A 115,343-nucleotide genomic window follows, 5' to 3' on the forward strand; every position below is an offset into this window, starting at 1 on the left:
CAGATGAAAGCGATGCTAAGGCTTATATTAGCCGTCTGAATGCCACTGAAACGTTGTTAGCTCAGCTAGAAGCTGCATTAGAACTGCGTGCAGAAAAACAAATTATTGCGCCTAAGTTTGTGTTTGCTTATGTGATGGCTGACAGTGAGAATATTATTTCAGGCGTGCCGTTTACCGACACTGGCAAAGATAATGCACTTTGGGCTGATGCCAACCGTAAAATTGCTAAGCTCGATATCAGTGACGATAAAAAACAAGCCCTATTAGCAGAAGTGAAACACGCTTTACTCACCAAAGTTAAGCCCGCATATGAACATTTAATCCGTTACACCAAAACCCTAGAAGCGCGCGCGGATGATCGTGATGGTGCCTGGAAGTTACCAAACGGTGAAGCATTTTTTAATAATGCGCTTGCCCGCACTACCACCACTAATATGACAGCCAATGAGATCCACGACCTTGGATTGTCTGAAGTGAAGCGTATTCATAATGAAATGCGTATCATCATGAAAAAAGTCAATTTCTCTGGCACTTTGTCTGAGTTTTTCACTTTTATGCGTGATGACAAACAGTTTTATTACCCAGATACCAAAGCAGGCCAACAAGCCTATTTAACAGAAGCAAAAGCGTTAATCGATAATATGGAATCTCGTTTAGACGAGGTCTTTAAAGTTAAACCCAAAGCAGCTTTATTGGTTAAACAAGTTGAATCATTTCGTGAAAAGTCTGCCGGCAAAGCGTTCTATGACCAACCTGCACCAGACGGTTCACGCCCGGGCACTTACTACGCCAACTTATATAAAATGGATGCCATGCCTAAATACCAAATGGAAGCATTGGCTTACCATGAAGGTATTCCTGGCCATCACATGCAAATAGCCAAAGCACAAGAGCTGCAAGGCATCCCTCAGTTTCGTAAATTTAACGGCTACACAGCCTATGTTGAAGGTTGGGGATTATATTCTGAGTATTTCCCTAAAGAAATGGGCTTATATGCTGATCCATATTCAGACTTCGGCCGATTATCAATGGAGTTATGGCGCGCCTGTCGCCTAGTGGTTGATACAGGTATCCACACTAAAAAATGGACCCGCGAACAAGCGATTGCTTACTACGTTGAAAACACGCCAAATGCTGAGTCTGATGCGATAAAAATGGTAGAGCGTCATATTGTTATGCCATCTCAAGCGACCGCTTATAAAGTGGGTATGCTGAAAATTTTGTCCTTACGCGAACAGGCGAAAAAACAGCTTGGGGATAAATTTGATATCCGCGAGTTTCATAATGTAGTGTTACGAAATGGTCCACTACCGCTCGATGTACTCGAAGAACAAGTCAACAAATGGATTAAGCACATAAAAGCGGCATAAAAATTATGCCAGTAAAACAAGCTTCCATATCTTGATTTACGATAGCAAAAATTGATTTACGATAACAAAAATGCAGCAACCTAAGGTTGCTGCATTTTTTATTGAACTGAATTGAACTGAATTGAATTAAACGGAGAAAAAACACAAAAAAATAACCCCAGATCAATGCCTGGGGTAACCAAAAAACTAGGATGATGGTTTCAAAGCTGACATGGTTTTAGTTTGGAACAAACAATTGTCAGCACTGATTCAAAACTCGCTTGGTTGCCGATTTGAGCCTCAACTGAAAAGGGGTCATTTCTCAGAAAACGCATATTCAAATCATTTTGAATCAACTACCTCCCATTGTATTTAAATAAGAACAGAGTGCAATAACAAACATGCCGATGTTCAGTAAGTCATTGATTAGTTATTCGCTAAACAACTAAACAACGAAAAACTTAAGCATATGATAAATATAAGATAAAAATAAAGCCGCAAGGTAATATGCGGCTTTGTTTTATTTAGTGAACAATGTTTCCACTTTTACTTACGAAGTTTGTATAAATGTTCGAATTTAGCATCCCAATATGGTGGGCTACTGATGTGCGTTTTAATGAAATCGATAAATGAACTGACTTTAGGTGCCAAATGCTTACGACGTGGATAAACCGCCTGCAAGGGTAAATTATGCGTTAATTGCCAATCTGGTAATAACGGCACTAAAGTACCTTGAGCAATTTCATCTTCCATTAAGTAACTGGCAAGATACACAATCCCTAAACCACTTACTGCTGCCGATTTAAGTGCAGGAGCGTTATCAACACGGAAGTTACCCGAAACACCGATTTCGCAGTAATCTTCACCCTTTTTAAATTGCCACATGCTGTGCTCGTGCCACTCACCTTGATACACCAAGCAATTGTGTTCAACCAACTGTTCAGGGCGGCTAATATTTCCATGTTGAGCAATATAACCTGGTGATGCAACAAGCAAAAACTGACATTTCATTAGCGGTCTAGCAACCATACCTAAAGGTAGTTGCTCAGACATTGTTAACAATAAATCTAACCCTTCACTGACAACATCCACTTTATGGTCAAGCAGACTGACTTGCAATTCAAGCTCTGGGTGACGAGCCATAAATTCTGGCAATGCTGGAATAATATGCATGGTACCAAATGATTGTGAAATACCTACTTTCAACACGCCACGAGTGGCATCATTTAAGTTATGCACACTTGAAACAGCTTGTTCAGCATCGCGAAGTAATTCTTCACCTTGAAGGTACAGTAAATTACCGGCTTCGGTCAGGCTTAAGCTACGTGTAGTACGTTGAATAAGTTGTACACCAAGTTTGTGTTCAAGATCTGCGACTTGAGTACTGACTTTAGATTTAGAAATGCCAAGACGTCTGGCTGCAGCACTAAAACTTCCTGCTCGTGCAACGTGAGTAAAAATTGCGATAGGTTCTAACAGTTCTAACATGGAAGTCGCCTTAAACTGGTTACGACATTAATAAAATTCAGGTGCTTGTTGAATCCCAAATATAAGCAAGTCAACTGCCACATTTGAGTTAAACATTCACATCAACTCAGTCATATTTATCGAATTAGATTGAAAAAAATGGCAGAACACGCAAAAGCTGTTATCCGACACTCATTTTTGTCATCGTTAAACATAACCGCATCTAAAGTAGAGTATATTTTTTCTTATAATTTGGGTGAGTATAACAAAAAAACACTATATGGCTCTATATTTATAATTGACAATTTTTTTATCAGAACAAAGAAATTAAGCTACGACAGGCAGATGAGGGCTTTAGGCACATAAAAAAAGCCCCTGTGTCTTGAAAAAGAGCACAGGGGAAGTCAGGTGTCATATCAGGGAGACGGGTTGACTAAATAAAACAACTTACTTGGTGGTTTCACCGAGTTTAGCTAACGTGTATGGCGCAAGTTCAGGAATGGCTTCTCGCGCTTGGCTTTCAAGCACTAATAACGCTGCAAAGTTGTCGCATACGGTTGTCGCTCGCGCTTCAAGCCCTTGAGACTGTGACTCAAGTTGCTTCTCAATATCGGTGCCTACATTGTCCATTTTTTGCGAAAATGCATTCATTTTCTCTTCAAACGTACCACCTTCTGATGACATAATTTGACTGCCCAGGGTCATCATTAGCGATCCCATTGAACTCGTTACCATTTGTTCAATTTCTTGCTCAAACTCTTTATTGAAGGTTTTCTCTATTGAGGCTTCTGTTGAGCCAAGGTAAAACTTATCACCTTGCTGATAGGCCATGGTATCGACTCGCTTTTGAATACCGACCATGAGTTTGTCTATTTGCATACCCGCGGCGTCGCCAAAAACAGGCGTCAGCGCCATATTAACGGCCTGAGTAGCGATAGAAACCACGTCACCGACTAAATCGATAACATCAGGCACTTGGCGCGATAACTCTTCTGAGTATTGGGTTAACAGTTTTTGCTGCTTATCATCTAAGGTCACTTTTTTGCCATCAACATACAGTTGGCCTAATTCAACACGGTATTTTTCATTGCCATTATCACTGACCTGTAAAGTTGTCGGTTCCACGGTGACATCGTAGTTTAACGTGACATTACACTTTTCATCATTTAGTGACATTTTAGCCATAGCGGGTGTCCATGCTCCTGCTGTAAACAGCAAACTACTTACTGCTAAACTACAAATTAACTTTTGTTTGGTCATGATAAAAACCCTTTTAGTATAAGAATATGAGTAATTGGTCTGGATATAGTGATTACTAAGCACAAGTTGTGCCAATTCCGTAACTCACTAATTTATAGAAGATAAAACGATTTAGATGTATTCAGGTAGGCAAGTAAACATTCAATGACGGCAGTGTATTCGCAAAATAAACCAAAAAATAGTCTATTTTGCGAATCTCAATAATAATTAATTTAACGGTGGGCTATTAAAAAATAGAACGGCCTAGTTGTTGACTGATGTGCTCGAGCATTGCCGTGCCGGCAAGCGAGTTGCCATTCATATCAAGCTCGGGAGACCAAACGCAGATAGACATATCACCCGGTATTACCGCAATGATGCCGCCACCCACACCACTTTTACCTGGCATACCTACACGATAAGCAAACTCCCCGGCACCATCATATAAGCCCGATGTAGCCAGTAATGCATTAAGCTGCCGAGTTTGCACTGGTGACACTAAATTATCACCGTTTAAGGTTTTGCCTCGATTAGCTAAATAAAACATCGCCCGAGATAAATCTGCGCAGTTCATTTTTAACGAACAATAATGAAAATAGCTTTTGAGGACAGTATCAACATCACCGTCAAAATTACCAAATGATTTCATCAAATACGCAATAGAGGCATTACGGGCACTGAACTGATATTCAGAATCTGCAACCACTTTATCGTAGCTCACAATCGGGTTTTGGCTTAATTGTCTGACCACTTCTAACATACGATGCTTTGGTGCACCTAAACGCGCTTGCAGTAAGTCGGCGATGATCAAAGCACCCGCATTAATAAATGGATTACGCGGTTTACCTCGCTCTAACTCCACCTGTACTAAAGAGTTAAATGAATGCCCTGACGGCTCTTTACCGACACGGTTCCAGATTTCATCTTCTGTGTATAAATTTAACGCGAGCGTGAGGCTAAAGACTTTGGAAATACTTTGAATAGAAAATGGTTCGAGGTAATCACCGGCCCCAATGGTAGTACCATCGATAGTCGTAATGGCAATACCTATTTTATTGGGGTCTACATTGGCAAGGGCAGGAATATACCCTGCCACTTTACCTTTACCCAATAACGGCCTGACTTTGTCTACCGCTTCTTGAAGTAATAATTGCTCAAGCAATTTGGTTTATCCCCACCAAATATCGTATAAGTCACTGACTTCGATACCTGACACTGGTTTGCTTTGCCAAAATGCTTTCGCGGCAGCAACGTCTTCATCAGTACATTTACCAATAGCTTGAGTAGCAATAATGCCTTCCCACTCTTTATGCCCACCACCGTGGAAACCTAATTGACGAGGTTCGATAACTTCATTGATGAATTGATCGACTAATGCATCAATGTCGGCTTCTGATACTGACTCATCAAATATCCAATTAATGTCAAACCCGAACTCTTGAAATTCATCGACTCGTAATTTTTTACGTAAACGTCGGCTACGATTTTGCGCCATGATGTACTCTCCTGTTGCTAGAATTAAGCGGTACGCTCAAACATGATATCCCAAACGCCATGACCTAAACGGTGACCGCGCGCTTCAAACTTGGTTAACGGACGATGATCAGGACGCTCAACCACTGTACCAGTAGTCGATTGGTTTTTATAACCTTCAGCGGCATTCATTACTTCTAACATATGCTCGCTGTAGTTTTCCCAGTCAGTTGCCATATGAAATACGCCACCGACTTTAAGCTTACGACGCACTAACTGAACAAATTCAGATTGCACTATACGGCGCTTATGATGACGTTTTTTGTGCCAAGGATCTGGAAAGAATAGCTGTAAACGCGCTAATGAACCATCAGCAATACTGTGCTCTAACACTTCCATCGCATCATGATGATACACGCGAAGGTTAGTCACTTTGGCGTCACCGGCATCACCTAAACAAGCGCCAATACCAGGCTTGTGCACTTCAATACCAATAAAATTTTGCTCAGGAGCAGCGCTAGCCATTTGCACTAATGACGCACCCATACCAAAACCAATTTCAAGAACGGTATCTGCTTCACGGCCAAACACTTGCGTTAAATCCAGTGGTTGTGGCGTGTAATCTAAACCCATTGTAGGCCAATGTGCCTCAATAGCTTGAGATTGCCCTTTGGTTAAACGGCCTTCGCGTAAAACAAAACTTCTGATTTTACGAATGTACTTACCGTCTTCGTTAAACTCAGCTGTGGTAACGTCGCTCATTATTGCCTCATTGCTTACAGACTTAATATTAATGTGTAGTAAGCAGACTTTATCCACTGCTATTACATCAACATTACGTCATTGCTATCGATATTTGATCAATTTAAAAATTCAGTGGCGCATTATACCTAAAGTCGCCGCACATGTTTACGCTAAATTATCATCGAGATTTTCATCATGCTATAAACACGAAAATTCAACCGCCTCTTGTGTAATAAAATCGCTATGGATACACTGCGACCATGAAAAAAGTGACCCCATTTGCTGAGCGTATAATCGCTTGGTACGACCTTCATGGTCGTAAAACATTGCCGTGGCAAATTAACAAAACACCCTACCGAGTTTGGGTGTCTGAAATTATGCTGCAACAAACCCAAGTTGCTACCGTTATCCCCTACTATGAAAAGTTTATGGCAAGGTTCCCAACGGTTGTCGACCTTGCAAATGCTCATCAAGATGAAGTACTGCACCTATGGACTGGTTTAGGCTATTACGCCCGAGCCCGTAACTTACATAAAGCAGCTCAACATATTCGAGACGCTTTTGATGGTGTGTTTCCAACTCACTTCGATGATGTGGTGGCATTATCTGGCATAGGTAAATCAACTGCTGGCGCAGTGCTTTCGTTATCGTTAGGGCAACATCATCCTATTTTAGACGGTAATGTAAAACGCGTATTAGCAAGACACGGTGCTATTGAAGGTTGGCCTGGGGTCAAAACGGTTGAGCATAAATTATGGCAATTAACTGAAACGCTTACGCCAAAAGCTGGCGTGGAGAAGTTTAATCAGGCGATGATGGATATTGGCTCTAGCGTATGTACTCGCAGTAAACCATTATGTGCTCAATGCCCCGTTGCCATAGATTGCACTGCACAATTACAAGGCAATCAAAACTTATATCCAGGTAAAAAGCCTAAAAAAGTGACCCCAGAAAAATCGGCGTTTATGTTGGTGATGGTAGATAACAGCAACGATACGACCAAGGTGCAATTAATCCAACGCCCACCTGCGGGTATTTGGGGTGGCTTGTGGTGTTTTCCGCAATTTGATACTCAAGATGAATTAACAGATTACTTAACCATGCATAAGTTAGAGGTATCAATACAAGGGCTTGCTGGATTTAGGCACACTTTTAGTCACTTTCATTTAGATATACACCCTGTTTTAGTCGAATTAACCTCTCAGTCGGCCACCAGCATCATGGAACAAAACAGCGCGCTCTGGTATAACATAGAACAACCTGCGAAAGTCGGGTTAGCGGCAGCCACAGAACGTATTTTGTCTAATTTAGCCGTACTTTTCGCGACACATTAGTTTTAATCGTAAATAAGTTAGTAAGGAATCATCATGGCTCGCACAGTTCAGTGTTTACACCTTAACAAATCTGCCGACGGCTTAGATTTTCAGCTTTACCCGGGCGAATTGGGTAAGCGCATTTATGACAATATCAGTAAAGAAGCGTGGGGCTTGTGGCAAAAAAAGCAAACAATGCTCATTAATGAAAAGAAACTTAACATGATGAATGTCGATGACCGCAAATTTTTAGAAGCGCAAATGCTGAGCTTTTTATTTGAAGGTAAAGACGTTGAAATCGAAGGTTACGTTCCTCCTGCTGAAGACGAATAACAAATCGATATAAAAGAAGCCGCTGATACAGCGGCTTTTTTGTGTGTATAAAACGATTATTGCTTAACAACCAATGTCAGTTCAACATTGTATACCCAAACAACCTGAAGATGCTCGATTTCAGCAAGAATTTACACGCGTTTAGACAAGGCATTGATTGCGGGTAATGGTTATTCCCTTTCCTAAATCAATAACGCAGCATAAACGCGTGTAAAACTTGCCCTTTGGGAGTTTCACCGTGCTTCCACTACGTTGTTACGTTAATTTATAAGGTACCTACATTACCGCATTAACGCGCCTAGTATTGAAAACACGGTGAAGCTCTGAAACACGTATCTTCAAGTTGATTGGGTATATAAGCCGCATCTAATACCATTCCACATTAATAAGTGACCACTCAGAATGCAGCCAGCGGTTTTTGATTAAGGCGTCGCTATGTAGTAATGGGTGTTCCCTTTCAAATAGCGAGAACGCAGAGCAAAAAGCGGCTGGGGCATTCCTTTCAGGCGAGTTTTAAAAGAGCTTACTGCGTTGCATGACTTCGAAAGAGAACCTATTCATTCAGTCATACGCCTTGTTTAAGCCCTTTTAAATTCTCGCTGAGAGAGCATTTACTCACGCGCAATGGTATAAATCCATTTTTACACCATAATTTTTTATTGCAAACGTGGTCACGCCGGTAAATCTGTACGATAGCCAATCCAAGAATCCTTACCCTCTCCAATGGCTTTGACATTATTGCTCAATGGATTGGTTACACCGTTAAAGGTGAAATCGCTCGTTAATTCATAAATTGCTTTTTAATGACGCAATAGGCGGAATTAGTTGCTATCGGTAACAGTAAAGATGAACATTCAGTGTTTTGAGCATCATTGATGGGCTAATCTGCTTATATTTAATATTAATGGAGCTGTTATGAATATTTATAAATACCGTATTTGCTCAGGTTTACTTTGGTTTTGCATAACCCAATGAGTCTTTTTATGCTAAAAAACCACAAAAGCAGATAAAATAGCATCAGTTTGCACATTAACTAGCCGAACAAACAAAAAGATTTAAAAAGCACTTGCACGATAAAAACCATCGCTATATTATGTGCGCACTCCAAACGACACAGGCACTGATTACCAAGTCAGAACCTAGTTTGAAGTAGCAAACTAACGCTTAGTTTAGTTGCCCGAATAGCTCAGTCGGTAGAGCAGAGGATTGAAAATCCTCGTGTCCCTGGTTCGATTCCGGGTTCGGGCACCATAATTAGCCGGCATAGCTCAGTTGGTAGAGCAACTGACTTGTAATCAGTAGGTCCCGAGTTCGACTCTTGGTGCCGGCACCATAAAAACAAAAAAGCCACTCAATGAGTGGCTTTTTTGCATCTAACGATTATAGATTAGTGATTGTCACAAACGTCATGCTTAGCACTACTCACCATTTCACTTAATCACTTAAACATCTTAAGTTTCTTAAAAGCTAGCCATAAAAAAGACACTCAATAGAGTGCCTTAGTTATAACGGTATCAATAAGCTACCAGATTATTTACCTTGCATTTCAACTCTTGCAAGACGATTAACTTGATTTAACGAACCTAAATGGCCAAAGATTGGACCTAATAAGCCACGTTTTTTCAAGTCTAAAAATTCTTCGTCAGTTAATGCGTTAAGTTTTACTTCATCGATAACATACAAACCATTGATATTGCGCTTTTCGCCAGCCACATCTACAGTAAGTGTTTGATTAATCAATAAGCCCTTTTCATTTAAAAAGCCTAAAATGCCGCGAGTGGTTTGGTCTTGCTCATAGTGACTAATCAATGCTTTCTTACGCGCCTCTAAAAACGGTGTTTCTTTGCCATCTTCAAACAATGCTTCGCCATCAGTTTTGCTGACTTCTTTTGCTTCTTCACGGATCCCTATCCACACTTTGTCTTTCACATCAGGATTAAGCACTAATCCAAGTGGGTAATCGCGCACTACTGCAGGAATATATAGACCTTGCCACTTGCCATCTTTGACACTTAAGTTTTGCCCAGGCTTTAAACCTAACATCGCAACTGATTGAAATTCATTAGTATCGCTATTTTTAACAAATACGATTGGGTATTCCGTAGCCGCGCGACTGATTTCATGAAGTGTTACTGGCACAATATGTTGCTCAGACACATGTGAGAAGTCACTTGGGATCAGCTTTAAATCACCATGTTTTGTTTGTTCTAATAGCGTAATTTGGTTTTGCATCTTGGCTCCCTGAGGCACTGATTATCTTCTTTGACGAACGTATAGCGTAATTGCGATACAAGAGTTAACAACTCGTTAATAACTGAAACTACCAAGATCAATCTTAAATTCAAGTACATTTAGATTAAATTGCGCTTATCATCATCAAAAGCTGCTTTATTGTGCAATTAAAAGGGCTTTAGCAGTCATAAAACCCTTAAGCTGGTTAAACGGGCATTAATGTAATTTAAGTTTAGGACGCTGCCAACGTAGTAATTTTTGTGCAATACGATATACAGAAGCAGAAAACCAACCATATAAGCTGGCTAAATGGCGTTGATATAACGAGATATACATTAAGCGCGCTACGTGACCTTCTACGAAAAAATCACCAGAGCGTAAACTCCCCATCAAATTACCGACCGCTGAAAAACGGCTTAATGAAACCAATGAACCATAATCTTTATATTCAAATGGCTTTTCTGGCTGCAATTTCATTTTTAAGCACAAATTAGCATATAGGCGGTCTGCCATTTGCGCTGCAGCTTGGGCACGAGGTGGAACCGGTTTACCTGATGGTAATATCAATTGCGCGCAATCGCCTAACGCATAGATATCGTTGACCCCTTTTACTCGCATGCAGTCATCAACATCTAATTGATTACGCGGCGTCACTGGGAGTTGAGTAAAGTTCTCGAATACTTTTGGCCCTTTAACGCCAGCAGCCCATACTTTAATATTGGCTTTAATGACATCACCCGTTGCGGTCACAAAGCCTTCTTTAGTGACTTCTTTGACTTGCACGCCAAGATGGAGTTTGACACCGAGCTTTGATAATACCGTTTGTGCTCTTGCGCTCACTTGCTCTGGCAATTGTGGCAATATTTTATTCGATGCTTCAATCAGGTTAATGTCTAGATGATCTTTCGAGATGTTTTGATAGCCGTATTCTTTTACTGACTCAATAACATGGTGAAGCTCTGCCGATAGCTCAACCCCAGTCGCTCCCGCGCCAACAATACCAATCCCCAACTGATCTTGGGTTTCATTAAGTTGAAGCAAGGCATCCATCAATTTGTGGTGAAATAAATTAGCGCTATCGAGGCTGTCTAAGAAAATACAATGTTTCTCAGCGCCAGGCGTATTAAAACTATTAGACACGCCTCCTAAGGCTAACACCAATGTGTCGTACTCAATTTGGCGAGCGGCAATGATCTGTTCACCATCATCGTTATAGACTGGGGCGAGTTGAATTGTTTTGGTTTGCGGGTCACATTGTTCAATGGCTCCGCGAATATAGCGATAACCATTTTTAAGTCCATGATCGCGATATTGTAATCCTTCGATGGATTGGTCTATCACCCCTACGGCAACTTCATGTAATTTAGGTTTCCAAATGTGCACGGTGTTTTTATCAATCAAACTGATATCGATCAAAGAATTGTTACCGAACTTACGCCCTAATTTTGAAGCCAATGCTAACCCTGCTGCTCCACCGCCTACAATAACAATTCTTTGCTGCATAAATGACCTCTAAACACCTTTATTTTAACAATGTGACTCAAGATAAACGAACATAAAAAAAGGCCCCTGTGGGCCTTATACTGCTTCTTCGTTTTCTTCACCGGTACGAATACGGATAACTCGCTCTACATCGGTAACAAAAATCTTACCATCACCAATTTTGCCTGTTCTGGCAGTATCAACGATGACATCGATGGCACGCTCTAGCAGCTCATCTTGAATCACTAGTTCAATTTTAACTTTAGGCAAAAAATCAACCATATATTCTGCGCCACGATATAGCTCAGTGTGGCCTTTTTGACGACCAAAACCTTTTACTTCTGACACTGTCATACCCGTAATGCCAATCTCAGCGAGTGACTCACGCACATCATCCAATTTAAATGGTTTAATAATGGCTTCGACTTTTTTCATTACATACTCCTGTCATCGGCTAAATTGTTGGTTAAACATATGTCGTCGTTGACGTTTATTGCAACCAAACTGCTTGCAAATATCTTACTTGAATCTGCAGCTAATTGTCGCTGCTATTTTACGTATTTAGAAAAAGATATTTCACAGCAAAAACGCTGTTCATTTTCTATACTAATTGACCCCGTAGCAGGATGCTGCAACTAGATTAAGGATGAACTGTTATGCCTTACATTCAATCAAACAATGGCTTTGGCCTTATTGAGCTCATCGTCACTACATTAATTGTCATGCTAATGTCGCTCATCGCCATTCCGTCTTTTACCGCGATGAACGAGCAAGTGAGAGCACAGAGCAGTATCAAAGTGATACAACAATCTATGCAGTTTGCTAGAAATATGGCCATTAGTTATGGCAGAAAAGTCACAGTTTGTAATCTTAAAGCTAATAAATGTACGCGACAATGGCATAAAGGCTACACAATCTTTCTAGATGGATTAACACTAAATGAACTATCATCGTCAGACAAAATATTGCTTGAAGTTCCGGCATTTAATGTCAACGATATTGTTTACTACAATAGAAGATATGTTAGGTTTCAAGCTGATGGTCTGGCATCAGGTACAAATGGTACTTTTAGGTATTGCCCTCGTGTGATCGATAGCCCTTATTCTGAGGCGATAATCATCAATCAATCTGGAAGAGTACGCTTTTCAAGGAAAAAAGTGATTTGTAAATAGTTTACATGCTGGATTCGATAAAAATAAAATCACAATAAGTCAGGCTAAATTTACTAACTCAAAGTGCGATTAGGCTTTTTACCAATGACATTATCGCATTATACAAAATAATAGAGTGTTATTTTCTAAATTACGTGAGTAAAAACCATAGACCATATCTATTTTCTCCCCAATGATCCAAAATAAGAACAAGAGCTCGAATAAGGATTGGTAATGAAAAATATAAATGGTTTTACGCTAGTTGAACTGATGGTTACTGTTGCAGTTGCGGCTATCTTGCTCGCTGTAGCGGTACCCTCGTTAAATTCAGTCTATGAGATGTCACGAAGCTCTACTGCCATTAGTAATATACAAAGTGCTGTTGTATTTGCAAGAAGTCAAGCCATTAGTTATGGTAGGAAGGTTTCAATTTGCTCTGGTAGCGATTCAGGTTGCACTGGTAGTTGGATTGATGGGTATGTTGTTGTTATTGAAGATAATGGTGATGTCCTGAAAAAGGTACAAAATCTTAATTCAAAAGACTTTATTAAAGCTTCATCCTCGACTATTACTTTTAACATCGATGGGATGTTGACAACCAATAATGTAATTAGTATTCACTACTGTCCATCTAAGAAAAATAGTGAATACTCTAAAGGTATAACAGTTAGTCCATCAGGCAAAATTTCATTAATTACAACAAGTGTAAACTGTAATTAGAGACTTCAGCTTATTAGTTTGACCAGCATTCGCTTGGGGCTTTTTCACCATCAGAAGTAATTGTCATTGAAGAGCATTCTGAATCTCTTGCCTTCTGAATGTCATTGGCTTTAGCCTCGATAGTGTATCGGTTGGTATTGGCAGTAGTAGCATCTATTTTGTAGTATCCATTTTCAACAACAAAATAACCATCACCATCAACAGAAAGTCCGAGCCTTTTCATATTTTTAGTGAACGTTTTATGATCTAGATAATACTGCTCTTGCCTATTTGCCACATTCATCAACCCAGCTAAAGCATCACCTCTCGCTCCCTTCGCAACAAACTTAGTGTATGAAGGGTATGCTATTGAAGCTAAAATACCAACGATGACAACGGTGATCATTACTTCTATTAAGGTAAAACCAGAGTGTGCTTTAGCAATTGATATCTTCATGTTTAATTCTCTTTAGTATGATAGTAGATCTGATTTACACCCAATCCACCACCAACACATTTATTATCGCCATCAGCGCAACCATCATCGCCCATTAGATCATTTTTTATCATTTCATTTGCTGCATCACCAATCCCAATTAAGTACATATAACTAATATCATCACCATTTTTAGGGATTACTAATGTAGGAGTATCGGGCACTTGTTCACTCATTTTAAAGTAGTCTTGTGAATAACTATAAATTTTTCCGCCTTTGTGGAGATCTCGGCCACGTAAACGTCCTTCTCCGGGGATTAAACATGCATTATCAGTCGCACCGGTTTGAGGAACGTAGGAAGTGAAAAATACTTTACCTTCTACTATTGTTGCTGCTGACAAAGATTTTTCACCGGCATCAGCAAAGCTATAATACCAACCTCTTTTTTGTCCAAAGGTAATTAAAGCCTCATCCGCTGTCGGAGACTCAGTAGTTACATCATATAAATCGGATATTGTTAATGCTGCAGGAGAACTATTCCCAGCTGCTGAACTATAAGACTTCGAGACAATATTTCGATCTTGGAATACGAAAAACTTATCATTTCGTGTTTTGTTTAAAGGGTTTGCCCTGTGCCCACTGCCAATTACCACTGCATCATAGGGGATACTTTGATATTGTTTTGATGTTACGCTTTTCCCATCAATATCTGTGTATGTGTGCTCCGACACATTACTAAAAGCTGTTTGGGCAATTACTGGCTCAGAATAAAAACGAATATCTGTTGAAGTATCATTACCACCCATATTCGCAAATTTAAAAGCACTCCATGGATTTTTAGAATCTGTCGATAATCCGGGTAAATCTATACGCCACACATTAGCACCTGTATCTGCAGCATAAATTCGGTCAGTAAGTTGATCATTATTACTATCCAATACAGCAACTTTACTCGGAATGCTATCGATAATTCCAGGCATAGTTGTATCGACTCCTGAACCGCCAAAGCTATGTACTTTAATGCCTGTTGCGGCGTCCAAGATATAAATACCAGCACCTTTAGTGTCGTTAGTGCCGACACTGGCACCATCTTTTGTACTTGGATTATATCCAGCACCCACCACTAAAACAGGTTTTGCATTGCCTTTAGAGTCTTTCCACCCTGATATTTTAGTCACTACAGGCTCAGACCAAGACTGCCCTAATAATGAATAATCACTGTTATTCTTAATCCACAGTAACGTTGGAGCATCTTTATTTGTTACGTCTAAGGCATAATATGAACTGCCTCCTCTTCGCATTCCCATAAATACCCAAGCTTTATTGATTTTACCATCTGCATCATATTCAAAATACGGAACTGCAGAGCCATCCATACCATATACAGAATGAACACCTGTTTTAGGGTTATCTCTTAAGCTTTTAATATTAGGTAATAATTCATGGGGAATAAAAGCCCATGATTCAGATACAGTACTGACACTCTGACCATTAACCTCTGACTCCGTATCTTTAAACATATGAACAAAACCATGGTTGGTTCCCATGATAATTCTTATATCAGGTGATGCGGTTGTGCCATAATTTATGACCAGAGGTCTTGAATGAAGCGGGTCACCTAATATATCTTGTCTAAGATATGGAGCTGTTTGTAAATTATATTTCTCATTATCGACATTTTGGCCTTTAGCCCAATTTAAAGTACTTTCAATATTATTTTGATCAACATTTAAAAATGTTGCTAGTTCTGCATCATTTAAATTACCGTTTATTCTTGCATTATTTTTTGTTAAGGCAACTAGTGAACCCGAGCTACCTGTATTGGTAAGTACATTTCTATTCGCTAGACCCGCTGAATTCCTGTAGTTGTCTCGTAATGCCGCGACTACACCACCATCATTAACATCATAGCCTTGATAATCTGCATCAGCACAACTTGCATCGCTAACCCATAATGAACATGCATCTTCAGCAATCCGGCCATCACTAGAAAAAGCCTTGTTATTATTTTTATCTAAAATATCACCCGTTGAATTTACTTTAAACTTTTTAAGATTACCGGTCCACCTAGGGCCTTCACCTGGTAAAAACATTGCAAAATACGCCGAATTTCCAGTTTGTGTTTTATCAAGAACAACTGATGGTGAAGAAAAACTAGAGCTGTCAAGGCTAATAGCTTCAATTGCATCTATTAATGAAGCTTGAAGTTCTGATGTATCAGTAGCGTAGTATGCAACTCCATTTCCCAGAGCAGCAGTTGAATTCAACAATTTCGTTGCATTATTGACTCCTTCACTAAATCCAATTGTATAGGTTTTAACTGTTTGTACACCAGGAGCATATGGATTAACGTCATTATTGGCTAACCAATTCGCTACTGAAGGTAATAAACTATAATGTTTATCATAATTGTAAGCATCTACGTATATAGAATTGGGGGTGTCTTTATCTGTTGTGTTAGAAGGCAAGCCTAACAAATTTTTTATATTTCCATTTTCATTAGTATCATACTGTGGGGCACCATCTGTAATTAAAATAATAGATGCATTAGAGCCACATTCTTTACCGATGAATGGGCTTTTATAGGTTCCAGAAGGTGACTCTGCGCTAGTGTCATAACTAGGATTATCTGTAGAACCACTGGTTTTGTGTCCATTGACCACACTTTTTGCATGTAAATAGCGAGCAGCTTCATATAACGTTTCACACAACGGTGTAGAGTTACTCTGAATTGAAATAGTATTATTTACCGTAGTCAGTAAACTATTTTTATTAGTTATATTTCCTGTTTTAATATTCGAAATAACACGACCACCATGCCGGTCATAACCGTTTGAATTTTTATTAAAAATCATCAACCCTAAATCGACACCCGGAGTATTAACGATAACCTCACTTAAAACTCGCTTAGCAACTGCCATGCGCGTTGTCCAAGCATTATTAGGTTTATTATGATACCAATTGACATATCTTTCAGTAAATAAAGTTATCGGTTTCCCCAATCCGAAATCAGTTAACCTTGCATTAGCTAACGCATTGGAATCATTACTATAGGCACTACTTAACCCGTCTACAGGATAACCATTACTCTTACCACTAGCATTTTTATTGTCTGCAACCGCAATATCTTCATAACAATCAATAGAAGATATAATATTATCATTAGTAAGAGGGAGCTCAGCCCATTTTTCATCTTGGTATTGTCTAAAATAACCAGTATAAATGCCAAAAGACTTAATAATGTTTAATGATGAATTGCAGTTATTTTTATCATATGTAAAATAACTTTGACTTCCAATCAAAGGAACTTCATCAACACTCGTCGAATAATATATTTTAGTCGTACTTGTCGGAGTTGCCGAAGTTAGAAATGGTGGGGCAAGCATTTCACCACCATTTTTATCCATACTACCTGATGTGTCTAAAATAATAAGAATCTGTGGATTATCATCACTACGCACAGATGATTCTAAAACGTATAATTCGGTATCATCAGCAAAGGCGATAGCTGCAAAGCCGGTAATAAAAAATAGTAATGTGAAGCCTGAATATTTATAAAACATTTTAATTCTCCTTGAGCACTTCTTGCTCAACACCCATTGTCACAGAAAGTTCTCCGTAACCACCTCGTCCGTAATTAACTGAACTAGATACTTCGATTCTTCGACAGTCAATTAAATTTGCAGCATTAGCCTTCTCAGTTCTTTGGCAACTCACATTAATACCAGGGTTATCTATAGGCATTAGCAATATATTTTGACTACCATTTAATTCAGTTACCGTTCGCTTAGGAATTACAGTCGTACTAAACTGGTATGCTACATTTTTAGAAATCACAGTATTCAATCCCCCGAGCGCTAGGGATGTCGCAGCTAACCTGTCACTTCCGGCACCTGACATTCTTAATGACTGCGTCGAATTGACAGCCAATGCAACACCAATGATAGTCATTAATACTAATACGATTAATGAAAAAAATAGCACTACACCCTGCTGTTTTTTATGAGTTTTGATCATTGTTATACCTAAATACATTCATAATTTAATTCCTAATCAGTACCGGGTTTTCTAATACTACGGTTGTAGACATAACCTTGCGTCTGTAATGTTTATAATCTGCATCACTAACTTTATTTGGATTTACAGAGCCTGAAACTTTTTTATCACCCAAGCTATAAGTCACATCATTTTCGTAGCTTCTATCAATGTTAACAGCCCTGACAAGGACATAAATTTTAACAGCAACGAGACGCTGAAAACCTTGGTTATCCCACATGAAGTTTGTAACATCTTTAGCCGGTAAAAAAGCATCTGGCGTTGAATCACCATCATTATCAAAACCGTATGTAAAATGAATGTTCTGTATCCCTTCAACAAGTTGTTCTTCATTTTTCATCCCACCGGATAAATTCAGGCTGCGACGCTTAAGCACTGGAATACCTGATTCAGTTTCAATATAGTAAATTCTATGTTGATACTTCCACATTCGACTGTTTAATTTTACGGGTGGAGTATCATCACCATCAAAGAACTCAATTTCATTTGCCGTAACAGATGCGTAAAATGCGTTGCTATCAAGGTCGGCTGCAGGGACCGATGGGCCGATTAATCTTTTAATTTGAATAACATCAGTACTTTTATCTGGTGTTAACGCGGAATTGCAATTTATACGTAATGTCGAGGTATATTCAAATCCCCATAATCGTCTAAAGTGTGCAGGGGCTAGTTGAGGGAAAGTGGCATTATTTGCCCCCTCTCCAACACAATCAGAAGTTAAAGCAGTTGTAGAATTCACTGTATTAACATTCAGTATAAGTTCAGTACCTGTAATATCGGCAAAAAAACCAAGCTGACTGATGTCTCTTTCTATTAACGTTAAAGCTATTCGACCATTTTCTTGTAGCTGGTTAAATTGACTTGTTGTTGTCACATTACTTGATGACATGCTAAATAGCGTAAAAAGGCCGGCAGTTAAAAACAAGCTAATTAGCATTGCTATCATTAACTCAACTAAGGACATGCCTTTGTTTTTTATGGATAACTTGTTCATCATCAGTCTCATCAATAAATCGCCGTTTTAACTTCGTAAATTCTTCTTTTTGCACCGGATGAATCACATAATTTTACTAAATCTGAATAATTCTCATTAGAAGCATTGAAATTTCTAACAGTTTGCCAAGTGATTACGACTGTAACGTCATTTGAATTGACAAAAATACAGGCTTCGGGTGAAGGTAATCCACCCACACTCCCTTCCTCACTACTAACCTCTAAATCTCCAACAAACAAACTTTGCCATTCATACAGGTCCCAAGCGAGTAATTCAGATGTTGAACACAAATTTGCATTTGAGCATTCTTTAGGCCTTGTTGATGAAGGGCTAGTATATTTAGTACCAGCTGAGGAACCGTAATTAGATAGCTCGCTCACATTTAAGCGCATGCGATTGATAATATCATTAGCGTAATATGATGCTTGAGTTTGCTGAAAAGATTCGAAACTGCCCTGCTTAGACACAATATGCAGATTAAAAATGCCAATAAGGCCTATCACTAGAATAACCAGTGACACCATTACTTCTATTAAGGAAAATCCATTCCTTTTAAATGACATCAGCGCCAAACCTCCATGAAAAGGCAATCAAAATATTGGTTTGCCTTAAACCTAATCTACTGACAATTGCATTAACCAATTTGTAATAATAACTGAGTTAAATGTAATCAGTAAGTAGCATTGATATATATTTACATTGATTTAAAAAGTTAACATCTAATCAGTATTATACTCGGTTTACCGCGCAAGTACAAAAAACCCGCAACCTAAATTAAGTTGCGGGTAAGTACATCTAGATTATTGAATTTATTATCGTAATTCAGCAGGGACAGCAAAGACGGTGTCTTCTTTTCGACCTTCAACTTCGGTAATAACACTCGGTGCTAATGTAGCGATTGCGTTAACGACCTGTTGTACCAAAACTTCTGGTGCTGAAGCGCCTGCGGTAACAGCTACTTTTTTTACACCATCAAACCACACTGGCTCAACATCAGCAGCGGTGTCGACTAAATAAGACTGGGTGCCGGTTTTTTCAGCAAGTTCACGTAAACGATTTGAGTTAGAGCTGTTTTTTGACCCGACAACAATAAGCAAATCGACTTCAGCAGACATGCTACGTACTGCATCTTGTCTATTTTGAGTGGCGTAGCAAATATCATCTTTACGCGGACCTTCAATAGAAGGGAAGCGTTGCTGTAGAGCAGCGATGATATCTAATGTGTCGTCCACTGAAAGCGTCGTTTGGGTGACAAAACATAAGTTATCAGGGTTATTGACTTGAAGATTATTCACATCTTCTGGTGACTCAATCAGATAAACACCGCCATTGGGATTATCATACTGCCCCATGGTGCCTTCAACTTCTGGATGACCTTCGTGACCAATCAAAATGCACTCAATACCTTTACGGCTTGCACGTGTCACTTGTAGATGCACTTTAGTCACCAGCGGACAAGTCGCATCAAAGACTTTTAGTCCACGCGTTTTGGCTTCTTTTCTTACTGCTTGTGATACACCATGGGCGCTAAAAATAACGATGCTATTATCTGGCACTTGATGGAGCTCATCAATAAAAAGCGCACCACGTTGCTTTAGATTGTCGACCACATAACGATTATGTACCACTTCATGACGCACATAGATAGGCGGTTCAAACAGCTCTAAAGCACGCTCTACAATACTGATAGCGCGATCAACCCCAGCACAAAACCCACGAGGATTTGCGAGTAAAATGCTGAGTTCTGGCGATGTTGGATCAACTTTCAACATGTTATACCTTTATTCCGTAATAACACTGACCACTTCAAGCTCAAATGTAATGGTGTGCCCTGCTAGCGGATGATTTAAATCAACGGTAATCGAGTCACCGGCAGTGTCACGGACAATACCAGGGATTTCACTGCCACCCGGGCCGGCAAAACTGACAATGACGCCCGCTTCAAGCTTCATGTCTGCAGGGAAACGACTGCGATCCATATAATGAATTGCATCAGGGTTTGACTCACCAAACGCATCTTGTGGTGCGAGCGTAAATTGATGCTTATCACCCGCTTTTAAACCTTTAAGCTGAGCTTCAAATGCAGGGCTTAAACTGTTGTCGCCTATATTTAAACGAGCAGGCTTTCCCGATGCTTTGGTGCTATCAGCGGTAGAGCCATCTTCTAAGACTATGTTCATATGACACAGTAACGCTTGGTCATCTTGTTTAGTTAAATCAGTCACGACTAGATTGCTCCTCTGATGTTTTATTATCAGGCTTAAACGATTCCCAAATAATCAATATCGCGCCAACAAATATGCCAGCATCTGCGATATTAAAGGCTGGGTAATGGCTGGTATTCAAATAAAAATCGATAAAATCCACAACAAAACCGTGCATTAAGCGATCAACTAAGTTGCCTAAAGCACCACCAATTACTAAGGTGAACGCTAAATTACTGCGCCACATGGTGTGTGACTGTTTACGCAGCCAAATAGTCAACAAAGTACTAAAACCAACAGCTATAACGGCAAAAAACCAACGCTGCCAACCACCTGCATCATCGAGAAAACTAAATGCTGCTCCGTAATTTCTTACGTAGGTAAAGTTAAAAAACGGCAGTAGCTTTACCGAGTCATACAGTTCGAAATTAGCGATGACCCATTGTTTAGATAGCTGATCGGCTAAAAACACCAATGCAGCTACCCAATACCAACGCAAGCCACTGTCTTTCCAAGTTAATGGCACAGAACTCATTATTGTTATTCCTTTAAGCGAATTCGCGCTGTTCGCCTTCACCTTCAATATTGGTCACACAGCGTTGACACAATGTTGGGTGAGTTTCAATGGTGCCAACCTCTTCACGATAGTGCCAGCAACGCTCACACTTCTCGGCGCTACTTTTGGCAACGACCAATTTAAGCGAACTTAATTCAGTTTCGATGGCATCGCTACCGGCTTGCGACATATCCGCAACAGCGGCTTTAGAGGTAATAAGAATAAAGCGTAATTCATCACCCACTTTAGCTAACTCAGCGGCTAAATCAGCATCGGCGAACAATGTCACTTCAGCTTCTAATGAACCACCAATACGCTTATCACGACGAGCTTGTTCAAGTACTTTGTTAACTTCATTACGGACAGTTAATAGTTTATCCCAATAATCATCGCTTAAATCTGTATCAAGCGTGACCGCTTCTAAGCCTTGGTACCATTCTTGGGTAAACACATACTTTTCACGTTTACCTGGCAATAATTGCCACACTTCATCAGCGGTAAAGCTTAAAATTGGTGTCATCCAACGCACCATTGCCTCAGCAATATGGTAAAGCGCAGATTGACAACTACGACGAGCATGTCCTTCTTGCTTAGCGGTGTACTGGCGATCTTTAATAATATCAAGATAGAAACTGCCTAACTCAACTGAACAGAACTGCATCAGTTTTTGAGTCACTTGGTGGAAGTTGTATTGATCATACGCTTCAATGATTTCTTGTTGTAATGCAGCAGCACGACGAACAACCCAACGATCTAACGCGACCATATCTTCTGATGCAATCATGTCAGTTTCAGGGTTGAAGCCACTTAAGTTAGCTAACAAGAAACGCGCAGTATTACGAATACGGCGATATGCATCTGCACTACGGTTTAAAATCTCGTCAGATACGGTCATTTCACCGCTGTAATCTGTCGCAGCAACCCACAGGCGTAGAATATCAGCACCAAGCTTATTGATTACTTGTAATGGCGCAATCACGTTACCAACAGATTTTGACATTTTGCGGCCTTTACCATCAACGGTAAAACCATGCGTCAATACTTGCTTATAAGGTGCTTTACCATTCATCGCGGTAGAAATCATCAATGATGACATAAACCAACCACGATGCTGATCGCTTCCTTCTAGGTACAAATCAATGTCATGTCCATGAAACTCAGGACGGGCTGCAACCACTGATGAAAATGATGAACCTGAGTCATACCATACGTCTAAGGTATCGGTCACTTTACGGTACTGGTCCGCTTCATCACCTAACAATTCACTTTCGTCTAAATCCCACCAGGCTTGAATGCCTTGTTGTTCAATACGATTTGCGACGCGTTCCATTAATGAAACACTGTCTGGATGCAATTCATCCGTTTCACGGTGAACAAATAACGTAATAGGGACGCCCCAAGTACGTTGACGAGAAATACACCAGTCAGGACGGTTTTCAACCATTTTTTCGATGCGGCTTTGACCCCAGTCAGGGATCCATTTTGTTTGCTCGATTTCTTTTAGTGCTTGAGAACGCAGACCGTGATTGTCCATAGAGATAAACCACTGTGGCGTAGCACGGAAAATAATTGGCGTTTTGTGGCGCCAGCAATGCGGATAGCTATGACGATAAGCAACATGCAGTAATAATGCGCCTTTTTCTTCAAGTAATTCCACTACGCTCGCATTGGCTTTAAATACATGCTGACCAGCAAAAAACTCGGTGTCTGGCTTGTAAACACCATTGTCACCAACTGGGTTTGCGACTTCTAAGCCGTATTTCTGGCCAACAACAAAGTCGTCTTGACCATGACCAGGTGCTGTATGAACAATACCGGTACCAGCGTCTGTAGTCACATGATCGCCAAGAATAGCTGGCACATCAAACGCATAGAATGGGTGATTGAAACGCATCAGTTCCAGCTCAGCGCCTTTAACTTCACCTAAAATAGTATGTGATTCTGCACTATAACGCTCTAAGCAAGACTCAACTAAAACTTGGGCCAAAATAAGCGTGGTAGCTTTACCCTCTTTCACAAATTCAACCAAGCTGTAATCTAACTCAGGGCTAAGTGATAGCGCGCGGTTAGCAGGTATAGTCCATGGCGTTGTGGTCCAAATAGCCATTGCAACCGGTTTAGTGTAATTTTCAACACCAAACTTAGCCGCTACGGCTGCAGCATCGACGGCAAAAAAAGCAACATCGATGGCTGGAGAAGTTTTGTCTTCGTATTCAACTTCTGCTTCTGCAAGCGCTGAACCACAGTCGGTACACCAATGCACAGGTTTAACACCCTTATGCAAATGACCACTTTCAATCACTTTTGCTAACGAGCGAACAATATTGGCTTCAGTTGAAAAATCCATAGTTAAATATGGGTTTTGCCAGTCGCCTAGTACGCCTAAACGAATAAAGTCGTCACGCTGACCTTCAACTTGAGTGGCGGCATATTTACGGCATTCTTCACGAAATTCTGCTGCAGAAATTTTAACCCCTGGCTTACCGACTTTTTGCTCTACTTTCAGTTCAATCGGTAAACCGTGACAATCCCAACCAGGAATATAAGGTGCGTCAAAACCTGACATGGTTTTAGACTTAATAATTATGTCTTTAAGAATTTTATTTACAGAGTGACCAATATGAATGCTGCCATTAGCGTATGGAGGGCCGTCATGCAAAATGAAAGGTTTACGACCAGTACGGCTATCGCGGATCTGTTGATACAGCCCGTCTTCCGTCCAACGATTTAACATTTCTGGCTCGCGATTTGCCAAATTACCGCGCATCGGAAACTCAGTTTCCGGCAAATTCAAAGTAAATTTATAGTCGCTCATTGATCCCATACCGTTATTAAAGCTGATTAGTTTCAGCTAGCATCGTTGCTAAACAAAGCGCGAGCTTCGTTCGCATCATTTAAAATTTGTTTTTTTAGCGCATCCAATGATTCAAAAGGTTGTTCATCACGGATTTTTGCTACTAATTCTACTTCCACTCGTTTGCCGTATAAGTCACCGGAAAAATCAAACAAATGGACTTCTAATCTACAGGTTTGCCCATTCACTGTCGGTCTAAAACCCACATTGGCAACGCCTTCATATACATCACTGCCATCCCAATATAAACGCACAGCAAACACGCCGCGCACCGGAACCACATTTCTCTTTAACGCAATATTTGCCGTAGGGAACCCAATCGTGCGGCCCAATTTTTGCCCATGAGCAACACGGCCACTTAATATGAATGGATGCCCTAATAAGCGTCTTGCTTGCTCTAAATGCCCAAGTGCAAGGTGCTCTCGAACGGCAGTAGAACTCACCCTTAGCGATCCCACCATAAAACTTTGAGTACTAACAACGGTAAAACCAAACTTTTTACCCGCCTCAACCAGCATGTTAAAATTGCCAGCCCGGCCTCGGCCAAAACAAAAGTCATCACCGACAACCAGGTACTTAACACCCAGTTTTTTAACCAGTAAGTCTTCAATAAAGGCTTCTGCTGGTTGATTGGCAAACGCGGCAGTAAAATTTATACACAACAACTGATCAACTTTGAGCTCGTCAAGTAACCTAATTTTATCGCGTAAAAGACTTAAACGAGCCGGAGCATCTGCACCACGAAAACGTTCTTGAGGCTGAGGCTCAAAAGTCATTAACGTAGCAGGCAGTTGAAAATGACGCGCTTTATTAACTAAATTGCTTATCACCTGCGCATGGCCACGATGGACACCGTCAAAATTCCCAATGGTTAAAACGCAACCATGATGAGAAGGTAAAATATTGTGTATACCGCGGATTAATTCCATTGCACTCAATAACTGCCAATTGTAAATCGGCAGATTATATACCCAAACCAATGTTAGATGCGAGTTTACAGCTCAGTTTATTAACGCCATTTTGGCGCATCTACCATTGTTTGAATGTTAATTTACGTCACTGAGTGAGTGTCGCTATTTATGCACTGCGTTTAATTTTCCAAGGACGAACGCCAAGCATCAATAAACTCAACAAGTAAACGAGTGCGCCGCCTACAATAAGTTCAATTAACATCATCATACGTTCAAACGTCTGCCACTCAAGCCATTCACTGACTTGCGGCATAAAATAAAGGATGGCCGCTGTCATAAATGCTGTTGAAATAATGACTTTACCGGTAAAAAATAAAGTTTGGCGAGTCATTTTATATACCCCAGCACGGTGTAAGCCGCGATAGAGTAACCCAGCATTTAATAATGCAGACATTGATGTCGCAATGGCTAAGCCAACATAACCAAATGGAATGGCAAAAATGAGGTTAAACACCATATTACTTACCATGGCAATGATGCCGTATTTAACGGGTGTTTTGGTGTCTTGGCGTGAGTAATAACCTGGCGCTAACACCTTAATCATCATAAAGCTAAGCAAGCCACAGCCATAAGCCACTAAACTGTATGACGCCATTTCAACATCATTAATCGTAAATGCGCCGCGCATAAACAGCACCATCAACATGGGTTTGGCTAAAATAATTAACCCCAACATCGCCGGTGCGCCTAACAGCATGATGGCTTTAACGCCCCAATCCATTGTTTGATTAAAACCGCTACCCTCTGCATTCACATGCTTTTGTGATAACGCTGGCAGAATGACGGTCGCAATGGCAATACCAAATAGCCCCAACGGAAACTCTAGTAATCGGTCTGCGTAATACAACCAACTAATTGAACCTGTCATTAAAAAACTGGCGATAAAGGTATCAAACAATAAATTAATTTGCGAAACCGACACGCCAAACAGCGCGGGGATCATTAGCGTTCTGATTTTTACTACACCAGGATGGTGCCAACCCCAAGAAGGTTTAACTAACGCTTTCTCTCTGATCAAGAAAGGAATTTGGAACAAAAACTGTATCAAGCCACCCGCAAATACGCCCCACGCTAAACCTATTTCTGGGTTTTCAAGCGTATGTGCATACCACATCGCAACAGCAATAATCGCGACATTTAAGAACACGGGAGTAAATGCCGACACCGCAAACCGGCCTCGAGTATTTAATATGGAACCGGCCAAAGCAGTAAAGGTAATAAACCAAAGATAAGGAAAGGTAATTTTTAGCATTAATGATGCTAACTCGAACTTTTCCGCATTAGGGCCGTCATTTAACCAGTCTAAAAACCAGCCGCCACCAAACAACGCCGCCAAGACAGGTGAACAAATAACACCAAACAAAGTCACAATGGTAACCAACACACCTAAGGTACCCGCGACCTTACCGATCAACTCGCGTGTGTCTTCTGGTGTCATTTTTTCTTGATATTCGGTTAACACAGGCACAAAAGCTTGAGCAAAAGCACCTTCGGCAAATAAGCGCCTTAAAAAATTAGGGATTTTATTGGCAAAGAAAAATACATCAGCACTGCTACCTGCACCCATTAAATTAGCAATCACCACGTCGCGAACTAAACCTAATACTCGCGAAATCAGTGTCATAACACTCACAATCAGACCTGATTTAAATAATTTTTTGCTCAAACAGCCCCCAGACTTACGGTCACTTCTAACAAAATTGATGGGATTTATATAAATATTCGATTCTAGCTCTGTCACACAGGCACAAGAGCTGGTAGAATTGCGCCACATATTACACGAGTTGGGTTGAAGATAGGCATGCTAGGTTGGATTAATTTATCTTTATGATAAATATTCAATTGTAGTCGTTGACAAGACGACGAAAAACAGGCATATTCCTCGGCCTTTAAAAGTATCAAATCCAGTTTTTAGGAGTTGCACCTTGGCTAATAGCAAGTCTGCAAAGAAGCGCGCGCTTCAGTCTGAAAAGCGTCGCCAGCATAACGCTAGTCGTCGCTCTATGTTACGTACATACGTTAAAAAAGTCATCGCTGCTATCAAAAGTGGTGACCATAAAGCGGCTACAGAAGCATTCGCTACTGCACAACCAATTGTTGACCGTATGGCGACTAAAGGCCTTATTCACAAGAATAAAGCTGCTCGTCAAAAGGCACGCTTAAACGCAAGAATCAAAGCACTAGTTGCTTAACTCTTACGATTTAAGATTTTAAAAAACCGGCTTAGGCCGGTTTTTTTATATCTTAAATTCCCCATCTAAAATATGTAACCGCAATTTACGCATTACGAACCTTCCCTTTTACAATTAGCTACAACCAGCCAGTTTCATCCTTGCGTTATTCAATGATGTATACGTTGATTGAACGAATAGAAATTATCAATGTTGTTGATTTGAGTGACAGAATGAAGTCAATACTGAGTTAGCGTCTTGGTTGATACTGATATAAGCACCGTTCACTGACGTTTTGAGTGGATAGCGTACACATAGATATGATTAAAGGACGGGTAAAAATTGATAGGATCTTGCTCACGCATAAACGCGAAACGTCTTAATGAGTAATTCATTAAGACGTTCGTGAGATGATATTAATGGCAATACATATTATTTAGCACTTGGATCAGCTCTTTTACCTCATCACTCTTTAATGAATAAAAAACGGTCTGTGCTTCTTTCCTAGTACACACTAAATTATCTTTTCGAAGCCATGCTAAATGTTGAGATAAGGCCGACTGGCTCAATCCCAATTTTTTGTTCATTTCTCCGACACACATTTCACCCTCATTAAGAAGGTGGCACAAAATAAACAATCTACGTTCATTTGCTAATGCTTTTAGCAACACTACTGCATGATCTGCTTGATGCTGCATTTTTTCTATATTCATCACGAGTATGTTCTCCTAAATCTAACCCCGCACTAATATAGCGTTCCCTTACAAATAGAGTCGGGACATAAAGCACACTTTTTGGTAGATTGTTGTAAAAAGTGAGACTTAGCTAAAATAATCAAAGGAAACTCATGAAACACTTTCAAACGGCAAGCCTCGTCGGCGCCATTTTTGTCGCATTGGTTGGCTGTCAAACCATTTCGCCAGTTAGAACCACAACACCAACATTGGTGATTAATAACTCCGATGATGCTCAAATTAGCCAACAATTAGCTAAGCAGGCGTTATCGTCACGTTTAAGCTACGACATTGTTGAATCGCTTACCGTAGAAGTTGGACCTCGATTAGCTGGAACCGATAAAGATATCGTCGCTGTCGATTGGGCCATGGAAAAGCTTTGGCTAATGGGGTTCGATAAAGTTTATAAAGAGTCGGTACAAGTGCCTGCTTGGTCACGCGGCTCAGCCCATGCCAGTATCGTGTCACCTTATGAACAACCGTTAGTGGTTACGGCGCTTGGCGGCAGTGTCGCTACGCCAGTTAATGGTATTCAAGCCTCTATCGTGCGTTTTGAAAGCCTAGAAGAACTGCAAAATGCCTCTCCAGGTCGTATAGAAGGCAAAATAGTATTTATCGATCATAAAACTGAACGTCATATTTCAGGTAAAGGTTACGGCGAAAGTGTTGGCGGACGTTCACGTGGTGCGGTGGCGGCGGCTGAAAAAGGCGCAGTGGCCATTGTGATCCGCTCGATTGGTACTGATCATGACAGAATGGCTCACACAGGCATGATGCGTTATGAAGAAGGGATCCCAAAAATTCCTGCTGCGGCCATGTCTAATCCTGATGCAAATTTAATTAATGCCATGCTAAAGCGCGATCCTAATATCGTGTTGTCATTAAATATGACTTCTGAAAACCAAGGCATAGCGACATCTTATAACGTGATTGCCGAAGTAACCGGTAGCACTAAACCTGATGAAATCGTGCTAATTGGTGCACATTTAGATTCATGGGATGAAGGCACGGGCGCAATTGATGATGGTGCTGGTGTCGCCATTGTCACCACGGCGGCTAAACTGATTTTAGACTTACCACAAAAACCGGCCCGCACAATTAGAGTGGTGTTATTTGCCGCCGAAGAAGTTGGTATTGTGGGTGCTAAAGCGTATGCAGAACAACATGCTGATGAGTTAGATAAACACTATATAGCAGCTGAGTCTGACTTTGGCGCAGGTCCTGTGTATAAAATCGATTTTAACGTTAATCCAGATACCTTTGAGCAAGTGAAACAAGAGCACTCGGCGATGACGTTATTTGGCGTGCAATTAGGTAATAATGAAGCATCCGGTGGGCCTGATGTGTCCATTATGCCAGCACTCGGTGTACCTGTTGCATCACTCAATCAAGATGGTACCGACTATTTTGATTATCATCACACGCCGAATGATACTCTGGATAAAATTGATCCTAAAAAGCTCGCGCAAAGTGCAGCGGCATATGCTCAGTTTGCTTATATGATGGCACAGTCAGAAATTGACTTAAGACCAATTAAGCAAAAAGAAACTCAGCATTAATACCAATTCCACTAATTATCTGGTCATTCAGCGGGAGTTCTGTGTCTTCTAGGCAAGTAATAGGATTGAAGGCATAGTTGCTCTACGTCAAAATGCTATTAAGCAGCATAGAAGGCACAGAAACCCGCCTTGCAGGAGACACTCAGACCGTCCATTTCTTTGTTGCATTGTCTTAGAAGGGAATAACCATTATTTCAACAATGCGCCTCAAACTGAACAGTCTGAGTGACTCTGATTGGTCACATAATTAATGGAAATGGTATAAGCACATAATGAGTTAACGACATCAATGAAAAAGCCCTTAGTTAACGTTTAACTAAGGGCTTTTTGTTGTCTATTTGCACTGAATGAACATAGATTACAAGGTAGAAAGCTCAGCTTATTTTTGTTCATCGCGTAAAAACACGGGCTCTGTCGGAGTGGATAGCGCTTTGTTGTAGTAGTACCCTTCAAGATCAAACTGAGTTAACTGCTCAATGCTTTTAGGTTGCTTATCTACGATATAGCGGGCCATCAAGCCACGGGCTTTTTTGGCATAAAAACTGATCACTTTAAATTGGCCATTTTTACAATCTTTAAATACAGGTGTAATTAGCTGCCCAGCGAGTTGTTTAACCTTAATAGATTTAAAATACTCATTCGATGCTAAGTTAACAATAATATCGTCACCCTGCTCTTTTAATGCTTTATTAACTTCTTCAGTAATGGTTTCGCCCCAAAAATTATAAAGATTATTGCCTTGAGGGTTTGCCAACTTGGTGCCCATTTCTAGGCGATACGGTTGAATTAAATCCAGAGGTTTAAGCAAACCGTACAAACCAGACAAAATTCGCAAATGTTTTTGGCTCGCATGAATTTGTGGATCAGATAAATGGTCAGCATCAAATCCGGTGTAAACATCCCCTCTGAAAGCAAAAATAGCCTGCTTGGCATTTTTTAACGTAAAGGGAGGCTGCCAGTCGGCAAAGCGTGCGGCGTTTAATCCGGCAATGTTGTCGCTCACTTTCATTAAGCTGGCAATGTCCATTGGCGTTAACTCTCGACACACGTCGATCAATTCTTGACTTTGCTTCAACAAAGTCGCTTGAGTAAACGTATTGGTGATGGGAGGATTGTCGAAATCCAATGTTTTAGCAGGTGAGATTAAAACCAGCATAAGTGTACTCCAAATAAAATCATGGCTTTATGATACTGAACTGACATAAAAAAACCATGCCGAAGTAGCATGGTTTTTTCGATTACCTTAATAGGTAAATATTATTTTTTAACCGCGTCAGCAGAACTCGGCCAAATTTTTTCTTCTAACTGATCGGCTAATTCAGGGAATTTACTGGTGTCAAACTTAGGGTCAATGCCTGCATCGATTTGCTCACGATAATCATTAATCACTCTTACCGCTAAACCAGATAACAAAACTAATGCCACTAAGTTAACAATCGCCATCAAACCCATTGAGACATCCGCTAAATCCCAGACTAAGCTAATTTTTGCCATAGAACCGAACATCACCATGGCCAAAACCACTAAACGGAACGCAGGTAAGGCTTTTTTGCTGTTACCAGACAAAAACATTACGTTAGTTTCAGCGTATGAGTAATTAGCAATAATCGATGTGAAACAAAACAACAAAATAGCAAAAGCAATAAATGCCCCACCCCAATCGCCAACATGGCTTGTTAATGCACTAATGGTTTTTGCGATACCGTCAGAACCTGCGGCGGAATCACCAGAAAGTAAAATAATTGCCGCGGTAGCGGTACAAATCACGATAGTGTCTACAAACACCCCCATCATTTGCACAAAACCTTGTGACGCTGGGTGATTAGGATTTGGTGAAGCACTTGCTGCAACGTTTGCCGCACTGCCCATGCCCGCCTCATTTGAGAACAGGCCTCGTGCAATACCGGCTTGCATTGCTTGAGCAACACTATAGGCAATACCACCAGCAGCGGCTTCTTGCCAACCAAATGCACTGTTTATCACGAGCATAAATACATCTGGCAGTTTTTCAATATTCATCGCAACGACGACGAAAGCGATAGCAATATATGCAATTGCCATCACGGGTACGATTAACTCAGAGGCTTTAGCGACTTTCTTTAACCCACCAACAATCACAAATGCACTGCATATCACAATGCCGATACCAACATAGATGGGTTCGAACCCAAATACTTGAGTCATCGCACCGGTAATGGTATTGGCTTGTACGGCATTAAACACTAAACCAAAGGCTAAGATTAAGAAGAACGAGAACAACACACCCATCCAACGTTGACCTAAGCCTTTTTCCATATAATAAGCTGGACCGCCACGATATTGTCCGTCGCCATCTTTAACTTTATAAACCTGTGCCAGTGTTGACTCAATCATAGCCGTAGCCATACCCAAGACGGCAATAGCCCACATCCAAAATACTGCGCCAGGACCTGCGGTGCCAATGGCAACCGCAACACCGGCCATATTACCGGCACCGACACGTGCAGCCATGCTGGTACAGAAAACCTGAAATGATGACAGCCCGTGCTTACCTGGGCGACGGCTTATGGCCAACACTTTGATACCATGAACAAAATGGGTTATCTGTATAAAGCCCAGGCGAATAGTAAAAAACAGACCTGCACCCACCAGCCCATAAACTAACAATTTGCCCCAAAGCAAACTGTTCATGAAATTAACAATCGTTTCTAACATTGCCATATTGTTTTATCTTCCCCGTTATAAGGTTATTTTTTATTTCAGGTTTAGACCCGAATATTAATCTCGTCATAAACAGACTGGGCACGTCATTGTGCAAACTGTTTTGCGTTAAACGTTTTACCGTTTAAAAATATCAACATTAATTAGTCATTATAAAAGCTAAAGGATGCATATTCATAGGGATTGTTTTGTGAGGATCTTGAATGCTAAAAGCATGTTACCTACCAAATATTTTATTTAAGTAAATGATACGTTCAGATAACACAAATAAAACAAAAGACCGCAAGTGACCCCAGTCACACTTTAACATTTCTGTTATTAATGCTCTATTCATAAAGCGTCGATAAATCGTTACTAAATTTCAAGCAGTTAGCCCGGTAATGGTTAAAAGTGCGATCTAACATCAAATTCATTACTCAAAAGTTAGATAAAGGCCACATTATTGTAACTAAATTACGAATAAAGTGTTCTCCAAGAAAGTTAATTAAATATTTTCACTTTTAATCGAGGTCACTATGACTAACTCAAATGAGATCACAGCGCTAAAAAAATATGTAAGAGCAACTAACTTCCTTGCTACTTCACAAATTTATCTAAAGCAAAACGTACTTTACAAACGTTCTTTACAGCATACAGACATTAAACCTCGCCTTCTTGGGCACTGGGGAACATGTCCTGGTATCAACTTTGTCTACGCTAACGTTAACCGCCTTATTGTTAAACATAATCGTGAATTCATTTACCTTGTTGGTCCTGGTCACGGCTTCCCTGCTGTTCAAGCAAACTTATTTATGGAAGGCTCTTTAAGCCATTTTTATCCAGATACGATCCCGTTTACAGAAACAGGCATCGAAGATATCTGTAAAAAATTCTCCGCGGCATATGGTTACCCATCACACGCTAACCCAGAAGCCCCTGGACAAATCCTTGAAGGTGGAGAACTAGGTTATTCATTGTCTGTCGCTTGGGGTTCTGTACTCGATAACCCTAACCTTATCGCAGCCTGTTTAATTGGTGATGGCGAAGCAGAAACTGGCCCACTCGCGGCATCTTGGTATGCAAACCGTTTAGTCTCTCCTGAGCATAACGGCGCAGTTCTACCTATCGTTCATATCAACGGTTACAAAATTTCAGGTCCTACTCGTATGGGTCGTATGAGCCATGAAGAACTTGATTTAGAATTCCGTGGTCTTGGTTACCACCCAATCATTGTTGACGATGAACTAGAAGCCGACATCTATGAACAGATGATCGCTGCGATGGATTTATCTTATGACATGATTACCGATATTCAACGTCGTGCTCGTTCTGGCGAAGATGTTGTTAAGCCACGCTGGCCAGTTATCTTAATGAGAACTGCGAAAGGTTGGACCGGTACTTCTGAATATGCAGGTAAAAAGCTTGAAGGTAACTGCGAATCTCACCAAGTTATCGTCAATAACTGTGCAACCGACAAAGGTCATTTAGATGCACTTGATCAATGGTTAGCAAGCTATAAGTTTGATGAACTAGTGCAAACTACCGCTGATGGCGAATTAGTATTTGATAAAGACATTTTATCATTAGTACCGCCAAAAGACTTATGCTGTGGCCGTCAACGTCTAAGCTACGGTGGTGAAGTAGTGCGTGCACTCGCTAACCCTGATTTAACTAAATTAGGTTATGGTGCAGAAACCCCTCGTGGTCAACGTGGTTTCTCAATGTTAAAAATGGGTCAATGGATGCGTGATGCATTCAAACTAAACCGCGATCAACGCAACTTGCGTATCTTCAGCCCTGACGAAACTTACTCAAACCAGTTACAAGCTGTATTTGAAGAAACAGACCGCGCTTGGCAGTGGCCAATTGAGAGCTGGGATGAAGATATGTCTCGCGACGGTCGTGTCATTGAGTTGCTATCTGAAAACTTACTTTTTGGTATGCTACACGGATACACAGTAACAGGCCGTCACGGTATGTTCCCAACTTATGAGGCGTTCTCTCAAGTTGTATCTTCAATGGCTGACCAATACTGTAAGTATGTGCATGCTAGCCAAGACATCCATTTCCGTAAGCCAATTCCAGCCTGTAACGTGGTACTGTCTTCGTTACTAGAACGTCAAGATCACAACGGTTATTCTCACCAAAATCCGTCTTTCCTAGGCGCTATGCTTGAGAAGCACCCAAACATTATCTCTGCTTATTTACCAGCAGATGCTAACAGCACCTTAGTTTATACCGAAAAAGCGTATGCCGATCGTGATAAATTGAACATCATTGTTGCGGGTAAAAAGTCACTACCACAATGGTTGTCACTTGATGAAGCCCGTAAGCAAGCGAAAGACGGCATGATGGTGTGGGATTTTGCATCTGATAATAATCCTGATGTTGTTTTAGCAGGCTGCGGTGATTACGCGACTCAAGAATGTATGGCTTCACTGGTACTCATTCGTGAAATATTACCACGTGTACGTATCCGTTTCGTCAGTGTATCAGAGCTACACAGCAGTGGCTTAGGCAGCCTTGAGTTCCAAAGCAAACCTTGGATGATGGATGAAGTATTCACTGAAGATAAAGGCGTTGTCTTTAACTACCATGGATATCCAAATACCATCAAAAAGTTAGTATTTGACTATAAAGGTAACCGTCGTTTCCGCATTAAAGGTTATGAAGAAGAAGGTTCAACAACAACACCATTTGATATGGGTGTACGTAACGGAACATCTCGCTACCACTTAGTTATCGATATGGCGTACAAATTGTTCCAGCAAGGCGTAATTGATGAATCACAACATGTGACCATCACTACCGACATGTTGCAACGTCTGGTTGACCATAAGAACTACATTAAAGCTAACGGTGTAGATCCTGAAGAAATTGAAAACTGGGTTTGGACGCGTTAATTTGAGTCTTTATTACTAATAAAAATACGCCTTAATGGCGTATTTTTTTTTACAAATACCAAAGATATCGATAAATTAAGGTGTCTTTGAGTAACTTATTAAAAATAAAGACGATATTTACAATTATTTTTCAATCACCCGAGATTCTAAACAATCATCGTTACCAATTGTTTTTATTTGGTTTTTCGTTTCAACATCATCATTTCAACTGTGGTTTTTAATTCACCATTACAAAATATTAATCCTTTTTACTATGGAAAAACATCTAATTACAGCCCATAATTGCGCCGCTGACTATATTACAAAGAATCACCACGCTAAGTGTCAGTAATGCATGACCATAACAACTCCGTTACATGCATGTATGGTGGAGTAAAATAACAATGGACTAAAAAATATGATGAAGAACACATTAAAAGTAGTATTACTCACCTCTATGTTACCTTTCGCAGCTTCTGCAGCTGAAGGCCTAACGCCTTGGTATGTTGGTGGTGGTTTAGGTATTAACGATTATCAACAAAATTGCGACAACGCACTAACATGTGGTGACGATGACCCATATGCTTGGGATGTGTTTGGTGGTTACTTATTTAATGAATATATCGGCATTGAATTAGGTTACCGTGATTTAGGTAACGCTGATTGGACTGGTAATGATAACCGCAAATATGATGTTGGCGCTTCAGGTGTTAGCGTTGGTATCGTAGGTTTTCATCCTATAGCTGACAAATGGAGCCTTTCATCAGAAGTAGGTACCTACAGCTATATCCTAGAAAACGACCAGAAATTTAACGGCGTGAATTTAAGCGACTCAGGAATTGCTTTATTCCTTGGCGCTGGTGTTGGTTATAACTTTACTGACAATCTTAAGCTTCAAGCAAAATACCGTCGTTATGAAAACATGGACGCTAAGGTATTAAACAATTTACAAATGGACAGTAACTACTGGGGATTAGCATTAAGCTATCGCTTCGGTACTGCTGCTGCCGCTCCTGTTGCCGCGGCTCCTGTTGTAGCTGCTGTTGTTGCCGCTCCTGGTGATGCTGACAAAGACGGTGTAACAAACAACATCGACAAGTGTCCAGACACACCAATGACTCATAAAGTTGATGCTACTGGTTGTACTGTTTACGAAAACGTTACTACTAAGTATGACTTAGGTGGCATTTTATTTGCTAATGATTCAGCTGAAATCCGTGCCGGTTCATTTGCTGATTTAGAAAAACTAGCAGACCACTTAACTAAATACCCACAGCACACTGTATCTATCGAAGGCCACGCGTCTAACGTAGGTAAAGCTGCTTACAACATGAAGCTTTCAGAGCGTCGTGCAGTAGCCGTTGCAAACTCATTAAATACTAAGTACGGTATCAACAGTACTCGTATCAGCTCTATGGGTTATGGCGTAACTAAACCAGTTATGCAAGGTAGCTCAGCTGAAGCTAACCGTGTAAACCGTCGCATCGAAGCGATTGTTACTGGTACTGAAAAACGTCCAGTAATGCGTTAATAGTTACAATATTACGCTACACTTTAAAGGTCGCTGCTTGCAGCGGCTTTTTTATTTTCAGAACAACCTAAATTTCGTAAAACAGTGATATCCACTGACGTTGCAGTGATTGAGTTGCAAGCCCCTTTCTATTTGGTTAACCAATTCTGTCTATTTAGCAACAATATCAGCCGTAATCGAGCGAAAAACAGGGGTTATTTCGTAATTTTTTTACAAATTAAGTTGGAATAATCCTTAAAATCGCTTCTAATAAAGATATAGTTCTATATTAATTGCTTACCGAGAGGAAATTTTCATGGCTAACACACTCGCGCAACTCAAATCATTCACTACCATCGTTGCTGATACCGGCGACATAGAAGCAATAAAGCGTTATCAGCCTGAAGATGCGACCACCAACCCATCATTAATCTTAAAAGCATCTCAAATCCCGGAATATGCACCGCTTATTGATGATGCCATTGCATGGTCTAAAACACAGAGCAGCAATATCGATCAACAAATTGAAGATGCCGGTGATAAGCTCGCGGTAAATATCGGTGTTGAAATTTTAAAAATAGTACCAGGCCGTATTTCTACAGAAGTTGATGCTCGTCTGTCTTTTGATAAACAACGTTCAATTGATAAAGCGCATAAGCTAATCAAGCTATACAAAGAAGCGGGTATCGACAAATCTCGCATTTTAATTAAATTGGCTTCAACTTGGGAAGGCATTTGCGCAGCAAAAGAGCTAGAACAAGAAGGTATTAACTGTAACTTAACTTTACTATTTAGCTTTGCCCAAGCAAGAGCCTGTGCTGAAGCCGGTGTTTATCTTATTTCTCCTTTTGTTGGTCGTATTTTAGATTGGTATAAGAAAGACACTGGTCAAGATTACACCGCTCAAACCGACCCTGGTGTTGTTTCTGTGACAGAAATCTATGACTACTACAAGCAACACGGTTACAACACAGTTGTGATGGGTGCAAGCTTTAGAAACATCGGTGAAATTATTGAGCTGGCTGGTTGTGATCGCTTAACCATTGGCCCTGCACTTTTAGAAGAATTGGCAAATAGTGATGTAACGATTAGCCGTAAGCTTGTTGCTACAACATCAACCGTTGCAGCACCAACAGCATTAACTGAAGAACAGTTCCGCTGGGCATTTAACGAAGATCCAATGGCCGTAGACAAATTGGCCGAAGGTATTCGTAACTTTGCTATTGACCAAGGCAAACTAGAAGTGATGTTAAAAACCAAATTAAGCTAGTTGGAGATTTTACTCGTGACTAAACTCACTCAAAGTACGACGTGGAAAGCATTACAGGCTCATACAAGCCAGTTGCCCCATATGCGTGAACTCTTTGCTCAAAACCCACAACGTTTCGAGCAAATGAGTGTTAAAGCATGTGGACTATTTTTAGATTATTCTAAAAACCGTATCAACGATGACACACTTGAGCTACTTTTTTCACTGGCGAATGAAGCAAACTTAAGCGAAAAAATTACCGCGATGTTTAAAGGCGACGTGATTAACAATACTGAGCAGCGCTCAGTATTGCACACCGCGCTTAGAAGCAAAGCTGATCAAAAAATCATAGCTGAAGGCGCGGATATCGTACCCGAAGTGCAGCAAACCTTGAGTAAGATGGCTGGATTTGTTGAATCAGTGCAATCGGGTCAATGGAAAGGCTATACCGGCAAATCAATTACTGACATTGTGAGTATTGGCATTGGCGGATCATTTCTTGGGCCGAAGATAGTCTCTCAAGCACTAAGACCATATTGGCTAGCGGGGCTTAATTGCCACTTTGTTGCCAACGTTGATGCATCATCCATTTGTGAGAAGCTTAAAGGCTTAAATGCCGAAACCACGTTATTTGTTATGTCATCTAAGTCATTTGGCACTCAAGAGACGCTAACAAATACATTAAGCGCAAAAGAGTGGTTTTTAGCACAAGGTGCAACGCAGCAAGACATTGCTCAACACTTTGTCGCGGTAACATCTAACGTAGCTAAAGCGACTGATTTCGGTATGGATGCAAACAACATTTTCCCAATGTGGGATTGGGTTGGTGGCCGTTACTCATTATGGTCTGCAATTGGTTTGCCTATTGCGTTACTTGTCGGCATGGATAACTTCAAAGCCTTGCTCGATGGTGCTCATCAAATGGATGAACACTTTGCATCGGCTCCGTTAGCACAAAATATGCCTGTCATCATGGCGATGTTATCTGTGTTATATGGTAATTTCCATGGTGCTCAATCACATGTAATTTTAACCTATGACCATTATTTACGTGGTTTACCCGCCTACTTCCAACAGCTAGATATGGAAAGTAACGGTAAGTCTGTCACTCTTGATGGTAGCGATGTAGATTACAGTACTGGCCCTGTTATTTGGGGCGGCGAAGGGACCAATGGTCAACACGCCTATCACCAGTTGCTACACCAAGGTACGGCATTAATTCCTGCTGACTTTATTATGCCACTGCAAAGCCATAATCCTTTGGGCGAGCATCATGATCAACTTGCATCAAACTGCTTTGGTCAAACCCAAGCATTAATGCAAGGGCGTACTTATGATGAAGCATTATCTGAGCTAGGTAGCAGTAAGCTTGATGATCAAGAAAAAGCGCTTATCGCCAAACATAAAGTCATGTCAGGCAATAAGCCAAGCAATACCTTATTGATGGACAAGCTAACCCCTACAACGTTAGGTGCGTTAATTGCGCTATACGAACACCGTACATTCGTACAAGGTGCAATATGGCAAATAAACTCATTTGATCAATGGGGTGTTGAGCTCGGTAAACAGCTAGGCAATGATGTACTCGAGCGAATTGGTGCTAAGCAAGATGCAACAGAGTTAGACGCATCAAGTAATGCATTAGTGAATATTTATCGTCAAGGTAAACTTTAACTCGCAGGTTTGCTCCTATTTGTGCCGAGAATGAATAATGCCGCTCACTTAACCTGAGCGGCATTTTTATTAGCTTGCACGAACTCCCCTCCTTAACTTCAACTGCAAAAAATCTCTAAAATCAGCCAACCTCATGACATCCAATAAACTGTAAGCAAGGCATAAGCAAAAAACAAACCGAATAAGGTGTTGTTTAAATCTCAATGTTATAACTGTTCAGATAACGTAATTCAGCGCATCGAAATAACGACAAAAACTCATCTTCAAGTGATTATTTTAATTAACGAAAATCGAATATAACTAGGTAAAACCTGTATTTTATTGTTGTATATAGTCGATATTCACTAAAACGTGATGTTTTGGTAACGTAAATGCAACACAAGTGTTGCACCCTATAGTTGAAATATGATACTTATTTGTGCAGAGACATCATAATAACAAGGGAGGTTACCATGGATCGATTAGACTATGGTGGTGCGCTAGACGAAGTTGTTGAAAGACCAAGCCGCTCAAAAAGCTCGTCCAAGAAACGTAAATGGCGTGAAATTGAAGCCATTAAAGACAAACAACGTTTACTCAAGGAATTGCAAGATATCGATGATTCATTCGATTTCGATGTTAGTACATTAGTTCTCTAATGATCCAAATGCACAATCTTTGATTGTCGCTAACATCACATAAAAAGAGCGCATATTGCGCTCTTTTTGTTATTCTGACACCCGTCGCTTAGGGTTAAAAGGGCTTATCAACCCTGTCGATGTGAGCTCGCAGGTCCTCAAACATGGATTTATCATTATCATTAAAAAGCGGATCATCAACTAAACGCTGCTGACATAAGATTGCAACCCTGTCCCAATCGTTATCGTCTAACGTACTGACAAAAAGCGGAAAAACCTCCCGTTCCTCATATTCCATATGCAATTGCTGCAATTGGATATAATCCTTTAAGTCTTTTATCAGTTTTTCACGAGAAATAACCACATCAGACAAAATCATATTTAAACTGTAGATAAGCGATCCAGATGCTTCAGCCAATCGATGATGCTCGTTATATAATTGACCACAATTCGCTAAGCCAGCTTTATTGCTGTAATAATCAAAAATAATATCCTCTAGGGGATGGTGACTGTGTTCTGCATAACCTTGCATGTACTCAACAATATCCCTGACAAGATTGAAATTAACCCCATTCCCATCGGCTAATCGAGTCAATTTATCTGAAAGGATATTCAACAAAATGGCAATGTGTTTATGATCGCGCATTAGACGTTGCAACATAACCTTCTCCAGTCATTTCGGTAATCAATACTCATGTATAAATAATAGCCAACATTCTCGTTTTTTCTAATCTACACTAGGATCTACAAAATGAGGTATGACCAAGATCATACTATTGGAATATAAAAAAACACCTAACACCAGTCATCCGAGTATTAAGTGTTTTATCATATTAGCATTGAGAAGATCTTGAGCGTATTTCACTCCAAATAGTATTGCTGGATTACGCTAGCACCTTAAACATATGTGCTTTAAGCACATCAAAATCCGCGGCAAACTCAGCTGATAAAATAGGCTTGTGTGCAACTGCTGCTAACTCTGGTGGTAAAGGTAAATTAATAGATAACTGTTTATCTACGACATCTTTAAACTTAGCAGGATGAGCTGTACCAAGAAATATTCCGCTTTCGTTACCTGTTAAGCCCAAAGTTAATGCATGTGCTGCAATCGCCGCATGAGGCTCAGAAAGATACCCCGCTTGATACAGTTGAGCTAACGCGGCCGCGGTATCTGTTTCAGATAATGCAATGCCCGTCACTAACGATAGCGGCCAACCCATTTGTTCACATATGGCTTCAACACGTGGCCAATTGCTTGGTTCAGATACATCCATCGCATTTGACATGGTTGCTACCGTTTTATGTGGCTGCCATGCTCCCTCTTGCAAATAACGAGGCACCGTATCATTACTATTGGTGGCAGCAATAAAACGTTTGATTGGCAATCCCATGGCTTTAGCAAACAAACCCGCCGTTAAATTACCAAAATTACCGCTGGGTACGGACAAAACAATCTCATCATTACCAGCTTTTTTGGCTTGTGCCACGGCTTCAAAGTAATAACAAATCTGGGCTAATAAACGGCTAATATTAATAGAGTTAGCCGAGTTTAATGCTAATCCGTCACGTACATCACTGTCGTCAAATGCTTGTTTTACTAGATGCTGACAGGCATCAAAGTCTGATGTCACCGCCACGGTGTGAATATTCTTACCTAGAGTGGTAAACATTTTTTCTTGGAGTTCACTGATTTTACCTTTTGGGTAAAGCACCATCACATTGACGTTATCTAAACCATAAAATGCGTCAGCAACTGCAGCCCCAGTGTCACCCGAAGTCGCAGTGAGAATGGTTAGCTTTTTATTACCAGCAAGTAAATTGACACACTGAGCCATAAATCGAGCGCCAAAATCTTTAAATGCTAATGTTGGGCCGTGAAATAATTCTAAACAAGCACGCTTCTCGTCAACGTTGGTAAGCGGCACATCAAAAGTAAACGCATTATCAACAAGTTTATCAACGCTATCCTGACCTAATTCATCGGCCAACCAAGCACCCAATACTTTTTTGCTTCTTGCTGCAAAAGGCAATGCCAATAAGGCATCCATATCGGCTAAAACAGGGATCGATTTTGGAAAAAACAACCCTCTGTCTTTGCCTAATCCCAGTTGTACTGCTTCACTGAAATTTACTACCTGTGATGGGTGTTTTAAATTATATAATTCCATTACGACTGCCTTTTTCAATTTCAAATAAATAATATCTAGTTGCGGTTACACGCAGCGGGTACCTAATTGATCTAATTTACACACATGGGCAAAACCGCCAGCCTGTGAAATATAGTGTTGCATCAACCAGTCTTTGGCTTTTTCAGCCGTGGCTAAATCGTCTGTAACGCTAAACAACGTTGGGCCGCTTCCCGAAATACCGGTCGTTAACATACCTAAGTCAGCCAATGCCGCTCGAGCATCGGTATAACCTGGTATTGCCGCTGCACGATAAGGTTCTGCCAATACATCTTTAAGCATTTCAATTGCCAATGGTGCATCTTGCTGGTAACTCGCGTGTACAAAAGCACTTAAGTAGCGTCCAAAATCGATAGCGACCGATTTATCATATTTTGCAGGTAATAACTCACGCATTTTAGCGGTAGATAAAGAAATACCAGGATAAGCCACCACCCAATACCAATTGTCAAAGCTAGGAATAGTCGCGCAGGCTTTATTGCTTGAATTGAGCATTAATTGCATGCCCCCCAAATAACAGGGGGCAACGTTATCGTAATGAACACTGCCGGAAATTTTACCTTCAAATTCACCCATTAATCCCAGTAAAGCTTGCTCACCAAATGGGTTGCCAAAATGTTCATTTAACGCATAAAGAGCCGCCACAACAGAGCTTGCACTAGAACCTAAACCACTGCCTACTGGGAGGTTTTTTTCTAAACAAATCGCCACACCATCTTTACGTTGCAGTTTATTCAAAAAGAACTCAGCACACTGATACACAATGTTATCTTTACCTTCGGGTGGTAATTTATGAGCCCATTCACCTGTTTGACTAAAGTGTACACCCGTGTCTGCAACACTGATCATCACTCTATCACCTAGGAGTGAACCATCAATTGGGGCTAATGCCGCGCCTAATAAATCAAATCCAACGCCTACATTTCCCATTGACGCTGGAGCATATACGGTAAGCATTTCTTGACTGACCTTTACCGCTTGATTCATAGCCCAACCTCACGAGTCCAATTTAAGGTTCTGAGTACATCAGCAAATGCACCTGCGGCAGTTACCGCTGTACCAGCACCATAACCTCTTAGAACAAACGGAATTGGCTGATAATAGCGACTATAAAATGCCAGTGCATTTTCGCCGCCTTTAACACTGTATAAAGGATCGGTTGCATCAACCTCAACAATTCTTACATAACATTGGCCTTCATCAATTTGGCCAACATAACGCAATACTTTACCTTGGGCTTTAGCTGCATTGACGCGTGCTGATATTTCAGCATCTAATGAAGGTAATTTAGCCATAAATTGGTTTACATCACCTGAGTCGTCAAATGTGGCAGGTAAAACAGATTCGATATTAATATCACTTAACTCAAGTGGTAAGCCGACCTCACGAGCAAGGATCAACACTTTACGAGCGACATCCATACCACTTAAATCATCACGAGGGTCGGGCTCAGTAAAGCACTTCTCACGCGCAATTGTTGTTGCTTCAGATAAACTCATACCCTCATCGAGCATACCGAATATATACGATAACGATCCCGAAAGAATGCCGTTAAATTTATGCAACTTATCACCGGCATAAAGCAATTTTTTCAAATTATCGATAACTGGTAAACCTGCACCTACAGTCGTTTCATATAAAAATTGACGACGTTGGGTTAACGCAGTTTGGCGCAGAGCCTGATAATAAGCATAGTCGCGAGTGTTAGATTTCTTATTAGGCGTTACCACATGAAAGCCGGCATTCATCACTTCAATATAGCGGTCTGACACCAATTCACTTGACGTGCAATCAACCAATACTGGGTTCAATAGTTGCTGTTCTTGACCCCACTCAAGTAATTTGGCTAAGTCATAATCTTGGCCTTTTTCTACCAGTAATGTCTGCCAATCGTTGAGTTCTATACCTTCACTATTGAGTAGCATTTGGCTCGAATTGGCGATGCCACAGACTCGAATACTGATATGCTGTTCTTTCAACATGGCCGCTTGTTGCTTTATTTGGTCTAATAATCCAGCCCCAACATTGCCACTTCCCACTAAAAACACATCTACATATTGTTGAACATCAAAAAAGGCTTGATGACACGCACCAATGGCATGTTTGGTCTTTTTTTGCTGAATAACCGTTGAGATAGAGCGCTCAGATGAGCCTTGGGCAATAGCCACAATATTCACGCTGGCTTTAGCTAAGGCACTGAAAAACTTAGCCGCTACGCCTTTATGCGTTTTCATACCATCACCGATAAGTGACACTATCGACAAGTCTTGGCGCTGCTCGATGGGTTCGAGTAATTCATTTTTTATTTCAAGCTCAAACTCTTGCTCTAAAGCCCATTTCGCTTTGTTTGCATCATGAGTCGCCACACAAAAACTAATACTGTATTCCGACGAACTTTGAGTAATCAATGACACAGAGATACCACTACGAGAGATAGCGGCTAACGTACGGCTCGCCATTCCCACCATGCCTTTCATGCCTGGGCCTGATACGTTAAACATGGTTTGATTGTCTAGATTTGAAATGGCTTTAACTTGTAACCCTGTTTGGTCAGCCTCATTTGACACTAACGTGCCTGGAGCTGATGGATTGAAGCTATTTTTGATGTAACAAGGAATATGATACTGCGCAATGGGTGCGATTGTTTTTGGGTGCAATACTTTAGCGCCAAAATAAGACAGCTCCATCGCCTCTTGATAACTTAATTGCGATAACAGTTTTGCATCAGCGACGACACGAGGGTCGGTGTTATACACCCCATCAACGTCAGTCCAAATCTCACAACTTGACGCATCTAAACAAGCGGCGAGTACTGCGGCAGAATAGTCTGAACCGTTACGCCCTAACGTCACCACATTGCCGTGTGCATCTGCTGCAGTAAAGCCAGGCATCACCCATACACGATATTGATCTAACGGCAGAGCAGCAAAACGCGGCTTACTCACGCTAATATCAACAACCGACTCTAAAGGCTGACCATGCCCCAAAAACAGTGCAACAGGATCTAATTGCGCCGAAGTAAGCCCCTTAGCTAACATGACTTGTTCCATTAGCGCTGCAGACAAACGTTCACCCGTTACAACAATTTGAGCTCGAACACTGTCAGGGCATTCAGCCAATAACTTAACCCCATGCAGCTTGTCTTGCCAAACGAGCATTTGCGCCGCTAACTTAGCGACTAACATCTCGTACTGCGGTTTATTCAGTAACGACACTGACGCTTCGCTAAATAAACTGTTAAAAACCTGATTGATATGCTCTAACACAGGTTGGTAATCTTGTTGGCTAACCGCGAGATCAACCATTTCGAGTAACGCATTTGTCACAGTTGCAGGAGCTGAAAGTACCGTAGCGACAGGCTCAGCAGATGAAGAATCTGCAATAATATCTGCTGCCATTGAAAAACGAGACCAATTCGCCAGCGACGTTCCGCCAAATTTCATTACCTTCATCTACTTCTCCCTGTCACCAAACAATGACGACATTAATTTAATATACTTGAATTAAAAACAAAAAAGCCCGCTTCTGTTGTGGGAAGCGGGCTTGTTGTACAAATCTTTTAGGGTGTAATCAGCCCGCCCCCACTATGGTAATAGTGGTGGTTGTAATGGTAGTAATTACAACGAGCATAAGGGTATACATCTGATAATCTCTTGTTTTCATTTAGCAACACACAATAGTAAGCTGCCGAATTAGCTGATATACATTGGGTAACAGAATTGCTTTTTTTGCCCACAGTTGTCAACCCCTGCTTACAGTTTATTTTCAAGTTATTTTAACAAACGAGTTGATTTATATTATTTTTGAATTTCATAATTTAAAAATAGCGACATTGGAATAGCTAACCACTCATTGACACCCTGTTCACGTCAACGTAAATCGATGCGTAGAAAAGGATAATCTATTATTTTTCAGTAGTATATGCTGACACCTTAAAAATGTAATTATGTAGAAAAAACCTTACCTAACGAATATAAGCATAATGGACCTAAGCATCAGTTCTTAGATTGATTAAGCTGATTTATTTTCATCATTAACGTAAACATTTTAACAAGTCGCTTACAAAATTAAAAAAGCTGTGATTGGATAAGCAAAAACTGATGTTTGTCATCGCAGGCTGCTAATAAAGTACGGTATGATGCGCACATCACGAATTGGAGGCGATATGAAAATTTCAAAACATGCAGCGGTCACTATTCATTACCGTTTATCTGATGAGCAAGGCGAGTTAATTGAAAGTTCTTTTGATGGTGAACCAATGGTTTACTTGCAAGGTACAGACAACTTAATCCCAGGACTCGAATCAGTATTAGAAGGCAAAGAAGCCGGCGAAAAAATTGAAGCTGATATTCCTGCGGCTCAAGGTTACGGCGAATATCACCCAGGCCTAAAACAAGAAGTTCCAATTAGCGCATTTGGTGACGTTGAAGACATTATTCCAGGCATGCGCTTTATTGCAGAAACAGAGCTCGGACAACGTCCTGTGCAAGTGACTGAAGTGAAAGATGATGTGATTGTTGTAGATGGAAACCATCCACTTGCAGGTCAAGCATTACACTTTAGTGTAGAAGTGATTGCAGTACGTGAAGCAACGGCAGAAGAACTCGCTCACGGGCACGTTCATGCTGAAGGCGGCTGTGGTAGTCACGGACATGATCACGACCATGAACACGGCTCTTGTGGTTCTGAGAAACCGGGTTGTGATGGTAATGGCGGCTGCGGCTGTCACTAATAATGCTGAGATAAATCCTCTCTGCGTCATTAGAAAGTTTGAAAAAACATCAAGGCATTGTCTAAGTTCTAGGCAGTGCCTTTTTTTATACGTTATAATTAACACGTAAATAACATGAGCTAGGGATGCTAGGAATAATAAACTCATTTCAAACAATCCTTTGCTCAGCTAACAGCGTTAAACCGACTTACGATAGGCTAGCTATTGCAGCCGCAATTAACCTTATTAGCATAACCAATGACAAGCTTAAAAGTGAGATGGATTAACGTGCTGATTTTTTAATAGCATAAGTGCATCCTTATATCCTGAGTCAAGGTTAAGTAACCACAATTAGTCAGACTTATCGCCACTACTGTAAAGGACAACAAGGTAGTGAAGATCCTCACTAATTGTCTATCCATATAAGAATTAATACATAGCGACGGAGTGCTTATGTTAATCAAACCCGTATACGAATTACTACCTTACAGCTATATGATCGTTGGCACGGTAAGCCTATTTTTACTTGAGCCAAGCTACGCTTTAGTCGCTTCCATAGTGGTCTACTTATACGGTGCCCACGTTTATAACTTACGTTCAAAAAATCGTCGCACAGATCCCAAGCGAAAGCGTAAACCAGGGGCAGTTCCTGAAACCTTGTATGGTCTGATGCCTTTTATTTATGTTTTTTCAGCGCTCAGTCTTTACCGTTTCTATCCAAGAGATTCAAGCACATTATTTGCATTGTGCTTAGTCACCTACGGCGTTTATTTAATGATGAGACGTTCAAGCTACCGACACCATAAGTACCCTAAAAGCATCCGCCAGTAAGTGCTTAACACACTAAAGAGCCAATCTCTTAATCCAGAATTAACTTTCTGACTTTGGCTCGCTGGCTTGGCGACATATTCTTTAAATAATTTGAGCAACGTGTAATGGTGGCAATACTCACTTGATTTTCAGCGGCAATCTGTCGTTGGCTCATTTCTCCGGCAAGTAACGTTTGGAACACCTGTAAACGGCCAGACACAGCGCTTCTCTCCTCTTCTGTTAGCAATAATTGAAACAACACTGATAGATCTTCATCATTTGTATGAGTTAATATTTTATCTACAACTAAATTCCAGTTGGCACGCATAATTTTTATTCTCTTTGTAGTAATGCCGAAACAGTACAAGTGTATCAATTAACTTGAGTACTTTGCAAAATACAGTCTTGATTACCTTTGATAAAACAAATCGCATTTTTGCAATAAAATTGTGTAGAATAAAACTGTGACTGATTACACGTTTACTCTCATAATGATATGTGTAACAGGCTTAACTAAGTGCTATGGAACCCGTGCTATTACTAGAAAGAAGAGAAGGATCATGATGAAAAAGACATTACTTGCTATTGCAGCGACAGCAATATTAATCCCTGCCGCATTTGCCCACAACTTTGAAGAACCTGCTGACGCGATTGAATATCGTCAATCTGCATTTGGTTTGATTGCATATAATTTTGGTGACATGGGTGCAATGTTAAAAGGTAAAAAGCCGTTTGATGCGACAGTGTTCAGCAGCCGTGCAGACAATGTTGCAGCGCTATCTAAACTGCCTCACGAAGGTTTTATCGCTGGTTCTGATAAAGGCGACACCGAAGCACTTGCTAAAATTTGGCAGGACAAAGCAGATTTCGACAGCAAAATGACCGAATTTCAAGATAACGCTGCGGCATTATCTGTTGCAGCTAAATCTGCTGACCAAAACCTCATTAAACAAGCTTTTGCTAACACTGGTAAAAGCTGTAAAGGTTGTCATGACGTATACAAAAAAGATTAAGACTGTCTTTATCACAATCTAAATCGAGTTAGACGTTTGAAAGCCCATAAATTATGGGCTTTTTTGCATGTGTTTTTCGCTCATGATGATGTACATAAAACAAGGGTAGACTTATCTACAGGTTGTCAGACTTACTTTATTAGAATAACATTTTCGCTCGCTTTCACTGTTCACAACCAGCAACACTCTCTTTATTTATAAAAAACTCACCACGGGCTCCAGCAATAGCCACCAAATAAAACCAAAAATGACAGCAATAATAACCAAAGCCAACCAAGGTGAGCGTAGATTGGGCTTTGCGGTATGCTCCCCAACTTGCTTATAACCGCTGAACATCGCTTTTAGAATATTATCGCCTTTAACCACATGTATTATTACAGCCAAAATATGAATCGCTGCCAACGCCAAAATAATATTAAAATTTGTTTTATGTAACCAGGTTAACCAAGAGGCGGTATCTGACGACACAAGGTGTATCAGCGGGCCCTCAGTAAAAATATCATCTGTCGCAAATAACCCTGTGGTCAATTGCAATGCTAATAACCCTAGCAATGCAAATACCATGTACCCTCCTAGAGGATTATGGCCAATGGATGAGGGTTTCGGTTGACTGGTCGCATACTGAATAACTTTTTTAGGTGAGACAAAAAAGTGACTGAATTTTGCCGTATCGCTGCCGACAAATCCCCACACCAATCTAAACGCAATGAGTGTCATTAATACATAAGCCAGCACTTGGTGCCACTGCATCTCCCCAATATCAGCAGTCCACCATAATCCACCCAATAGCGCCACCATAACCCAGTGGAATAAACGAGTAGGAAAATCCCATACCTTAATTTTACGTTGTTCTATACTCATTAATAATCACTCTTAACATGCTGCTTATTGCTCGATTATAAGCGAATAAAAAATGATTTAAATCATTTAGGTAAAGGTATTGCGGCTAAATAGGGAGTTATTGGTAAACAAAAGAGAATTCTTGGTAAACAAATAGAGAAAGTACAGCTAAAGCGAAAATACTGAAAACATGTTGCCCTGAAGAGGTTTTTTTAGATTTTTATTGGTAAAAAAGGTAATTGAGGAACTGCTTATCCATTCAAATATGGGCCTATCGTCGACGTAATACAAGTACATTTTAACGATAAATTATCAAAAATGTCTAAGGGGTCAAATATGCTGCACTCGACACTAACAGCCTGCAAAAATGTGATTTAGATCACAACTTTTATGGCTAACCTTGGTAATCTGAACTTAAGCAAACAACAAGAAGGTTCTAAATATGCTGAAAATCACTAGCAAACAACTTGAAGTCACTGCCCTCATCCGCGAACGTATTGAAGGAAGATTAGAAAAACTATCTCGACACGATATACAGTTAATTAATCCGCACGTTATTATCACACAAGAAAAGCAATTGTTTAAAATTGAGGCTTCGGTTGGATTACCTAGTGGAGATTTATTTGCCCAGGCGAAAAGTGAAAACCTATACGCAGCGATTACTGCAATGGGACAAAAGCTGGAAAAACAGCTAAACCGCCTGACTCACAAACCCCAGGCTCAACGCCACGTATCATTACCCAATGACACAGAAAGCGAATTTGAGTATGTCTATAAGGAGGAAAACGCAGCTTGATGTTAATTATCTTTTACCAGCGCACCTTCGGGTGCGCTTTCTTTTGCCTATAATGACATCTTGTTGAGTAGAATTACATTGACAGGTTAACGCAGTGGCTTTAGTTTTACCCTATGAACACAAAAATATTTCGTTTTTTTATTTTCTTTTTTATTCAGCCCACCCTCGGAGGCGGATTTTCTGTGTAAAAACGAAAATGAAAATTCTAAAGCCTCCCACTGGGAGGCTTTTTTGTCTTATGTATACTGCTGTATTATTTGATACGCCAGTAAATCGCGTTACATTGAGGTCAATATGCAAAAACCACCAGAGTTAAGTCAAACTCGTGAGCAAATAACTGCGTTAGATAAATCACTGCTAACACTGTTATCTAAACGTCGTCAATTGAGCTTAAATGTCGCGCGCAGTAAAGAAATCGATGCCAGACCAATACGTGATACTCAACGGGAAAAAGAGTTACTAGAACGCTTAGTACGGCAAGGGCGTGATCAAGGGCTCGATGCACATTTTGTCATATCGCTTTACCAAAGCATCATTGAAGATTCGGTGCTCTTTCAACAAACCTACTTGCACGGCCGAGCAAATCCTGACACTCAAAAACAGCAATATACTGTGGCTTACTTAGGCGCCAGAGGTTCATATTCATATTTAGCGGCTACACGCTATTGTTCACGTCGTCAGGTTGAAATGATTGATTTTGGCTGTCAAAGTTTTGATGACATAGTAAATGCTGTTGAGTCAGGACATGCCGATTATGGTTTTTTGCCGATAGAAAACACCTCATCAGGCTCAATCAACGAAGTGTATGATGTTTTGCAACATACAACCTTATCCATTGTCGGTGAAACGACAATAGAAGTTGGCCATTGCTTACTGACAAAACCAGATTGTAAGCTCGCTGATATCAAAACGATTTATGCCCACCCACAGCCGATAAGTCAATGTAGCCGTTATTTAAGCCAGTACCCGCACATTAAACTCGAATATTGTTCGAGCAGTGCTGAGGCAATGACAAAAGTCATTGAGGCCGGCAATAACTCAGTCGCCGCGATTGGCAGTGCTGAAGGCGGTGCATTGTATCAATTGGTGGCACTTGAAAACGGTTTAGCTAACCAAAAAATAAATCAGAGTCGTTTTATTGTTGTCGCCAGAAAGGCCTCTGCAGTGCCATCGCAATTACCAGCCAAAACAACATTGATTATGGCAACAGGGCAAAAGCCCGGCGCTCTGGTTGAAGCACTATTAGTATTAAAAGCCCATAATCTCAACATGAGTAAGCTTGAGTCTCGCCCTATTCCTGGTACACCATGGGAAGAAATGTTCTATTTAGACATAGATGGCAACTTAGCCACAACGAAAGTACAACAAGCGATTAAAGAGCTAGAGCGGTTAACACGCTTTATCAAAGTGTTAGGTTGTTATCCATGCGAAACTGTTAAGCCCACGCAACTATCACAAGCTCAGCTGCTAATAGAACCCGACAGCTCTAAGCAGGAACCGGTTAAAGTGCAACTGAGTAGCCAAGCTAAACATTCTCGCGCTTATAAGGCACAGGATACCCAGCTTGTTTGTCAGCATATGCAGTTAGGTGCAGGTCAATTCAGCGCACTACAACAGATTAATTTGCCAATAGACAACACCGTACTAGCAACGCAAGCTAAGCTAATTAAAGAAGCGGGGTTTCAAGCAATACTGCTTAACGATTTAAAAAATCAAATGAGTGAACAGCAGCTCAAGCAACATGCCCTTGTGATTGAACAAGCAGGGCTACTGTGCATAATGCAAATTGATCAAGAGCAAGAGTTCACCTTGGCAAGTCAATTAGCCGATATGATCATTCTGGCCGGTAAACAAATGTACAACCCAGACATGTTAGCGTTAATTGGATCCGTTAATTTACCGGTCATATTAGAACGTAACACAATGGCAAGCATTGACGATTGGTTGCAAGCCGCTGATACGGTGCTCAGCCATGGCAATCAACAACTTGGATTATGTGAATCAGGAGTGAGAAGTTTTACTCACCCAGAGCAGCTCAGCCTCGATTTAGCTGGCGTGGTGGAAGTTAAATCGCGTAGCCACTTACCTGTGATAGTTAATACCAGCTTCTGCGTCAATCCAGCATTATTAAGCACTCATGCTAACGCAGTAAAACAGCTTAAGGCTGATGCTATCGTATTACTGCAACAAGATGATGTTTCTCAGGCAGACATTATTCATGGTTTGTATCAGGCCTAAAATGTGTTTAAAGCCCATAAAAAATGCCGAGATAATTCTCGGCTTTTTTATTCCAACGTTATCTAGGCTTTAACAATAAATCACACTGCTAGCCCATCATTTAGGCTTATCCAGCCTTTGAAAATACGGTAACTAAACCAACTGACACCGACAAGATACATTGGCAAACTTAACCATAATGGGCTAATCCAGTAACCCGCGATAAAAAATGGGCATAAACCGATAATACTCATGCGTTGCCAGCGTAAATGGCTACCAAGCACAGAGTCAGGATTAACATTTTTTTGAATCAAGTTAAGCCATAAGCTGAGTAACACAGGAACAAAAAATAGTGGAAAAGCACTCATTAAGCCGTAAAGAAAATGCCCAAGGGAATTATCTTCAACCTGTTGTACAGGTAGCATATGCGATGGTGTCATCGACATGGGTTTCCTCCGAAGGCAAGTTTTTTAGATGTTAGCTAACGATGAATAAACCCCAAAATCGGTTCATCTCGTTAGCTAAACATAAGCCTTGTGTTACTGTTTGGCAATAATTTGATCGATTAAAAATGATTAACCTGTCTTCATATCATTGACTGATTGTAACATTGCACGGCTTTCATGTTGGAACTGAGGCGCAAAATCACCAAACCATTTTGCGACACGTTGAAATTGTGTAACAAACTCTTGGCGATTACCTGATTTAAGCATGGCAAGCGCATCACGATAATTATCTAAATAATCACTAATCGCATGTTGGCTGCCTTGTTGGGCAAAAATTATATCGGCATAAAGTTCAGGATCTTGAGCAAACAATCTGCCGACCATAGCTAACTCTAATCGATAAATAGGCGAGCTAAACTGTAATAGATTATCGATATCGGCTTCTTCTTTACACAGATTTAAACCGTAAACAAAAGTCGAAAAGTGACGCATTGCCTGAACAAGTTGCATCGCATTATCATGACGTTCAGCTTCAGCTTCAACAATTCGTGCGCCCCAAATCTCAATTTGTTGCAATAACCATTGGTAAGCCTCCGGTTGACGACCATGACAGACCACCACGACTTGTTTAGCTAAGCTACCTACATCTGGACCAAACATAGGATGTAAACCGACTACAGGGCCTTTATGGGCGGCTAGCATCGCTGCTAGCGGCTTTTCTTTAATAGAGGTTAAGTCTGCTAAAATACAATTTGATGGTAATTGGGTTAATTTCTCGCGGATAACTTCACAGGTAACATTAATCGGCACGGTGACAATCACTAAGCCTGCCCCGTCAAAAATAGCATTAGCATCTTGCCAGTCATTCTTATCAATGCTTTTTACTTTGTAACCAGACAGCGTCAGCATTTGGGTAAACAACTGGCCTAACTTACCTTGGCCGCCAACCACGACTACATGCCCTAAATCTTGCTTAACTTGTTTAAAGCCAACATCTTTTTCATTCAAGTAAGACTCACGCATTAATCGGCGCAAGATATCTTCGATAAGTTGTGGCGACACATTCATGTTTTGTGCTTCTGCACGACGTTTCGCCAGCATTGATGCTTCGCGCTGAGGCGCATAAATTGGCACGCCAGCAGAATGCTTTACCGCACCAACTTGAGCAACTAAATCAAGACGTTTACGCAGTAAGTGCAACAGTTGCTGATCGACACCATCAATAAGGTCGCGTAAATTCTCAAGATCAGCCGTCGTCTTTTCGTTCATATTATTATCCATTAACCGTTGGCAACCTGTAGCATATCGAATCGAGTCGGTAACACTGCAGACAACTGGTTAGCGCCTTGTCTTAAAATGGTTTCAGTGGTTTCCCAATCAATGCATGCATCAGTAACAGAAACACCGTATTTTAGCTCTGCTAATGGCTTATCTGAACTCTGATTTCCTTCATTGAGGTTACTTTCAAGCATAACACCGATAATCGATTTATTACCTGCCTCAATCTGGTTAAATACGTCTTCACAAACGTTTTTCTGACGCAAATGATCTTTTGAAGAGTTTCCATGACTACAATCAACGACCAAACGAGCACTGAGTTTTGCTTTGTGAATTTGCGCTTCGCTTTGTGCAACACTCGCCGCATCATAGTTGGGTGTTGCACCCCCACGTAAAATAATATGTCCATCTGGATTACCAGCCGTTTGTAGTAATGCCACTTGGCCTTCTTGGTTAATACCCATAAAGCGATGGCTGCTTGCTGCAGACTTGAGTGCATTAATGGCCACCTCGAGTTTCCCGTCGGTGCCATTTTTAAAGCCCACTGGCATCGAAAGGCCTGATGCCATTTCGCGGTGAGTTTGAGATTCTGTGGTTCTTGCGCCAATGGCAGACCAGGTCACGAGCTCAGATAAATACTGCGGGCTAATGGGATCTAATGCCTCTGTTGCGATGGGAAGCTCAAGCTCTGCAAGCCAAATCATTAACTCACGTGCCATTCTTAAGCCTTTTTCAACATCAAATGACTCATCCATATCAGGATCATTAATTAATCCTTTCCACCCCACGGTAGTACGCGGCTTTTCAAAATAGACACGCATTAAGATATAAAATTCACCGCTTAACTCATCATGGAGTTTTTTCAGCTTTAATGCGTATTCTTTGGCGGCATCGATATCATGAATAGAGCAAGGACCGGTCACAACGAGCACACGGTTGTCGCGTTTATGCACGATATCAGCGACTTGTTTACGTGCATTAAGAATATATTGATAAGCATGAGTAGAGAGTGGCAGTTCTTTTTTTAACTCTGCTGGAGTGACTAAAACTTGCTCTGAACTGATGTGCACATTGTTAATCGTATCTTGCTGCATACTAATACTCTCTTTTGACGACAGACCAAAGGTCACTAATAGATTTATGTTTAGGTATTGCACAGTGACATTGTATTTTTGTACCGCTACACCATTACAACGTTAAAGCAACTATGCCTGTGCAAAGCTCCTAGAGCAAGGCTTATTTACACAAAGGAGTAAAAACGACTTCGTGAAGATGTGATGTATAAAAACAGCCATGAATTTTGTGCTTTCGCGGAGAGCTTTCTACCCGCTGTTATCATTTAATTAATTGTTATCACTTTCTTAGCTATTCTTACTTTATTAATTGTTATGATTTTTTAAAAGCCCCACAAACAAAAACCCGCCTTTCGGCGGGTTGTTGTGCGAACACTGCATCTTTATTTTTAATCGGTAACTATTACTTAGTTGCCAATTTTTCACGGATACGTGCAGATTTACCTGAACGCTCACGTAAATAGTACAGCTTAGCACGACGTACACGGCCGCGACGCTTAACTTCGATGCTAGCAATTAATGGGCTATGCGTCTGGAAAGCACGCTCAACACCTTCACCATTAGAGATTTTACGTACTGTGAATGCAGAGTGCAGACCACGGTTACGCTTTGCGATAACGATACCTTCAAAAGCCTGAAGACGCTCTTTATCACCTTCTTTAACACGTACTTGAACCACTACTGTATCACCAGCACCGAAATCAGGTACGTCTGTTTTCATTTGCTCATCGTTGAGCATTTTAATGATGTTGTTCATAACTACTCCATTCTAGAATTAACTGAGCATTGACTATGCGGACTTGTCCGTTTCATTCACGAACTGCGCTAATAAAGTCGTTTGTTCGTCAGTCAGAGCTAGATTTTCAAATAATTCTGGTCGTCTCAAAAAAGTTCTTCCGATACTTTGTTGCAAACGCCAGAGTCTAATTTTTTCGTGGTCACCGCTTAACAGCACTGCCGGTACATCCATGCCATCCAATTGTTCAGGGCGTGTATAATGAGGACAATCCAGTAAACCTTCAGAGAAAGAATCTTGCTCTGCTGATGCTTGCTTGCCTAATACACCAGGTACTAAACGAGCCACTGAATCGATTAACGTCATTGCCGGCAATTCTCCGCCCGAAAGCACATAATCACCGATAGACCACTCTTCATCCACTTCCGTTTGAATAATGCGTTCATCAACACCTTCGTATCGACCACACACTAAAATCAATCGGTCTGATTTAGCCAACTCAGTCACGCCTTGCTGATCCAGCTTACGTCCCTGAGGTGACAAATAAATCACTTTTGCCCCATCACCTGCAGCAGCTTTTGCTGCATGGATAGCATCGCGTAAAGGTTGCACCATCATCAACATTCCTGGGCCACCACCGTAAGGGCGGTCATCCACAGTACTGTGTCTATCATGGGTGAAATCACGAGGATTCCACGTTTGCACCTCTAGCAGGCCGCTTTTGACGGCTCGACCCGTAACACCAAAGTCTGTAACGGCACGAAACATCTCTGGAAACAGGGTGATTACCCCTAACCACATATGTTGTACCTCGACTTAGAAGTCAGGATCCCAGTCCACTAAAATCTGTTTCTCTTGCAAATTCACCTGTTTGATGAATTGCTCGGGGACAAAGGGGACCATACGTTCCACTTTGCCGAAGGCATCTTTAGCGTTAGCTTTAATCAGAAGTACGTCGTTTGATCCTGTTTCCACGATCTGGTCGACAATACCCATGTTATAGCCGTTTATATTGGTCACTTCACAGCCGATAAGATCTCGGTGATAAAATTCATCATCAGCGAGGTCTTTCATTTGTTCTGGCAAAATCGCAATTTCACAATTTGTGAGCATTTGCGCATGCTCTCGAGAGTTAACACCTTCAAGTTCAGCAACCAGTGCCTTACCTTGAAAACGCCACTGCGCGACCTTAACTTCACGCCAAACACCTTGTTCTTTAATCAACCAAGGCGAATAATCAAAAATACCTTCAACAGAATCGGCATAGGAAGTGATTTTAAGCCAACCTTTAATACCATGACTGGATCCTAATTTACCCAGTACGATTGGCTGTTGGTTATCGCTCATCTATCTATACCTTTTTAATACGCAATTAAGCAGCAGCTTTACGTGCGTCTTTGATCAGTTTTGCAACACGCTCAGATGTTGCAGCGCCAGTAGCAACCCAGTGCTCAACACGATCAAGATCTAAACGTAAAGTTTCTTCTTGGCCACGAGCCAATGGATTGAAAAAACCTACACGTTCGATGAAACGACCGTCACGAGCATTGCGGCTATCAGCAACAACGATATTGTAAAATGGACGCTTTTTTGCGCCGCCACGAGCTAAACGAATGGTAACCATGCGTTTTATTCCTCTAATGATTTGCTAGAAGCAAAAATAAAAACTGGAACTCCGTGTTCGCGAAGAGTCCCAGAAAGAAAGCCGGAAGATTTTACCTGACTTTTGAACTATTGCAACCAAATCTGATGATTTTTAAATCACCGATTTAGCGACCTTAATTGTAAAGACATAACCTAACCAACTGATGTATGTATTAATTAACTGCATTTATGTATAAAAGATGGCTCAATTAACGTCCTGGAAATTTCATCCCAGGAGGTAACATTCCGCTCATTCCGCGCATCATCTTCTTCATGCCACCCTTTGCAGACATCTTTTTCATCATTTTCTGCATTTGGGTAAACTGTTTTAATAAACGGTTAACGTCTTGAATTTGAGTGCCAGAACCTAATGCGATTCGGCGTTTACGAGACCCTTTGATTAAGTCTGGGTTTTTACGCTCTTTGGCTGTCATCGAGTTGATGATGGCTTCCATTTGACCGGTCATTTTGCCGTCTTGGACTTGAGCTAAAGCCTCTGGTGGTAATTGACCTACACCAGGTAACTTTTCAAGCATGTTCATCATGCCGCCCATGTTTTTCATTTGCTGTAATTGCTCACGAAAATCTTCTAGGTCAAAGCTGCCACCCGATTTTACTTTTGAAGCAAGTTTCATTGCTTTGTCTTTATCGACACCGCGTTCAACTTCTTCAATCAGTGACAACACATCACCCATACCTAAAATGCGTGACGCAATACGGTCTGGATGGAACGGTTCTAACGCATCAGTTTTTTCACCGACACCTAAAAATTTAATTGGTTTACCGGTAATGTTACGGATAGATAACGCCGCACCACCACGCGCATCGCCGTCTACCTTAGTTAAAATAACACCGGTTAGCGGTAATGCTTCATTAAATGCTTTAGCGGTATTGGCCGCATCTTGCCCGGTCATTGCGTCGACCACGAACAAGGTTTCTACCGGTTTAACCGTAGCATGGAGTTGTTTGATTTCATCCATCATGGCTTCATCGACGTGTAGGCGACCTGCCGTATCGACAATCACCACATCAATAAATTTAAGCTTGGCGTAGCTAATTGCCGCTTTAGCAATATCTACTGGCTTTTGACTAACATCTGATGGAAAAAATTCAACGTCAACTTCTAATGCTAACGTTTCTAACTGTTTAATTGCCGCTGGACGGTATACGTCAGCACTGACCACTAACACAGATTTTTTGTGACGCGTACGTAGGAACTTACCTAGCTTAGCGACAGAGGTGGTTTTACCCGCACCTTGTAAACCAGCCATCATAATAACGGCTGGCGGTATCGCCGCTAAATCTAACGCTTCGTTAGACTCACCCATGGCTTTTTCAAGCTCACTTTGGACGATTTTAATAAAAGCTTGCCCAGGGCTTAAGCTTTTTGATACTTCTTGACCTACAGCGCGTTCTTTTACGCTGTTAACGAATTCTCTAACAACAGGTAAAGCGACATCTGCTTCAAGCAGCGCCATACGCACTTCACGCAAGGTTTCTTTAATGTTGTCTTCTGTTAAGCGACCACGGCCACTAATGTTTTTTAGTGTGCGTGACAGTCTGTCGGATAAATTTTCAAACATTGGCCAGCTCTTTTCAGCATATCGATAATTGTGGCTATTATACCCAAGCCACTCTAAATTACGATACTTGCGGCGATCAGTTATCGTGATTAGGTAAATTATTTGCAGCTAAGGGTAAGATACTGTTAAATTTTGAGCCTCAGGTCACTGCCATATTAGGGGGTGATCATGTTAATCTAAGACAAATAATGAGATTGCGGTGCGTCGGCAATATTTTTATCGCGCTTACCGCTTTTTCAGCGACGCTTTCATTACTTTGACAGGTTGATTTCAAATGGTTATTTTTTCAGCTGGCGCCATGCTGTTTTATTGCATTGCTTTAGTGTTAGTCACCAGCAGACTATTTCATGCACAAGGCCCTAACCGCAGAGCGGTAATGATAGCGTCTAGTATTGCAGTGGTGTTGCATGGCTTTGCGTTATCAAATGCCATATTTACAGTTGATGGCCAAAATTTTAGCCTAACCAATGTGATTTCATTGGTGAATTGGATTATCGCTTTCACCTTTACTATCACTATGCCGCGTTTAAAAGTGATTATTGTTGTCCCTGTGGTCTATGCCTGCTCAGTGTTGTCTGTGGCATTGTTATGGTTACTGCCACCACAATATATGACCCACTTCGAGCTTCATCCTGAAATTTTAGCTCATGTTGTGCTCTCTTTAATGGCTTACAGCGCCCTGATGATAGCCGCGTTATATGCTATTCAATTGTCATTTATCCAAAATAAGCTTAAAAAGAAACAAATGATGATGAGCCCAGCAATGCCGCCATTAATGACGGTTGAGAGGCAGCTTTATCATTTAATTATTATCGGATTTGTGTTGTTAAGTTTGTCTTTGGTGACTGGATTTGTATATTTAGATGACATGTTTGTAGATGGTAAAGGCCATAAAGCCATACTATCAATGATAGCGTGGGTAGTTTATGCCATTATGTTGTGGCAACAATATACCGTAGGCTGTAGAATTCGTACCGCTGTTATCTATAGTTTATCTGGCGCAGGTTTACTGTCGTTGGCCTATTTTGGTGCAAGAATTGTTAAAGAACTGATATTAAGTTAGCTTTGTAACTTAACAGCCAGATAACAAGCTGTTTATCATTGATTCATCAAATAAGATAACTTGACACAAACAGTCATTAATAAATAATGACTGTTCAAATTTTATGTATTGGTGATATTTACCAACTTTAATGTATTAATGGGGCCCCTTTTTGGACGCTATATCTACCAGCGCACTTTTTATTTTTCTTGCAGTTTTAATTATCATTTCTGCTTATTTCTCTGGTTCAGAAACTGCAATGATGACCTTAAACCGTTATCGATTGAGGCATCTTGCTGGCAGTGGTCATCGCGGAGCACAGCGCGCTTTAAAGCTGCTTGATCGTCCTGATCGGCTCATCGGTCTAATCCTCATCGGTAATAACCTGGTAAACATTCTAGCTTCTGCCATAGCAACTATTATTGGTATGCGTTTATTTGGCGATATGGGCGTGGCGATTGCAACCGGTGTATTAACTATTGTTGTGTTAGTTTTTGCTGAAGTAACCCCTAAGACATTTGCGGCGTTGCACCCTGAGCGAATAGCATTTCCCTCGAGTGTGATATTAGGCTGGCTTTTAGTATTGCTATCACCTTTTGTTAAAGCAATTAACTTAATCACTTCAGGTTTTTTACGCCTAATGGGTATTAAAACTGTTAAAACAAGTGACGCATTAAGCCAAGAAGAGTTACGTACGGTTGTACACGAAGCTGGCGCACTCATTCCACAGCGTCACCAAGAAATGTTGTTATCTATTCTTGATTTAGAGAAAGTCACTGTTGAAGACATTATGATTTCGCGTTCTGACATTTACGCGATTAACGTTAATGATGACTTTAAGTTGATCAATAAAATGGTGATTCAAAGTCCTCATACGCGTGTGTTGGTTTACCGTGACAACATTGATGATGCCGTAGGCTTTATTCACTTACGCGATGCGTTACGCTTACAATCTAAAGAACAATTCAGTAAGTCCTCTTTGCTTCGCGCAGTAAAAGAGTTGTACTTTATACCAGAAGGCACGCCGCTGAACGTACAGCTGACAAACTTCCAACAAAACAAAGAACGCATTGGTTTGGTCGTTGATGAATATGGCGACATTCAAGGTTTAGTGACTCTGGAAGATATTCTAGAAGAAATTGTTGGTGACTTTACAACGTCAATGGTTACCACGCCAAGTGAAGACATTAACATCCAACAAGATGGCAGTTTCTTAATTGACGCAACGATAAACATTCGTGACCTCAATAAAGAAATGAAATGGAATTTTCCTATCGATGGCCCTAAAACCCTTAACGGTCTTATCATCGAGTTTCTCGAAGACATTCCTGCTGCCAATACCAGCTTGCGTATTGCAGGTTACCATTTAGAAGTGATTGAAGTGGCTGATAACATGATTAAAGCAGTAAGAGTGTTACCTAGTCATTTAGACATTAAAGCTGCTGAGAATGATGATGAATAACCTCAGCAACATTGGTTAACAAGCAACAAAAAAGGCGCATTGAGCGCCTTTTTTGTGTCTTAATGAAGCCGTTTTTATTCGATATTAGCCATGTAATTTCGCTTCTAAAGCGCGGCGTTTATCTCGGGCAAGTGGTTTAATTTTTGCTGCGAGGTCTTTTTCCCAACCGAACATAAAATAGAGTTCTGCCATCAAGAAAAATGGACCTATTAACAGTTGATTTAAATCATCCATAAAAGCAGGTTTGGCTTTTTCATATTTATGACCAACAAATTGAATGACCCAACCTAACGCAAAAACACTTAAGGCAATCAACATAGGGTGTTCAGTATGAACCACCATTTCAGTGGTATAAAGTACCGGTATAATAAACAACACTAACCCTAGGGCTAAGCGCACATGTAGCATCATGTAGTAAGCTAATACTACCAATGTTAATACCATAGCTACACTCACTTGATAGTCCTGCCATGCTAACCGCAGTGTACCGAACATCAAAAATGCCGACCAAATAATCATTGGAACACCGACAAAATGAGTGCGTATATTTTTAGGGTTTAAATGAACGCTTTTATAAGTTGATAATTGTTCTACTGCCGATTTCATCTCGAGTCTCATGTTATTAGTTGTTGTTATCTTGTTAATTTAACCTAGTTTACTTAGTTTTAAAAGGTACAAAAAAAGGCGCCTATGCGCCTTTATATGGAAAAGTAATGGTAAATTAACGCTCTAATACTACAGTGGCTACCGCATAATGTTGTTCATCAGCAATACTGATAAACCCTCTACTGCCACCAAGTTGTGTTAAACGAGCAAGTGCACCGTCAGTAAACCGGATCATCGGAGCACCATTGGCATCATTGTCGATGTGGATATGCTGAAACGAAACCCCTCGACCAATACCTGTGCCTAACGCTTTAGCGGCGGCTTCTTTAGCAGCAAAGCGCTTTGCTAAAAAACGCTCTGCTTGCTTAGACTGCATGTATATTGCGAGCTCAGGCTCTGTGAGTACACGTTTAGCCAATCTGTCACCTAGGCGTTCACGCTGCTCATGTATACGGGCTATCTCAACAATATCGGTACCAATACCCACAATTGCCATTATTCGCCTCTACGACCTTCCAGCATCAATTTTTTCATATCACGCACAGCCGTTTCTAAACCATCAATTGCAGCTCGAGCCACTACCGCATGACCAATATTTAATTCATACAATTCAGGAATAGCCGCTATCGCTTTAACATTATGATAATGCAAGCCATGCCCTGCATTCACTACTAAGCCTTTACTGTGAGCATAGCTTGCCATTTCGGTAATGCGTGCGAGTTCTTGAGCTTGTTCTGCATCGGTTTGTGCATCAGCATAACAACCTGTATGGATTTCTATGTAAGGTGCGCCCACAGCAACGGCAGCGTCAATTTGGGTTTTATCTGCGTCAATAAAAAGCGAAACTTTAATGCCTTGTTCAGCTAAACGGGTCACAGCTGAGGTGATTTTGTCTAACTGCCCTGCTACGTCCAAACCGCCTTCAGTCGTTAACTCTTCACGTTTTTCGGGGACTAAACACGCGTATGCAGGCTTTATATCACACGCGATAGCAATCATTTCTTCAGTAACAGCAAACTCAAAGTTCATGCGTGTTTTAAGGGTTTTTGCTAATAAGTAAACATCGCGGTCTTGAATGTGACGGCGGTCTTCGCGTAAGTGAATCGTAATACCATCAGCACCTGCATGTTCAGCGACAGCGGCTGCATGAACTGGGTCGGGATAATTAGTGCCACGAGCTTGACGTAAAGTGGCGATATGATCGATGTTAATGCCTAATAAAATTCCGCTCACACCGAGCTCCTTAATATTAATAAACGAAGAATTGGACTTACCGTGATCTTGTACGAACTAAATTGTACTTGGTTCACGTCATAATAAGAAAAGCTTTATTGTGCATTTTTGGTAAATAATTGCCGGCTTAATAAGGGCTTGTTTCCCAACAAAGGCGTCAACAAATAACGCATTAAGCCCTTTGCTTGATTAAGATGATCTGTTTGTAAGTCGTGCGATGCCAATGCTAACAACATTGCGCCTGATAAACAGCCTTTACCGTGCGTGAAACTCGACTCTTTGGTTTGCACCACGGGTAAGAAACCACTTTGCGCAACAAACCTATAGCTGCATTGCGCCTCTAGCTCATGGCCTTGAGAGTCGTAATTCAATGAGGGGAAAGCACCTAGCTCAAGTAATAATGCCATTTCAAAATAACGTAAATGGCTGGAGCAAAAACCTTTAGCAAGTGACATTAACGCACGATGATACGCTAAAAAAAGCCCTTCAGCCTGATGCTCTACTGATAATAATCGTACCAATAATTCATTAAGATAAAAGCCGGAATATAAACTATCACCGGTTAATGGCATCGCTGGGGCAGCAGACTCTATTTGGGTAATGTTTTTTAAGCCGAGGTTTTTGGCTTCAGATTGAGCACTAAATTGAATAATCAGCGGTTGAAATGGTTGTAAAATACTTTTAATTGACCGTTTGCCTGAACCCATTCGGGTAATGGCATCGACTCGCCCCACGCCTTCTATCAATAAATTGACAATCACACTCGACTCGCGAAAGGGTCGATGATGTAACACATAGCCACGTTTCATAGTGGCCATGCCTACAAAATAACGAATATAAGGAACGTTGGCGACTTAGTCATCGCCATAACCTAAACTTCTTAAAGCTCGTTCGTCATCAGCCCAACCTGATTTCACTTTCACCCAGACTTCAAGAAACACTTTATTGTCGAATAACGTTTCCATATCAAGGCGTGATTGAGTGGCAATGGTACGAATTCGCTCACCTTTATTGCCTATGACCATGCGTTTTTGGCCTTCTCGCTCAACTAAAATCAGTGCGTTAATTTGATAGACACCGTTGTCCATCATTTTAAATTGCTCGATTTCAACTGTGGCATCATAAGGCAGTTCATCGCCTAAAAAGCGCATAAGCTTTTCACGAACAATTTCAGAGGCCATAAAACGTTGCGAACGATCAGTAACGTAGTCTTCTGGGAAGTAAAACGGCGCTTCAGGTAACGACTCACGAGCCATCTCTAAAATGCGTTGCACGTTAGTGCCTTTACTGGCTGAAATTGGCAAAATCTCATCAAAATCAAACTTCTGAGCAAGCTCAGTTAGATAAGGAAATAGCTTTTCCTTATCTTTAATATTATCGACTTTATTAATCGCTAAAATGATTTTTCGGTCATCGTTACGATGCTTGAGCTTTTGTAATACCATTTCATCGTCTGCGGTCCAGGTCATGCCGTCGACCACAAAGATTACCATTGCAACATCAGCCAATGAACTGGCTGCTGCACGGTTCATTAAACGGTTAATGGCGCGTTTTTCTTCAATGTGTAAACCTGGGGTATCAATAAACACGATTTGGCCAGGGCCATCAGTATGAATACCCATAATACGATGACGAGTCGTTTGCGGTTTTTTAGAAGTAATACTGACTTTTTGGCCAAGCAACTTGTTTAAAAGTGTCGATTTGCCTACGTTAGGACGACCGACAATAGCCACCATGCCACAATATGTCACATCAAATTTTGCGGCGGCGGTTGGGGCTGCTTGGTTCATCCTTGCCAGCAGTTCATCTAAGCTAGGTTCTTGATTAGCACCTGCTGGCAAGTCTGTTTTTTTTGTCATTTATTCAGTAACTCCAATACCTGAGCAGCGGCTAGCTGTTCAGCTTTTCTTCTAGAACTTGCCACACCAGTGACAACTTGATTCAATTCGCTAATTTTACATTCTACCGTGAAGGTTTGATCATGCGCTTCACCTTCTACAGCAACAACCTGATAATCAGGCAATGGCTTTTTAAAGCCTTGTAAGTGCTCTTGTAAAATGGTTTTAGGATCTTTTTGATTAATCCCTGGTTTAATATTTGCTAATCTTTCTTCATACCAACTCAATAATAGACCACGGCAAACATCAAGGTTGGCATCAAGGTATACGGCACCAATAATAGCTTCTACAGCATCAGCCAGAATTGACTCACGTCTAAACCCGCCGCTTTTTAGCTCGCCTGGACCTAAAAACAAATAGTCACCGAGTTTAAACTCTTTGGCGATTAACGTCAGCGTGTCACCTTTAACTAAGGTTGCGCGCATGCGGCTTAAGTCACCTTCAGTCGCCTTCGGAAATTGGTGATATAACGCATCCGAAATCACTATCGATAAAATCGAATCACCTAAAAACTCTAAACGCTCATTATGTTTATTTGCTGCGCTACGATGAGTTAATGCCTGAGTAAGTAACTCAACATTGTTAAACTCGTAACCTAAAGTACGGCACAAACGCGGCAAATTTTTAATGGGTTCCATCAATGTATTCCACCTACTCTATCAAAACGCACACCAGTTGGTACCCAAGTAGGTAACCAGTCATTCGGGGTGCGGTCAAATTCAAAACTAATCCAAATAGCAACCGCTTTGCCGACTAAGTTTTCTTCAGGCACGAAGCCCCAAAAACGACTGTCAGTGCTGTTATCGCGGTTATCACCCATCGCAAAATACATTCCTTTAGGAACAACAAACTCTCCAGCAGGCAAGCCTGGCTGAGGATAAAAGTGTTGTCTAAAATCAGGACGCGCTGGATTAATCAAAATGTCATGTTGAACATCGCCTAACTGCTCACTTAACCGAATTAATGGCGTATCGTTTTGGCTAAATTCACCACGGTTTAGCTCAGTATGTTCAATCACTTTAGGCGCGGCGCAATCGGTAGCTGTGTCACAGGCTGCTTGAATCATTAACTGCTTATTACGGTAAATAATCTTGTCACCTGGTAAACCCACTACACGTTTAATGTAGTCAATTTTTGGATTTTCAGGGTATTTGAATACGAACACATCACCGCGCTCAGGCTCACCGGTTTCCACTAATTTGCTACGCCATACTGGGTCACGTAAACCATAGCTGAATTTTTCAACCAAAATAAAATCACCAACAAGCAATGTTGGCATCATTGAACCAGAGGGTATTTGAAAGGGTTCATAAATAAATGAACGTAAAATCATCACAAATGCGATAACCGGAAAGATAGAATGCGCGGTTTCCACTAAAATCGGTTCACGGACAATTTTATCAATCGCATCAGCACTCAATTGATTTGAGTTCGCTTGAGCTAATGCCAGCTTTTCACGGCGTTTAGGCGCAAAAAATATAACGTCAATCAACCAGATAAGACCACTACCTAAGGTTACGAGCACTAAAATAAGTGAAAAATAGGCTGCCATTACTGATTTATCTCCTGCAGGATGATGTAAATGTTTCCATATGATTTGGGTAATAACCCAATTTAACTCATTCCAGTATGGTGATTAACGAATAAACATTCACCCTGTTGAGTGTTACAAAATATATAGTAAAAATAACGATAACGCCGCAATGCGCGGCGTTATTAAGCAAATTAAAACAATTAATTATAATTAATCGTTTAGTTTAAGTACCGCTAAGAATGCCTCTTGTGGCACTTCAACGTTACCCACTTGCTTCATGCGTTTTTTACCTTCTTTCTGCTTGTTAAGCAGTTTCTTCTTACGCGATACGTCGCCACCATAACATTTAGCGGTAACGTCTTTACGTAATGCTTTAATCGTTGAACGCGCAATAATCTGACTGCCTACAGCGGCCTGAATGGCAATATCAAACATTTGGCGCGGGATCAGCTCTTTCATCTTTTCAACGAGTGCTAAACCACGATGACGAATGTTAGAGCGGTGAATAATCATCGCTAAAGCATCGACACGGTCGCCGTTGATTAAGATGTCTAAACGCACCATGTCTGCCGCGTCAAAACGAATAAAGTTATATTCGAGTGAAGCATAACCACGACTGGTTGATTTTAGACGGTCAAAGAAGTCCATTACCACTTCGGCCATTGGTAAGTGATAAGTCACTGCCACTTGGTTGCCGTGATAAACCATATTGGTTTGCGAGCCACGCTTTTCAATACATAAAGTAATCACATTACCTAAGTATTCTTTTGGTACGAGAATATTGGCTTCAACTATCGGCTCACGTAGCTCTTCGATATTATTAAGAGCTGGCAAATCCGACGGATTATCAACATAAACAATATCGCCATTGTTCATCACAACTTCGTACACTACCGTCGGTGCAGTGGTGATCAAATCGAGGTTGTATTCACGCTCTAAACGCTCTTGAACAATCTCCATGTGGAGTAAGCCCAAGTAACCGATACGGAAACCAAAACCGAGCGCGCTCGAGGTTTCTGGTTCAAAAAACAGCGACGCATCATTCAAGCTCAGCTTGTTTAGCGCATCACGGAAGTTTTCGTATTCGTCAGTCGAAATAGGGAATACACCGGCATAAACCTGTGGCGTGACCTTTTTGAATCCTGGTAACGGTTTGTCGGCACCATTTTTTGCGTGAGTTAACGTATCACCCACTGGTGCACCGTGAATTTCTTTAATACCCGAAATAACATAACCCACTTCGCCTGCGCGCAGTTCCGGTGTATCTTTTTCTTTGGGCGTAAAAATACCTACACGGTCAGCATTGTAGTTTATACCGGTCGACATCACTTTAAACTTGTCGCCTTTTTTCAATACGCCATGTTTAATACGCACTAAAGAAACAACACCAAGGTAGGCATCAAACCATGAATCAATAATCAATGCTTGTAATGGCGCATTCTCATCACCAACTGGAGGTGGAATTTTGGCAATAATTTCTTCTAAAACAAGATCGACACCAATACCCGTTTTAGCAGAACAACGCACTGCGTCTTTGGCATCAATACCGACAATATCTTCAATTTCAGCAGCGACGCGATCAGGCTCAGCTTGTGGTAAGTCAATTTTATTAAGAATAGGGACAACGTCTAGATTCATATCTAGTGCGGTGTAACAGTTTGCAAGTGTTTGGGCTTCTACACCTTGTCCAGCATCAACAACTAATAATGCACCTTCACACGCGGCAAGCGAACGTGATACTTCATAAGAGAAGTCAACGTGGCCGGGGGTGTCAATAAAGTTTAATTGATAGGTATTACCATCTTTTGCATGGTAATCAAGTGTTACGCTTTGGGCTTTAATCGTAATGCCACGCTCACGTTCTAGATCCATTGAATCTAAAACCTGTGCAGCCATTTCACGGTCAGTTAAGCCGCCACATACCTGGATCAGGCGATCGGATAAAGTTGATTTACCATGGTCGATATGGGCAATAATCGAGAAGTTTCTAATGTGTTTCATTATGCTGCAATGACTACTACTAAATTTGATTAAAATTAAGGTGGCAAATTGTACCTGATTAGGGGGGCAATACCAATCAGATTCAGCAATAGTCTCTATTTTGCCGCTAAGATAGGTCAAAATGCCAAGTTTATGTGGTTGATTATAGCCCTAATAGGGCCTGTTAAAGCAGGAATTAAGTATTAACTTACCGAAATATGACTGATTTAGGCTTGATGAGCACGAATAACACCGACTTCTTGACCTAAATAGGCAATGATCACTGGCGATGCATCCATTTCTATTTTACTGGCTAAACGTTTGCCGATAAACCAAGCGATGACAGCGCCAATCGCACCAAAAACCATCGCAAACGCGTTCGTGCTTAAATCGAGCCCAGCAGCAAATAAATGACCAAATGTGGCAAAGACAAATAAACCAAGCAAAGGTAATAAATAGACTAATGCGGCAGCTTTGATAATCACACTTTCAGGCAAACCAACTTTCAGTAAGTCGCCTTCGCGGCAAGGTTTATCAGCAGGTAATGAAAAACGTTGCGTTTTTACTGAAAAAGCTTTGGCAATCGTTGATGTACCGCAGTTTTCACTACTGGCACAATGATTACAGGCACTTTTTAATTCAACTTCAACGGTAGCCCAGCCTTGTTGATAATCAACCACTCGAGCAATTTCTTCCATCATTGTTGATTGTGAAGATGTTGATTGTGGCACTGTTGATTGGCTCATAAAACGACCTATAACCTTGGATGACACAATATTAACACAAAGCGAAATAACACGGTTATTCCTTTCCGCACGATGTTATTCCTGCACCAGTAGTATAGATATAGAAAAAACAACACGAGGGGAATTAAGGCTTTAAGTAATAGATTAAAGCATCATTTTATAGATGCTTTAATCTTGAGGGGGCTACTTTAACACCAAACTGTTTGCTATACGCTCTAGCGTTTCTGAAGGAACCTTACCAATAGCGACCACTTCAAGCGTCCCTACCTTGACAACCACCATAGATAAACCATTACGGGTGAGCAATTCATTCGGCATCGGGTTTTCACCTGAGCGAGCCACATAAACTGAAATATTGGCTAATCCATCGGTTAACGCAACATACTCGACAGGTTCGTGTATCCCGATCAGACGATGATGATCACGCACTACCACATCAAATCCCTGTGGTAGCCAAGTAAATTGCCAATTTTTACCATCTGTACGCTCTGCTTGATTGATTACCGCTGGCCAATCTTGCTTAGCAGCTTCGATCAAAATATTGGCAGGCTCAGTAAGCTCCACTAACTCAACCACCATAGTTTGTTCAAGTAGTTGTTTTTCTTTATTTAGCGTATCAAATCTAAGCGGTAAGTAAGTGTCCATATCGACCCAAACTTGCGCATCATAACGATTTTCATCGTTAGCCAATAAACGGATCATTTGGCCTGGACGACCAGCAATACGACTGCGCCCGCCTATGACAAATTGATAGCCTTTTTCAAGTTGGCTAATATCACCGGCTAACGCAGCAGGCCATACACCTTGAATTCGTGGGGCACTGACGCTGTACGCGGGTTGATCATGTTCAATAAAAGTAACGCGATTCCCCACCCTAACTGCATTTTTAGGTGGGCCATTGAGATATTCAAGTAATGCAACTTCTTGATTATCAACGATACCATGTATGTAAACCAGTGGACGTATATGATCGGCTTGAAGTTGAATAATAGAGACTTTGAATTGTTTATCTTGTAACGCTTGGCTCATGTTTTTAAGCCAAGCTTTTGCAGATAAATCTTCTTCAGCGTGTGTTGGAAAGGTTAAAACTAACAGTGCTAGCAGGATAAGGCGCAAGCTAACTCCTAAGAATGATGAGGCAAGGTTTCGCTACGGATTAAGGTTTAACCGCAGCATCTTGATTGTTATTTTCGTCGATAACCACACCTGGATTCAAGCGTTGTTGCAACATATGGTCTTGAATATAAGCATTAATACGACGACGTTGTTCAATCACTTGATCGTTTGAGTAATTTTGCTGGCTTTGTACTGCCCCAGTTTGATAACTCACAGGCGACACGGTACCCACTAAAGGACGTGTTGTTAATACCGGTAGTGGCGACTCAGCATCATTAGTTTGATTAAAAGATTGCACACCCACAATGGCTACCATAGCAACTGTCGCTGCGATAGCATATTGGCCAAACTGTTTGAAAAATGGCACAACATTGCTGGTTTTAGCAGGACTAGAAGCAACTTGCTCTGTCGACGCTTTGAGCTGAGCTTTAGGGGCTATAATTGTCGGTTCAAGCTCAATTGCCGCCATAATGCTAGCAGAAAGGTCTAAGTCAATGGTCGCGGGTAATTCACCGCGCATCGTATCACCTATCATGTGATAACGTTGCCATTGTGCATGTGAATCAACGTCAGCAGAAAGTTGTGCCAATGAGTTTTCATCGGTTTCACCATCAACTGCTGCAGATACCCATTCTTGACTTGATTTAAGCATTTTTCACCTATTTAACGTTAAGGCAGTTACTTTTCCAGCAAAGGCTGGAGCTGTTTGTCGATTGCTTCGCGGGCTCGGAAGATACGAGACCTTACTGTTCCTACTGGGCAATCCATAATACTGGCAATATCCTCGTAACTCATACCGTCTAACTCTCTGAGCGATATCGCCATTTTTAATTCTTCTGGCAAGGTATCAAGCGTGTCGAAGATCACTTTACTCATTTGATCTTTCATTAATAAACGCTCGGGTGATGCAAACTCTTTTAACGCATCACTACCTTCATAATATTCTGCATCTTCAATATCAACATCGTTTGCAGGTGCTCTGCGCCCTTGTGAAGTAAGATGGTTTTTTGCGGTGTTTACCGCAATACGGTACAACCAAGTATAAAATGCACTCTCACCACGAAAATTCGCTAACGCTCTATATGCTTTAATAAAGGCTTCTTGTGTTACATCTTGAACATCCGCTTGGTTGCGAATATATCGAGAAATCAAACTCATCACTTTATTTTGATACTTTAGCACTAACAGGTTGAATGCGTTTTTATCGCCTTGCTGTACTCGTTCAACTAATTGTTGATCACTATATTGTCCACTCATCCGAGCCGACTACTCCTAAATCTGTAATACTGATTTCTCAGTCGCTCGAATCCTGTTCATATAAGTAGACTCACTGATATGAAAAAAGTTCGATATTGAATTAAAAAAAGTTAATTATTTTGAGATGTAATTAAAATAACTAAGCAAAACCGCAATAAAACACGCTGTAAAAGTACCCAGCCTAGATAATTTGATTTACTATAATCAAACCACTTGGCCACACCATGATACCTGATGAAACAAGCAGTTGAACACCAATCTGACATTTTGGTCATCGGCAGCGGCGCTGCAGGACTGACTTTAGCGTTACATCTAGCTGAAAAATCAAAAGTAATTCTTCTTTCTAAAGGCCCTTTGTCTGAAGGCTCAACCTTATATGCACAAGGTGGAATCGCATCAGTATTTGATGAAGGAGACACTATTGAGTCTCATGTAAGTGATACTTTAATTGCTGGCGCAGGACTGTGTGACAAATCCGTTGTCACCTATACCGCAGAAAACGCCAAAAGTGCAATGCAGTGGCTCATTAACTGTGGCGTCGCATTTGATAAAGAAGAAACGGCCGGCGGAGACAGCACTGCAGCCATGCCGTACCATCTTACCCGCGAAGGTGGCCACAGCCATCGGCGTATTTTACATTCAGCAGATGCTACCGGTAAAGCAGTACAAACCACATTACAAGAACGTGCCCTTGCACACCCAAATATCACGGTGCTAGAGCGTTATAACGCTATCGATTTAATTACTACGCGCAAACTCAACCGCCCGGGTAATCGAGTGCTTGGTGCTTATGTATGGAACCGAGATGAAGAGCATGTCGAAACCGTCAAAGCAAAGTTTGTAGCTCTAGCGACGGGAGGCAGTTCAAAAGTATATCAATATACTTCTAACCCAGACATCGCCAGTGGTGACGGGATAGCCATGGCATGGCGCGCCGGTTGTCGTGTCGCTAATATGGAGTTTAATCAATTCCATCCTACGTGTTTATTTCACCCCAATGCCCGAAACTTTCTACTCACCGAGGCTTTACGAGGCGAAGGTGCTTTTTTACGTCGCCCTGATGGTAGCCGTTTTATGCCCGATTTTGACGAGCGTGCAGAACTAGCACCGCGTGATATTGTGGCGCGTGCCATCGATTATGAAATGAAACGACTCGGGGCAGATTGTGTTTATTTAGACATCAGCCACAAACCTGCTGATTTTATCATTAAACATTTCCCAACCATTTATCAGCGTTGTCTTGAATTAGGTATCGATATTACTAAAGATCCTATTCCAGCGGTGCCTGCTGCCCATTACACTTGCGGTGGCGTGATGACTGATCTGCACGGCCAAACCGACATCAACGGTTTATACGCTATTGGTGAAGTGGCTTATACAGGCCTACATGGCGCGAACCGCTTAGCCAGCAATTCATTATTAGAATGCTTGGTGTTTGCACGAGCAGCCTCTCAAGATATTGAAAGTCAGCTGCATAAAATTGCCATGCCTTGTCCATTACCTGTTTGGGATGAAAGTAAAGTCAGCAACTCAGATGAAGAAGTTGTTATTGCCCATAACTGGCACGAATTACGTCTTTTTATGTGGGATTACGTTGGCATAGTGCGCACCGATAAGCGATTAGAGCGCGCGCTTAGACGTTGTTTGATGCTGCAACAAGAAATTGAAGAATATTACTCAAACTTTAGAGTCAGCAATAATTTACTGGAACTGCGTAATTTAGTGCAAGTTGCAGAGTTGATTATTCGTTGTGCCATGGACCGTAAAGAAAGCCGCGGTTTACATTACAACATCGACTATCCTGAACAAATTGATAACCCCAAGCCAACTATTTTGCAGCCTGGACGCTAAGGGAGATTATTCTTTCACGTTTTTTTTGCAGCGAATTATTGACGCAGTAAACATGGTCGCAAAATGCTGCACGAAGGGTTAGTGAACCAGTTTACGTTGTAATAACAACCGACATAGAGTGCGGTACTCTGTGTCGGTTAACATATCTTGCCATACCCACACCCATCGTTTTTCACCGGTTTTTACCTCTCGTAAAAAGATAATACACACTAATGGATTCACTATCGGGTGGCGACTAAACTCTACTCGACAAACCTCAGATACGGCATCTGTCAATGTTGCGCCACCAGAATTATCAATGCACAACACGCAATACCATAAGGTTAATTTACGCCAACAATAAATCAGCAACCCTAGAGTTAACATGACCAGTAATCGTTGTATAAATAAATATAAAGATGATGAAGAGTCTGGCCAAGCTAAAAAACTGCACAACATAACGGCAAAAAAACACACCAGAGCAAATCGATATAGAAATGAAGCACTCAACGCAAATTGATGCTGATGAGTGCTAAAAGAGCGGGTAGAAGTTGCAGAAGCCTTAAGGTGCGGCTCGTCCACGGACTTTCACTACCATATCGGCTAATTGCGCGTCAGGGCATTGTTCATGGCCCATAAACCAAGCAAATAACTCAGGGTCTTCACATTCTAATAAGCGGATAAACGTTTGCTTGTCAGCATCGCTCAATGTTTCATATTGTGCTTCAACAAACGGTTGAAACAAGACATCTAATTCTAACATTCCGCGACGGCATGCCCAACGAACACGAGCAATATTCATTAATTCCAACACAAATCTCCTGATGCCTACTAGCTAATACGATGTTCAAAACTTTGTACTTGTAGATCTAACCCAGCAAACAAATCACCAAAATCAGTGGCTAATAATGATTTAACCGCCGGATGTTGGATCATGCGCTCAGCAAACATGACATGATACTCTTCTTGAATATCGCTGGTTTCACCAAGTAAAACCATTCCTTGTGACAGTATATCATGACGATAAATAGACGGTGCGACAAAAATGCCTCGATTAAAATAACCAAACGCCTTCATCATCTCGGCATCATCAAACTCGCCTAATATATTTACGTTTAGGTTTTTTTCAGCAAACCAACGATGTAATTGCTGCCCAAGTGATGTGCGCTTACCCGGAATAAGCAATTTACGCTCTTCAAGACAAGCAGGGAAAGGCAGTGTTGATGCTTCTGCAGCAAAAAAGCTGATACCACATTCACCTAATTTTTTTGACAGAATTTCAGGGTACTTTAATGACCCACCAGCACAATCCGATAAAATCATATCTAATTTATGCTCGCGCAAACGCTCGATAAGGCTTTCATGAGTCGACTCATAACACGCTAGATGCACCGATCCGTCATTAGGGATAACGGTTAACAATACTCTGCTGACTAACGCTTTAGATAACGCATCCGCAATACCCACCTCAAATAACAGTGAATCATCTTTTTGATAATTGAGTAAATCGAGCATTTCATAACTCAGGCTAAACATTTTATCTGCATAGCGAAAAACCAACTCACCTAACTCAGTCGCGACCAAATTTCGTCCGACACGTTTGAAAAGCGACCCTTTCAGACGCTCTTCTAGTGCACGTATTTGCCCTGTGATGGTTTGCGGTGCAAGACACAGAGCTTCGGCCGCTTTAGTCACCGAGCCTTTTTTTTGTACCATCCAAAAATAATACAGATGGTTATAGTTTAAATGCTGCATATCATTCAAAAACCTAAAAAATTAATCACTCTACTATAGCAAAAAACTACGATGGCAAATAATTGAGTATTTTCGCGATAAATGCTTATACAAAAACGCAGCCTTTAGGCTGCGTTTGTATTGCACAATCGTTACTTAGGTCGTGGGCAATCCATTAAACTGGTAATAACGGTTTCCAACTCATCGCTATTACTCACATTGTTTAATGACACTTGCTCCGTTAACGCAGAAACCACTTCTTCTTTAATTAATATGTGGCTTGAGCAGTAATTAACATTGGCAGTTTGATAGCGTTTACCAGCACGGTATTTTAGTGCCCGCGATTCATAGTTATTAGGGTCAATACGTTTTTTAGCCTGATTGTCGCGGTACATCAGCGCACCATCGACAACACCCTCTAAATAACTCTGACACGTAGCCGACTCTGATGACTTTAAACAAACATCAAACGAGTTTGCTGAAGCTGGGATAACAAACGCACTCAGTAATAACCCTAGGGATAATTTAAATAGTTTCATGGTTTTCTCCTTTCTTAGGCAGAACTTTGGCTAACCAAAAATAACCAATCAGCGCTGCAAATAACGATCCTGTTAAAATGCCTAATCTTGCATAATCACCATATGCTGCTGGTGAATGTTCAAATGCTAACGACGCAATAAAGACTGACATAGTGAAGCCAATACCACACATTACTGCAACGGGGATAATCTGGTTCCAACCAATTCCCGGAGGTAATTCGGCTAATTTAAGTTTCACTGCCGCGTAGCTAAATAATAATACTCCAATCGGTTTACCAAACATCAATCCCATCATGATGCCTAACGTAATCGGTTCTGCGAATGACTCGAAAGACATATTGGTCAATGACAAACCAGCGTTAGCAAAAGCGAATACCGGTAGAATCAAAAAGGTACTCCAAGGATGTAATTTATGCTCTAAACGCCCTGATGGCGAAGCACCTGCTTTGTCTCGTAATGGAATACAAAATGCAATAATAACGCCAGCTAATGTTGCATGAACGCCTGATTTCAATACCGCAACCCACAATACAAAACCCACTATTGCATAAGGCGTGATAGCACTTACACCTCTGCGGTTCAGAGCCACCATTAGTACAATAGACACAGCAGCAATAATTAAACTCATCATAGATAAATCAGTGCTGTAAAACAGCGCAATGATCACAATTACGCCTAAATCATCAATGATAGCCAACGCCAATAAAAACACTTTTAATGCCACGGGCACTCGGCTACCCAAAAGCGCCATAATACCTAACGCAAACGCAATATCCGTTGCAGCAGGAATAGCCCAACCCACTTGGGTTTCTGGATTCGTGTAATTAAACGCCAAATAAAATAATGCAGGAAATACCATACCGCCAATCGCGGCAAAACTCGGTAAAGAAGCTTTCGCAACACTTGAAAGCGCGCCTTCTAACAGCTCGCGTTTAACTTCAAGGCCAATGAGTAAAAAGAATAATGCCATCAAGCCATCGTTAATCCAGAGTAATAGTGGCTTATTGATGTCTAGCTCGCCTACACGCAATTGTACTCCGGTACTCAAGAAGCCCTGATATAAATCCGCTAAAGGCGAATTAGCGAGTAACATTGCCAAGGCCACAGCGACCATCAACAAAATACCACCAGCTGACTCTTGACTGACAAAGTTTCTAATTGCACGTTCCATATAACACTCCTTTATGAACAATAGATTGACTCTACAGTATCCATTCAAACAATCATAATCGATTCTTTCTACTAGTTAACTCGGTTTAACCGAGGTGTTTGTCGCATTACTCTTCAAATTAAGCCTTAAATTAAAATTTTGCGCCTAAAGATTTGGTTGCATTGATTAGGTATAATCGCTAAAAGCAAAAAAGGAATTGAACCAAATGAAACAGTATTTAGATCTGTGCAAACGCATTGTCGATGAAGGTGAATGGGTCAATAATGCCCGAACCAACAAAAAATGTCTTACCGTCATTAACGCCGATTTAGTTTACGACGTTGGAAACAATCAATTCCCGCTAGTTACCACGCGTAAAAGTTTTTGGAAATCAGCCATTGCTGAAGTGCTCGGCTATTTACGAGGTTATCAAAATGCAGCTGACTTTAGAGCATTAGGCACCAAAACATGGGACGCTAACGCCAACGAAAACCAAGCTTGGCTTAATAACCCAAACCGTAAAGGCCATGATGATATGGGGCTAATTTATGGCGCCCTGGGTCGCGCATTTCCAAAACCGACTGGGGGTCATGTTGATTTACTTCAGCAAATAGTCGATGACCTCAGTAACGGCATTGATAACCGCGGTGAAATCTTAACTTTTTATCATCCTGGCGCTTTTGACCTCGGATGTCTACGCCCTTGTATGTACGAACATCATTTTTCGCTCTTAGGTGACACTTTATACCTTAATAGCACTCAACGCAGTTGTGATGTGCCGCTTGGGCTCAATTTCAATATGATTCAAGTATATGTATTACTGGCCTTAATGGCACAAATAACTGGCCACAAAGCTGGCAAGGCATATCATAAAATCGTTAACGCCCATATTTATGAAGATCAACTGGCGCCGATGCGTGATATTCAATTAACACGCGAACCATTTGGTTCACCAAAGTTGATTATCAATCCCAACATCACCAGCTTAAACGACATTGAAACCTGGGTAACATTGGATGATTTTAGCGTAGAAGGCTATGAGCATCACGATGCCATTAAATACCCTTTTGCAGTGTAATACTTAATACGAATGCGCCCTTGTTCAACATCTGAACAAGGGCGTTTTTTTACTCGTCACTGATTTATTGAGTTAGCTCAATAAAAGTTTTAATCCAACGACGACGAGTAAGCAGGCAAAGATTTTTTTCAATACAGGCGTAGGCCAAGAACTGGCAGCTTTAACCCCAAGCGGAGCAAACAATATTGAACTAATAATGATGCCGCATAGTGCAGGTAAATAAATAAACCCAAATGCACCCTCGGGTAAATTTGGTGCATCAAAGCCTGCAATGATGTAACCAATGGTGCCAGAAATTGCAATAAACATACCCGTTACCGATGAAAATCCAACGGCTTGGCGCATTTGTAATCCGCAATAACTTAAGAAAGGCACCAGCAATACACCGCCACCAATCCCCATTAAACCAGCAATGAGCGCAATCACAATGGATATGCCAAACAGCACGGCAAACTTAGGCATGTTGTCGCCGGTTTTAACCTTAAATGGAAACGCCATTTGTATTGCCATTAACACCACAAATATCGCAAAGGCTTGTTGTAAATCTGCAGATGAAATTTGTTCCGAAACAAATGCAGAGGCCAAAGAGCCGACCACAATTCCAGGCATGATCGGTTTAAATAATGCCCAAGGCACATTACCGCGTTTATGGTGAGCAGTAGCAGATGACATAGACGTTAAAATAATGGACGCTAGTGAGGTAGCAATCGCGACGTGAGTTAACTGCTCTACACTCACGCCAACTGACGGTAAGATATATAATAAGGCTGGCACAATAATGAGCCCACCACCAATGCCCAACAATCCCGCCAAAAAACCGACAATTGAACCAAGCAACAGACAAATAATAAACACCTGCAGCATACTATCCATAACGACATCCTTTTAATAAGCGCGATATACCGTCAAACATCATAACATTGACTATTTACGGATTAATTAAATCATCTAAATCATGTTTTTGTAAAAAATTAGCTAATAAAGTTCGTACTTGTTGGCCATTAGATTGGCGCAACACAATGATAAGTAACTCAGATAAATCTTGCTGTGAAACACGTCTAAGTAGATAGTTAATCCTGGCTAAACTGGCTTGGTTCATACTCAACTTATGGTAGCCCATCGCCACTAACAATAATGCGCCATAGGGTTCACCGGCTAATTCCCCGCAAACGCTCACGTCTAAATCATAACGTTTACAATCATCTACAGCCATTTTTAGCGCACGTAAGATCCCCGGATGATAACTGTCAAATAAGGAGCTAACACTGGGGTTATTGCGATCGACAGCCAACAGATATTGAGTCAAATCGTTACTGCCCACAGACACAAAGTCGACACGTTTAGCCACGTCTTGTAATTGATACAGTAACGCGGGCACTTCAAGCATGACACCCACTTTAGGTCTCACTAAAATCGTGTTGAATTCTTGGTTTAATTCAGTAAACGCTTGCTCAAGATAAGCCAAGGTTTGATCGATCTCATCGAGGTTACTCACCATAGGTAATAAAATTTGCAGCTGATTACCTTTGCCACCCGCCTGTAACATAGCGCGTAATTGCACTAAAAATAATTCGGGATGATCGAGCGACAAACGTATACCGCGCCATCCTAAAAACGGATTATCTTCTTTGATCGGAAAATACGGTAACGGCTTATCTCCACCCACATCTAATGTGCGCATCACCACAGGTCTTTCACCTGCAGCGCTAAGCACTTGGCGATAAACATTGATTTGTTCACTCTCACTCGGAAAGCGTTGATGTAACATAAAGGGGATTTCGGTACGATAAAGACCAATGCCATCGGCACCTTCAGCAATTTCAGACGCAATACCGCTTAACAAGCCTGCATTGAGATATAGCTGGATCCGCTGACCGTCTGTTGTAATCGACGGTAAACTCAACTCTGCAGAAAATTGCTTTTGTTTTTCAACATCAGCATCAAGCAGTAATTGATATTCTTCAATCACTGCAGGAGAAGGTGAAACGAGTAGTTGCCCTCGCGTTGCATTAAGCACTAATAATTTTTGATCGATATCCGCTGACAGAATATCTTCTGTGCCCACAATAGCAGGGACACCTAAAGCACGGGCTAAGATTGCAGCGTGGGCATTGACCCCACCGCGCTCAGTTACAATCCCCGCTAGCTTTTGCCTTGGAAATTCAGCGAGTAATGTCGCATCAACTTCTTTAGCCACTAAAATAACCGGCTTATCAGGATCGACCTCTAAGCGCCCAGGCTCAATCAATTGTCGTAGCACTTTTTGGCCGAGTTCTCGAATATCGCTAGCCCGTTCTTTTAAGTACGGGTCTTCCATCGCCAAAAATTGTTCAATATAACGAAGAGAGACGCGGCTCACTGCCGACTCTGACTGCCAACCAAGTGCAACTTCGCGCGCATATTCGCCGCCTAAGCTAGACTCGTCGAGTAGTAATTGGAATGCGGTAAAAATAGAGGCTACATCGCCCGACTTTTCGCGCTCAAAACGCTGTGAAATAGAAGACAACATATCACTGCAGCGTTGCATGGCATGTTTAAGTCGGCGTAATTCACTGTCAATATCGGCGCAATGTAATTCTGGCTGATCCAATGAAATCGTGCCACCGAGCACTAAACCATGGGCAATTGCGATGCCACTCGATGCCGTGACACCATTAAATACAACTTGATGCTGAACATTCGTAATAGCAGCTTTATGCTTCAGACTTCTGATCACAACCGCAAGCTGGGCAGCCAGCGTCATCAAAAATGCTTCTTCGTTTTCGCTAAACTGTCTAGCTTCAGGTTGCTGTACAACAATGACGCCAACAACCAACTTTTGAAAAATAATGGGGACCGCCAAAAAGGCTCGGTACTCTTCTTCAACAGCTTCGGGGAATAATTTGAAACGCGGGTGAATACGTGCGTCAGCCAAATTAACGGCTTCTTCACGTTGGGCGACTAAGCCGACTAACCCTTCTGAAAGGGGCATACTGACTCGGCCGACTGCGGACTTTTCAAGTCCCTCAGTGGCCGATAGCACCAAGTTTTGTTGCTCGAGGATATAAATAGAACAGCAATGCGTCGCCATCGCGATACGCGTTTGCGCCACCAAAATATTTAATGCACTCTCCAAGCTATTCGCTCTCGCTACCGCTTGGGTGATATCCCTGAGCATACTTAACACTGTTCCAACCCTCTATGAAATCAGTTAACTCCGTTGTTTGCTTCGTTTGTTACTCAATTCGCGCGTTTGCAGCGCTAATGTCGTCGATGCGAACTCTTTCATCACCTTTCTATATACATCGCGCTTAAAAGACACTACCTGACGAACGGGATACCAATAACTCACCCAACGCCAATCATCAAATTCTGGATGACCTGAAGAATTTAAGTTAATGGTATTATCGTGACCTTTTAATTGTAGTAAAAACCATTTCTGCTTTTGGCCAATGCAAACGGGTTTGCTTTCTTGGCGAACCAAACGCTTAGGTAAACGGTAACGTAACCAGGAGCGAGTGGATGTTAAAATTTGAACATGCTCGGGTCTCAGCCCCACTTCTTCGTAAAGTTCACGATACATGGCTTCTTCTGCTGACTCGCCATCATCTAACCCACCCTGTGGAAACTGCCATGAATGTTGGCCAAAACGCCGAGCCCACATTACTTGTCCAAATTTATTGCAGATAATGATGCCCACATTTGCGCGAAAGCCGTCGCTATCAATCACATGGACTCCAAAATTAACAAATTTTATATCGTTTGATTGTTTCACAAAGCATGCCTATCGGCAAACCTCTATTTACCCTCAATTCACCTTACATGGCGGGATAATTAAATTAAAATCAGGAAATTGCATAAAAATAAGTCTTTGCTTAACACTTAGCTCGGATTCACTCATCCATTTCATTGTAAGCAAGGCAATAAGCACCCACGATTAACAGCGACTATGCAGCGCAACACATACCCTACATTGTGGATAATTGAATAACATTGTGTACAAATAGACTTTATCAACAGCCAAATCCATTACATTTGTCGATTATCCACAAAATCTGTGGATATCTCTGTTCGAAACTTTGGTAAACCTTGATTAAGATGTAAAAACCGGCAGTAAACCATTTTTACGAACCATATAACTGACACAACAATACCACACAAATACAACAGCTTAATTATCTATCAAAATAAAAAACACGATCGATCGCAACATTTGAGCAAAAAACGAACAGTAACAAATAAGTGACCTAAATACCCTAGCCCCTCATAAGTTATGCACAAATAACAAGGCTTTTTTTAAATTAAACTGATAAAAAAACCATTTTATTGCGTTGACTTGACCTTTTTAATCAGTTAAAGACATTAAGAATAACAGTTATCCATTAAATCTGTGGATAACTATGTGTGAAATACAGGGAAAAGAGAGAGTAACTTGGGACAAGTCAAAACCATCTAAACAAATAAGAGAAAAAACATTTTTAAAACAATACCTTAAAACAACATGCGATTGTATTTTGTTACCCCCAACATTTAAGGTTGTTTTTTAACCAGTAAATTTGCACTCAGTAAACTTGTTATTGTTAATCAATACTTGCTAGCATACTGCACGCTATTTTTGGCACTGCTAAGGTTCGCCTCAATATAACCTACAGTTGGCGTATTCACACGTCTAACCAACAGTTAGAGCATGTTAAGCGGGTTAACGGTTACCAAATATAGAACACTTATATAGACACTTATATAGACACTTATATAGACACTTATTTTGATCGATGACTTGCATCAATACAAAGGTAACTATTGGATCATGGCAAAATCGTCCCCTAAAGACATTCATGAATTAATGCAAAGAGCGCATGATATGGCGGGTATCCGTCTTGCGGATATTGCAGCAGATAACCAAATAGCGGTACCAGAGAACCTAAGACGCGATAAAGGTTGGGTTGGGCAATTGATCGAATCTGAATTAGGCGCTTTAGCAGGTTCAAAACCACAACCTGACTTTATTCACCTCGGTGTTGAGCTAAAAACCATCCCTATTGACTATAAAGGTAAGCCGCTCGAAACCACTTATGTCACCGTGGCGCCACTGATCAACATTCAAGGGTTAACATGGCAAGACAGTGTTGTATTTCATAAGTTGCAACACGTGCTATGGGTACCTGTCGAAGGTGAGCGCAGCATCCCTGTAGCAGAACGACGCATAGGCACCCCCATTTTGTGGCAACCTAATGCATTGCAAGCGCAACAACTGCAACAAGATTGGGAAGAAATTATGGAGCTTATCGCATTGGGTAAGGTCGATAAAATTACAGCTCGTCATGGTGAGGTGTTACAGCTTCGGCCTAAAGCCGCTAATAGCCATACATTAACCGAAAGTATTGCCGAAAATGGCAGCATACAGTTATCTAATCCTCGTGGCTTTTATCTGAAAATCGAGTTTACGCAACAAATTTTAAATAATGCATTTGCCTAAATTAACGTCCACGATTATTGGGTGCGAGTTCCATCATCAGGACAAAAGTTTGCACTGGGACACATTTTTCTGCACATCTCTTGATCTACATCACAAATAAACTATCCCAACCGAACCGTTATTCTATAAACTACACCGCTTATTACTAAGCCATTCGGACCCTTAATTTCCTAGTGAAAGCACGCCGTCAGACTCAAAAATTATTATTCGCCGTGTTTGCCTGGTGCGTCGCAATGGCGTCATTTGTGTTTTTTCGCTATTCACAATCTGCACAGCTTCCCGATTGGGCCATTAGTAATGCCGATTTAGCCACGCTTGCGGTATTTATGGGGTTTATCTTTGGCGGATTGCATTGGATGTCGAATTTAATCGCCGACTTTAGCGCAATCAGCCGCCTGCCTTATTTATTTTCAGTTGTATTTAAAGGCCTGTTTTTACTCCTCGGCGCGACCACCCTTGCTTATGTCACTCAATTTTTAAATATGTGGGCAATTGACAACCACATGGTGACACTAAGACAAATGCTCAGTATTCACATTATTTACAGTCCATCATTTCAGGCGTTGGTGGTCTATCTTGTTGTGGTACGGGTCAGCTTAGCGTTTATCGAGCAAATGGCACTGTTAGTGGGACCTAAAGTGCTGCTGAATATCGGTTTAGGTCGATATCATAAACCTCGATATGAACATCAATTATTCTTGTTTATCGATATGGTGTCATCGACAGCACATGCCGAGACTCTAGGTGATTACCGCTTTAGTCGCTTAATTCAAGACAGCTTTAGTATGTTGGCCGATACCGTATCGGACAATGAAGCTGAGATTTATCGTTATATGGGCGATGCGGTGTTAATCCATTGGCCTTTAGAGCAAGGCATAAAGCACGATCGCTGTATGAACATTTATTTTGAGTTTTGCCAGCAACTCAAATGGCAAACTCAATATTTTGAGCAGCAATATGGGTTTGTGCCTAAATTTAAAGCGGCGGCACATTGTGGCCAAGTCGTTGCGGCTGTAGTTGGCGTGCATAAACAAGAGATTAGTTTCTTTAGTGATGTGCTTAACACGCTGGCAAGGCTGCAAGATCAATGTAATCCATTAGGCCAAAGAATGTTGTTATCTGGGGATGTGGTGCATCGTCTTGAACAGCAAAATAGCCAATATCAATTAACAGATTTAGGGCCTATCGTCCTAAAAGGAAAGCAACACCCAATTGAAGTCTTTGGTGCTGCTCCCATCAAACCCGCTCATCTTAACGATTAAGCAGTGATTATTTAGGCAATTCTTGTGCTAATAACTTTTTTTGAATGGCTAAGCCTAGTGTTCTAAACGTCGAAATACGACTGGTTGTTTGACGCCACACTAACCCGATATCTCGGTAAGGTGCTTCACCAGGTGGGTCCATCGCGATTAAATCGGTGTCGTGTAAGATTCCGGTATCGATAGCCATCTGAGGTAAAAAAGTGGTGCCTAATTTGCTATTAACCATCTGTACTAACGTGTGCAAGCTGGTTGCTGCAAATGGATTCACCTTAGAACTATCTCCTAACTGACATGCTGTAATCGCATGGCCCGTAATACAGTGCTCTGCTTGCAGTAAAAAGATGCTCTCATCTGGCATTTTTTGATAATCAATAGGCTGTACAACACCTTCTGACAACTCTTTATGCATGACCATCTTAAACGGGTCAATACCGACTTTCATACTGTGAAAACCATTCGTATCAACGGGTAATGCCAATATAAGTAAATCTAACTCGCCTTTAGCTAATGCATCAAGCAAACGCTCAGTGGTGTCTTCTTTTAATAATAAGCTCAGCTTAGGGTAATCTTGCTGACATAACTTAACCACACGACTCAGTAAAAATGGTGCAATCGTTGGAATACAGCCTAAACGGATTTCACCGGTCATTGGCTCACCCTGGTTTTTAACCAGCTCAACTAAATCATCCACATTGGTTAATATATTTCGCGCACGCTCAACCACCTCTTCACCAATGGCAGTAAACATAAATGACTTATGATCACGCTCAATGAGTTGGTATCCCAGTTGTTCTTCAAGATTTTGGATACCACTTGAAAGCGTAGATTGACTTACAAAGCACATTTTTGCAGCACGGTTGAAGTTTTGTTCTTGATGCAAATGCACTAAATAATAAAGATTTTTAAGGCTTGGAAGATTTTTCATATAAGCGATTGCCCTTGTCGATGTTGATTCAAATAATGAATTAAATATGGCCGAATAACAAGTTTATGATAACGAGGACATGACAAACGCCCATAAAAAATGCCTCATCAACATGAGGCATTCTCTTTCATTGCGATGAGCTTACTGTTAAAAGCTTACGGTTAACAGCGTACTCATACGAGCTTAATGCTCATCAGGCTTTAGCTTCTAAGTACTCTTTTAATTGCTGTAAATCTTTAGCTGCATGCTCAACAATTTGGCCAAGCCAAGTTTTATGTTCCGCATCCCAATTTGCTTCTTCGCTATGTTGTAACAACTGAGCAAATTGCTGAATACGCTTTAACCCAACAGAACCTGCCGCACCTTTAAACTTGTGTGCTTCTGCACATAAGGTTTCTTTGTCGCTTGCATCATCCGCTTTAACTAAGCTACTGACATACTCAGGCATTAACTGCTCAAATAACACCACGCTTTTTAATAAAGTCCCAGCACCAATGGCACTGATATATTGCTCAAGTGTATTGAGATCCAATATTGAGTCTAACTGCGTTGTGGCCATGGTGACACCTCTATAAAATCTAACGCTATAAAATTACAAACATAATACCCAGTAAAATACCCTATGCAAGACTTGCCAATGGATTGCACTGCTTTTATTTGAAATGATAACAACTGATTAACACCATGGTACCACTGGTATTACCAATGTTTAAAAAAAGCTCATTTTGGTAGTAATTCATTCAATTAGGCGATTAAAAATGCAAACACCCTAACTCTCTACATAATGCTAAGCGGTTTTGTACTGGCCAATCAATGCACTGCCTTGACCACCGTATTCTCGAAGTTCATCAACAATCGCAACTAATCCATCCCAGCGATAAGCACACCAGTCTGGTGCGAGTAACATCGGTTTTTTAGCATAAGCGGTAACGCGATGATAAATAATGTGTTCAGGCGTATGGCGAATAAGCGTGGCCGCAGCAGAAGCATATTCTTCGAGAGTTAATAAAGGCATAGGCTTATAGCGCCATTGCTTTGCCATCGTGCTGCCTTCTACGATATGCAAAGGATGCAATTTGATCCCGTCCACACCGATGCCTAATACGGTTTGTAAACTATTAAAGTAATCAACCGTTGTTTCACCAGGCAAACCTAAAATTAAGTGCGTACATACCTTAATGCCACGTGAGCGTGCTGCATGAACGGTTTTACGGTATTCATTTAAGAGATGGCCGCGATTAATCCTTTTTAGCGTGAGTGTATTACTTGTTTGTAATCCAAGCTCCAGCCACACATCAAGGCCTTGCTGTTGGTACTCAACCAGTAAATCGATCACGTCATCTGGCACGCAGTCAGGACGGGTACCAATATGTAAACCCACGATATCTTTATCTTCAATGGCTTGATCGTATTTGCGTTTTAACTGACTAAATTCATCATAGGTGCTCGTATATGCTTGAAAATAAGCAATATACTTGGCACTCGATACCTTCGCAGGCCGAGTTTTTTGGTCATTATTAGGAAATAAATGTGCTCGCAACTTTCCTTCAGCAAGCTGTGTAGAGATGGGCTGTTCGAGACCTTGCTGAGCATTAAATGAAGCCACATTACAGAAAGTACACCCACCAATACCTAGTGTGCCATCACGGTTTGGGCAGGTAAATTGCGCGTCAATAGTGAGTTTTTTGATGCGCTCACCATATCGGGCTTTGCAGTAAGAGCCAAAAGTATTCACGTAATCGTCTAAGCCCACAATAAGCCCTTAATATTTATCAAAAGGGCGTCAGTTTAGGGAGCAGTTAAACGTCTGTCTTGGTGCTAAATCAATAAAATGCTCGATCAACTCAAGTATGCTGCAAACTGAGATGTTGAAGGGAAAATCGTTTAAAACAATGCCAAGTGTATTTATATGACTAAAAATGAATATTTACTCATTTAGAATAATTTTTTACCCATTAACTGTATTTGAAATAAAATTCATTATTTTTATTTCAAATACAATTTTAACGAATTGTTGCCAAAAGGTAACCATTTGTTTGAATACTTTCTAAAATTGTTTTTATTCAGAAGGTTATAGCAACATAATTGCAGTTGACGTTAACGTAAACTTGATAGGTTGTTACGCTTTTTTGGTAATTATATTTCAGTTTGTTGCATTTTTTTGGTTTGACCTTTATGCATTCTCGGTTTAATTTGAATGGTTCGGGTGCATATCTATGGAATGTTTCACATTTACCCCGAGTCGTATCCAGTAGAGGTTTAGGGGGTTTTTTGTATGAGCTTGTATCATCCCAGTTTTGAGCGTGACAATTGCGGATTTGGTTTAATAGCACAAATGGACGGCGACGCTAGTCATCGCATTGTGCGCACCGCAATTCATGGTCTCGATCGAATGAAGCATCGTGGTGGTATTGCAGCTGACGGACGCACAGGTGATGGCTGTGGTTTATTAATGCAAATGCCTACGGGTTTCTTTGAAGCTATCGCAGCAGAAAACGATTGGCACTTAAGCCGAAAGTTTGCCGTCGGTATGCTATTTCTCAGCCAAGACGAACAACGCGCTGACGAAGCTAAATTAATTTTAGAAAAAGAACTACAAAGAGAAACACTGAGTGTTGCAGGTTGGCGTAAGGTTCCGGTTAATCCAGATGTTCTGGGGGAGATTGGCCGGGCAAGTTTGCCACAAATTTACCAAGTTCTGATTAATGCGCCAGTGGGATGGCGTGAAAAAGATCTTGAACGTCGCCTCTATATGGCACGCCGTCGTCTTGAACAACAAATTACCGATGACAAAGATTTTTATGTCGCCAGCTTATCTGGCCAAGTGATTGTCTATAAAGGCCTAATGATGCCGGCAGATTTGCCTTCATTTTATACAGACCTTGCCGACATTCGCTTAAAAAGTGCTATTTGTTTGTTTCACCAACGCTTTTCTACCAACACATCGCCAAAATGGCCATTAGCACAACCGTTTCGTTATTTAGCGCACAACGGTGAAATCAACACCATTACGGGTAACCGTCAATGGGCACGCGCTCGTGCTTATAAATTTAATTCGCCACTGTTACCAGACTTACAACAAGCAGCCCCATTTGTGAACGAAACGGGATCAGATTCATCCTCTTTAGATAATATGCTAGAAATGCTGTTATCGGGTGGTATGGACTTATACCGCGCCATGCGTTTGCTTATTCCACCTGCGTGGCAATCAAACCCGGAAATGGATGACGAGCTAAAAGCCTTTTATGACTTTAACTCAATGCACATGGAACCCTGGGATGGCCCAGCGGGTATTGTAATGACCAACGGTCGTCATGCCGCTTGTGCTGTTGACCGTAATGGTTTGCGCCCTTCTCGTTATGTGATTACCAAAGACCGGATTTTAACCTTAGCCTCAGAAGTCGGTATTTGGGATTATGCGGCTGATGAAGTGATTGAAAAAGGCCGTGTCGGTCCTGGAGAGTTATTAGTCCTAGACACTGTAAATGGTCGTTTATACCAATCATTCGAAATCGATAATGACCTAAAGCGTCGTCATCCTTATAAGGAATGGATGGCCAAAAACAGCCAAACCTTGATCCCTGCTGAACAAATGGCACCGACTAAACAAGGTGCGAGCGGTTTTGATAGCAAAACATTATTGCAATACCAAAAGCAATTTGGCTTTACTCGCGAAGAGCTAGAGCAAGTCATTTGGGTACTCGCAAGTCAAGGTGAAGAAGCAATCGGTTCAATGGGTGACGATACCCCAATGGCAGTCTTGTCGAAAAAGTCACGTTCGTTATATGACTACTTCCGCCAAAAATTTGCTCAGGTTACCAACCCGCCTATCGATCCATTACGTGAAAAACACGTGATGTCGTTAGCCACATGTGTGGGCCGCGAACAAAACCTATTTAGCGAAACAACCGGCAATGCTTACCGCGTCATGTTTAACTCACCGATATTATTGTTCAGTGATTTTAACCAACTACTCGGTTTAGACAGCACCAACTACCGCGCTAACACAGTCGACTTAAACTACGACGCTCACGAAAGCTTAGAGCAAGCCATTCATCGTATTACTGATGAAGCAGAGCGCTTAGCGCGTAGTGGCACAACGCTATTGGTATTGTCTGATCGCGCTGTGGCACAAAATGCCCAAGTGATCCCTGCTGCTATGGCTGTTGGTTCTGTGCAAACGCGTTTAGTCGATAAAAGCCTGCGCTGTGACACCAACATTATTGTGGAAACTGCATCAGCACGTGACCCGCATCATTTTGCGGTGTTACTGGGGTTTGGCGCAACGGCCATTTACCCATATCTTGCCTATGAATCAATTTCTGCGATGGCAAAATTACATCAAATAGAAGACGTGACCCCATTAATGCTTAACTTCCGTTATGGCATTGAAAAAGGCTTACGTAAAATCATGTCTAAAATGGGCATCAGTACCGTTGGTTCATACCGTTGTAGCCAACAGTTTGAAGCGGTGGGTCTGGCAAGCGACGTTATTGAATTATGCTTTAAAGGCGTGATTAGCCGTATCGAAGGCGTGGGTTTTGAACATATCGCAAGCGATCAAAAAATTCTTCACACCGCGGCTTATCGTTCGCATGTGCCATTACCGCAAGGTGGGCTTCTAAAATATGTTGAAGGTGGTGAATACCATGCCTTTAACCCAGATGTGGTAAACACTTTACAATCATCGCTTAAAAACCAAGATTATGTTGAGTACAAAAAGTTTGCTCGCTTAGTGGATGACCGCCCAGTGGCAACGTTACGCGATCTTATTGGCATTAAAGGCCAACTTGACGCCATTGAAATTGATAAAGTTGAAGGTGCGCAAACGCTATACTCGCGCTTTGACAGTGCAGCAATGAGTATTGGTGCATTAAGCCCTGAAGCTCACGAAGCATTAGCGGTTGCAATGAACCGTTTAGGTGGCCGCTCTAACTCTGGTGAAGGTGGAGAAGACGCAAGACGTTTTAACAGCGAGCGTAACTCGGCAATTAAACAAATTGCATCGGGCCGATTCGGTGTAACAGCACATTACCTTGTTAACGCTGATGTATTGCAAATTAAAGTGGCTCAGGGGGCAAAACCAGGCGAAGGCGGTCAACTACCGGGTCATAAAGTCAGTGTTGAAATTGCAGGTCTTCGTCATGCGCGTCCTGGTGTTACCTTAATTTCGCCACCACCACACCATGATATTTACTCAATTGAAGATTTAGCTCAGCTGATTTTTGATTTAAAACAAATCAATCCTAAAGCTCTCGTGTCGGTCAAACTGGTTTCAGAACCGGGTGTGGGCACCATCGCTACCGGTGTCGCTAAAGCTTATGCCGACATGATAACCATATCGGGTTATGACGGCGGCACCGGCGCAAGCCCAATTACCTCGGTTAAATATGCAGGTTCCCCGTGGGAGCTTGGATTAGCTGAAGTACATCAGTCGCTAGTTGAAAATGGTTTGCGTCATAAAATCCGCTTACAAGTGGATGGCGGCTTAAAAACCGGTACTGACGTGATTAAAGCGGCATTATTGGGTGCAGAAAGCTTCGGCTTTGGTACTGTGCCAATGATCGCACTGGGTTGTAAATACTTACGTATCTGTCACCTAAACAACTGCGCGACAGGCGTTGCAACGCAAGATAAAAACTTACGTGCGAATCACTACCACGGCTTACCAGAACGCGTGATGACTTACTTTGAGTTTGTGGCTCAAGAAGTCCGTGAATGGATGGCGGCGTTAGGGGTAGTCAAGTTTGAAGATTTAGTCGGTCGCAGTGATTGGTTACACGCGCTTGAAGGTCAAACCGATAAACAACGTGGTTTAGACTTAACGCCTATTTTATACAAGCCAACAGTTAAGCCAAACTCAGCATTGACCTGGAAAGAAATTAATCCACCGTCAGATGTGGGTCAGCTTAACCAAACGTTATTGGCCGACTGTTCAGCGGCTGTTGAAGCTGGCGAGCCGTACTCGTATCAATACTCTATTAACAATACTGATCGCTCTGTTGGTGCAGCATTGTCGGGCTTTATTGCCACTAAAATTGGTGTTAAAGGTGCAAAAGAGCCTATTAGACTTGGTTTTAACGGCAGTGCAGGTCAAAGCTTTGGTGTGTGGAACAGCCCAGGGTTAGAACTTAAGTTATGCGGCGATGCCAATGACTATGTCGGCAAAGGTATGTCTGGCGGCAAGATTGTTATCCACCCACCGATTGGCAGCCCGTTCCAAAGTGAACGTAGCGCCATTATGGGTAACACCTGTTTATACGGCGCTACGGGCGGCAAATTATTTGCAGCTGGTCAAGCGGGCGAGCGCTTTGGCGTCCGTAACTCAGGGGCAATTGCTGTTGTCGAAGGTGTCGGTGATAACGGTTGTGAATACATGACCGGCGGCATCGTGGTGATTTTAGGTAAAACAGGGGTTAACTTTGGCGCCGGTATGACAGGTGGCTTTGCTTACGTGTTTGACCAATTTGGTCGCTTTAACCGCCGCGTAAATACTGAAATGGTTGATACTCAAAAAGTAGAATCGACCATCCACCAGCAGCACTTAAAAGGCCTAATTGAAACTCACTTCGCAGAAACCGGCAGTGAACACGCCAACTTAATTTTAAGTGATTTTGAAAACTGGTTAGATTGTTTCGTACTGGTTAAACCGAAGAATATTGCCGTTGCTGACCTGCTTAAAATAGAGCAGAAGAGTCCGGAATTAGTTGTAAAGGCAGGATAATCATGAGCAATGACTTTCAATTTATCGAAGTGGGTCGAGCTGACCCCGTAAAACATGAAGCCAAAAAACGTGCTACGCAATTTATTGAAATTTATCAGCCGTTTACTCAGCCTGAAGTTAAAGAGCAAGCAGATCGTTGTCTTGACTGTGGCAACCCGTATTGTGAATGGAAATGCCCGCTGCATAACTACATTCCAAACTGGTTAAAACTGGCTGAACAAGGTCGCATTATGGAAGCGGCAGACCTGGTGCACGAAACCAATACCCTGCCTGAAATTTGTGGTCGAGTATGCCCGCAAGACCGTTTGTGTGAAGGTGCATGTACGCTTAATGACGACTTTGGTGCTGTCACCATCGGTAATGTTGAAAAATACATTACCGATACCGCCATCGCCCAAGGCTGGCGCCCAAACATGACTCAAGTAACACCACGCAAAGAACGTGTAGCGATTATTGGCGCAGGGCCTGCTGGTCTAGGCTGCGCCGACATTTTAGCGCGCAATGGCGTACAAGCTGTGGTGTATGACAAATACCCACAAATTGGCGGCTTGCTTACCTATGGCATTCCATCATTTAAACTTGATAAAGCGGTAATGGCTACGCGCCGTTCTGTACTTGAAGGCATGGGCATTCAATTCAAAATGGGTGTCACGGTTGGTAAAGATATTAGTTTTCAAAGTTTACTTGATGAATACGATGCAGTATTCCTTGGCATGGGGACTTACACAGCCATGAAAGCGAAATTACCCAATGAAGACGCACAAGGTGTTATTCAAGCCTTACCGTACTTGATTGGTAATACTCACCACATCATGGGGACAGAAGACAGCGCAACGCCTTATTTGAGCCTAGAAGGTAAAAATGTCGTGGTGCTTGGTGGCGGTGACACTGCGATGGATTGCGTGCGTACAGCTGTACGTCAGGGCGCTAAAAGCGTGACTTGTGCATACCGTCGTGACGAAGCCAACATGCCAGGCTCTCGCCGTGAAGTGCAAAATGCGCGCGAAGAAGGGGTCACGTTTTTATTCAACTGCCAACCGGTATCGATTAAAGCAGAAGATGGCACCGTTGTCGGCATCGAGTATGTTGAAACCCAAATGGGGGCTGCTGATGCAAGTGGCCGTCAACGTGCAGAAGTTATTCCTGGAAGCGAAAGTATTCTAGAAACTGATGCTCTGATCATCGCCTTTGGTTTCCAAGCCAGCCCAGCGGCATGGTTTACTGATTTTGGTATCGAAACTAATGAGTGGGGCTTGGTAAAAGCCACTAAGACTGATGACAATCCATTCCAAACCACTAACCCTAAAGTATTTGCCGGTGGCGACATGGTCCGTGGTTCTGACTTGGTCGTGACAGCAATTGCAGAAGGTCGTGATGCTGCGTTGGGGATTTTAAACTTTTTAGATTAACAAGATTGAAAAGCTTAGCCTGTGATGGATTATAGGCTAGACATAATATACCGAGTTTGCTTGTGAATTTTAGCGCATCATTATGATGCGCATTTTTTTTGCCTCAAAATCGCTAAACGCAGTCACTATTTTTTGGCTGTACTTACTAAGAAATGGCTAAACAAGGTGTTTTTTAATTCCGGATGTTCATTCGAAAACTTTACCCCTACTGTCATTTCCCCCTCAAGTTGCTGCACCTTAACCGCGGTTCCGGTTAAAATACCGGATAAGTTTTCATCAATCGAAATCGCCACATGTATTTCTGCATTTTGCTCAATATTCATTGATTTAGGCGCCAATGTGACAAAACAACCCGTCAATGAAAAGTCGAGCATTTTGGCATTAATTTTATTATCGTCATGCATAATAAACACATCTTGCTTAATATCGACGCGCAATTGCTCACGAACTTGTTTCTTGGTAATAGACTTAGGCACACTCAAACACAACATGCGCACAGGTTGGTTTACCACCGATAATATTGACGTTTTAAAAGCGATAATGTCTTTAAAGCCGCTATTCGTCATTGCCCTTACCACGATTTCGGCATTGGCAAGCATGTGCTGATACGCTTCTGAAAAATCTTTGGTTGGAAACTCAATCAAAATAAACCGGTTAATTTGATAACCAATCAGGCTTGAACGAGATTGTAATTTTTTGCCATTGGCAAAGTGGATCTCAATAAACAGATCCATGCCAATATCAATTAAACGCAGGTCATCATTAAGCGAAGCGCTAGCTGGCATGTTCATTTTTACCTTTCACTGTGTTGCTCTGCATCATCAACCTTTTTATCATTCTAATTACTCTGTTTAACTTAGCTTAACTTACAATAACATACCAAGTTTAGCGTAAAAGTGGCTCACTAGTAGCCACTGTCGTTAACTGATGTCTAAATATGTAAACCCACATGTCTTGTTATTAGTAAAATATAGCGCCAAACATTTCAACGAGCTTATTCATCATGCTTATTCTAAGAGAATCAGAATGACCCCAATAAAGCAGAATACGATGTGCATTCTGATCTCATACTGACAGCTACTTATATCAAACGGTGATAATTAATACTAAATACTCGTGGCAAGTAAGCCACACACCCGTAACAACTCCGCACAAAAATAAACACCTCAATCTGTTTTATATACAAAAAAGCCTTATTTTGACCTTAAACAGTGACTGCATACATGATTAACCGGTAAATGTGCCTTATCGAAATTAATCGCATTAATTAACACGCTTATAGTGTGATTGCTTAGCAGTAAACAAAAAAGTAGAATGCCAATCATTATCATTTGCCATCCTGGTTTGATTGATAGATCCAGTATCTCGATCAACGCCTCCATTTCTATTAAGGTAATCTCTTGGATACTTTCAACAGCTTCACGTTATGGCGACAACGGATCACATCGTCTGTTATTAATCGTTGTTTATTCATTGCCATTATCTCGGTGTTTTCGACATCGTTATGGGCACAAAATACGACACTTATATCACAAGAAGTATCACAAGAAGTACAACAAGAATTACCACAAGAAACGTCACTTCAAACATCACAAGACTTAGTCAAACAGACTCGGCAAATTCTTCAATTAGCCGAATACATTGGCGTAGATTACTCAGAAGCGGTGACCGACGGTCAAATTGCTAACCCTGATGAGTTTGCTGAAATGCAGCAATTTGCTAGCATCATTATCGAAAAAACGAATCTGCTCTCACTCGATAAATCCGATTCACTTAACGCTGACGCAATACAGCTACAGCAAGTCATTGCAGACAAAGCATCACTGGATGTTATTCAAGGGCTGAGTCAAAAAATACGTAAACAATTATTAAGCCAATCTCCGGCATTAGTGCTACCAACACAGCTTGTAACTAAAGAGCATGTAAAGCAATTGTTTATCGAAAACTGTTCAACTTGTCATGGTGATTTAGGCCAAGGCAACGGGCCGTTAGCTAAATCACTGTCACCAGAGCCGACTAATTTTACCGATCAAGAACGGGCCTTAAATCGATCATTACTGGGACTTTACGATGCGATTTCTGATGGTTTAGATGGCAGTGCCATGCGTGCCTTTAGTGAGTTAAACGATCAACAACGTTGGTCACTGGCTTTCTATGTTGGCAGCTTAGCGTTTGAGCCATCATCGACAACCACAGAACACATCAAACACGACACGAATGTTGAATTACAGCAATGGGTCAATAGTAATCCGACACAGTTACTCGAACAAAATGCCAATATTGACCGCAAGCAACTGGAGTTATTACGTGCGCAGCCTGAGTTACTGTTTCAGGATGCACAGTCGCCTATCTCGTTGACACGTAGCAACTTACAGGCTGCAGTCAAAGCCTACCAAGCAAATGAGTTTGCACAAGCACAAACCTTAGCCGTTAGCGCCTACCTTGATGGTTTTGAATTAATCGAAAACAACCTAGATGCTCACGACAGTGGTTTGCGTAAATCAATCGAAAGCCAACTGCTTAATTTCAGAAACATCCTAAAAACAGCAGGACAAGATACTCAAGTCAATCAACAGTTGACCAGTATTCTGACTCAACTAGATCAAGCCGACACGGTATTAACCGGGCAATCACTATCCAATAACGCGATGTTTTCGGCTGCATTAATCATCTTGCTACGTGAAGGATTAGAAGCACTGTTAGTGATCATCGCGTTAATGACAGTGCTAATAAAAACTCAGCGTAGTGATGCGCTTAAATTTGTTCATTTTGGTTGGATATCCGCACTTATAGCGGGCGTCTTTACCTGGTGGGCGGCAGAAAACCTAATCAGTATTAGCGGTGCCTCAAGGGAATTAATGGAAGGCGGGGCAGCACTGTTGGCCGCGTTAGTGTTGTTTTATGTGGGTTATTGGATGCACAGTAAAACCCAAGGCTCTAAATGGCAAAGTTACATTAAAAACAATGTCGATCGTCATTTAAACACCGGGACCTTATGGGGACTCACGGGCCTGGCATTCATTTCTGTGTACCGTGAAGTATTTGAAACCATCTTGTTTTATCAGTCATTACTGACACAAGCCGTAGGCTCTGCAAGCAGCAATGAACAAGTCAGTTACTTAGTTTATGGTTTGCTCGCTGGCATCGCTATTTTGGCGGTTATTGCTTGGTTAATGATGCGTTATTCCGTTAAATTACCGCTGGCTCGCTTCTTCGCTGTAAGCTCTTACTTTATGCTTATTTTAGCGTTTATCTTGGCAGGTAAAGGGATTTCGGCGCTACAAGAAGCAGCTGTAATCAGTCTGACGCCCTTCCCTATAGATGTGTCGATTAGCTGGTTAGGCATAGCCTCTACCTGGCAAGGCTTAAGCACGCAAATGGTGATAGTCGTGTTATTTAGCGTTATGGTTATTCGTAATCGTGATACAAAGTAATAACACTCACTAGCGGCATCCTGTTAAGGCTCCAATCGCGCTTGGATTGATTGTTTAACATTATTATTTAACAGTATTGCTTACTATTATGATTTAATTTTGAGCGCCCAATAAAAAGGCCGGCTAAAAATATTTAGTCGGCCTTTTTATCAGTTAAGTCACCAGCGATTTATTTTACTGTAAACTTGGTGTCTTCATCTCTTAACATGTACAACGCAAAACACGCGGCCCACATCGGCCATGCAGCAAAGAATAATAAGTTATTAAATGCATCAAAATATTGATTAAAGGCCGATAAGGTTGACGCGCCATGCATTAAGAATATCACTCCGTACGTGATGCGTTTTTTAATCCCAAGTACAAAGGCAATCACCAGTAACAATTGCAAACCACCCATAACATACGCTGCGACTTCACTCACCCCGCCAATACCATAGAAATGTTCGAATATCTTCATGCTGTGAGCAGGATTGACAAACTTATCCAATGTCCACACGAGCATCACTAAAAATACGCCTAAGCGTAAAGACAATAACGACCATTGCAATTTGCTTTGAACATTGCTAGTAAGTGTTGTTTGCATCTTAATTCCTTAAAAAATATAAATAAAACTCATTCTGCTGAGCTTTTAATAGGCTAAACTGGTATTAACGACAAAAGTTAACCAGCCCCCAATGGACCGAATAAACTCAGATGATATTGCACAACCACTTATGCTATTTAGTTCTAAATAAACAAAATTAGGCATAAGATAGTTGTAATAAATTCGTTAATCATTAGGTCTTTTAGGCCATGTTCATCACAGCAGAAAATATTATGCCTATTTATCGTTATTCAAACCGTTCATTAACAGCACTGGCTGTTGGTTTAGCCTTATCCTCTTCGTTAACTGTCGCGGCAGAAGACACTTCGACTATCGAAGTGATTCAAGTGTCAGGCAAAGCGATTAACGATAAAGGTTTGTCACCTAAAAACAGCACTGTCGATGGTCCTTTTGGTGATGGTATTGCGCTTAAAGATATTGCCCGCTCGGTCACCCCGATTACCAGCGAGATGATTGAACAGCTTAATATTATCGACTTGTCAGATATTCAAAAAGTCAGCCCTAATAGTTATTCGGCTAGCGGCTTTGGAGCATCAAGTTTGCCAACTATTCGTGGTCAGTTAGGCGAGTTATACCAAGACGGTGTGCGTCGCCAGGCAGGTAATAATGGTTTTGGTATTCCGATGTCGTTTAACGCCATAGATCAAATTGATGTAGTAAAAGGTGCGCCCCCAGTATTGCTAGGCACCAGCCAACGTAATGGTGGTTTTGTCAATGTGCACTCTAAAGTGGCGCCCACTAATGACAAATTTGCCAAACTTACCGCATCGGTAGGCAGTTGGGATCATTACCGTGCTCAATTAGATGTAGCAACCGATATAGTTGAAAACCAAAGTGGTGTTCGTTTAAGTGTCGAGCACATCGATAACGGTAGCTATTACGATTACTCTGGTTTTCAAAGCGACAGTATTTTTGTGGCATTTCGCCTGTTGCCAGACGATGTCAGCACCTGGGACATCAATGTCGAATACTATGATGTCGACTTTACCGACAACGCGGGGATTAACCGCCCGACTCAAGCATTAATCGACCATGGTTTATATGTTACTGGCCAGGGCGTTCAGCCTAACGGCAGTACCATCGCTGGCGCCAATGCGATTGTGTCGCCAACCGGATTAGTTAACATTGATCGCAACCAGGTGTTAACCGATCCAGACAACATCAATAACGCGCAAACGTTTATTCTTCACAGCACCTACGTGCGTGAGTTAACTGATAAAGCCACCTTTAAAAACATTACTTATTATCAGCATTTAGAGCGCGAAGAAATTGCCCAAAACAGTTTTGTTGAAATCATCGATGGCGCTGACACTGCACAAAACCGAGTTGAGTTAGCCTATCAATGGAACAACGACCAAAGCACCATTGTCGCTGCCGATATCCGCTACAACAAGGTATTAGGTTACAGCCAATTTACCACCGAAGCCGATTTACCGATTGATTTAACCGGACCCATTGAAAACCGCCGAATTCCACTTACCGCAGAACAGCAAGCAAGGCTGGTTGAGCTGCGCCCAGGGGTGTTTGTATCACCTGGTGCACAATACGACATTGATGGAAATGGCAGTGGCGATTATTCATTATCTGACACCACAGACTCAACCAGCTGGCAAACCGGCCTCGCGATTCAACACAACAGCCAATGGACCGACAAACTGTCGACCAGCATAGGCTATCGAGCCGACTTTTATGACGTTGAGGCTCAAGATGCTTTAGCGCCCCAAGGGCAAATCGCCGCCAGTGATTCGATTAATGAAATGCTCGAGTCGGGGCAAATCAGTATTAGCTATCAGCTCAGCGATTTTATCACCACCTATGCCAGCGCCAGTTATAACGAATCGACCTCAAATAGCATGGCGGGCGGCACCACATTAGGCGCCAATAACCAAATTAGCAGCCAAAACTTTGCCACCGAAAACACCTTAACCGAAGTGGGTATTAAATATTCGCCAAGCGATAGCGCCTGGTATGTTGATGCTGCCTTGTTTGATCAAAAACGCAGTTTGCGAAATCGTGATGGCAGCAATACAGGTATTCGCACTAAAGGATTTGAGGCGCAAGCCTTTTATGATGCCGACCCTTACTGGTTTAGCGCCGGTTACAGTTATTTAGATGCTCGTTATGATAATTCAGCCAGCAGTCAGGATACGGTTCAAGTGATCGATGCTTTTGATAATTCACGCCCAGATATCATTGCTGGCACCGGAATTGGCGCGCCAAACTTTGCGTCATTTGCGCCATCAAATAGCCGTGTACAAGGTTTACCTGAACAAACGTTCACAATTAATGGAGGAATGTCGATTACTGAGAAATGGAAAGCCGGTTTCTCCGGTCTATATACCAAGAGTTACCCATTAGACTATTTAGCAACTGTGTATATTCGCGATCAATACACGCTCAATATCAATACTCGTTATGACTTTAGCGAACAAACAAGTTTAAGATTAGACGTCAATAACGTCACCAACCAAAAGAACTGGCGCCCAGTATTTGAAGGCGGTTATTTTGGTTCAACCTTGGTTTACCCTGAGTTACCGGTTAATGCCACCCTGACATTGCAGCATTCATTTTAAGGTTATAAAACATGTTAAAAAAAATCGTATTACTTATTATTGCAGCAACGCTGGTGGGATTATTTTTCCACTTTGATTTACATCAATTGCTCACGCTTGATGGCCTAAAAGGCTCAATGGAGCAATTTAGCCAACTGCGTCAAGAATCACCATTGTTAGTTATCGGCGGTTTCTTTGCACTGTATGTGGCTGTAACGGCATTATCACTTCCCGGTGCGGCGATTCTCACCATTGCATCAGGTGCACTATTTGGTTTAATGGAAGGGGTAATTATTGCCTCTTTTGCTTCTAGTATTGGTGCAACACTCGCCTTTTTAGTGTCGCGTTATTTATTACGCGACTCGATTAAACAACGTTTTCCAGAGCGTTTAGCAGCCATTGATGCAGGGATTGAAAAAGAAGGCGGATTTTACTTATTTACTCTACGTTTAGTGCCTATTTTCCCGTTCTTTTTAATCAATATGCTAATGGGCGTTACCGCGTTTAAGTCGTGGACCTTTTACTGGGTAAGCCAGGTCGGTATGTTTTTGGGCACTTTTGTGTACGTCAATGCCGGGACTCAATTAGCACAAATCGACAGCTTATCTAACATTTTATCGTTCAACCTAATTTTGTCATTTGCACTATTAGGCTTATTCCCGCTTATCGCTAAGGCCATTGTCAATATGATTAAAAAACGTCGTGTATACAGCAACTGGACTAAACCCGCTAAATTTGATCGCAACCTTATTGTGATTGGCGCTGGCGCGGGTGGTCTTGTAACCAGTTATATTGCCGCAGCAGTTAAAGCCAAGGTGACCTTAATTGAAGCCGGAGAAATGGGCGGCGACTGTTTAAACTACGGTTGCGTGCCAAGCAAGGCCATTATCAAGAGCGCCAAAATAGCTCAACAGATACGCAATGCCCATCATTACGGCCTAGAAGACACCACACCTGAGTTTTCATTTAAAAAGGTCATGGCACGTGTACATCAAGTGGTTGCCGATATTGCGCCACACGACAGTGTTGAGCGTTACACCAATTTAGGTGTTGATGTGGTCAAAGGCTACGGCAAATTAATCGACCCATGGACAGTAGAAATTACCTACCCAGACGGCAATACCACTCGCCTAACCGCGCGCAGCATTGTGATTGCGACTGGTGCCCGCCCATTTGTACCGCCATTACCGGGCATTGAAGAAGTCGGTTACGTTACCAGTGACACCTTATGGGACGAATTTGCCAAACTCGACACTGCACCAGAGAAACTAGTGGTGTTAGGTGGCGGCCCAATTGGCTCAGAGCTTGCGCAAAGCTTTGCTCGTTTAGGCTCACAAGTCACTCAAGTTGAAATGGCCGAGCGCATCATGATCAAAGAAGATCTGGAAGTGTCTGAGTTCGCCACCCAAGCTTTACGTAATAGTGGCGTTAATATTTTAACCTCACACCAAGCCCTGCGCTGTGAACTGCGTGAGGGTAAAAAATACCTTATCGTTAAACATCAAGACCAAGAGCAAGCCATCGAATACGACCAGCTATTATGTGCCGTCGGTCGCAGTGCTCGTCTAAGCGGTTACGGTTTAGAAGAGCTCGGCATTGAAACCAATCGCACCATTCAAACCAATGAGTATTTAGAAACGCTATACCCTAATATTTATGCGGCAGGTGACATTGTTGGACCTTATCAGTTCACTCACGTTGCAGCACATCAAGGCTGGTACGCTGCAGTAAACGCGCTGTTTGGCCATTTGAAGAAGTTTAAGGTCGATTACCGCGTGATTCCATGGACCACGTTTATCGATCCAGAAGTGGCGCGTGTAGGGATAAACGAATACGAAGCTCAGCAACAAGGTATTGATTATGAAGTCACGCGCTTTGATTTTGCCGAGCTTGACCGCGCTATAACCGACAGTGCCACCGATGGTTTTATTAAAGTCATCACTCCAAAAGGCAAAGACAAAATCCTGGGTGTAACGATTGTGTCAGAACATGCTGGTGATTTAATTGCTGAGTTTGTATTAGCCATGAAGCACGGCTTAGGGCTTAACAAGATTTTAGGGACTATCCACAGCTACCCAACGTGGGCCGAAGGCAACAAGTACGCTGCAGGCGAGTGGAAACGTAACCACGCGCCGGCAACTGTGCTGCGCTGGTTAGAAAAATATCACACATGGCGCCGTGGTTAATTCTTTAAAAGACGGCCCAATGATGGCGTCAGTTAACCCAGGTTAGCTGACGCATATTTAAAGAAACACGCATTAATCAATAGCAAACTGCCCGGCAAGGGATTATGCCAATAGCAGTAAGAGAGCCAAATAAAATGAGTACAATATTCAAGGCATTTGTCGCAAGCATTGTCATTGCGCCACTGCTCTGTAGCACCTTACTGTTCAGTCAAATCAGTGTGGCTGCCGATGCAATGCCAGCGGCAACAACTGAGCAGACCATACACCAACAGTGGCAAGCCCTAGTGAGTCAACACGTAAAGCCGATTAATAATGGCAACAGTAGCGCGGTAGATTATGCGGCAATGCAGCAACAACGCATTCAACTGCAAAGTTACCTCGAGCAGCTAAGCAACATCAGCCAGGCACAATTTGATGCTTGGGATAAATCGACGCAATTGGCATTTTTAATCAATGCTTATAACGCCTGGACCGTTGAGCTTATCTTAACTAAATATCCCGATATTGAGTCAATTAAAGATCTCGGCGGATTTTTTAGCTCGCCCTGGGACAAAAGCTTTATTCCTTTACTTGGCAAAACCCGCAGCCTCAATGATATTGAACATAAACTGATCCGTGGTAGCGATCGATATAACGATCCTAGAATTCATTTTGCGGTAAATTGTGCCAGCATTGGCTGCCCAGCGCTGCTTGAAGAAGCCTATACCGGCGCTAAGCTTGAACAACAACTTGATGCACAAACCAAACGTTTTTTAGCTGACACTAGCCGCAATTATGCCAAAGGTGACACGGTTTATTTGTCTGCCATTTTTAAATGGTATGGCGATGACTTTACTCAAGGTTTTGCCGGGGCAGATTCTGTTGAGGCGTTTTTATTACTGTACCCTAACGCGTTAACACTCAATGGTGCTCAGCAAGCTACCGCGAACAAGCAGCAATTAGATATCGATTACCTCGACTACAACTGGTCGTTAAATGCGGTTCGATAAGCCAATGTTCTCCAGTAAAATATCTAACATAATGAAGCATATTGTGGCGGCTTTGGCATTGGGTGTCAGTGTATATGCTTGCCTTTGGACTAGCGTGGCTTATGCACAAACCAATGAGCTTGCCGCATGGGAAGAGATTGAAGCACGTGGTGTTAACCAAGATGTGTACTTTCATGCCTGGGGCGGCGATCCGCAAATCAATCGTTATATTCAGTGGGTTGCAGAGCAAGTTAAGCAGCAATACCAAATCACATTACACCATGTCAAACTCACCGACACAGGCGAAGCTGTTAGCCGAGTATTGGCCGAAAAATCAGCCAGTAACGATAATAACGGTCAAGTCGATTTAGTGTGGATTAATGGCGAAAACTTTGCCGCGATGGCAAAGCATCAATTATTGGCGCCAAACTGGGTTGCGCAATTGCCCAACTTTGCCTTAACCGATCCTGATAATAATCCGGCCATGACCCGTGATTTTGGCGTGCCCACTCAAGGCATGGAGGCGCCATGGGGCAAAGCGGCACTGACGTTTTACTACGACAGCTTATTGACCCAAACGCCACCACAAACATTACAACAATTAAGTCTGTGGGCCGAACAACATCCAGGGCGATTTAGTTACCCTAAGCCGCCTGACTTTTTAGCCATGAGCTTTTTAAAATATGCGCTAATCGCCCTTAACAACAGTCAGCCTGATGCCATTAAAAATAGGCTTTATCAACCCGCAAGCGCTCAAAGCCAGGCATTATTATTGCCAGCCCTATGGCAATACTTAGATGATTTGCATCCAAACTTATGGCGTAAAGGTCAGCACTTTATGTCTAGCGGTTTAGCACTGCGCCGATTAATGGGCGATGGCGAGCTGGCATTGGCATTTACCTTTTCAGCCGCCGAAGTGCCAGCCGCTGTCGCGCGTTTTGATTTACCAGAGAGTATTCGCAGCTATCGCATGCGTGATGGCAGTTTAAGCAACATCCATTTTATTGCCATTCCTTATAATGCAGCGCATACAAATAGCGCTAAATTGGTGGTTAACTTTTTACTCAGCCCAAAAGCTCAGGCCAAAAAGCAACAGGCAAACGTGTGGGGCGACACCAGTGTGATTGCGTTATCGCAATTACCAGCAAAGCAACAGAAGTGGTTTGAGCCACCCGCACTGTCACACCCAAGTGCCAATATCGCTAACCAAGATATCAGTCCTGCATTGAGCGAACCGCACCCAAGTTGGACTAAAGTCATTGCAACCCAGTGGTTACAACGCTATGGAGTGATGCGGTGATAACATCAAAAAGTGGTTTTAATACCCTGGTTCGCAGTAGTCCCTATTTAATGATGGCTTTGCTAGTGCTGCCCGTTATAGGCGGTTTAATTGCGGTGGTGTTACCGGCTTTTGGCTGGTTCCCAGTACTTGGACACACTCAATTTAATATCAATGGTTTTGTTGATTTATGGCAAACTCCCGGCATTGGCTATATGGCGCTTCTCAGTGTGTCCACCAGCTTTACCAGTACCTTACTGGCTTTTGTCATTACCATTTTGATTTTAGGCAGTTACTTTACCAGCCCCTGGCTAGGTTATATTCAACGCTTGCTCGGCCCGATTTTAGTGATCCCTCATGCTGCTGCGGCGATTGCCATAGGCTTTTTGATTACCCCATCAGGGATGTTTTCACGGCTGGTGTCACCCTGGTTAAGTGGCTGGGATACACCACCCGACTGGCTATTCCCACATGATGCAATGGGCCTAAGTATTATTTTAGGCTTAACCCTCAAAGAATTGCCTTTTTTATTGCTGATGGCACTGGGTGTGCTGGCACAGCCCGAGTTAGGCCATACGCTGCGCGCTCAACATCGAGTGGCATTAAGCCTGGGTTATTGCCCGATGACTGCTTTTTTTAAAGTCGTGCTTCCCAGCTTATATCCCTTTTTGCGCTTACCGATTTTAGCGGTACTCGCCTATGCCAGTGCCAGTGTCGAAATCCCGTTAATTTTAGGCCCTAATAGTCCACCAACCCTTGCAGTGGCTATTATGCAATGGTTTCATGATGTCGATTTAAGCTTGCGTATTAAAGCCTCTGCTGGCGCCATTGTGCAGATAGCCCTGACGTTACTCTTACTGCTTGGTTGGTGGCTGGCAGAAAAGCTCATTAAAACCCTGTCTCAATCTATGTTGGTTAATGGTAAGCGCGAATATGCCGGCGCCATTATGCAAAACATCACTCACGTAATAACCGTGATGATGTTAACGATTATCGGCTTAGCCTTGCTGGGCATGGTGTTATGGTCTTTCGCAGGTTTTTGGGCTTATCCTGATCTACTGCCTCAGACGTTTGTTGGTCAGCACTGGCAATCTGCATTACAACAAATGCACACGCCATTACTCGACACGTTGTTAATTGGACTTTGTGCCACAGGATTAGCCATTGTATTGACTTTACTGACACTTGAAGCCGAGCAACACACCAGTAAAACAGCATCAAAATTAAGCAGCGTGATCATTTACTTACCTTTGCTTATTCCCAGCATTGCGTTTTTATTTGGCCTGGTGTGGGTATTGGAACAAATCAACAGCCACCATACTTTGATCAATGTGGTACTAGCGCATTTACTCTTTGTATTGCCCTATGTATTTTTATCGCTGGCCAGCAGTTACCGGCGTTTAGATCCACGCTTTAGTCATGTTGCCGCCAGTTTAGGCGCTAGCCAGGCAAAAATATTTTGGCAAATAAAACTGCCCATGTTACTGGCGCCAATTTTAATAGCCTGTGCATTAGGCTTAGCCATTAGCTTTAGTCAATATTTACCAACATTATTGGCTGGCGGTGGCCGTATCAACACCATTACCACTGAGGCGGTATCACTGGCTAATGGCGCCAGCCGACGTACCAGTGCAGTTTATGCCTTAGTCCAAATGTTACTCCCAGCGCTTGGTTTTCTGCTCGCATGGGCACTGCCTAAAATGCTGTTAACACAACGCGAATAAGGACACATATGCCAACGCCAGAGCAAACAAATGCGCCAAGCTCTAACACCTCTTCATTGGTGATTGAACAGTTAAGCATACAACGACAACAACAGGTGTTGTTGTCATTAAACGAAACCATTGCCGGCGGTGATATTTTGACCATTATGGGGCCGTCGGGTAGCGGGAAATCGACGTTGTTAAATTGGCTCACCGGTATGTTGCCTAAAGGATTCAGCGCCAAAGGCAATTTATACCTAAATGGACAACTCATTACTGACACGGCCAGCCACATGCGTCGTATTGGCTTATTATATCAAGACCCTTTACTGTTCCCGCACCTCAGTGTCGCCGGTAACATTAGCTTCGCGATGCCAGCGGGTGGCAAGTCACAACGCCAAGCGGATATTAGCCAGGCATTATCTCAAGTAGGATTAGCCGGTTTAGAGCATCGCAGCCCACAAAGCTTATCGGGTGGTCAGCAAGCTAGAGTGGCATTACTTAGGGTATTGTTAAGTCAGCCTAAAGCGATTTTACTTGATGAGCCTTTTAGTAAGCTTGATAGCCAATTACGCCAAGAAACACGTCAACTGGTGTTTGAGCAAATTCGTCAGCACAAACTCCCCGCGATTATGGTCACTCATGACCAAAGCGATGCCGACGCCGCTCAGGGGAAAATTATTTCGCTGTTTTAACGTGGGTAAAATAGGTACAGGTTATTCTAGAGATATTGTTCAACACACTTTATTCAACATACATAAACCACAAATGTATCAATTAATTGGAAACCACAAATGCTAGATAGATTTATTACGCCAGTGATTAAGCCCATGCTTAAACCGATTGTATTGCTACTGGATAAAAAACAAGTACAACCCGATCAACTCACACTCATCGGCTTTGTGGTTGGAATGTTAGCAGTGCCTTTTTTAGCCCTACAAGCCTGGTACGTAGCATTATTATTTATCGTATTAAACCGCATTATTGACGGACTTGATGGTGCCCTTGCCCGTCATCAAAAACACACTACGCCATCGGGGGGTTATTTAGATATCTGTCTCGACTTTTTGTTTTATGCCGCGATTCCTTTAGGGTTTGCACTCGCCAATCCCAATGAAAACGCGTTAGCCGCTGCGGTGCTGCTGACGGTATTTATCGGAACAGGTTCGAGCTTTTTAGCTTTTGCAATCCCAGCCGAAAAACTCAATCTACCGCGGCCGCAGTTTGCCCATAAAAGCTTTTATTTTTTGAATGGCCTGACCGAGGGCACAGAAACTATCGGCTTTTTTGTGGCATTCTGTTTATGGCCGACTTACTTTCCAGAGCTGGCTTATACGTTTGCATTTTTAGGTGCGATTACTATTTTTACCCGTATCCATGGTGGTTATAACACCTTAAAAAATCACCACACTAACCTGCAAGCCAATCACCAGCAAAAGAGTAACCTTGAGGAGCCTAAAAAATGATAGATAATATGGCAGCAATCCGACTGGGCGTGTTTTTAAGCATTTTAGTGTTAATGATGAGTCTGGAATTATTATTTCCAGCCAGAACACTGAGCAAAGCCCCTCAAGCTGCGTCAATGGCAACACGGTGGTTGGGTAATTTTGGCTTATTAATTATCTCATCGCTAATCGCAAGATTAATACTGCCATTAGGTTTAGCCGGCTTCGCCTTATATGTCAGCTCACAACAATGGGGGCTATTACATTATTTGAGTTTACCGCTTTGGCTTAATATCGGCGTCAGCGTACTGCTGTTAGACATGTTGATTTATTGGCAGCACAGGTTGTTCCATCGCATTCCATTATTATGGCGTTTGCACAAAGTGCATCATGCAGACCGCCACGTCGACAGCAGCACCGCATTGCGCTTTCACCCTATCGAAATCATTTCCAGCCTTGGCATAAAAGCGATTGTCATTGTGGCATTGGGTATCCCTGCAGAAGCGGTGATCTTGTTTGAGATATTGCTCAATGGTTTTGCTATTTTTAACCACGCCAACATACGCTTACCCGCCAAAGCTGAAAAACTAGCTCGCTTGGTTCTAGTCACCCAGGTATTACATCGCATTCATCACAGCCAGATAATGGCCGAAAGTAACAGTAATTTTGGTTTTAGTATTATCTGGTGGGACAAGCTGTTCGGCACGTACACCGCAAAGGCCAGTAAACCTGATAATCAAATCGATATAGGGTTAACCCAATACCCAAACGCAAAACAAAATGCATGGTTAAACGGTTTATTGTGGATGCCGTTTAGTAACAAGAACAAATAACACTTTAGAATCTTATTGTGATACAGCAAGTTAAATTAACGGCAACGTGTTGTATTAAAATGTATAAAGAGAACTCCATACTCATTAGTTCATTTAATGTTGTGATTTTTATTCTCTCAATTTGTGATACGTAACATCTGCAATGCTTGATTAAACAGTAAAACCTGACCACTATATTACTAATATACAAATAACCAATAGAGTAACTATGATCGGTTTTACACAAAGCTTGAAAGCCCGCATTGCCGACCTAGAACATCAAATAGTTAGAAAAGAGCAACAACATAGTGATGAACTCACTCAATTACAACAACGTGTTGCAACCTTAACCGAGCAATTAACAACCTCTGATAATCAATCTGAATACGATGCAGCACGCGCTAATTTACAGTTACAAGGTGCCACGATGCTCAACGATATTCGTGACACCACTCTGGCGAACTCAATCAAGTTAGATGACGAAAAACAGATGCTGTCTGAAGTGGACAAACTGTTCAATCAGACTCGTGTCGCTATTGGTAACTTAAAAGGCCGTGCAGGGCATTTAAATGATCATGCAGAAAAAAGTATGGCGACAGCAGCACAGTTGAGCGAATCCGCTAATGGCATCAGCAATCTGGTGTCATCAATTCAACAAATTTCTGAACAAACGAACTTACTTGCGCTTAATGCTGCCATTGAAGCGGCGCGTGCGGGTGATGCTGGTCGAGGCTTTGCCGTTGTTGCCAGTGAAGTTAGGCAATTAGCCAGTAATGCTCATGACGCCAGTGCCAATATTGAAAAATTAGTTGCAACTGTCATAGAGCAAACCGAACAAATTAAACAAGTTGTGATAACCAACCAAACTTGTTCAAGTGAAATAGCCGTCTCGTCAGAACAAATTGATCAAGTCGTTACCGAAGTGCTGCAAAGCTCTGGTGTAATGAAACGTGTTATTGGTGAAGCGTCAATGACCGCATTTTTAACCACGGTGAAGTTAGACCATAGCGTCTGGAAGAGTAACGTTTACAGTGTATTAGCCAATAAAGACAGCAAAGCCAGTGTCAACAGTCACACCGAATGTCGACTCGGCAAATGGTATTACCATGGCGAAGGCCAGCAGTTTGCCAGTTTATCCAGCTTTAAGGCGATTGAGCAACCACATAAAACTGTGCACAGCGAAGGTAAAGCCGCGGTAGCAGCCATGCAGTCTGGTGATGAATCCACGATTTTAGCTCATCTTGAAACCATGGAAGATGCCAGTATTCGCGTAGTAAAAGCCATCGATAATTTATTGTCGCAAAGTCAGCACCAATAACCCTCTTTAATTCAATTATCGATTTAAAACCGTTGGCAGGATAACGCTCCGCTAGCGGTTTTTGGCCATTGCGCACAAATCACTTAACTCAAGCGTATTTTTCACAAACTTCCCCGCCCATGCTATATTAGCGCCCATTCGAATTTGTTTAATCAGTGAAGGTTTACTCATGAAAATCGGTATTATTGGCGCTATGGAGCCAGAAGTTGTTCATTTAGTGCAAGCAATCGTCAACCCTGTACACACTACCATTGCAGGCATCGAATTTATCAGTGGCAACATTGCCGATAAAGAAGTGGTTGTAACACGATCAGGTATAGGTAAAGTGGCAGCCAGTATTGCAACAACCTTACTGATTGAAAAATTTGCGGTTACTCATGTGATTAATACCGGTTCAGCAGGTGGTTTTGTCGATACACTCGCAATTGGTGATATCGTGATTTCATCTGAAGTGCGCCACCACGACGTTGATGTGACTGCTTTTGGTTACGAAATTGGTCAGATGGCACAACAGCCAGCCGCGTTTTTACCCGACAGCATATTAGTTAATGCCGCGAAAAAAGCAGTAGCGGAACTCGGTGAAGTAAACGCCATTGAAGGGTTAATCTGTACCGGCGACAGTTTTATTTGCGATCCAGTCCGCACGAAAGTGATGCGCGAAAACTTCCCAACCATGGCAGCATGTGAAATGGAAGGAGCTGCCATTGCTCAGGTTTGTCATCAGTTTAACGTGCCATTTGTGGTGATCCGTTCACTGTCAGACAACGCTAATAATGATTCGCCAGTTGATTTCGACTCGTACATTATCAAAGCAGGCATGCACTCTGCCATGATGGTTATTGCGCTGTTACAACAGCTGTAAATTACCTACTATATACTGGTTCAGTTTCTCATCAATACAGGTGCTGAACCAGTCGCTTTACCGCTATACTGAACAGCAGCTTATTTATCCCGTTAGCTCGAGTCGTCCATCCAACTGTTGAGTCTCTATGATTAATCAATTATTCGATCCGCAATTGTTGAGCCAGGACGGTGGATTATTACAAAGCTGTTGTATTTTATTTTGCGCCTTAATCCTCGCGCGTTTTGCCCCTATTCCAAGAGATTTACAACCGCTGCTTTGGTTTAATCGTATTGCAGTATTGATTGCGACCAAGGTCAATCATCCAGAGCGCGCCGTCAGCCAACAACTGACAGCAGGCATTTTAGCGACATTATTATTGGTCGTTCCGATCGGCATTATTGTTAGCTTTTTACTTAGCCTTGCTGCATATCCGTGGTTTTTTGAACTGATTATTGTGTACTTTTGCTTATGTGATTCTGCTTTTAAGCCGGTTGCCGAAAAAGTGGCACTGGCTATCAAAACAGATAATAAACAAGAAGCCAAACAATTACTCACGCCATGGGTCAGCCAAAACACACAAGTGTTATCAGCGGTTGGCTTAAGTAAAACCACTATCGAAAAATTATTTACTACCCCAATCTACGGCACCTTAGCCACGGTATTGTTTTTTGCCCTGGGCGGCGCAACCATGGCATTAGTGGTGAGAATGTTAAGGCAGCTTGAACACAGCTGGCCGACTTATCATCCGCACTTTCATATTTTTTCAAGCTTTGTAGGCCAATTTAATCGAGTGATCTTTTTTATTCCTACTTTGCTATGGCATTGCTCGCTCGCAATTCAATTTGGCCAACTCGGATTAAGCTCTATTGTGTCGTCTATGTTGCCAGCACCGGGTAATAAACAGCAGCTTAATAACCATTACGGCAGTTATGCCTTGGCTGCTAAGTTGCTTAACATCGAGCTCGGTGGTCCGCAACAATTTATAAGCAATGGCCAAACTATTCGCGTTGACTTACCAAAGGTGAAAGCTGGACCCTTGCCTGACTATCGCCACATAAACCAAGCCATAACCGTAACGCAAACAGCCAACTTATTCTGGATTAGCTTAACCTTGTTACTGCCATTGATTTGGACTGGATTAAGATTTATTTAAAACAAGTAAATACTGTTTTAAACACAGCAGTAATTAGCGATAATACGCCCACATTTGCTTGTTGCTGACATATTACGATGTAGCGTCATAATCGATTGTTAACATCACATCTGGCAAAAGGCTTACATCTTTACCACTGTAAATCCTCTATAGTCATCGACAGTTGACTATTACCCGCTAAAAGACCTGCTTAGGAAGACCATGTTGCTCAACAATTTACATGTATCATTAACGACTCCAGCATTGCTATTTCCGGCTATCTCATTATTGCTGCTGGCCTATACCAACCGGTTTTTTTCACTGGCGGCATTAATCCGTCAATTGAGTAACGATAAAAAACCAGTGCAGGGCGACCAAATAAAAAACTTACGTCAACGCATTATTATTATCCGCAAAATGCAAGAAGCAGGCGTGAGTAGCTTTGCTTTATGCGTGCTTTGCATGATATTAATTTACACAGGTTTTAACCAAACTGGTTCAGTGGTGTTTGGCTTAAGTTTATTGCTGTTACTGTATTCATTGATTTTATCGGTGATTGAAATTCGCATCTCAGTAGATGCACTCAATATTCACCTCAAAGAGTTAAGTAAATGAGTCTGTGGATCTATATTTTCGATTTGTGTGGTACAGCTGTATTTGCGCTTTCTGGCGCACTGGCAGCAGGTAAACATCGAATGGATCCGTTTGGCGTCATTGTTCTTGCCTCAGTAACGGCTATTGGCGGTGGTAGTATTCGCGATGCATTAATTGGCGCAACACCGGTATTTTGGATCCGCGACCCAAACTACATCATCGTTATTTTAGCGACTGTATTAGCCTGTTTAGTGCTCGTGCGTAAACCGCATAAATTACCTGCGCTAACCTTGCCAGTTGCCGATGCATTCGGATTAGCATTGTTTACTGTGATTGGCGCCGAGAAAGCTTTATTAATGGGACTTTCTGGCATGATTGCCGTGGTAATGGGATTAATTACTGGTGTGGGTGGCGGCATTATTCGTGATTTACTGTGCCGCCAGGTACCTATGGTGTTACGTACCGAGATTTACGCAACCGCTTCCATCGTCGGTGGTATTTGTTATACCTTAAGCTTGGCCGTCGGCATGGACAGTATGACATCGATGTTTATCGCAATGATCAGTACCTTAATCATTCGACTGAGCGCTATCCGCTGGCATTTGTCTTTGCCCGCTTTCGATTTAAAAACAAAGAGAATTTAATGTGCGAATAATATTGCTATTATGTTGTTTAGTCTGCAGTTTTTCAATCAGCGCCAATATTGGAGATATGCCTAAAGAGCAGCAGCTTGCCATGAAATATATGGAAGCATTAACCGATCATGACTATTCGACTTTGCGACGGTTTTATTCTCGTGAAACCATTTTTTTCGACAAAACAGCCAATACAACCTACACAGGTGGACGACAAATTATTGGTTTTTTACAACGCGCCCATGAAGGTGTGCTTGAATACCGTTTAAACATAGAACATATGTTTAATACCGGTTCGCTGGTGGTGATTATAGGCAGTTATCGTTTACGAGGCCCAGGTGATCAATTCGGCAAACCGGGGAAAATTATTGACCTTGCAGTACCCGGTGTCACGACGCTTAAATTTGATAACAATACCGAACGTTTGATAGAACAGATGGATTTAATGGATTATCAAACCATGTCAGATCAACTTGAGTCGCAGTAGATACTAATAATAATAAATTTCAGACATAAAAAAACGGCTTAATCAGCCGTTTTTTTATGAGTGATTAAAGCATTACTTCAAAATCACTTTCGCAAACTTACGCTTACCCACTTGGAATACCGCTTCTAGGCCGGCATTAAAGCTTTGACGGCTGTCTTCCACTTTTTCGCCATCCATCTTCACAGCACCTTGCTTAATCATTCGCATACCGTCTGATGTTGAGCCCACAAGTCCAGCATCTTTAAGTAAGTTAGCAATGGCTAAGCCTTCACCTGCTTCTAATACCACTTCTTCAATATCGTCTGGGATCGCGCCTTTTTGGAAACGATCGATAAAGGCTTGATGCGCAGCATCGGCTTGCGCTTCATCATGGAAGCGCGCAATAATTTCTTTGGCTAACAAAATCTTA

102 protein-coding genes, 2 tRNA genes and 1 other annotated feature (2 of these 105 cut by a window edge) are annotated in these 115,343 nt (G+C 41.7%); of the genes, 42 read left to right on the forward strand and 62 right to left on the reverse strand.

What is annotated here, in order from left to right; genetic code table 11:
* Positions 1-1,370, forward strand: partial view of a DUF885 domain-containing protein gene (locus ACROAE_RS01950; RefSeq protein WP_432399259.1) — the 3' portion only. The gene continues 484 nt to the left of window position 1, outside the view; 1,370 of the gene's 1,854 nt are visible here — the last part of the coding sequence; the start codon falls outside the window, past its left edge; it ends in the stop codon at positions 1,368-1,370.
* 525 nt (positions 1,371-1,895) lie between these two features.
* On the opposite strand, the gene ACROAE_RS01955 is transcribed toward ACROAE_RS01950, so the two are convergent.
* From ACROAE_RS01955 to trmB, 5 genes are all read right to left on the reverse strand, one after another.
* The gene (locus tag ACROAE_RS01955) at positions 1,896-2,837 is read right to left on the reverse strand and encodes a LysR family transcriptional regulator (RefSeq protein ID WP_432399260.1); all 942 of its coding nucleotides are present in this window, start codon (positions 2,835-2,837) and stop codon (positions 1,896-1,898) included.
* 426 nt (positions 2,838-3,263) lie between these two features.
* Entirely contained in the window at positions 3,264-4,076 is an 813-nt protein-coding gene (locus tag ACROAE_RS01960; protein ID WP_432399261.1) for a YggN family protein, read from the reverse strand.
* A gap of 226 nt (positions 4,077-4,302) precedes the next feature.
* Positions 4,303-5,217, reverse strand: a complete 915-nt coding sequence (gene glsB / locus ACROAE_RS01965; RefSeq protein ID WP_432399262.1) for a glutaminase B — start codon at positions 5,215-5,217, stop codon at positions 4,303-4,305.
* A gap of 6 nt (positions 5,218-5,223) precedes the next feature.
* Positions 5,224-5,550: a 50S ribosome-binding protein YggL gene (locus ACROAE_RS01970; RefSeq protein ID WP_432399263.1), complete on the reverse strand. Its 327-nt coding sequence runs from the start codon at positions 5,548-5,550 to the stop codon at positions 5,224-5,226.
* A 23-nt stretch (positions 5,551-5,573) separates the two neighbouring features.
* Positions 5,574-6,290 (reverse strand): tRNA (guanosine(46)-N7)-methyltransferase TrmB, encoded by a 717-nt coding sequence (trmB, locus tag ACROAE_RS01975; RefSeq protein WP_432399264.1) that lies wholly within the window; start codon positions 6,288-6,290, stop codon positions 5,574-5,576.
* A 242-nt stretch (positions 6,291-6,532) separates the two neighbouring features.
* On the opposite strand from trmB, the gene mutY reads away from it, so the two are divergent.
* The 4 genes from mutY to ACROAE_RS01995 all read left to right on the forward strand — a co-directional run bounded on the left by mutY (position 6,533) and on the right by ACROAE_RS01995 (position 9,251).
* Positions 6,533-7,606, forward strand: a complete 1,074-nt coding sequence (gene mutY, locus ACROAE_RS01980; RefSeq protein ID WP_432399265.1) for an A/G-specific adenine glycosylase — start codon at positions 6,533-6,535, stop codon at positions 7,604-7,606.
* 33 nt (positions 7,607-7,639) lie between these two features.
* Positions 7,640-7,918 (forward strand): oxidative damage protection protein, encoded by a 279-nt coding sequence (locus tag ACROAE_RS01985; RefSeq protein WP_160053097.1) that lies wholly within the window; start codon positions 7,640-7,642, stop codon positions 7,916-7,918.
* Positions 7,919-9,093: 1,175 nt separating this feature from the next.
* Positions 9,094-9,169 (forward strand) — tRNA-Phe (locus tag ACROAE_RS01990).
* 6 nt (positions 9,170-9,175) lie between these two features.
* A tRNA-Thr gene (locus ACROAE_RS01995) sits at positions 9,176-9,251 on the forward strand.
* A 197-nt stretch (positions 9,252-9,448) separates the two neighbouring features.
* On the opposite strand, the gene ACROAE_RS02000 is transcribed toward ACROAE_RS01995, so the two are convergent.
* The 3 genes from ACROAE_RS02000 to glnB form a co-directional block, all read right to left on the reverse strand.
* Positions 9,449-10,150, reverse strand: a complete 702-nt coding sequence (locus ACROAE_RS02000) for a SapC family protein (protein WP_432399266.1) — start codon at positions 10,148-10,150, stop codon at positions 9,449-9,451.
* Positions 10,151-10,366: 216 nt separating this feature from the next.
* The gene (locus ACROAE_RS02005) at positions 10,367-11,653 is read right to left on the reverse strand and encodes an NAD(P)/FAD-dependent oxidoreductase (RefSeq protein ID WP_432399267.1); all 1,287 of its coding nucleotides are present in this window, start codon (positions 11,651-11,653) and stop codon (positions 10,367-10,369) included.
* A gap of 75 nt (positions 11,654-11,728) precedes the next feature.
* Complete coding sequence (glnB, locus tag ACROAE_RS02010) at positions 11,729-12,067, reverse strand: nitrogen regulatory protein P-II (RefSeq protein WP_124017158.1); 339 nt, start codon at positions 12,065-12,067, stop codon at positions 11,729-11,731.
* A 221-nt stretch (positions 12,068-12,288) separates the two neighbouring features.
* On the opposite strand from glnB, the gene ACROAE_RS02015 reads away from it, so the two are divergent.
* Both ACROAE_RS02015 and ACROAE_RS02020 read left to right on the forward strand, forming a co-directional pair.
* Entirely contained in the window at positions 12,289-12,804 is a 516-nt protein-coding gene (locus tag ACROAE_RS02015) for a GspH/FimT family pseudopilin (RefSeq protein WP_432399268.1), read from the forward strand.
* Positions 12,805-13,017: 213 nt separating this feature from the next.
* Entirely contained in the window at positions 13,018-13,503 is a 486-nt protein-coding gene (locus ACROAE_RS02020) for a GspH/FimT family pseudopilin (protein WP_432399269.1), read from the forward strand.
* 13 nt (positions 13,504-13,516) lie between these two features.
* On the opposite strand, the gene ACROAE_RS02025 is transcribed toward ACROAE_RS02020, so the two are convergent.
* The 11 genes from ACROAE_RS02025 to murJ all read right to left on the reverse strand — a co-directional run bounded on the left by ACROAE_RS02025 (position 13,517) and on the right by murJ (position 27,219).
* Positions 13,517-13,939: a type IV pilin protein gene (locus tag ACROAE_RS02025; protein ID WP_432399270.1), complete on the reverse strand. Its 423-nt coding sequence runs from the start codon at positions 13,937-13,939 to the stop codon at positions 13,517-13,519.
* 2 nt (positions 13,940-13,941) lie between these two features.
* Positions 13,942-17,481: a pilus assembly protein gene (locus ACROAE_RS02030; RefSeq protein ID WP_432399271.1), complete on the reverse strand. Its 3,540-nt coding sequence runs from the start codon at positions 17,479-17,481 to the stop codon at positions 13,942-13,944.
* 1 nt (position 17,482) lies between these two features.
* Complete coding sequence (locus ACROAE_RS02035; RefSeq protein WP_432399272.1) at positions 17,483-17,935, reverse strand: pilus assembly PilX family protein; 453 nt, start codon at positions 17,933-17,935, stop codon at positions 17,483-17,485.
* 25 nt (positions 17,936-17,960) lie between these two features.
* Positions 17,961-18,980, reverse strand: a complete 1,020-nt coding sequence (locus tag ACROAE_RS02040) for a PilW family protein (protein WP_432399273.1) — start codon at positions 18,978-18,980, stop codon at positions 17,961-17,963.
* Positions 18,980-19,531, reverse strand: a complete 552-nt coding sequence (gene pilV / locus ACROAE_RS02045; RefSeq protein ID WP_432399274.1) for a type IV pilus modification protein PilV — start codon at positions 19,529-19,531, stop codon at positions 18,980-18,982. The genes ACROAE_RS02040 and pilV overlap by 1 nt, the downstream gene beginning before the upstream one ends.
* Positions 19,532-19,780: 249 nt before the next feature.
* Positions 19,781-20,740, reverse strand: a complete 960-nt coding sequence (gene ispH, locus ACROAE_RS02050; protein WP_432399275.1) for a 4-hydroxy-3-methylbut-2-enyl diphosphate reductase — start codon at positions 20,738-20,740, stop codon at positions 19,781-19,783.
* 9 nt (positions 20,741-20,749) lie between these two features.
* Positions 20,750-21,193 (reverse strand): FKBP-type peptidyl-prolyl cis-trans isomerase, encoded by a 444-nt coding sequence (fkpB, locus tag ACROAE_RS02055; RefSeq protein ID WP_432399276.1) that lies wholly within the window; start codon positions 21,191-21,193, stop codon positions 20,750-20,752.
* Positions 21,186-21,698, reverse strand: a complete 513-nt coding sequence (lspA, locus tag ACROAE_RS02060; RefSeq protein WP_432399497.1) for a signal peptidase II — start codon at positions 21,696-21,698, stop codon at positions 21,186-21,188. Before lspA ends, fkpB begins: the two co-directional genes overlap by 8 nt.
* Before the next feature lie 22 nt (positions 21,699-21,720).
* Positions 21,721-24,543 carry an isoleucine--tRNA ligase gene (ileS, locus tag ACROAE_RS02065; RefSeq protein WP_432399277.1) on the reverse strand — a complete coding sequence of 941 codons (2,823 nt, stop codon included), beginning with the start codon at positions 24,541-24,543 and terminating at the stop codon, positions 21,721-21,723.
* A gap of 32 nt (positions 24,544-24,575) precedes the next feature.
* Positions 24,576-25,511, reverse strand: a complete 936-nt coding sequence (gene ribF / locus ACROAE_RS02070; RefSeq protein WP_432399278.1) for a bifunctional riboflavin kinase/FAD synthetase — start codon at positions 25,509-25,511, stop codon at positions 24,576-24,578.
* 148 nt (positions 25,512-25,659) lie between these two features.
* Positions 25,660-27,219: a murein biosynthesis integral membrane protein MurJ gene (gene murJ / locus ACROAE_RS02075; RefSeq protein WP_432399280.1), complete on the reverse strand. Its 1,560-nt coding sequence runs from the start codon at positions 27,217-27,219 to the stop codon at positions 25,660-25,662.
* A gap of 259 nt (positions 27,220-27,478) precedes the next feature.
* Between murJ and rpsT the strand changes: the two genes are divergently transcribed.
* Complete coding sequence (gene rpsT, locus ACROAE_RS02080; protein WP_160053085.1) at positions 27,479-27,745, forward strand: 30S ribosomal protein S20; 267 nt, start codon at positions 27,479-27,481, stop codon at positions 27,743-27,745.
* Between the two features lie 395 nt (positions 27,746-28,140).
* Here the strand turns inward: rpsT and ACROAE_RS02085 are convergent, their stop codons facing one another.
* Complete coding sequence (locus tag ACROAE_RS02085; RefSeq protein ID WP_160053136.1) at positions 28,141-28,437, reverse strand: ArsR/SmtB family transcription factor; 297 nt, start codon at positions 28,435-28,437, stop codon at positions 28,141-28,143.
* Positions 28,438-28,571: 134 nt separating this feature from the next.
* Between ACROAE_RS02085 and ACROAE_RS02090 the strand changes: the two genes are divergently transcribed.
* On the forward strand, positions 28,572-30,017 hold the full coding sequence (locus ACROAE_RS02090; RefSeq protein ID WP_432399281.1) for a M20/M25/M40 family metallo-hydrolase: 1,446 nt from the start codon (positions 28,572-28,574) through the stop codon (positions 30,015-30,017).
* A gap of 379 nt (positions 30,018-30,396) precedes the next feature.
* On the opposite strand, the gene yaaA is transcribed toward ACROAE_RS02090, so the two are convergent.
* Positions 30,397-31,173: a peroxide stress protein YaaA gene (yaaA, locus tag ACROAE_RS02095; RefSeq protein ID WP_432399282.1), complete on the reverse strand. Its 777-nt coding sequence runs from the start codon at positions 31,171-31,173 to the stop codon at positions 30,397-30,399.
* Between the two features lie 101 nt (positions 31,174-31,274).
* Complete coding sequence (locus ACROAE_RS02100; RefSeq protein WP_432399498.1) at positions 31,275-32,711, reverse strand: alanine/glycine:cation symporter family protein; 1,437 nt, start codon at positions 32,709-32,711, stop codon at positions 31,275-31,277.
* Positions 32,712-33,232: 521 nt separating this feature from the next.
* Here ACROAE_RS02100 and ACROAE_RS02105 point away from each other — a divergent pair.
* The 5 genes from ACROAE_RS02105 (at position 33,233) to ACROAE_RS02125 (ending at position 40,649) form a co-directional block, all read left to right on the forward strand.
* Complete coding sequence (locus ACROAE_RS02105; RefSeq protein ID WP_432399283.1) at positions 33,233-35,599, forward strand: phosphoketolase family protein; 2,367 nt, start codon at positions 33,233-33,235, stop codon at positions 35,597-35,599.
* A gap of 397 nt (positions 35,600-35,996) precedes the next feature.
* Entirely contained in the window at positions 35,997-37,109 is a 1,113-nt protein-coding gene (locus ACROAE_RS02110; protein ID WP_432399284.1) for an OmpA family protein, read from the forward strand.
* Positions 37,110-37,404: 295 nt separating this feature from the next.
* The gene (gene tal, locus ACROAE_RS02115; protein ID WP_432399285.1) at positions 37,405-38,358 is read left to right on the forward strand and encodes a transaldolase; all 954 of its coding nucleotides are present in this window, start codon (positions 37,405-37,407) and stop codon (positions 38,356-38,358) included.
* A gap of 15 nt (positions 38,359-38,373) precedes the next feature.
* A complete protein-coding gene (pgi, locus tag ACROAE_RS02120) occupies positions 38,374-40,011 on the forward strand; it encodes a glucose-6-phosphate isomerase (protein WP_432399286.1) in 1,638 nt (545 codons plus the stop codon).
* Positions 40,012-40,463: 452 nt separating this feature from the next.
* A complete protein-coding gene (locus ACROAE_RS02125; RefSeq protein ID WP_160053078.1) occupies positions 40,464-40,649 on the forward strand; it encodes a DUF3545 family protein in 186 nt (61 codons plus the stop codon).
* 94 nt (positions 40,650-40,743) lie between these two features.
* Here the strand turns inward: ACROAE_RS02125 and ACROAE_RS02130 are convergent, their stop codons facing one another.
* From ACROAE_RS02130 to thrA, 4 genes are all read right to left on the reverse strand, one after another.
* Positions 40,744-41,289, reverse strand: a complete 546-nt coding sequence (locus tag ACROAE_RS02130) for a hemerythrin domain-containing protein (protein ID WP_432399287.1) — start codon at positions 41,287-41,289, stop codon at positions 40,744-40,746.
* Between the two features lie 223 nt (positions 41,290-41,512).
* Positions 41,513-42,796, reverse strand: coding sequence for a threonine synthase (gene thrC, locus ACROAE_RS02135; RefSeq protein WP_432399288.1), 1,284 nt, complete (start codon positions 42,794-42,796; stop codon positions 41,513-41,515).
* A 45-nt stretch (positions 42,797-42,841) separates the two neighbouring features.
* Positions 42,842-43,801 carry a homoserine kinase gene (gene thrB / locus ACROAE_RS02140; protein ID WP_432399289.1) on the reverse strand — a complete coding sequence of 320 codons (960 nt, stop codon included), beginning with the start codon at positions 43,799-43,801 and terminating at the stop codon, positions 42,842-42,844.
* A complete protein-coding gene (thrA, locus tag ACROAE_RS02145; RefSeq protein ID WP_432399290.1) occupies positions 43,798-46,266 on the reverse strand; it encodes a bifunctional aspartate kinase/homoserine dehydrogenase I in 2,469 nt (822 codons plus the stop codon). The genes thrB and thrA overlap by 4 nt, the downstream gene beginning before the upstream one ends.
* A gap of 713 nt (positions 46,267-46,979) precedes the next feature.
* Between thrA and slyD the strand changes: the two genes are divergently transcribed.
* Together slyD and ACROAE_RS02155 are read left to right on the forward strand one after the other, a co-directional pair.
* Positions 46,980-47,546 carry a peptidylprolyl isomerase gene (gene slyD, locus ACROAE_RS02150; protein WP_432399291.1) on the forward strand — a complete coding sequence of 189 codons (567 nt, stop codon included), beginning with the start codon at positions 46,980-46,982 and terminating at the stop codon, positions 47,544-47,546.
* Between the two features lie 432 nt (positions 47,547-47,978).
* Positions 47,979-48,356 carry a hypothetical protein gene (locus ACROAE_RS02155; RefSeq protein ID WP_432399292.1) on the forward strand — a complete coding sequence of 126 codons (378 nt, stop codon included), beginning with the start codon at positions 47,979-47,981 and terminating at the stop codon, positions 48,354-48,356.
* A gap of 28 nt (positions 48,357-48,384) precedes the next feature.
* On the opposite strand, the gene trpR is transcribed toward ACROAE_RS02155, so the two are convergent.
* Positions 48,385-48,663 (reverse strand): trp operon repressor, encoded by a 279-nt coding sequence (trpR, locus tag ACROAE_RS02160; RefSeq protein WP_432399293.1) that lies wholly within the window; start codon positions 48,661-48,663, stop codon positions 48,385-48,387.
* Between the two features lie 235 nt (positions 48,664-48,898).
* On the opposite strand from trpR, the gene ACROAE_RS02165 reads away from it, so the two are divergent.
* Positions 48,899-49,348, forward strand: coding sequence for a c-type cytochrome (locus ACROAE_RS02165; RefSeq protein WP_432399499.1), 450 nt, complete (start codon positions 48,899-48,901; stop codon positions 49,346-49,348).
* Between the two features lie 195 nt (positions 49,349-49,543).
* Here the strand turns inward: ACROAE_RS02165 and ACROAE_RS02170 are convergent, their stop codons facing one another.
* The gene (locus ACROAE_RS02170; protein WP_432399294.1) at positions 49,544-50,209 is read right to left on the reverse strand and encodes a cytochrome b/b6 domain-containing protein; all 666 of its coding nucleotides are present in this window, start codon (positions 50,207-50,209) and stop codon (positions 49,544-49,546) included.
* A 421-nt stretch (positions 50,210-50,630) separates the two neighbouring features.
* On the opposite strand from ACROAE_RS02170, the gene hpf reads away from it, so the two are divergent.
* Together hpf and ACROAE_RS02180 are read left to right on the forward strand one after the other, a co-directional pair.
* Positions 50,631-50,984, forward strand: coding sequence for a ribosome hibernation-promoting factor, HPF/YfiA family (hpf, locus tag ACROAE_RS02175; RefSeq protein WP_101086362.1), 354 nt, complete (start codon positions 50,631-50,633; stop codon positions 50,982-50,984).
* 115 nt (positions 50,985-51,099) lie between these two features.
* Positions 51,100-51,220, forward strand: a sequence feature (Phe leader region).
* 58 nt (positions 51,221-51,278) lie between these two features.
* The gene (locus tag ACROAE_RS02180; protein ID WP_432399295.1) at positions 51,279-53,222 is read left to right on the forward strand and encodes a chorismate mutase; all 1,944 of its coding nucleotides are present in this window, start codon (positions 51,279-51,281) and stop codon (positions 53,220-53,222) included.
* An 80-nt stretch (positions 53,223-53,302) separates the two neighbouring features.
* Here ACROAE_RS02180 and ACROAE_RS02185 read toward each other — a convergent pair whose 3' ends face one another.
* From ACROAE_RS02185 to ffh, 8 genes are all read right to left on the reverse strand, one after another.
* A complete protein-coding gene (locus ACROAE_RS02185) occupies positions 53,303-53,641 on the reverse strand; it encodes a hypothetical protein (protein WP_432399296.1) in 339 nt (112 codons plus the stop codon).
* Positions 53,642-53,776: 135 nt separating this feature from the next.
* Entirely contained in the window at positions 53,777-54,916 is a 1,140-nt protein-coding gene (gene tyrA / locus ACROAE_RS02190) for a bifunctional chorismate mutase/prephenate dehydrogenase (RefSeq protein WP_432399297.1), read from the reverse strand.
* Positions 54,917-54,927: 11 nt separating this feature from the next.
* The gene (locus tag ACROAE_RS02195; protein WP_432399298.1) at positions 54,928-56,019 is read right to left on the reverse strand and encodes a 3-deoxy-7-phosphoheptulonate synthase; all 1,092 of its coding nucleotides are present in this window, start codon (positions 56,017-56,019) and stop codon (positions 54,928-54,930) included.
* 382 nt (positions 56,020-56,401) lie between these two features.
* On the reverse strand, positions 56,402-56,755 hold the full coding sequence (rplS, locus tag ACROAE_RS02200; RefSeq protein ID WP_188955527.1) for a 50S ribosomal protein L19: 354 nt from the start codon (positions 56,753-56,755) through the stop codon (positions 56,402-56,404).
* A 33-nt stretch (positions 56,756-56,788) separates the two neighbouring features.
* Positions 56,789-57,535 carry a tRNA (guanosine(37)-N1)-methyltransferase TrmD gene (gene trmD / locus ACROAE_RS02205; protein WP_160053065.1) on the reverse strand — a complete coding sequence of 249 codons (747 nt, stop codon included), beginning with the start codon at positions 57,533-57,535 and terminating at the stop codon, positions 56,789-56,791.
* A gap of 15 nt (positions 57,536-57,550) precedes the next feature.
* On the reverse strand, positions 57,551-58,081 hold the full coding sequence (rimM, locus tag ACROAE_RS02210) for a ribosome maturation factor RimM (protein WP_160053064.1): 531 nt from the start codon (positions 58,079-58,081) through the stop codon (positions 57,551-57,553).
* 25 nt (positions 58,082-58,106) lie between these two features.
* Entirely contained in the window at positions 58,107-58,358 is a 252-nt protein-coding gene (gene rpsP / locus ACROAE_RS02215) for a 30S ribosomal protein S16 (protein ID WP_160053063.1), read from the reverse strand.
* A gap of 229 nt (positions 58,359-58,587) precedes the next feature.
* The gene (ffh, locus tag ACROAE_RS02220) at positions 58,588-59,961 is read right to left on the reverse strand and encodes a signal recognition particle protein (protein ID WP_188955533.1); all 1,374 of its coding nucleotides are present in this window, start codon (positions 59,959-59,961) and stop codon (positions 58,588-58,590) included.
* A 274-nt stretch (positions 59,962-60,235) separates the two neighbouring features.
* On the opposite strand from ffh, the gene ACROAE_RS02225 reads away from it, so the two are divergent.
* A complete protein-coding gene (locus ACROAE_RS02225; protein ID WP_432399299.1) occupies positions 60,236-61,024 on the forward strand; it encodes a cytochrome C assembly family protein in 789 nt (262 codons plus the stop codon).
* 151 nt (positions 61,025-61,175) lie between these two features.
* Positions 61,176-62,465, forward strand: a complete 1,290-nt coding sequence (locus ACROAE_RS02230) for an HlyC/CorC family transporter (protein ID WP_432399300.1) — start codon at positions 61,176-61,178, stop codon at positions 62,463-62,465.
* 84 nt (positions 62,466-62,549) lie between these two features.
* Here the strand turns inward: ACROAE_RS02230 and ACROAE_RS02235 are convergent, their stop codons facing one another.
* The 12 genes from ACROAE_RS02235 to rpoE form a co-directional block, all read right to left on the reverse strand.
* A complete protein-coding gene (locus tag ACROAE_RS02235) occupies positions 62,550-63,071 on the reverse strand; it encodes a DUF962 domain-containing protein (protein WP_432399301.1) in 522 nt (173 codons plus the stop codon).
* Positions 63,072-63,186: 115 nt separating this feature from the next.
* Complete coding sequence (acpS, locus tag ACROAE_RS02240; RefSeq protein ID WP_432399302.1) at positions 63,187-63,567, reverse strand: holo-ACP synthase; 381 nt, start codon at positions 63,565-63,567, stop codon at positions 63,187-63,189.
* Positions 63,567-64,304, reverse strand: coding sequence for a pyridoxine 5'-phosphate synthase (gene pdxJ / locus ACROAE_RS02245; protein ID WP_432399303.1), 738 nt, complete (start codon positions 64,302-64,304; stop codon positions 63,567-63,569). The genes acpS and pdxJ overlap by 1 nt, the downstream gene beginning before the upstream one ends.
* 95 nt (positions 64,305-64,399) lie before the next feature.
* On the reverse strand, positions 64,400-65,113 hold the full coding sequence (gene recO / locus ACROAE_RS02250) for a DNA repair protein RecO (protein ID WP_432399304.1): 714 nt from the start codon (positions 65,111-65,113) through the stop codon (positions 64,400-64,402).
* A gap of 45 nt (positions 65,114-65,158) precedes the next feature.
* The gene (era, locus tag ACROAE_RS02255; protein WP_432399305.1) at positions 65,159-66,163 is read right to left on the reverse strand and encodes a GTPase Era; all 1,005 of its coding nucleotides are present in this window, start codon (positions 66,161-66,163) and stop codon (positions 65,159-65,161) included.
* Positions 66,160-66,840: a ribonuclease III gene (gene rnc, locus ACROAE_RS02260; RefSeq protein ID WP_432399306.1), complete on the reverse strand. Its 681-nt coding sequence runs from the start codon at positions 66,838-66,840 to the stop codon at positions 66,160-66,162. Before rnc ends, era begins: the two co-directional genes overlap by 4 nt.
* Entirely contained in the window at positions 66,840-67,754 is a 915-nt protein-coding gene (gene lepB / locus ACROAE_RS02265; protein ID WP_432399307.1) for a signal peptidase I, read from the reverse strand. Before lepB ends, rnc begins: the two co-directional genes overlap by 1 nt.
* A 192-nt stretch (positions 67,755-67,946) precedes the next feature.
* Positions 67,947-69,737 carry a translation elongation factor 4 gene (gene lepA, locus ACROAE_RS02270; RefSeq protein ID WP_432399308.1) on the reverse strand — a complete coding sequence of 597 codons (1,791 nt, stop codon included), beginning with the start codon at positions 69,735-69,737 and terminating at the stop codon, positions 67,947-67,949.
* Between the two features lie 206 nt (positions 69,738-69,943).
* Entirely contained in the window at positions 69,944-70,417 is a 474-nt protein-coding gene (locus ACROAE_RS02275) for a SoxR reducing system RseC family protein (protein WP_432399500.1), read from the reverse strand.
* Positions 70,418-70,645: 228 nt separating this feature from the next.
* Positions 70,646-71,578, reverse strand: a complete 933-nt coding sequence (locus tag ACROAE_RS02280) for a MucB/RseB C-terminal domain-containing protein (protein ID WP_432399309.1) — start codon at positions 71,576-71,578, stop codon at positions 70,646-70,648.
* 40 nt (positions 71,579-71,618) lie between these two features.
* Positions 71,619-72,230 (reverse strand): sigma-E factor negative regulatory protein, encoded by a 612-nt coding sequence (locus ACROAE_RS02285; RefSeq protein WP_432399310.1) that lies wholly within the window; start codon positions 72,228-72,230, stop codon positions 71,619-71,621.
* 26 nt (positions 72,231-72,256) lie between these two features.
* Positions 72,257-72,835 (reverse strand): RNA polymerase sigma factor RpoE, encoded by a 579-nt coding sequence (rpoE, locus tag ACROAE_RS02290; RefSeq protein WP_432399311.1) that lies wholly within the window; start codon positions 72,833-72,835, stop codon positions 72,257-72,259.
* A 234-nt stretch (positions 72,836-73,069) separates the two neighbouring features.
* Here rpoE and nadB point away from each other — a divergent pair, with 234 nt between their 5' ends.
* Complete coding sequence (gene nadB, locus ACROAE_RS02295; protein WP_432399312.1) at positions 73,070-74,686, forward strand: L-aspartate oxidase; 1,617 nt, start codon at positions 73,070-73,072, stop codon at positions 74,684-74,686.
* 78 nt (positions 74,687-74,764) lie between these two features.
* On the opposite strand, the gene ACROAE_RS02300 is transcribed toward nadB, so the two are convergent.
* The 5 genes from ACROAE_RS02300 to nhaA form a co-directional block, all read right to left on the reverse strand.
* The gene (locus tag ACROAE_RS02300; protein WP_432399313.1) at positions 74,765-75,247 is read right to left on the reverse strand and encodes a protein YgfX; all 483 of its coding nucleotides are present in this window, start codon (positions 75,245-75,247) and stop codon (positions 74,765-74,767) included.
* Positions 75,228-75,476, reverse strand: a complete 249-nt coding sequence (locus ACROAE_RS02305; protein ID WP_432399501.1) for a succinate dehydrogenase assembly factor 2 — start codon at positions 75,474-75,476, stop codon at positions 75,228-75,230. The genes ACROAE_RS02300 and ACROAE_RS02305 overlap by 20 nt, the downstream gene beginning before the upstream one ends.
* A gap of 20 nt (positions 75,477-75,496) precedes the next feature.
* Complete coding sequence (nhaR, locus tag ACROAE_RS02310) at positions 75,497-76,420, reverse strand: transcriptional activator NhaR (RefSeq protein WP_432399314.1); 924 nt, start codon at positions 76,418-76,420, stop codon at positions 75,497-75,499.
* 131 nt (positions 76,421-76,551) lie between these two features.
* A complete protein-coding gene (locus ACROAE_RS02315) occupies positions 76,552-76,938 on the reverse strand; it encodes a hypothetical protein (RefSeq protein ID WP_432399315.1) in 387 nt (128 codons plus the stop codon).
* On the reverse strand, positions 76,925-78,109 hold the full coding sequence (gene nhaA, locus ACROAE_RS02320) for a Na+/H+ antiporter NhaA (RefSeq protein WP_432399316.1): 1,185 nt from the start codon (positions 78,107-78,109) through the stop codon (positions 76,925-76,927). Before nhaA ends, ACROAE_RS02315 begins: the two co-directional genes overlap by 14 nt.
* 205 nt (positions 78,110-78,314) lie before the next feature.
* Here nhaA and ACROAE_RS02325 point away from each other — a divergent pair, with 205 nt between their 5' ends.
* Entirely contained in the window at positions 78,315-79,166 is an 852-nt protein-coding gene (locus ACROAE_RS02325) for a thymidylate synthase (protein WP_432399317.1), read from the forward strand.
* Between the two features lie 72 nt (positions 79,167-79,238).
* Here the strand turns inward: ACROAE_RS02325 and ACROAE_RS02330 are convergent, their stop codons facing one another.
* From ACROAE_RS02330 to rppH, 3 genes are read right to left on the reverse strand one after another with little or no spacing between them, the layout of a single operon-like run.
* A complete protein-coding gene (locus tag ACROAE_RS02330; protein ID WP_432399318.1) occupies positions 79,239-80,039 on the reverse strand; it encodes a sulfite exporter TauE/SafE family protein in 801 nt (266 codons plus the stop codon).
* 55 nt (positions 80,040-80,094) lie between these two features.
* A complete protein-coding gene (gene ptsP / locus ACROAE_RS02335) occupies positions 80,095-82,332 on the reverse strand; it encodes a phosphoenolpyruvate--protein phosphotransferase (RefSeq protein WP_432399319.1) in 2,238 nt (745 codons plus the stop codon).
* A gap of 24 nt (positions 82,333-82,356) precedes the next feature.
* Positions 82,357-82,875, reverse strand: a complete 519-nt coding sequence (gene rppH / locus ACROAE_RS02340) for an RNA pyrophosphohydrolase (protein WP_432399320.1) — start codon at positions 82,873-82,875, stop codon at positions 82,357-82,359.
* Positions 82,876-83,952: 1,077 nt separating this feature from the next.
* Here rppH and mutH point away from each other — a divergent pair.
* Both mutH and ACROAE_RS02350 read left to right on the forward strand, forming a co-directional pair.
* Positions 83,953-84,621, forward strand: a complete 669-nt coding sequence (mutH, locus tag ACROAE_RS02345; protein ID WP_432399321.1) for a DNA mismatch repair endonuclease MutH — start codon at positions 83,953-83,955, stop codon at positions 84,619-84,621.
* 233 nt (positions 84,622-84,854) lie between these two features.
* Positions 84,855-85,883, forward strand: coding sequence for an adenylate/guanylate cyclase domain-containing protein (locus tag ACROAE_RS02350; RefSeq protein WP_432399322.1), 1,029 nt, complete (start codon positions 84,855-84,857; stop codon positions 85,881-85,883).
* A gap of 7 nt (positions 85,884-85,890) precedes the next feature.
* On the opposite strand, the gene oxyR is transcribed toward ACROAE_RS02350, so the two are convergent.
* The 3 genes from oxyR to ACROAE_RS02365 all read right to left on the reverse strand — a co-directional run bounded on the left by oxyR (position 85,891) and on the right by ACROAE_RS02365 (position 88,561).
* Positions 85,891-86,808 (reverse strand): hydrogen peroxide-inducible genes transcriptional activator OxyR, encoded by a 918-nt coding sequence (gene oxyR, locus ACROAE_RS02355; RefSeq protein ID WP_432399323.1) that lies wholly within the window; start codon positions 86,806-86,808, stop codon positions 85,891-85,893.
* Positions 86,809-87,001: 193 nt separating this feature from the next.
* On the reverse strand, positions 87,002-87,367 hold the full coding sequence (locus ACROAE_RS02360; RefSeq protein WP_432399324.1) for an Hpt domain-containing protein: 366 nt from the start codon (positions 87,365-87,367) through the stop codon (positions 87,002-87,004).
* Between the two features lie 228 nt (positions 87,368-87,595).
* Positions 87,596-88,561: a TIGR01212 family radical SAM protein gene (locus ACROAE_RS02365; RefSeq protein WP_432399325.1), complete on the reverse strand. Its 966-nt coding sequence runs from the start codon at positions 88,559-88,561 to the stop codon at positions 87,596-87,598.
* A gap of 522 nt (positions 88,562-89,083) precedes the next feature.
* Here ACROAE_RS02365 and gltB point away from each other — a divergent pair.
* Complete coding sequence (gene gltB, locus ACROAE_RS02370; RefSeq protein ID WP_432399326.1) at positions 89,084-93,532, forward strand: glutamate synthase large subunit; 4,449 nt, start codon at positions 89,084-89,086, stop codon at positions 93,530-93,532.
* Between the two features lie 2 nt (positions 93,533-93,534).
* Complete coding sequence (locus ACROAE_RS02375) at positions 93,535-94,941, forward strand: FAD-dependent oxidoreductase (protein ID WP_432399327.1); 1,407 nt, start codon at positions 93,535-93,537, stop codon at positions 94,939-94,941.
* A 125-nt stretch (positions 94,942-95,066) separates the two neighbouring features.
* Here the strand turns inward: ACROAE_RS02375 and ACROAE_RS02380 are convergent, their stop codons facing one another.
* Positions 95,067-95,726, reverse strand: a complete 660-nt coding sequence (locus ACROAE_RS02380) for a flagellar brake protein (protein WP_432399328.1) — start codon at positions 95,724-95,726, stop codon at positions 95,067-95,069.
* 615 nt (positions 95,727-96,341) lie between these two features.
* Between ACROAE_RS02380 and ACROAE_RS02385 the strand changes: the two genes are divergently transcribed.
* Complete coding sequence (locus ACROAE_RS02385) at positions 96,342-98,375, forward strand: cytochrome c/FTR1 family iron permease (RefSeq protein WP_432399329.1); 2,034 nt, start codon at positions 96,342-96,344, stop codon at positions 98,373-98,375.
* Positions 98,376-98,544: 169 nt separating this feature from the next.
* On the opposite strand, the gene ACROAE_RS02390 is transcribed toward ACROAE_RS02385, so the two are convergent.
* Positions 98,545-98,958, reverse strand: coding sequence for a hypothetical protein (locus ACROAE_RS02390; RefSeq protein ID WP_432399330.1), 414 nt, complete (start codon positions 98,956-98,958; stop codon positions 98,545-98,547).
* Positions 98,959-99,167: 209 nt separating this feature from the next.
* On the opposite strand from ACROAE_RS02390, the gene ACROAE_RS02395 reads away from it, so the two are divergent.
* The 14 genes from ACROAE_RS02395 to ACROAE_RS02460 all read left to right on the forward strand — a co-directional run bounded on the left by ACROAE_RS02395 (position 99,168) and on the right by ACROAE_RS02460 (position 114,934).
* Positions 99,168-101,552, forward strand: coding sequence for a TonB-dependent receptor (locus ACROAE_RS02395; protein ID WP_432399331.1), 2,385 nt, complete (start codon positions 99,168-99,170; stop codon positions 101,550-101,552).
* An 11-nt stretch (positions 101,553-101,563) separates the two neighbouring features.
* Complete coding sequence (locus ACROAE_RS02400) at positions 101,564-103,717, forward strand: FAD-dependent oxidoreductase (protein WP_432399332.1); 2,154 nt, start codon at positions 101,564-101,566, stop codon at positions 103,715-103,717.
* 233 nt (positions 103,718-103,950) lie between these two features.
* Complete coding sequence (locus ACROAE_RS02405; protein WP_432399502.1) at positions 103,951-104,706, forward strand: DUF547 domain-containing protein; 756 nt, start codon at positions 103,951-103,953, stop codon at positions 104,704-104,706.
* 31 nt (positions 104,707-104,737) lie between these two features.
* Positions 104,738-105,985: an ABC transporter substrate-binding protein gene (locus ACROAE_RS02410; RefSeq protein ID WP_432399503.1), complete on the forward strand. Its 1,248-nt coding sequence runs from the start codon at positions 104,738-104,740 to the stop codon at positions 105,983-105,985.
* A gap of 50 nt (positions 105,986-106,035) precedes the next feature.
* Positions 106,036-107,688 (forward strand): ABC transporter permease, encoded by a 1,653-nt coding sequence (locus tag ACROAE_RS02415; RefSeq protein WP_432399504.1) that lies wholly within the window; start codon positions 106,036-106,038, stop codon positions 107,686-107,688.
* A gap of 8 nt (positions 107,689-107,696) precedes the next feature.
* The gene (locus tag ACROAE_RS02420; RefSeq protein WP_432399333.1) at positions 107,697-108,362 is read left to right on the forward strand and encodes an ATP-binding cassette domain-containing protein; all 666 of its coding nucleotides are present in this window, start codon (positions 107,697-107,699) and stop codon (positions 108,360-108,362) included.
* 99 nt (positions 108,363-108,461) lie between these two features.
* On the forward strand, positions 108,462-109,133 hold the full coding sequence (locus tag ACROAE_RS02425; RefSeq protein WP_432399334.1) for a CDP-alcohol phosphatidyltransferase family protein: 672 nt from the start codon (positions 108,462-108,464) through the stop codon (positions 109,131-109,133).
* The gene (locus ACROAE_RS02430; protein ID WP_432399505.1) at positions 109,133-109,945 is read left to right on the forward strand and encodes a sterol desaturase family protein; all 813 of its coding nucleotides are present in this window, start codon (positions 109,133-109,135) and stop codon (positions 109,943-109,945) included. Before ACROAE_RS02425 ends, ACROAE_RS02430 begins: the two co-directional genes overlap by 1 nt.
* A gap of 208 nt (positions 109,946-110,153) precedes the next feature.
* Positions 110,154-111,242: a methyl-accepting chemotaxis protein gene (locus ACROAE_RS02435; RefSeq protein WP_432399335.1), complete on the forward strand. Its 1,089-nt coding sequence runs from the start codon at positions 110,154-110,156 to the stop codon at positions 111,240-111,242.
* A 169-nt stretch (positions 111,243-111,411) separates the two neighbouring features.
* Complete coding sequence (locus ACROAE_RS02440) at positions 111,412-112,104, forward strand: 5'-methylthioadenosine/adenosylhomocysteine nucleosidase (protein ID WP_432399336.1); 693 nt, start codon at positions 111,412-111,414, stop codon at positions 112,102-112,104.
* Positions 112,105-112,231: 127 nt separating this feature from the next.
* Entirely contained in the window at positions 112,232-113,239 is a 1,008-nt protein-coding gene (locus ACROAE_RS02445) for a cobalamin biosynthesis protein CobD/CbiB (RefSeq protein ID WP_432399337.1), read from the forward strand.
* Positions 113,240-113,440: 201 nt separating this feature from the next.
* Entirely contained in the window at positions 113,441-113,833 is a 393-nt protein-coding gene (locus tag ACROAE_RS02450; RefSeq protein ID WP_160053023.1) for a DUF2721 domain-containing protein, read from the forward strand.
* Positions 113,830-114,456, forward strand: a complete 627-nt coding sequence (locus ACROAE_RS02455; RefSeq protein WP_432399338.1) for a trimeric intracellular cation channel family protein — start codon at positions 113,830-113,832, stop codon at positions 114,454-114,456. Before ACROAE_RS02450 ends, ACROAE_RS02455 begins: the two co-directional genes overlap by 4 nt.
* 1 nt (position 114,457) lies before the next feature.
* Positions 114,458-114,934, forward strand: a complete 477-nt coding sequence (locus ACROAE_RS02460; protein WP_432399339.1) for a nuclear transport factor 2 family protein — start codon at positions 114,458-114,460, stop codon at positions 114,932-114,934.
* A 72-nt stretch (positions 114,935-115,006) separates the two neighbouring features.
* On the opposite strand, the gene tyrS is transcribed toward ACROAE_RS02460, so the two are convergent.
* Positions 115,007-115,343, reverse strand: partial view of a tyrosine--tRNA ligase gene (gene tyrS / locus ACROAE_RS02465; RefSeq protein WP_432399340.1) — the end only. 860 nt of this gene lie beyond the right edge of the window; 337 of the gene's 1,197 nt are visible here — the last part of the coding sequence; the start codon falls outside the window, past its right edge; the stop codon is at positions 115,007-115,009.

The organism is Shewanella sp. MF05960, assembly GCF_050849305.1.
GTDB lineage: Bacteria > Pseudomonadota > Gammaproteobacteria > Enterobacterales > Shewanellaceae > Shewanella.

Coding starts and splice junctions, on each gene's coding strand:
- ACROAE_RS01955 (WP_432399260.1), bottom strand. CDS start 2,837: ATGTTAGAACTGTTAGAACCTATCGCAATTTTTACTCACGTTGCACGA.
- ACROAE_RS01960 (WP_432399261.1), bottom strand. CDS start 4,076: ATGACCAAACAAAAGTTAATTTGTAGTTTAGCAGTAAGTAGTTTGCTG.
- ACROAE_RS01970 (WP_432399263.1), bottom strand. CDS start 5,550: ATGGCGCAAAATCGTAGCCGACGTTTACGTAAAAAATTACGAGTCGAT.
- trmB (WP_432399264.1), bottom strand. CDS start 6,290: ATGAGCGACGTTACCACAGCTGAGTTTAACGAAGACGGTAAGTACATT.
- mutY (WP_432399265.1), top strand. CDS start 6,533: ATGAAAAAAGTGACCCCATTTGCTGAGCGTATAATCGCTTGGTACGAC.
- ACROAE_RS01985 (WP_160053097.1), top strand. CDS start 7,640: ATGGCTCGCACAGTTCAGTGTTTACACCTTAACAAATCTGCCGACGGC.
- ACROAE_RS02000 (WP_432399266.1), bottom strand. CDS start 10,150: ATGCAAAACCAAATTACGCTATTAGAACAAACAAAACATGGTGATTTA.
- ACROAE_RS02005 (WP_432399267.1), bottom strand. CDS start 11,653: ATGCAGCAAAGAATTGTTATTGTAGGCGGTGGAGCAGCAGGGTTAGCA.
- glnB (WP_124017158.1), bottom strand. CDS start 12,067: ATGAAAAAAGTCGAAGCCATTATTAAACCATTTAAATTGGATGATGTG.
- ACROAE_RS02015 (WP_432399268.1), top strand. CDS start 12,289: ATGCCTTACATTCAATCAAACAATGGCTTTGGCCTTATTGAGCTCATC.
- ACROAE_RS02020 (WP_432399269.1), top strand. CDS start 13,018: ATGAAAAATATAAATGGTTTTACGCTAGTTGAACTGATGGTTACTGTT.
- ACROAE_RS02025 (WP_432399270.1), bottom strand. CDS start 13,939: ATGAAGATATCAATTGCTAAAGCACACTCTGGTTTTACCTTAATAGAA.
- ACROAE_RS02030 (WP_432399271.1), bottom strand. CDS start 17,481: ATGTTTTATAAATATTCAGGCTTCACATTACTATTTTTTATTACCGGC.
- ACROAE_RS02035 (WP_432399272.1), bottom strand. CDS start 17,935: ATGATCAAAACTCATAAAAAACAGCAGGGTGTAGTGCTATTTTTTTCA.
- ACROAE_RS02040 (WP_432399273.1), bottom strand. CDS start 18,980: ATGAGACTGATGATGAACAAGTTATCCATAAAAAACAAAGGCATGTCC.
- pilV (WP_432399274.1), bottom strand. CDS start 19,531: ATGTCATTTAAAAGGAATGGATTTTCCTTAATAGAAGTAATGGTGTCA.
- ispH (WP_432399275.1), bottom strand. CDS start 20,740: ATGTTGAAAGTTGATCCAACATCGCCAGAACTCAGCATTTTACTCGCA.
- ileS (WP_432399277.1), bottom strand. CDS start 24,543: ATGAGCGACTATAAATTTACTTTGAATTTGCCGGAAACTGAGTTTCCG.
- ribF (WP_432399278.1), bottom strand. CDS start 25,511: ATGGAATTAATCCGCGGTATACACAATATTTTACCTTCTCATCATGGT.
- ACROAE_RS02085 (WP_160053136.1), bottom strand. CDS start 28,437: ATGAATATAGAAAAAATGCAGCATCAAGCAGATCATGCAGTAGTGTTG.
- ACROAE_RS02090 (WP_432399281.1), top strand. CDS start 28,572: ATGAAACACTTTCAAACGGCAAGCCTCGTCGGCGCCATTTTTGTCGCA.
- yaaA (WP_432399282.1), bottom strand. CDS start 31,173: ATGCTGGTTTTAATCTCACCTGCTAAAACATTGGATTTCGACAATCCT.
- ACROAE_RS02100 (WP_432399498.1), bottom strand. CDS start 32,711: ATGTTAGAAACGATTGTTAATTTCATGAACAGTTTGCTTTGGGGCAAA.
- ACROAE_RS02105 (WP_432399283.1), top strand. CDS start 33,233: ATGACTAACTCAAATGAGATCACAGCGCTAAAAAAATATGTAAGAGCA.
- ACROAE_RS02110 (WP_432399284.1), top strand. CDS start 35,997: ATGATGAAGAACACATTAAAAGTAGTATTACTCACCTCTATGTTACCT.
- tal (WP_432399285.1), top strand. CDS start 37,405: ATGGCTAACACACTCGCGCAACTCAAATCATTCACTACCATCGTTGCT.
- ACROAE_RS02125 (WP_160053078.1), top strand. CDS start 40,464: ATGGATCGATTAGACTATGGTGGTGCGCTAGACGAAGTTGTTGAAAGA.
- ACROAE_RS02130 (WP_432399287.1), bottom strand. CDS start 41,289: ATGTTGCAACGTCTAATGCGCGATCATAAACACATTGCCATTTTGTTG.
- thrC (WP_432399288.1), bottom strand. CDS start 42,796: ATGGAATTATATAATTTAAAACACCCATCACAGGTAGTAAATTTCAGT.
- thrB (WP_432399289.1), bottom strand. CDS start 43,801: ATGAATCAAGCGGTAAAGGTCAGTCAAGAAATGCTTACCGTATATGCT.
- thrA (WP_432399290.1), bottom strand. CDS start 46,266: ATGAAGGTAATGAAATTTGGCGGAACGTCGCTGGCGAATTGGTCTCGT.
- slyD (WP_432399291.1), top strand. CDS start 46,980: ATGAAAATTTCAAAACATGCAGCGGTCACTATTCATTACCGTTTATCT.
- ACROAE_RS02155 (WP_432399292.1), top strand. CDS start 47,979: ATGTTAATCAAACCCGTATACGAATTACTACCTTACAGCTATATGATC.
- trpR (WP_432399293.1), bottom strand. CDS start 48,663: ATGCGTGCCAACTGGAATTTAGTTGTAGATAAAATATTAACTCATACA.
- ACROAE_RS02165 (WP_432399499.1), top strand. CDS start 48,899: ATGAAAAAGACATTACTTGCTATTGCAGCGACAGCAATATTAATCCCT.
- ACROAE_RS02170 (WP_432399294.1), bottom strand. CDS start 50,209: ATGAGTATAGAACAACGTAAAATTAAGGTATGGGATTTTCCTACTCGT.
- hpf (WP_101086362.1), top strand. CDS start 50,631: ATGCTGAAAATCACTAGCAAACAACTTGAAGTCACTGCCCTCATCCGC.
- ACROAE_RS02180 (WP_432399295.1), top strand. CDS start 51,279: ATGCAAAAACCACCAGAGTTAAGTCAAACTCGTGAGCAAATAACTGCG.
- ACROAE_RS02185 (WP_432399296.1), bottom strand. CDS start 53,641: ATGACACCATCGCATATGCTACCTGTACAACAGGTTGAAGATAATTCC.
- tyrA (WP_432399297.1), bottom strand. CDS start 54,916: ATGAACGAAAAGACGACGGCTGATCTTGAGAATTTACGCGACCTTATT.
- ACROAE_RS02195 (WP_432399298.1), bottom strand. CDS start 56,019: ATGCAGCAAGATACGATTAACAATGTGCACATCAGTTCAGAGCAAGTT.
- rplS (WP_188955527.1), bottom strand. CDS start 56,755: ATGAACAACATCATTAAAATGCTCAACGATGAGCAAATGAAAACAGAC.
- trmD (WP_160053065.1), bottom strand. CDS start 57,535: ATGTGGTTAGGGGTAATCACCCTGTTTCCAGAGATGTTTCGTGCCGTT.
- rimM (WP_160053064.1), bottom strand. CDS start 58,081: ATGAGCGATAACCAACAGCCAATCGTACTGGGTAAATTAGGATCCAGT.
- rpsP (WP_160053063.1), bottom strand. CDS start 58,358: ATGGTTACCATTCGTTTAGCTCGTGGCGGCGCAAAAAAGCGTCCATTT.
- ffh (WP_188955533.1), bottom strand. CDS start 59,961: ATGTTTGAAAATTTATCCGACAGACTGTCACGCACACTAAAAAACATT.
- ACROAE_RS02225 (WP_432399299.1), top strand. CDS start 60,236: ATGGTTATTTTTTCAGCTGGCGCCATGCTGTTTTATTGCATTGCTTTA.
- ACROAE_RS02235 (WP_432399301.1), bottom strand. CDS start 63,071: ATGAAATCGGCAGTAGAACAATTATCAACTTATAAAAGCGTTCATTTA.
- acpS (WP_432399302.1), bottom strand. CDS start 63,567: ATGGCAATTGTGGGTATTGGTACCGATATTGTTGAGATAGCCCGTATA.
- recO (WP_432399304.1), bottom strand. CDS start 65,113: ATGAAACGTGGCTATGTGTTACATCATCGACCCTTTCGCGAGTCGAGT.
- era (WP_432399305.1), bottom strand. CDS start 66,163: ATGACAAAAAAAACAGACTTGCCAGCAGGTGCTAATCAAGAACCTAGC.
- rnc (WP_432399306.1), bottom strand. CDS start 66,840: ATGGAACCCATTAAAAATTTGCCGCGTTTGTGCCGTACTTTAGGTTAC.
- lepB (WP_432399307.1), bottom strand. CDS start 67,754: ATGGCAGCCTATTTTTCACTTATTTTAGTGCTCGTAACCTTAGGTAGT.
- lepA (WP_432399308.1), bottom strand. CDS start 69,737: ATGAAACACATTAGAAACTTCTCGATTATTGCCCATATCGACCATGGT.
- ACROAE_RS02275 (WP_432399500.1), bottom strand. CDS start 70,417: ATGATGGAAGAAATTGCTCGAGTGGTTGATTATCAACAAGGCTGGGCT.
- ACROAE_RS02285 (WP_432399310.1), bottom strand. CDS start 72,230: ATGCTTAAATCAAGTCAAGAATGGGTATCTGCAGCAGTTGATGGTGAA.
- rpoE (WP_432399311.1), bottom strand. CDS start 72,835: ATGAGTGGACAATATAGTGATCAACAATTAGTTGAACGAGTACAGCAA.
- nadB (WP_432399312.1), top strand. CDS start 73,070: ATGAAACAAGCAGTTGAACACCAATCTGACATTTTGGTCATCGGCAGC.
- nhaR (WP_432399314.1), bottom strand. CDS start 76,420: ATGCAGCATTTAAACTATAACCATCTGTATTATTTTTGGATGGTACAA.
- ACROAE_RS02315 (WP_432399315.1), bottom strand. CDS start 76,938: ATGAAACTATTTAAATTATCCCTAGGGTTATTACTGAGTGCGTTTGTT.
- nhaA (WP_432399316.1), bottom strand. CDS start 78,109: ATGGAACGTGCAATTAGAAACTTTGTCAGTCAAGAGTCAGCTGGTGGT.
- ACROAE_RS02325 (WP_432399317.1), top strand. CDS start 78,315: ATGAAACAGTATTTAGATCTGTGCAAACGCATTGTCGATGAAGGTGAA.
- ACROAE_RS02330 (WP_432399318.1), bottom strand. CDS start 80,039: ATGGATAGTATGCTGCAGGTGTTTATTATTTGTCTGTTGCTTGGTTCA.
- mutH (WP_432399321.1), top strand. CDS start 83,953: ATGGCAAAATCGTCCCCTAAAGACATTCATGAATTAATGCAAAGAGCG.
- ACROAE_RS02350 (WP_432399322.1), top strand. CDS start 84,855: ATGGCGTCATTTGTGTTTTTTCGCTATTCACAATCTGCACAGCTTCCC.
- oxyR (WP_432399323.1), bottom strand. CDS start 86,808: ATGAAAAATCTTCCAAGCCTTAAAAATCTTTATTATTTAGTGCATTTG.
- ACROAE_RS02360 (WP_432399324.1), bottom strand. CDS start 87,367: ATGGCCACAACGCAGTTAGACTCAATATTGGATCTCAATACACTTGAG.
- gltB (WP_432399326.1), top strand. CDS start 89,084: ATGAGCTTGTATCATCCCAGTTTTGAGCGTGACAATTGCGGATTTGGT.
- ACROAE_RS02375 (WP_432399327.1), top strand. CDS start 93,535: ATGAGCAATGACTTTCAATTTATCGAAGTGGGTCGAGCTGACCCCGTA.
- ACROAE_RS02380 (WP_432399328.1), bottom strand. CDS start 95,726: ATGCCAGCTAGCGCTTCGCTTAATGATGACCTGCGTTTAATTGATATT.
- ACROAE_RS02390 (WP_432399330.1), bottom strand. CDS start 98,958: ATGCAAACAACACTTACTAGCAATGTTCAAAGCAAATTGCAATGGTCG.
- ACROAE_RS02395 (WP_432399331.1), top strand. CDS start 99,168: ATGTTCATCACAGCAGAAAATATTATGCCTATTTATCGTTATTCAAAC.
- ACROAE_RS02400 (WP_432399332.1), top strand. CDS start 101,564: ATGTTAAAAAAAATCGTATTACTTATTATTGCAGCAACGCTGGTGGGA.
- ACROAE_RS02405 (WP_432399502.1), top strand. CDS start 103,951: ATGCCAGCGGCAACAACTGAGCAGACCATACACCAACAGTGGCAAGCC.
- ACROAE_RS02410 (WP_432399503.1), top strand. CDS start 104,738: ATGAAGCATATTGTGGCGGCTTTGGCATTGGGTGTCAGTGTATATGCT.
- ACROAE_RS02415 (WP_432399504.1), top strand. CDS start 106,036: ATGATGGCTTTGCTAGTGCTGCCCGTTATAGGCGGTTTAATTGCGGTG.
- ACROAE_RS02420 (WP_432399333.1), top strand. CDS start 107,697: ATGCCAACGCCAGAGCAAACAAATGCGCCAAGCTCTAACACCTCTTCA.
- ACROAE_RS02425 (WP_432399334.1), top strand. CDS start 108,462: ATGCTAGATAGATTTATTACGCCAGTGATTAAGCCCATGCTTAAACCG.
- ACROAE_RS02435 (WP_432399335.1), top strand. CDS start 110,154: ATGATCGGTTTTACACAAAGCTTGAAAGCCCGCATTGCCGACCTAGAA.
- ACROAE_RS02440 (WP_432399336.1), top strand. CDS start 111,412: ATGAAAATCGGTATTATTGGCGCTATGGAGCCAGAAGTTGTTCATTTA.
- ACROAE_RS02445 (WP_432399337.1), top strand. CDS start 112,232: ATGATTAATCAATTATTCGATCCGCAATTGTTGAGCCAGGACGGTGGA.
- ACROAE_RS02450 (WP_160053023.1), top strand. CDS start 113,441: ATGTTGCTCAACAATTTACATGTATCATTAACGACTCCAGCATTGCTA.
- ACROAE_RS02455 (WP_432399338.1), top strand. CDS start 113,830: ATGAGTCTGTGGATCTATATTTTCGATTTGTGTGGTACAGCTGTATTT.